The organism is Alphaproteobacteria bacterium (genome assembly GCA_024244705.1).
GTDB lineage: Bacteria > Pseudomonadota > Alphaproteobacteria > JAAEOK01 > JAAEOK01 > JAAEOK01.
In genome coordinates this window covers 1-90,471 of record JAAEOK010000018.1, presented here as the reverse complement: position 1 = coordinate 90,471, position 90,471 = coordinate 1, and the positions used below count along the sequence as shown (strand labels likewise).

Sequence of the window (90,471 nt, the reverse complement as noted above, 5' to 3'; positions counted from 1 at the left end):
CTCGGTGGCGACCCCGCGGTTGCCCTCGGTGTCGACGCTGCCGGGACAGATCGCGTTGACGTTGATGCCGTGCGGCGCCAGCTCGATGGCCAGGCTCTTCATCAGCCCGATGACGCCGAACTTGGCGGCGCAGTAGCCGGCGACCCCGGCATAGCCCTTGAGGCCGGCCTGCGAGGCGATGAAGATGATGCGGCCGCCGCCGCGTTCGATCATGTGGGGCGCGGTCAGCTTGGCGCTGAGCCAGGCACCAGTGAGGTTGACGTCGAGGACGGTGTGCCAGGCGTCCTCCGAAATTTCCCACGCCGGCATGAACGGCGCGCCGATGCCGGCGTTGGCGACCAGCACGTCGATGCGGCCGAGGTCGTCGATCGCCGCCGCCAGCGCCGCCGCGAGCTGGGCGCTCGAGCGCACGTCGGCGACCAAACCCAGGCCCCGCCGTCCGGCGGCTTCGACTTCGGCGACGGTGGCGTCGAGGTCGGCGCGGTCGGCGAGCGCGATGGTGCGGCCGGGAATGGCGGCGCAGATGTCGCAGACCGCGACGTCCGCCCCCTCGGCGGCGGCTTCGAGCGCGAACGCGCGGCCGAGGCCGCGCGCCCCGCCGGTGATGAAAACGACCTTGCCGTCGAGCCTGCCCATGACCGCGCCTTTCGTCGGTGGAGCGGGAGTCCCGCACGCCGCCCCGACGTGCGCCACCCCTCACGAGCCAGTTTAAACCGGCCGAGACCGCGACCAAAGGGCGTCTGGCGCATGCAAGCCCATAACCGAGAGTTATTTTCGGTTCGGGCGGTCCAGCTTTCGGGAAGCAGGTTACTTGCGTACGGCCTGGCTATTGCGCTAGTCCTCCACGAGATAGCAATTACCGGAGCGGTCACGCGACAATGAACGTAAAGATCAACGAACTCATGGCCAAGAAAGTGATCACCGCCCAGCGCCATCACTCGGTGGAGCATGTCCGGAACATGATGGCACGAAACCGCATTCATGCGATTCCCGTCGTCGGTCCCGACGACGAACCGGTAGGAATCGTCACGTCGGCCGATTTGCTCGGCGATCACAAGGAAGCGTCTCCCATAAGCGGCGTGATGACCGACCGCGTTTACACCGTACCCGCTTACAACGATGTCAGCGTGGCGGCGCGTATCATGCGCAAGCACAAGATTCACCACGTTGTCGTCTCCCATGAGAAACGAGTGGTCGGCATCATAAGCTCATTCGACTTGTTGAAGCTTGTCGAAGACCGACGATTCGTCATGAAGAACCCACCGGAAAAATCGAAGAAGAAGCGCCGGGAATAGAGGCTGGAGTGTCGGATCGGGATCGATCAATGCGATTGGGTGTGCCCGACTCGCTCCGCGTCTCCTGGGGGACCAAGAATCGAGATGTCCCTGGGCGGCGATCGCCCTGAGATTCAATGCGCGCGATGGCCCTATAATGAGGTTCCAGGCCAATGGGGCTCGCCGTTGGCTCTGAGGCTTGAGCCTTGACGACCGAAATCTTGGCGGATCTAGAGCGGTTTCAAAGAACTCCAAGTCAATTCTGTTTCACATCCGGCGTGCCGGTCCACCAGAAAGCAAGTGCGGCGCGATGCCGAAGCATCGGGCAAGCTTGCTGACGCCGTGGCCGGCCGCCGGATGGAAACCCTACGGGACGGGCGGTTTCGGCCGCCGGGTGCGTCGCTCGTCACTCGATATGCTTCAGCATGTCGTCGCTCCTCGCTCCTGTCCGGCGGCCAAAAGCGCTCCGTCAGAATGGCTCCGAGTTCTTTGAAACCGCTCTAGCCGGTCGGGTGTCGTAAATCTCAGCGTCCCATCATCGGCCGCACATTTGCACATTGACATCGGCAAGGAGTTTTGATGGGAATCAATCGATCCTCACGGTGGCCGCGATCAAACGACGCTATTTGTTCGTGGCACCAAACCGAGTGACCGGAAGTTCCGATGCTAAAGCGCGGGTTCAAGCGAATGCTGGCCGAAGCCAATGCCGTCATCGAGACGGTATCGGTACAGGATCTGCCTTATCACCTCGAAGACGAAGACGCCGTCCTCGTCGATGTCCGTGATATGGATGAACGGGAGCGTGACGGCGTAATTCCTGAATCGATTCATGTGTCGCGCGGCATGCTCGAGTTCCGCGCGGACCCCGAGAGCCCTATACACAATATAGAATTGAAACCGGACCGGCGCATCATACTCTATTGCGGTACCGGTGGTCGCTCTGCCCTAGCTGCAAAGACGCTGCACGATATGGGGTTCTCGGATGTCACCTCGCTGGCGGGCGGCTATGAAGCCTGGCGCTTGGCCCAAAAGTCTTAGCGAATTTCGGGTGTCTGCGGATTTCTGTCTCACCTTCGCTCCTCAATGGGCTGCGATGGCCGGCGGAAGGCCGCGTCTAGCCATCGACGCCCGAATTCTCAGAAACCACCGGGGTTTCATCTCTCTTCGTTGAAGTGCCCACTCGGCCCATGGCGAACGCATTCGCTCAGATAGCTCTCGTCGTTGCTTGTCCGGTCGAAGCGCCCGAGGCTGAAGGCGCTCACGTCGATGCCTGGATCGCCGTCGGCAATCCAGTTTGCGAGCGCTCTGCCCATGCCGGCGGATCGGGACACACCGGCCGAATTCATCCCCGCCAGCACGAAGTAGTTCTTGAGGCCGGGGACCTCATCGAACAGCGGTTCGATGTCGGGCGTGAACGATTCGGGGCCATTGATCAAAGTCCGCACACCGGCCTGCTCGAGCGCCGGAATGCGATGGATGCACTCCTCCATATAGGGCATGAACTGGTCCCAATTCTCGTTCAACAGCGAGAAGAAAAACGGCTCCGGCAGATCGGACGGGCGAACCGGAATGGCGTTTCGATCGAAACAACCGAGCAGCAGGCCACCGACCTCTTCGCGGCCATAGATCAAACCGTCGGGATCGCGGAAGGTCGGCATGTCGGGATAAACACCGTCGATGCTCTCGGTCAGCACATAGAAGTGTTCGACCGGGTAGAGCGGTATGGCGACGTCGTTGCGAAGCCCCAGATCCCTGGCCCAAAGCCCGGCGCAATTGACGACCGTGTCGCATCGGACATCGCCGCGATCGGTCGCGACCCCGGTGACCCTCCCGTGCGAGGTCAGCGCATGGCTCACGGTAACGCCCTCGCAGACGCGCGCACCGCGTTGCTTGGCTTCCCGCACGAAGGCGGCGACCAGGTCGGTTGGGTTGACCCGGCCGTCGTCGGGGCTCCACAGGGCACCGACGATGTCGCCGGTGTGCAGAATGGGAATCCGGTCCTCTGTGGCACTCGTCGATATCTGCTCGACCGCGACACCGCAGGCCTGCAAGGTTCGGGCAATGACCTCGAACTCCCCGAGCCTTCTCTCGGTTCGCGCAACCATCACGCGGCCGCATTTTCTCCAGCCGATGTCATGGCGTTCGTGCAGCGCGGAGAGCAGGTCGACGCCATAGGTGTAGAGCCGAACCGTGTTGGGGTTCGAGCTCATGCGGACGATGTTTCCCGCCGAATGCCAGGTGGTGCCGCAGCCCAGCTGGCCGCGTTCAAGAATGAGCACGCCCTCGCAACCGAGCTCGGTCAGGTGCCAGGCGACGCTGGCACCGATCACGCCGCCACCGATAATCACGATATTGGATTGGGTTGGAATCTCCGACGTCAACGCCGAACCTCCTGCCAGCACAAGCCCGGAAAATGTAATAGACCGTCGGCCGGAATAGGAACAGCCCCAAGACCGGCACGCCGCCTCGACGGCTTTCTCGAAACGCCGATACGGCAATCGAGGCGAAAAGCCGATCTCGTTTCGCGCAAGTTTCGTGCGAGTCGCAATTCTCGCGACCAGCGGAAATCGGCTTAAGCTCTTGCTTTCAAATGGTGGGCGCGGCTGGGATTGAACCAGCGACCCCTACGATGTCAAAGGCGCACTAAGTCATAGTTTTCAGATAATTGAGCATCCCATTCACACAGGAGGCTGTGAATGGCGACTATCCGACAGCTGAAATCCGGGCGTTTCAACGTCCAGATAAGACGCAAGAACCTGAAACCCCTTACCCGATCATTTAACACCCACAACGAAGCAGAAGCCTGGGCATTCAAAATTGAGCAGAAAATCGATAACGGCCATATTCCAGGACCGCCCCTGCAATGCGATCAGAGCCGCAAAGATACTGCGACACGGCAGACCAGCTACTCCTTTGCCTATCTTGGCAGACGGTACTGCCACACTGCCTTGAAGGGTCGACCCACTTGCTTCAGTACCATAACCAGGATCGAACAGATTGCCGATCATCTGCCAGCTGACATGAGAGAAATCACCAAGCTCAAGGTAAACCAATACCGTTTGATGCGTCTCGAGCAGGTCGCCCCAGTCACATGTCGGGATGAGTTACAGCTGATTCACCGCATCTACCGGTGGGCTCACCGAGAAATGATCTTGGACAGCGGGGAACACCCTTCTCCCTGCTCTGAGATTTCCATGCCCGCAACTAGCAAGCCCCGCAACAGAGTAATTGAACGGGAAGAGCTAGACCTTCTCATATCAGAACTTTCTCCGGTCATGGGTGCGATTGTCGAACTGGCCTACGAGACAGCCATGCGGCGAGGGGAGATCGTCAGATTGACGTCCAAGCATCTGCACCTTGAACAACGCATATTATCGGTTGTGGATGGCAAGACCGGGGACCGATCCGTACCCCTCACCAGGAGGTCCGTAGAGCTCCTTACAGAGGCGTTAGAACGCTGCCATACTCCAGAGTCCAGATTGTTCCCAGTGACTCCCCATGCGGTCTCTACGGCCTTCAGGAGGGCCAGGAAGCGGGTTGGATTGGATGATGATGTGAGGCTGCACCAACTTCGACACACTAGGATTACTCAGTTAGCCAAAAAGGGTTTCAATCAGGCTCAGATCATGATGGTGAGCGGGCATCGGGATGTTAGGAGTGTTCAGCGATACACACACCTGAATGTACGGGATGTCATCGATCTCCTAGATTGAGCCAAGACATCAAGCTTCAGCCCCTCCAAGTTTCATATCCTGGGATAATTTCATGCCGCAAATGATGCCGCCAAATATGCGGAGACAAACAGTCCCCTAACCAAGTAGATTGCGCCGGAGGTGTATCTGAAGCGCAGGTCGATCCGCACTGGTTAACCAATCAGGCTGGGGATATGGACGTCTCATTCGAAGACTGGACAGGCGGACGGTCAATTAGTTCCTACGGCACAAATGCGGGTGCCGAAGAACTTCCGTTTCAAACATGGCGAAAATTCAAAGAAGCGTATACGCCTGAACTCATTGCCCAAGCGCTTAGTGAGAGCAAAAATTCCGTTCGACGTTGCTTCGATCCTTTCGGCGGTTCAGGAACGACTGCCCTTGCGTGTCAGTTTCTAGGCGTCCATCCGACAACATGCGAAGTCAATCCTTACCTCGCCGACCTTATTGAGGCCAAGCTCTCCCAATACAACACCAATGATCTTGCCAGTGACGTTGGACGAATCGCTAGCCTCGTCAAGGATAGAAATTGCGACAAAATAACTAATCTCGACTATTTGCCTGCGACATTCATTGAACCTGGTTTAAAAGGCCGATGGATATTTGACAAGGCGATCGCATGCAGGATTGCAGCATTCATTCATGCAATTGATTCACTAGAGAACCCCCGCCACCAAAGATTATTTAGAGTCCAACTCGGCGGCGTGCTCATCGATGTCAGTAACATTGTAATTAGCGGCAAAGGACGGAGGTATAGGAGAGGTTGGCAAGAACGGCATTTGCAGCCAGAGAAACTTGATGACTCCTTCTTTGACTCCGCAAATAGAGCAATCCGAGAAATTCATGAGTTCGCCAAGCGACCCGAACTGAGCTTTAAACTTATTCGTGGCGATAGTCGCCGGGTCCGTTCTCGGCAGAAAGGCTGGGACTTGGCTGTTTTCTCCCCGCCTTATCCGAATTCATTCGACTATACAGACGTTTATAATGTTGAGCTTTGGACGCTAGGATACATAAAAGACTTTGAGGCAAATAGAGCCCTGCGTAAGGCGACTTTGAGCTCACACGTTCAGGTATCACGCAAATTCGCAGCTGCCCCTATTGGCTCCCCTCTTCTTGATGAAACCTTGGCGGAACTAAACAGCGTTAGACAATCGTTATGGGACCTCCGAATTCCGGACATGGTTGGCGCGTATTTTTCTGATCTCATAGGGATCCTCAAACGCATTCAACCGAAGCTATCGGACAGCGCAAGTGCTTGGCTTGTTGTCGGTGACAGTCAATATGCCGACGTACAAATTGCAACAGCCAAGATCATCGGCCAGCTATCGCCTGGCGCAGGATGGCATGTCAGAAGCATCGAACCTTTCAGGTCAATGCGCCTCTCCCCTCAGCAAGGGGGACGTCCAGAACTTGCGGAATCGCTGATTATACTTGATAAATAAGACTACGCCTGCGCTGCGGCTTTAGTAGCTCTAAATTGCTTTGAAGTGGCATACAAGAACCAACGCCGAAGATGGACTTCGAGTTTGTTCGCAAGGCTTTTTACGTGTTGAAAACATTTTGTTTCTCCCACGTCCTCAGTTCTCATATCGAAACAAAAAAGCGCTCCCCACTTAGCCTCTTTGCCATCTCGATATGTAGCTGCTTGCTCGACTCCCGACTTTATCCAATCTCTAGTCACTTTGTCCGAAACTTCGGTTCCTGTAGAGCGGTACTTCCGGAGCACTTTCAACTCTAAAATACCGTGTTGCGTCACAATGCTCCTGTCAATTGGATCATTTTCTATGATCTCGATATCAAGCCGTCCCGCCGGCATGGGTTGTTCTCGTCGGATAACGCAGGTCGGAAATGCGGAATTTAATGCTATCTCAAGGTACATCTGCACCCGATCTTCTGCATCCTTCTTTGGATGCCATTTATTTCTATCTTGCCAAAGTTTAGCAGGCCGGGGCTGCGCTTCAGATGTGAACATTTTTTGATCGTAGGTGTCTTGGACAACTTCTGTAACCTTTTCAATCGTCACTTCGACGGATGAAAAATTAATCTCGCAGCAATTGTCCGGTTGCCCCAACCCATTTGGGTAATATCGAAGAATGGGTTTTCTCGGTCTTGGGTCAAATACAATGGCGGGAACAGAGCTTAATGCCAGGGTATCGGCAACAAATACGAAGAGTAGATCATCGTCCTTGTTATCGAATTGGACATAGTAGCCACTGCAAGCCACACCACTTACAAACCAAACGCGCCCCGCTAGTACATTTTGCCCATTATCCAACATGGGCACACGTTTTGGATTTAGGGGCCTTGCTTCGACTGGCGGCGATGGCTGAAGTAAAAAGACTCCGGGTACGCCATTTTCAAGTTCATCCGTAGCTTCGGCTAGCCGTCGACGAACAAGTTTAGCGATGCTCGACCTGAAACGCAGGTCTTCAGACATAAGAGCATCTGCACCAACGCCAGCGTTGGCTCTTGCAGTATTTGCAAGATCGTCACCCGTCCATGGGCCAAGAGAGGATTCAACCTCAGCGTTGGTCATCAATCCTCCGCCGGAGATGACGGACATAGAGGTGAAGTTTTTCGCCTGGTGAAGCGATTCCCACCGGCATGACTTGGTCAAAGTACTCAGCGGCATTAGCCGAAAAATTTCGCGAACGTTTGGCTTCAAAGTCAACAACGTTATCGTTGGACGTCAATGGATCAGAATAGGTGGCGTCTTCACTAACGGCCCCGTCCAATTCGTCGTCGCTAAGTGCGGTCAATGCATGACCTAGTTCCAGGATGAATGCGCAAAGTCTGCTCTCCTCTTTGAACAGCCCTAGCGTGGAGAGGATTGGCTCTGCAAATTCATGGTTTAGGTTGTAGGACCCTTCTAATCGCCAACGACCTGCTTCATCTCGCACGTGCCCAACACCAGATATTACGGCCACGCCCATACCAACTAGCCTATCAAGATCGTTTTGAAGTTCTGGGTAAAATGGACCTCCTCGGCGTTTGAGAATTTTGCCGTCAAGTGGCGGGAGGTTCCAAACCGGTGACAATACGTTTGACAGATAGGCAAATGAATGAAGTCGGAGAATCCCGATTGGCGCAAGCCCCGTCCTCTCGGCCGCGCTCAAGAGCATAACAAGCCGAACTCGCCGACGAAGCGAGTTGACCGCCTCAGTCACCATTTTCTCCGCCTTGCTCTTGGTGGATTTTTGCTGGTTTTACGTGAACGCCTCTTTGGGGGCTCGATTTTCTTGTATAGATTTTTTAGGACCTTATCGTAGTCTGATCGTCGCTCTCGGATCGCTGCCGTCGGCTCAGCAATCTGCAATAGATCGACAACTCGTGACATCCGCTCTCCGGCAGGTGCAGAAAGTTTCAGAAGCTCTGGGACCAGTTCTCCCTCGACAAGATTAGATGCTATGGCTAGCCGGTTTCCAATTTCTATATCGGCGAACCTTGAGAGGACTATTGCTGCCCCAGACACAAAAACAGCATCGAGAGAAGACTCTGGCGCATCAATAACAAGACTGCTCTTGCCGCTACCGGATGCAATCTCCATCAAGGCCATCCTGAAAGCGAGATCGATAAATTCACGCTGGCTTTCCGACACCTGTTCAGGCCCACTTCTGCGAACCGGAGTCGGAAAATCGGTGCCGCTCATATCTAGTTCAAAAGCAGGAAACTCTATGGGCTCGCCAGTCTGCCCGACGCGGGCGAACTGAGGAGACCATACAAGTTCTACAGTTTCTAAAAGGAACCCTTCAGCGAATTTTGCAAACGCAGCCCTGATATCGCCAGAATGGGAGACCATTTTGCGGTTCTGTTTCTCAATGAAGGCACTAAATTCATTGCGTCTTTCAGTGATTTCATTGGTCATCGTAGAGACTTTGCTTCGCATAGAAGCAAGCTCCGATCGCTGCTTGTGAATCTCTTGCTCTTCTGGCGGGAGTCGATCGATTAACGCATCGATGCGGACTGATCTTTGGGTCACCTCCGCATCAAGTTCGGCAAGCTCTAACCTTAGCTGTTTTGCTTCCGACTCTGATTCTCTCAGCTCATTCAATGCCTCTTCTAATTCGGGCTCAATTTCCTCCAGGCTTTTCTCAGCTTTTTTCACTCGTCGGTCGGCCAATTTAGTCGTAGGCACTGCGTCTATTGCTTCGGAGAGGTCGGTGCCACAAACAACACAATTGTTCCCAGAAATTTTTTTTTCGAGGAGCGCAGACGCCTTTGGGGCATAACTGCCACACACAAGGCATTCCGCGTCAGCGAAGAGTTGGTCGAAAATGTACTTCGCACTTTCAGATTTTTGTGGGAATCGGCTTTCCACAGCCTTCAGCTTTGCGCGTTCAAACTCGCGGTAGCGACTCTCTCGTTCTTGCTGGGCCCTAAGAAGTCGCAGCTGACTTTTCTTGAGCCGATTGTCGATTTCTAAGAACCCCTGATCTAGGTCTTCCCGCCGCGATAAATCGCTCGATTGAAGATCCTCTAGAGTCCGCAACTCCTGTCGCACATTTTTGCTTTTGCGAACCTTTTCATTGACCCTTGCAAGGTCTTTCTCCTCGCTAAAAACCGTAGCACGGAGGTTTCGCATCTTGCTGTCGAGCTCGAGTATTGCACGTTCATCTTCGGTCCATTTTTTTGCGACCGATGGCGGTAAAAAGAGGCAACGCATCAGCTGCTTTTGGGCCGATGTATCCCAAACAAGTGCACGGCGATCCTCAAAATAGAAAACCATGTTGCGAAGGATCAGGATCCAGTCACCGAATGACCAAACACCCGCCATGTCAGCGATGAGTGTCTGATAAAATTTAGCCTCATCAAGTTCCTGTTCTTCGTCATCGATCACGAATTTGGTGAGCTCGAGATTATTTAGCCGACGCTCGATGACAACCGCCACTCCATCGATAAAAAACTTAAGTCGTGCAAACGCATCCGAGGCCCCATCCGTTACTCGATCGGCGAATACTTTTTGGCGTGACCTACTAATTCCTATTGCCTGAAGGCGAGCGTTACCCAAGGTCGTACCCGTGGCGAGGGCTGGAATGTCATAAGGTCCAGTCAACAGTCGGTAGATGATGGTAACCAGAGTGGTCTTTCCCAAGCCGTTTGCACCAAGTATCAGCGTCAATCCGGGCTGAAATTCGATAGAAAGGCCTTCTTTGGCTTGGCAACCTGGGTACATACCGTAACCAGATACCTTCAGCTGATCGAGGATGGGAAAGTTAATCATAGAATCTTCGCTGTTCTCTGATATAGACCACGCTAGGTTCAATTGGTGATATATGTCAGTAACGATCTACAAATGTGTAAAGAAAGTTTCCTGACCTCTTGCACGTCGGCGGGCCGCCAGCCTTGAGTAGGATCGATCGGGCCACGCACCTATGACAATCTACTCTCTCGGTCATGATACCGTCACCTTCAATACAATCTTCGGGCCTGACACAGGCAAATCTAAGGCGCGAGCCGGTGACGTAGGCATGTCATAGAGAAAAAATTTGAAATTTGCCCCTTTACCCCCGTAACCACTTTACTTATGCTACAACTTAATGTATAGTATAATCATTCGACGTTAGAGTGCGTTGAAACATAGCCGTGGTGGCCTTATAAGGGCGTAAATCCAACGGCCGTTTGGTCCAAGTCAGGACTAATGCGCCCAGAGCAATGTGAGTTGCCTGGGTTTTTTTGTTCCTTTATTTCAACCAAAGGAGGCAGCTATGGCAGCTGACGGCAATCCTCGTGCCGAAGTGTTTATCGATGGCGCGTGCATAGGAAACCCCGGCCCAGGTGGCTGGGGGGTCTTAGCGCTCATCGACGGCGAAGAGCGAGAATGGAGCGGAGGTCACCCTCAGACAACTAATCAACGGATGGAGTTGATGGGAGCAATAAAAGCTCTCGAACTCCTACCTGTCGATTGGCCGCTTCTCATCTTGACCGACAGTCAGTACGTCAAGAATGGCATCACTGATTGGATAAAGAACTGGAGACGAAATAAGTGGCGAAATGCTCAAGGGAAGCCTGTTGCAAACCAGGATCTGTGGAAGCGTTTAGAAGGTCTGGCAAAAGATAGGGTTATCGAATGGCAGTGGATACGTGGCCATGCTGGTAATCCGGGAAACGAGCGCGCAGATAGACTAGCAGAGTCCGCTGCCAGAATCGCGGGAGGTCAAATGCGAAGAGCTGGATAAACGATAGGTCCTGCGCCAACAGTCAGGAGAAAAACATGGACGAATTATTTGCAAAAGTCACAAACAAGCACATGGCTGATCAAGCGTTCGATGAAGCAATGGAAGACCTATATGGTGTAGAGGTTGTGGCCACCAAAGAAGCGATTCGAGAGGTAGAGGCACCACCTAAACGCGGAAGCAGCAAATCGGACTTCCTTTCAAACTCGGTCCAATTTGATGTGCACACTTGGTCGGAATATCCAGAGGTAAACAATTTCGTTGACGCGATATACGATAGTTATTTCCAAGGTCGCAAAATTCGAATCAAAAAGAAGCACCTCAAAGTACTTCTACTGCATTTATATGCGACTTGGTGCGACGACCCGTCTTGCGTGACCGCATGTTCCCGAAACAACAATGATTATGCTGCTGGCACGCGGTACAACGAGCTTCATATCTCAAGACTCACGATCAACGTAATGAACACCTTGATCGAAGCTAGACTGGTCGATGAGGAAATAGGGTTCAAAGACAGAACCACTGGTATCGGAAGGTACACCAGGATTTGGCCAACCGCTACATTGATTGAAATGTTTAAGAAGGCACGTTTTTCGCCTTTTGATATCATCAGTCATCAAGACCGTTTGTCAGTTATTTTGAGAGATCGCGATACGGATGAGTGCGGTTGCAAAGAGATCGAGTACGATCCAACTGAAGAGACAGAGCGCATGTCCGCGATGCTCCGCGAGTATAATAACTTGCTCGCCTCAACTCACATTGACATTCCAGAGTTAGAGAATCCCTGGATTGATATTGAAACGAATGACGAGCCGCATAGGCTTTTCGTGAATCAAAGAGACAAATTTGTACGCCGCATATTCAACCGTGGTTCTTTCGATTGCGGTGGACGATTCTGGGGCGGATGGTGGCAACGCTGCCCGAAAGATTACCGCGCAAAGATTTTCTTGGACGATCAGCCGACAAATGAGGTCGATTTCTCCGGCCTGCACATCGTCATGCTGTATGCCGAAGAGAGAGTGGATTATTGGGAAGCGGTTGGCGATGATCCGTATAAAATTCCGGCTCCAAACTTCATAAGAGACGAAGCACATAGCAGAGAGGTAGCGAAGCTTTTAATCTTGATGCTGTTGAATGCCAAATCAAATACACAGGCTTACAACGCCTTTCGCAGTAGGGCGTCAGTTGGCTCTGCCGAAAAAAGTTTAAAAAATAGTCAGCTTTCTGAAATCCACACTCTGCTTGAACGGAAGCACCCTCTTATCGCAAAGCATTTTGGAAGCGACGCTGGTATTAGGCTGATGAATAGGGATGCCAAGATCACAGAAATCATTCTGCAGACGTTCGTACAACGGTCGACACCCGCACTCTCACTACATGACAGTTACGTTGTTCCGGTTGGATACGAAGATTTCCTCATCGAGACAATGGGCCAGGCCTTCGAAAGTGTGATGGGGGTTCCGATGATGGGACACCGGGATGACGCTTTGAAAATTCAATCGGACTGTGTTGAAGATCTTGAAAGTGCGTTGATGTATTGGATGCCATACGAGGGATTGCCCTGGCAGGAACAGAATGAACAAGCATGGAGAGCGCGGGTTTACCCACGAAAGACGCAGAGATATTTAAAAAGCTGGAATAGTTTTCAGGAGTGGAGAAGAGAGAAAGGACAATAAGAAGCTATATAGAAAGGCAATAATAATAATTAGTAGAGAAGGATATTTCATTACTAAGACGGATTCGTTTTCACACTTATTTGGAATGGTAGATTTAATCTTCTATGCCCCCGATAACTCCAATGACGAATCGGAAACAAGCGCTCTCAATTTGTCCCCTATCCCCCAGATGGGTTGACAGGATTGGCCTGATGGATTCTGGTTTGTTTAAGCAAATCAATTCATTAGGCGGACTTTATGTCGGGATTTCAGGGTGGTGTTACGGGTGAATCGATTTCAGCACCTATGAAGATCGGATTTGACCGGCGTTTGAAGCTTCAGTTCCATGGTGCGAAGTTGAGTTCAGACGGCGGGTTGATTGTATTTCGTGAGCTGGACGATGCTCTGGGCCTGACCGAGATGGCAGCGTGGGAGTTGAGCGATAACCGCACCGGCAAGAACTCTCGCCACAATCTGCTCGCTATGTTCCGCCAATCGGTCTTTGGCCGGCTCGCCGGATATGAAGATGTCAATGATGCCGGGCGGCTGGCCCGTGATCCAGTGATGCGGCTGATCACCGGGCAGCAAGACTTTGATCGCCCTGCAGCTTCAGAAAGCCAGATGGGGCGGTTCGAGACAGGCACGCTCATCAGAAACAAAAATCTGACCGCATTGGCCGAGTTGAGTGGTAAGTGGATTGACCGGGTGCAACGTCTGCGCAAAGACCCCAATCTGATCCTTGATATTGATAGTTCCGAAAGCCCGGTGCACGGCGAGCAGGAATGCTCAGCTTATAACGGCCACTTCGGCTGCAGCTGTTATCATCCGCTCTTCGTCTTCAATCAACACGGTGATCTGGAAGGCTGTTCACTGCGCCCCGGCAATGTTCACAGCGCGGATAACTGGCAAGCCGTGCTTGATCCGGTTGTCAAACGCTATCGCTGGTCGGGCCTGTGGCGCAAATATCTACGAGGTGATGCCGCCTTCGCCATTCCTGAGTTGTTCGACTATCTGGAAGCCAATGATTTTGGCTATGCCATCAGGCTTAGCGCCAACAAGGTTCTGGAGAAAAGGATAGGACACCTTCTCAAGCGCAGACGGGGACGGCCATCGGTCCAAGTGGAACGGTATTATGCCAACTTCACCTATCGGGCAAAGAGCTGGAGCAAGCCGCGCCGGGTAGTCGCCAAGATCGAATGGCATTCCGGCGAGCTGTTTCCTCGTGTGGGTTTTGTGGTCACGACCCTGACTGTTTCCGATGAACGGGTGTTTGAGTTTTACAACCAGCGTGGAACAGCCGAGCAGTGGATCAGGCAAGGCAAATACGCCCTCAAATGGACGCGGCTGTCTTGCCGTAGTTTCAAAGCCAACGAAGTCCGGCTTCAGCTTCACGCGCTGGCCTACAACCTGGCCAACTTCCTGCGCACATTGGTCTTGCCAACAACCATTGCCGACTGGTCACTGACCAGCCTTCGGGATCGCATGATCAAGATCGGTGCAAAGGCTGTCCGGCACGCCCGCTCCGTCATCCTTCAACTGGCCGAAGTTACCGTACCCCGTGATCTATGGGCACAGATGCTGACGACAATTTCTGGCCTCAAGGCAAGGGCACAAGCGCCGTGACAGCCAATATCATCCAGCATCACTTTGGTTACGGGCGTGTCGCACGCGCAAACGCCGAGCTACACCCAAATTCGCAGGCAATCGGCCAAATCCCACCCGAATGGCGTCAAATCCGTGGAAGATAGGTCAGATGCCGCGCCACACCAAAACAGACTTGGGAAAAGCAACGGCCCATGCCAGTCTCACGCTACGAAGAAACCCATCTGGGGGATGTCGGCTCAGATATTTTGACGACGGACATCTCTGGCATCCTGGCTACAAGGTTATTCTGCGCGGAGAATGGAAAGTGCAACCTGGCTCCGTATTAACTAAATCACGGGAGAAAACAGCCAAGGGAGTTGAAGTGCGCGAATTTAAAATGCCGGAAAACTGTTACCGCTATAGCAGCGACGGCAACAAGCCCGTCAGCAAACAACAGTTTGGAAGATGGGAATGCGAGCAGTCGTTGATGTTGTTGTTAAATAAAAGAGTCGTGGAGCGCCGGAAGGACGACGTTTTCGGATTGGGCAAGAGGCGCGCGCCCCCATTTGTGCTGAAGCGGGACAAGACAACGATTGACAATCTCCTTGCGCAATGCCGGGACTGCTGAGGATTTTCTGAAAACTTCGTGGCCAGTTCGCAAATCCGGAGACGTTTTCATGCGGAAACTTGCAGCATTGGGAATGCTGGTTGTCCTGACGAGCGTCGCGCAGGCTGAGAATTTCTCGCTCACCGGCAGCTACGAGGGCCTCTACGCGTGCGACAGCACCACCGCCGGAGTGCCTTCGACCTGGGCACGCCCCTTGTCAGCGAAGATCGTGCAGGAAGGTGACAAGTTCACGATCGATCTGGAATACACGGACCTGCGCGAACGCGGCAATGAATATAGTCTCTACGCCGGCCAGCTCGCGCTCTCACCCTCCGGAAAGCTTTTGAGCGGCTATTTCGGAGCCTGCGGCGGTACGTTCCCGTCCAAGGAAATCGCCCGGATCTTCCCTTCCGCGACCGCCGCTTCTCCGTTTGCCATGTCGATCACCAGCGTCTGGGTCTCGGACAAGGTGCCGAACATTCCCGGTCTGACCGTCCAGACCTGCAAATGGAGTTTGACCCGGAAAAGCACCGAGAAGCCGGTGGTCAGGCCGTGCGAACGTCCGGCCGATTAGCGCCTGCCGGACGCCGGTTGAGGCGATGCGCCGCGTCCGCTTCAGACCTATTATGCGATATCAGCCAAGACCGCTTCGATAACCCGCACAATGTCCTGGCATTGCTGTGCATCAAGAGCATCGGGATTTACGGATTAATACGACCGTATATGAGGTTTCTCCAAAAGAAAAATCTCGTCTTAGACATTCAAAAAGGACAGACCACGCACAGGCCGTAAAGATCTTGAGCATCCGAATCTAAACCACAGAGACTCGCCACAATGATTGTCAGACTACCGCTTTCTAACCGGTCAACCCCGAAACTGGTAAGACCTCTATTTTCCTCTAGTGGTTTGGGGGTTCATCTCACTTTACGCCCTTCGCATTAACTTATTGAAAACATTATAAAATATCCAGAGTTGATTTGCCATTTATTCATTGGCAGTTCTTCCCACGTTTTCCTGAGAGAAAATCCATACCAATAAGATATTTCAGTGAGTTAAATTTTCGGGCTCTATTCGTCCAAATATGCTCAAAATCTCGGTCAGTAGCTACTACCTCCCCTAGTCGCTGAAAGATGCCCCCCTACCCCCCAAAGTACCCTTGGTGCTCTGATGCGGAACGACAGTTTTGCGGTGACTGGAGGGCGCGAAGCTCAGCGGGAGAATGCCAGCAGGGCCGAATGGCACTGACTGATGCGATGCCACCAGGCAGAGCTACTACGTTGACCGTTCACAGAAAGACGGTCAGAATCAGTGTGAACGCACTACTTAACCTACGGGGTGTTCAAAGTCTGAAAACGCGAAACCCCTTGTTTCCCAAGTGCTTTCAAATGGTGGGCGCGGCTGGGATTGAACCAGCGACCCCTACGATGTCAACGTAGTGCTCTCCCGCTGAGCTACGCGCCCGTCGCCGGTGGGACGGCGTGTTATACCGGAACCCCAGCCGAATTCAAGCCCGCGCCGCCGCCCCCGCGCCACGCCCCCGCACCGCCCTTTGCCGTGGGGTGACAGCCGCGCCCGAATGGGCTAAACGACGCAGCCATGTCGCTTGCCGCCGAAACACCTGCCGGCGAGGCCGCCGCCCCGCCGATCGAGATTCTTGCGCCCGCCCGCCAGACGGCGCCGGTGGTGTTCGCCTCGCCGCACAGCGGCGCCGCCTATCCCGACGCCTTCGTCGCCGCCGCCCGCCTGACCCCGCCGCTGCTGCGGCGCTCCGAGGACAGCTTCGTCGACGAGATCTTCGCCGCCGCGCCGGGCGCCGGGGCGCCGCTGTTGCGGGCCTTGTTCCCGCGCGCCTTCGTCGACCCCAACCGCGAGCCCTACGAGCTCGACCCGGCGATGTTCACCGAACCGCTGCCGGCGTGGGTCAATTCGCGCTCGCCGCGGGTCCGCGGCGGACTCGGCACGATCGCCCGGGTGGTCACCAACGGCGCCGAGATCTATCGCGCCAAACTCAGCTTCGCCGAGGCCGAGCGCCGCATCGCGGCCTATTACCGGCCCTACCACGACGCCCTCGGCGGGCTCGTCGCGGCGACCCGCGAACGGTTCGGCCGCTGCCTGTTGATCGACTGCCATTCGATGCCCTCGGTGGGCGGCCCGATGGACGCCGACCCGGGTCGCAGCCGGGTCGATTTCGTGCTCGGCGACCGCTACGGCACCTCGTGCGCCGGCGCCGTCACCGACCGCGTCGAAGGCGTGCTGACCGAGCTCGGCTACCGGGTCGAGCGCAACGTGCCCTATGCCGGCGGCTTCACCACCGCCCATTACGGCAAGCCCAGGACCGGCGTTCATACGCTGCAGATCGAGGTCAACCGCCGCCTCTACATGGACGAAGAACAGATCGTGCGCCTGCCCCGCATGGCCGTGCTGAGGCGCAACGTCGACCGCGTGGTCGCCGCGCTGACCGCCATCGCGGCGGCCGAGCTGACGCCATGAGCGCGGCCCCGGAAGGCGCGCTGCCGATCCTCGTCCGCGACGCCGGCGACGCCGACCAGGAGGCGATCGCCGCCATCTACCGCCACCATGTCGCCGCCGGCCGGGCGTCGTTCGAGGAGGTCGCGCCGACGGCGGCGGAACTGGCCTGGCGGCGGCGCGACATCACCGGCCGCGGCCTGCCCTATCTGGTCGCCGAGTGGGACACTGTGGTCCACGGATTCGCCTACGCGGCGCCCTACCGCACGCGCTCGGCTTACCGCTTTACCGTCGAGGATTCGATCTATGTCGACCCGGCGGCCGCCCGCCGCGGCATCGGCCAGGCGCTGCTGAGCCGGCTCATCGTGCTGTGCACCGCGCTCGGCTACCGGCAGATGGTGGCGGTCATCGGCGATTCCGCCAATGCCGGCTCGATCGCCCTGCATCGCGGGATGGGCTTCGCGATGGTCGGCACCCTGCCGGCGGTCGGCTTCAAGCTCGACCAGTGGGTCGACAGCGTCATCATGCAGCGGGCGCTCGGCGCCGGCGGCGCCGGCACCCCCGCCGAACCGCCGGGTGCGGCGTGACAAAAAACGGGCCGCACCAAAGGCGCGGCCCGAGTCTAAGGGAGGAAACGCTCGACAGGAGCGCAAACAACATGAGAGCTCGCAAATGGAGCTATGTTGCAATGCACAAAATAGACACTTGGAAATAATATTTCAATCATAAATTTATCAAATTAAATCAAAATATTATTTCTCCATGTGAGCAAATTCGAGGCCGTGATATGGCATATTGCACTGCATGAAGAGAGGGGATGAATGCGGATTCGCGCCGGGCGCCGGCGGCGTCATATTGGCGCTAACCATGGGCCCGGCCGTGCGATATGCTACGGCGCGGTTCTGGGGGCCTGAATGCGGGGGATGCGGTGTCTGACCGGGAGTGGGTGAAGACGAGCCGGGACGACGACCGGCTGAAGATCGTCGCGGCCGGCCCGTGGACGATTCGCCATGCCCCCGACATCGAACGGCAGGCCGGCGCGCTGACGCCCAACGGTGCGCGCCAGGCGGTGTTCGACCTGTCGCGGCTCGACGCCATCGACACCGCCGGCGCGTTGGTTCTGTTCAAGGTCGTCGACCGTTTCAAGAATGCCGGTGTCGAGACCGAGGTCGCCGGCGCGCCCGGCGATTTCAGCGACTTGCTCGCCCGGGTCGCGGAAGCGGAGGAACGCCACGCGGTGCCGCAGCCGCCCGTCGGCCGCTTCAGCCACAGCCTGGAAGTGATCGGCCACAGCACCGTTCAGGCCTTCCGCGAGGGACGCGACCTGCTGTCCTTCTTCGGCCTGACCATCGTGGTCTTCGGACGGATCATTGCGCGGCCGCGCCGGCTGCGTCTGATCTCGACGATCAATAACATGGAATCGGCCGGGGTCAGGGCGCTGCCGATCGTCGGGCTGCTGTCGTTCCTGATCGGCGTCGTGCTGGCCTACCAGGGCGCCGACCAGTTGCGCCAATTCGGCGCCGAGATCTTCACCGTCAACCTGCTCGCCGTCTCGGTGCTGCGCGAGATCGGCATCCTGCTGACCGCGATCCTGGTCGCCGGCCGCTCGGGCAGCGCGTTCACGGCGCAGATCGGCACCATGAAAGTGCGCGAGGAAATCGACGCCATGGAGACCATCGGCATGGACCCGATGGAGGTCCTGGTGCTGCCGCGGATCATCGCGCTGGTCATCGTTCTGCCGCTGCTTGGCGTCTATGCCGACATCATGGGCATGACCGGCGGCGCGATCATGTCGATGCTGGTGCTCGACATCTCGCTGACCGCGTTCATCGAGCAGCTGCGCCTCGCGCTCACGCCGTGGACGATCTGGATCGGGCTGATGAAGGCGCCGGTGTTCGCGTTCCTCATCGCCATGGTCGGCTGTTTCCAGGGTCTCCGGGTCGAGGGCAGCGCCGAAAGCGTCGGCCGCAAGACCACCCAGTCGGTGGTCCAGGCGATCTTCCTGGTGATCATCGCCGACGCCGTGTTTTCGATCATCTTCTCGACCCTGCACATTTGAGGATCCGGCGCGATGTCCGATACCCCCGTCATTCGCATTCGCGGCCTCAGGACCCAGTTCGGACCGCAAGTCGTTCATGACGGCCTCGATCTTGACGTGCGTCCGGGCGAGGTGCTTGGCGTGGTCGGCGGGTCGGGCACCGGCAAGTCGGTGCTGTTGAAGGCGATCGTCGGATTGCTGCGGCCGACCGCCGGCACCATCGAGGTATTCGGCCACAATATCCGCGAGGGCGGCGGCGAGGCGCGCCAGCAGGCACAGCAGCGTTGGGGCGTTCTGTTCCAGGACGGCGCGCTGTTCGGTTCGCTGAGCGTCGCCCAGAACATCGAGGTCCCGCTGCGCGAGCACCTCGACCTGCCCCAGGCGCTGATGGACGAGATCGCCGCGCTCAAGATCGATCTCGTCGGCCTGCCGCCGGACGCCGCCGGCAAGATGCCGTCGGAATTGTCGGGCGGCATGCGCAAACGCGCCGGTCTCGCCCGCGCGATGGCGATGGACCCGGAGATCCTGTTTCTCGACGAGCCGACCGCCGGGCTCGATCCGATCGGCGCCGCGAGTTTCGATTCGCTGATCCAGACCCTGAATCACACCTTGAAATTCACCGTCTTCATGGTCACACACGACCTGGACAGTTTGACCACCATCTGCGACCGTATCGCCGTGCTGGTAGATAAGAAGATCGTGGTTGGACGCCTGGAGGAATTGTTGAAGCTCGACCACCCGTGGATCCACGAGTATTTCCACGGCCCGCGCGCGCGCGCGGTCGGCGGCGGCGGATAGCCGGCGATGGAAACCCGCGCCAGCTATGTCATCGTCGGCGGCTTCGTTCTTGCGCTGCTCGCCGGGCTTCTCGTCGTCGTGCTGTGGGTCGGCGGTTCGCGCACGACCGCGGACACGATCGATTACAAGATCGTCTTCACCGGGTCGGTAACCGGGCTTCGTATCGGCAACGCGGTGCTATATCGCGGCGTACCGGTCGGCAGCGTCAGCAAAATCGCGATCGACCCCGATACCCACCAAGTCATCGCCATCGTCGAAGTCAACGCCACCACGCCGATCAAGGTCGATACCGAGGCCTTTCTGGAGCTTCAATTGCTGACCAACGTGGCGGTCGTCCAGTTGGTCGGCGGCAACCCCAACAGCCCGCCGCTGGTCCCCGCCGAGGACCAGGACATGGCGCAGATCCGCGCCGGCGCTTCGGCGATCGAGGAACTGACCCGCAGCGCGCCGGAACTGGTCGCCGACCTGAATACGTTGATCGTGCGCGCCCAGTTGATTTTCAGCGACCAGAACATCAACAGCATCTCGGGCATCCTGTCGGACGTCAATACGCTGACCAGTGCCTTCGCCACCAACAGCGATGAGATCGACGGCATGATCGGCGATATCTCCTACACGCTCAAATCGCTGTCCAAGACGATGGATGAGCTCGGCCTGTTCGTCCAGCAGGTGCGCGCCATCGCCGAGGAGGAGGGCAAGCAATTGACGCCGACCCTGGCCCAGGTCCAGACGACCCTGAAATCGTTTTCCAACCTCGCCAAGAACCTCGACGAGGTGGTCAGCGACAACAAGCGCTCGCTGCAGGACTTCTCGTCGACCGGACTCTACGAACTGTCGCGGTTCATGACCGAAGCGCGGGCCCTGGTCAGCGCCCTGCAGCGTTTGGCAGAGCGCCTCGAGCGGGATCCGGCGCGGTTCCTGTTCGGCGATTCGCAACGCGGCGTCAATGTGCAATGAGGAGAGACCGATGATTCGAATCCTGCGGGCCGCCACCGCCGCGACGCTGGCGCTGTCGATCGCCGGTTGCACCGGTTCGTTGCTGCCCGGCCAGGAGCCGCCGCCCAAGCTCTACGATTTGACGCCTAAGAGCACGTTCGAAGAGGGCCTGCCGACCGCCAGTTGGCAGCTCCTGGTCGAATCCCCGGTCGCCGCGGCCGGCATCAATACCACGCGAATCGCGCTCAAGCGCACGCCGACTACGCTCGACTATTTCGCCAAGGCGGAATGGACCGACCGCGCGCCGGCGCTGGTCCAAACGCTGGTCATCGAATCGTTCGAAAACACCGACAAGATCATCTCGGTCGGCCGCGAGACCGTGGCGCTCCGCTCCGATTATTCGCTGAAGCTGGAATTGCGCGAGTTCCAAGCCAATTACTACGACGCCGACGACAAGCCGATCGACGATCCGACCGCCGCCCCCACCGTCGATGTCCGCATCAACGCCAAGCTGGTCAAGATGCCGGAACGGCTGATCATCGCCAGCACCACATTCGGCTTCAAAATCGCCTCGCCGTCCAACACGCTGGACGACATCGTTCTCGCCTTCAACGACGCCCTCGGCAAGGTGCTGAAACGGGTCGTCGGCTGGACGCTCAAGACCGTCGACGCCTACGAAAAAGAAAACAAGATCCGGCGATCGTCCTAGGTCGCTGCGGCTCGAACCCGGCCGTGCGCTACCCCCAAAGGTCCGGCGTCGGTGGGTGGACGCGATTTTCGGCGAAGGAGAGATGGTCGGGACGGTCCTGGCGCAGCAACAAGGGACCATCGAGATCGACAATGGCCGCGCCCGCGGTCAGCAACGTCGCCGGCGCCATCGCCAGCGAAGTGCCGATCATGCAGCCGATCATGATACCCAGCCCGGCCGCTGCGGCGGCATCGGCGAGCGCCAGCGCTTCGGTAAGACCACCGGTCTTGTCGAGCTTGATGTTGATCATGTCGTAACGGCCGGCGAGCGCCGGAAGGTCGGCTCGCGTGTGGCACGATTCGTCGGCGCAGAGCGGCACCGGCCGGTCCAGCTCTGCCAGGATCGAATCCTCGCCGGCCGGCAGGGGCTGCTCGATCATCTCGACGCCGAGGTCGCCGAGCGCCGGAAACAGCTCGCGGCAGATCGCCGGCGTCCACGCCTCGTTGGCGTCGACCACCAGCCGCGAGTCGGGGGCTGCTTGGCGAACCGCCTCGACCCGCTGGAGATCGCCGGGTCCGGTCAGCTTGAGCTTGAGCAACGGCCGGGCGCGGTTGGCTTCCGCATCGGCCCGCATCTTGTCGGCCGGGCCAACGCTAATCGTGAAGGCCGTGACCGCCGGCTCCGGCGCGGGCAGGTTCGCCACTTCCCATATGCGCCGCCCGGCCCGCTTGGCCTCGAGATCCCACAGCGCGCAATCGATCGCGTTGCGTGCCGCACCCGCCGGCAGCGCGTGTTGCAATTCGGTTCGGGTCAAGCCGTCGGCGAGCGCCGCGGCGAGGCTGCCGATTTCATTGAGCACGCTGTCGACGCTTTCACCGTAGCGCGGATAGGGCACGCACTCGCCCCGTCCGCGCCGGCCGCCTTCGCCGATTTCGGCGACGACGATTTCGGCGGCGGTCCGCGAGCCGCGCGAGATCGTGAAGGTGCCGTCGATGGGCCAGCTTTCGTGGCGGGCCAAAACCGAGATCATATCGGCACCAAGATCTACGACAGCCCGTCGACCAACCGGTCGGCGCCGGTGCGCATGGAATCGATAGCCGGGATGCCGAGGCGGCTTTCGATGCCGTAGAGCAGCTCCGCCGCCTCGCCGTCACCGAGGGCGCGCGTATTGACGCTGACGCCGATGAATCGCGCCTCGGGGTTGACCATGTGCGCGGCACGCAGGTTTTCCTCGATGCACTTCTCAAGCGCCGGCATTGGCCGATCCGGCAGTCCGCGCATATGGGCACGGGTCGGTTCATGGCACAGCACGAGGGCGTCGGGTTGCGAGCCATGGAGCAGGCCCAAGCTGACGCCGGCGAATGAGGGATGGAACAGCGACCCCTGCCCTTCGACGACATCCCAGTGATCGGGCTCGTTGGCCGGGGTCAGCCATTCGGCGGCGCCGGAGATGAAATCGCCGATCACCGCATCGATCGGCACGCCGTTGCCAACGATGAAGATACCGGTCTGGCCAGTGGCGCGGAAATCGGCGGCCAGGCCGCGCGCCTTCATCGACTTCTCGATGGTCAGCGAGGTGTACATCTTGCCGACCGAGCAATCGGTACCGACCGTCAGCAGACGCTTGCCCGGCCGCCGCGAACCGGCGGCGACGGCAAAATCGCGATCGGGCCGGCGGACATCGATCAACCGCCGCCCCTGTTCGGCCGCCAGCTCGTCAAGGCCGGGTACGGCCGTCAGCGGCTGGTGCAGGCCGCTGGCCAGGTCCATGCCGGCGCGCAACGCCTCCTGCAGAGTTTCGTACCAGCTCTCGGGAATGACCCCGCCCCTGTTGGCGACGCCAACGACCAGGGTCTTGGCGCCCGCCTCGGCGGCCGTCGCGACCGACATCGTCGGCAGGTCGAGCGTCGTCTTGCAGGCCGGCAGTCGCAACTCGCCGAGGCACCATTCCGGTCGCCAATCGGCGATCCCGCGCCCGGTCTTGGCCGCCAGGTCGTCGGGCGCGTCGCCCAAGAACAGCAGATACGGGTTACGAATTTCCATGACTGATACTCCGCTTGATGGGGGCTTCGGTCCTGCGATAAACCTCGCCGCATCCGATACCCGAGCTTGTCGTGCCGTCGTCCCTGTGGCTATGATCGCCGCCGCCCAACCTTCCCCAAAACAGACTGTCCCTCGAGATGTTCACAACGCGACCGGAACTCCTCTGTACCTTCGGCGCCGTCGCGTCGACCCACTGGTTGGCCTCCCAGTCCGGCATGGCCGTTCTCGAAAAAGGCGGCAATGCCTTTGACGCGGCGGTGGCGGCGGGCTTCGTTCTACAGGTGGTCGAGCCACATCTCAATGGGCCCGGCGGCGAAGCGCCGATGATCGTCCACAGCGCGGCCGAGGGCAGGACGAGGGTGGTCTGCGGACAAGGCACCGCTCCGGCGGCCGCGACCATCGAGCACTATCGACGCCACGGTCACTCGCTGATGCCCGGTACCGGGCTGCTTGCCGCGGTCGTGCCCGGTGCGTTCGACGCCTGGCTGATGATCCTTCGGGATTACGGCACGATGTCGTTTGGCGAGGTCATGGAGTTCGCCATCGGCTATGCCGAGAACGGGTTTCCGGTGGTGCCCCGCATCACCTGGACGATCGAATCGGTCGAGGCCCTGTTCCGCGACCATTGGCCGAGTTCGGCCGAGGTATGGCTGCGGGACGGCGCGCCACAGCCCGGGCGGCTCTTTCGCACGCCGGCGATTGCCGCCACCTTCAAGCGCCTGGTCGCCGAATCGGCAACGGCCGACGGCGGCCGCGAGGCCGGGATCGAGGCGGCGCGGCATGCCTGGTACGAAGGCTTCGTCGCCGAGGCGATCGACCGCTTTTGCCGCGACCGCGCATATATCGATACGACCGGGACGCCGCAGCACGGCGTCATGACCGGCGATGATCTCGCGCGCTGGCACGCCACCTATGAAGATCCGCTGACCTACGATTATCACGGCCATACCATTTGCAAGACCGGGCCGTGGGGGCAGGGTCCGGTCATGCTGCAGCAGTTGGCGCTGCTCAGAGGCTTCGACATCGCGACCATGAATCCGACCGGGCCCGATTTCATCCATACCGTGGTGGAATGCGCCAAACTCGCCTACGCCGATCGCGAGGCCTATTACGGCGATCCCGACTTCGTCGACGTGCCGATGACGACATTGCTCGACGACGCCCATAACGGCGCGCGCCGGGAATTGGTCGGCGAACGCGCCAATCCGGATCTGCGCCCCGGGACTATTCCCGGCCACGACCCTTGGACCGACGACGGCGCTGCCGAACGCGCCGCGCTCAAGCAGCACTACGATGCGCTCGGCGGCGGCGAGCCGACGATTGCCAAGACCGGCGCCAGCCGAGGCGATACCTGCCACGTCGACGTCATCGATCGCTGGGGCAACATGGTATCGGCGACGCCGAGCGGCGGTTGGCTGCAAAGCTCGCCGACGATCCCCGAGCTTGGCTTCAATCTGACCAATCGTGGGCAAATGTTCTGGCTCGACGAGGGTCATCCGGCCTCGCTGGCGCCGGGCAAACGGCCCCGCACCACCTTGACGCCGTCCTTCGCGCTGCGCGACGGCGCGCCCTATATGGCGTTCGGCACGCCGGGCGGCGATCAGCAGGATCAGTGGGCATTGATCTTCTTGCTGCATCATATCGATCACGGCATGAACCTGCAGGAAGCGATCGACTGCCCGACCTTCCAAACGGTCAATTTTCCGAGCAGTTTTTTCCCCCGCGAACGGTACCCCAATGTGATCCGCCTCGAAGGACGTTTCTCCGACCGCACGGTCGAGGAATTGCGCCGCCGCGGACATATCGTCGAGATCGAGGAGCTATGGTCGCTGGGGCGTTTATCGGCGGCGGCGCGCGACGGCGATCTGATCAAGGCGGCGGCCAACCCGCGCGGTATGCAGGGATATGCCGTCGGGCGTTAGAGGGCAGAATCTTTTTACCGAATTGATTCTTCATGAATACTTCGTCCGCTAGCCTGCCGACGTCGCGCCGCGAATGGCACCGCCGCGTGTGGCGGCTTGCCGGTCCGATCATCCTGTCGAACATGTCCGTGCCCCTGCTCGGGGCGGTCGACACGGCGGTGGTCGGTCACCTGCCCGATCCCGCCTATATCGGCGCCGTCGCCATCGGGGCGATCATCTTCAATTTCATCTATTGGGGGTTCGGATTCCTCCGCATGGGAACCACGGGATTCACCGCCCAGGCGCTAGGCGCCCGCGACTGGCAGGAAATCCGTGCCATCATCGCCCGCGGCATCATCATCAGTCTCGGTCTGGCCGTCGTGATCCTCGCCGGTCAGTCACTGATTCGCGGGGCGGCGTTCTGGCTTATCGAAGCGAGCGGCGACGTCGAGGCGCTGGCGGTAACCTACTACGACGTGCGTGTGTGGGGCGCGCCGGCGGCGTTGGCGAACTATGCGGTTCTCGGCTGGCTGCTCGGTATCCAGCGGCCGCGAACGGCGCTTGTCTTGCAGATCGTTCTGAACGGAATAAATATCGCCCTCGACCTGTGGTTCGTCCTCGGCCTCGGCTGGGGCGTCGAAGGTGTGGCGTTTGCAACCGTCATTTCGGAATACAGCGCCGCCCTCCTCGGACTTTGGATCGTGCACCGTGCGCTGATCGCGGCCGGCGGAAATTGGCGTCGCGATCAAATCCTCGACCGGACGCGGCTGATCGCGTTCGCTCGCGTCAACGGCGATATCTTTATCCGTACCCTGTGCCTGATCTTCGCGTTTTCCTACTTCACCGCCCAGTCGGCGCGTATGGGCGACGTGCTGCTGGCGGCGAACGCGGTTCTGATGCACTTCCAGCATTTCATGGCCTACGGCCTCGACGGTTTCGCCTTCGCCGCCGAGGCGCTGATCGGCGGCGCGGTCGGCGCGCGCAACCGGGAAGCTTTGCGCGCCGGCGTTTCGGTGACGACGCAGTGGGCGTTCGCGATCTCCGGGATCTACGTTCTCGTCTACGCCCTGCTCGGCACCGAAATCATCGGTGTTCTGACCGGGATCGAAGAGGTCCGTTCGGCGGCGGCGCAGTTCCTGCCCTGGGCCATCGTGATGCCGCTGATCTCGGTGTGGAGCTTCCAGCTCGACGGCATCTTCATCGGCGCCACCCGCACCGGCGAAATGCGCAACGCGATGATCGTATCGGTGGCGATCTATCTCGCCGCGGTCCATCTGTTGCTCCCAATCATGGGCAACCACGGGCTGTGGCTGGCACTGATGGTCTACATGGTCGCCCGTGCGGTTACGCTCGGGCTCTACTACCCCAGGGTGGTTCAGGCGGCGGACCCCATAAGCCGATAGCAAAGCGCCGCCCCTTCGGTTACATCTCGGGCCCTCGCGGCCGGACAACTCCGCCACAATTGGCCAACCAAACATGACCTATACCGACGGCAACAAGGTTCATATCGCGAAAGACCAATCCAAGGGACGGATGCTCGATGTCTACGCGCGGATCAGCGAATTCGTGGTCGGCCACAGCTACCTCCATTGGGGCTATTGGGAGAACCCCGACCAACCGGGAGCACTCACGCTGGTCAATCTAGCCGTGGCGCAGCGAGCCTTTCTCGACAAGCTCGTGACGCTGATCCCGCCGGGAGTCAAATCCATCATCGATATCGGCAGCGGCACCGGTGAGCTGGCGGCCCACCTCCAGGCCGCGGGATACGATGTCACTTGCGTCTGCCCGTCGATCGAGCAAAACCGGCTGGCCCGCACAAAGCTCGCCGCCGGCACCGTCATCCACGAAAGCACGTTCGAGGATCTAGCGCCGGACCGCGCCTATGATCTGGCGATTTTTTGTGAAAGCTTCCAGTACGTGGCGCTGCCGCAGGCGATCGAAAAGCTTGCCGGCTGCGCCCGCCATGTCCTGATCGCCGACTATTTCAAGATCTCCGCCGACTCGCGGCAGGGCGGCGGATTCTCTTGGCAGGCCTTCGAATCGGCGCGAGCGCAATACGGATATGACGTGGTGAGCCATGTCGACATCACCCGTAACGTCAAGCCGAATCTCTTATACAAGCGGCGGCTCTACCTCGACCTGTTGTTGCCATTGACGGACGCATTCTCCGAGCGTTTGCGGCAACGTCATCCGCTGATCTCGCGGCTCTTCTTGGGTCGCCTGCGGAATCGCATTGTCGGCGTCGAACGTATGCGCCGCAAAGGTGAAACCGCCGACCCCGAGAAGCTGGTCGATTGGATCCAATATTGCATGATCCTGATGCGGCGGAACGATTGACTGAATATCTCGACCGCGCGTCTGGCGCAGGCATGATCAGCCAGCCCGGCTCTCCGGCCCGCGCAGCTGTCGCATGTGAAATGACACGGCGCCGTAGGTGGCGACACAGTACGGCACGCAATAGGTCAGCACGATCTTGCCCCAATCGAGGGCATCGCCGTTGAGCAGGTGGTCGCCTTGATTGATCAGGTTCAATATGGTGCCGACGATCACGGCGACGATCAGCGACCGCTTGGGAACGCCCTCGCCGCACGCACATTTCAACCACGCACCAAACATGACGCTTTCCTGCTGTGGGCCCCTAGGCTAGCGTGAATTTTCAATTACGTCGCGTTCGGAATGAGCACTCAAGGGGCCATCTTCGCAATTCTGGCAGTCATGATCGTACTGGTCATGGTCAGCCTGATTCAGCCGTGGGCTGAGCGGCGTTCGATCCCGAGCACGCTTGTCCTGGCGTGCCTCGGCATCGCTTTTGGCGCGGTGGTGTTCATGGTCAATCCGCCGATCAATTTCGGGCCCCTGAGCGGCATGATCGCGGGGCTTCAGGACCTCGGAATCAGTCCCGAGCTCTTCCTCTACCTGTTTCTTCCGCCGCTATTGTTTACCGCCGGGCTGACCATCGATGTCCGCCTGCTGATCGATGAAATCGGGGCGGTCCTGGTGATGGCGGTGGTCGCCGTCTTCGTCTGCACCCTCGCCGTCGGGTACGCGCTGTCGATGTACGTCGAGTACAGCCTGGTCACCTGCCTCCTGCTCGGTTCGATCGTGGCGACGACCGACCCCGCGGCCGTTGTTAGCCTGTTCCGCGACCTCGGCGCGCCTCGGCGGTTGACCACCCTGATCTCCGGGGAAAGCGTACTCAACGACGCCGCGGCGATCGCGATATTCACGATCCTGGTGGAAACGCTGACCAGCGGCCAACAGATAGACTTTGCCGCCGGCCTGCTCCAATTGACGACGGATTTCATCGGCGGGCTCGCCCTTGGCTATGTTCTCGCGCGGATCACCTGCTGGGTTATGCCGGCGATGCGGAATACGCGCGTCGCCGAAATCACGCTCAGCGTCGCGCTTGCCTACATTTGCTACATCCTGGGCGAACAATATTTCGACGTCTCGGGGGTCGTCGCGGTGGTCGCCGCGTCATTCACTTTCGCCGTTCACGGCCGCACCAAGGCAACCCCCGGAACTTGGGACCCGCTGGTCCAGACCTGGCAGTTTCTCGATTTTTGGGCCAATTCCCTGATCTTCGTCCTGGCCACGATGTTCGCCACCAGGGTCATTAACCAGGCCGAGTGGCGAGACCTTGTTTTGATCGGCATTGTCGTCGCCGGTGCGCTGGTCGCGCGGGGGGTGGTGCTCTACGGCTTGCTACCGCTGCTCAGCGCGGTCAAGGCCACCCACCGAGTCGGTCCCAAGTACAAGGCCGTTATCCTGTGGGGCGGGTTGCGTGGAGCGCTGACATTGACCCTCGCGTTGTCGGTTAACGAGAACCCCGAGATCCCCGACGATCTCGAGCGGTTCATCCTGACGCTGGCGACGGGCTTCGTCCTGTTCACCTTGCTGGTTCAAGCGACGACCCTCAAACCGCTGCTGAATCTACTCGGGCTCAGCCAATTGACGCCGATGGAGCTGGCCCTGCGCGACCGAGCGGTCGCCTTGAGCCGGAGCCAAGTGCACGAACAGGTCAAGGCGGTGGCACGAGAATACGGCTTCGATCCCGTCCTGGCTGCCGATGTCGTACCCGCCGTCAATGACGAGCAATCGGGAAACGGCGAAAACGGCGATCACAGCCTCATTTCCCAACTCTCCGAGCCGGACCGTCTCCAGGTCGGACTGCTGACGCTGGCGACGCGGGAAAAGGAGCTCTATCTCCGGCATTACGCCGACGGCACGATGTCACGCCAGATGGTGACCCGAATGGTGACCGATGCCGACCGGCTGATCGACCGCGTAAAAATTCAGGGGCTGGAAGGCTATCAGGCGAACACCAGTATCGCGGTCCGGGTTCCGTTTGGCCTCCGCGTCGCACTCCGCGTCCATCGCTACACCGGCTGGAGCCGGCCCCTGGCGATCCGCCTTTCTCATCGTTTCGAGCGCCTGATCGTTTCCCAGCTTGTCGTCCGCGAGCTGGCGCGGTTCAACAAGCAATCGATCGAGCCGCTGCTCGGAAGCGACGTCAGCGCCGAACTGGGCGATGTGATCAATGCCCGCCTCGACGGAATCATGACCGCGCTCGAAGCGGTCGAAGTGCAATATCCAAGTTATACCCAATCACTGCGCCACCACTACTTGGAGCGGGCCGCGCTGCGCTTGGAAGAGGCACAGTACCGGCGGCAATTGCAGGAATCGCTGATCGGGCGCGAGATCTATGCGGACCTGGAACGCGGCATCGATCGCCGGCGGGCCATTCTCGAAGAGAGGGCTCAAGTCGATCTCGGCCTGAGGCTCAAGGAAATGTTGGCCCGAGCGCCCCTGTTCGGTGCCCTCGACGACACCCAGCTGCACCAGGTGGCACGCTGTTTGAAGCCTCACCTCGCGGTACCCGGCGAGCGCGTGATCAAGAAGGGCACCCCTGGCAACGCGATGTACTTTATCGTATCGGGCTCGGTCGAGGTCCGCTTGCCGAAAAACCCGATCGCGCTTAAATCGGGGGAGTTTTTCGGTGAGCTATCGCTTCTCACTCGGCAGCCGCGCGTCGCCGATGTCGTCTCCCAGGGCTATTGCCAGTTGCTCGCCCTCGAAGCCCGCGATTTCCGTCTTTTGCTGCGAACGATCCCCGAGCTCAAGGAAAAGATCGAGGCGGTCGCCGAGAACCGCATCGAAGCCAATCGGCAAGGCAGCGATCAGGCTTCGTCCTAGGGCGCTTCGCGCCCTAGTTTCGCCCGGCATGCTCGGACCCGTTCTTACCGCGCCAGATCCAGCCGCGGCGCCAAAAGTAAAACAGCAGGCCGCAGCCGATCACCGCCATGACCGCAAGGGCAAAGGGGTAGCCGAAATACCAGCCCAGTTCGGGCATATTCCAGGGCGAAACCGCGGGATCGAAATTCATGCCGTAGACGCCGGTGATGAACGACAAAGGAATAAAGATGGTGGCGATGATCGTCAGCACCTTCATCACCTCGTTCATGCGCTGGCTTTGCCGCGACAGATATATGTCGACCAGGCTCGAGGCGATTTAGCGGTAGGTCTCGGTGATATCCATCAGTTGGACGAGATGGTCGTAGCAATCGCGAAGAAAAATGACCGTATGCGGCTCAACCAGTTCATGCTCGTCGCGGATCATGTTGTTGACCAATTCGCGGTGTGGCCAAATCGCCCGGCGCACAAGCAGCAAATCTCGTTTGAGGTCGTGGACGTCCTCGACCAGGGACTCCCGGTTCGACTCGAGAACTTCCTGCTCGAGCTCATCGACCCTCTCGCCGAATACCTCGAGAACGGGGAAATAGGCGTCGATCGTGGCATCGATGAGGGCATAGGCAAGATAATCGGCGCCGCGGATCCGTAAACGACCGTGCGCATCGACGAGGCGCGTGCGTACCGGGTCGAAGCAGTCGCCGGGATGCTCTTGGCAGGTGATGACGAAGTTTCGGCCGAGGAAGATCGAGATTTGCTCGGTGGCGAATTGCCGCCCCGGTTCGGGAAGGCGCAAGATCATAAAGACATTGCTGTCATAGGACTCGATCTTTGGCCGCTGCTGCAATTGCAGCACGTCCTCGAGCGCGAGTCGGTGGAGGCCGAAAAGGTCTCCGAGCCGTGCAACGAAGTCGGCGTCTCCCAAACCCTGGACATCGACCCAGACAATCGGCGCCTGCCCGCGAGCCGTTTGAATTTCATCGACGCTGGTAACGGTCCTGGAGAAATGATTATTGGGGCCGTAGCCGGTGACACGGATCACCGGCATCGAGGCATTCGGATCGGCGACCAGCGTTCCGGGCGCCGTCCCCGGCGCCGGATGCCTGTTTTGCCACCGGCGCACAAGGCTGGATGCACGGCGCCCCGCGCGATTGCGGGTCTTGGCAACAGGCCGCTGAGAGTGCTTCTTTCTCGGCATAGCAGTTCAATCGGTTTGGCCGTTCCATCCGGGTTTCAGTAAACTGCCACGAAATCGATCGCAGAGTCGCCCATGTCCTTTACCAGCCAAGAATTTCGCAACGCATTGGGACGGTACGCGAGCGGGGTCACTATCGTCACGACCGCCGACCCGCAAGGCCGGCCGGTCGGCATGACCGCGAGTTCGTTTGGTTCGGTCTCGCTGGACCCGCCGTTGGTGCTGTTCTGCCTCGGCCGTGACGCCGACCGCTTCGGCGATTTCACCGCCTGCGAACATTTTGCGATCAACATACTGGGGGACGATCACGCGCATTTGTCGGAGCGGTTCGCGCAGGTCGGGACCGACAATTGGCAAGACCTGGACTATGAGACCTGGACTCTCGGCTGCCCGATCCTGACCCAGGCGATCGCCGTCCTGGAATGCAGCAAGGCCCAGGTCCACGAAGCCGGCGATCATCTGATCATCGTCGGTCATGTCGTCGCGTTGGCGGTCGCCGACCGAGAATCAGGGCCGCTGATCCATCATCGCGGCGCCTACCGGCGGCTTGCTCCTTGAACGGCAAGGGACCTTACGCGGCGTTGCGCTGATTGTCGAAGTCGGAAGTTCGTTTCACGGATTCGCACATGGCGTTACGAACTTCTAGGTCAACACGACGAGCAGAACCAACGTCCATAGTGTCCCGTTGCAGGCTCTAGTCTATTTCAAGCTGCTCTCTGTGCCTGAGGAACGGGCTGTAGACAGGCGCGGAAGGCTTGATCCTTCCATCGGCTCCCCATTCACTCATGCGGTTGAATGACATAGGTCGGTCATTCTCGATGGTCTGGAGACGCCACGCATATCTTTCCTGGATCTTTTCTAGGCGTTCTTCGATCTCGCAGGGGTCAGAATATCGCAGCCCAGCTTCAACGCCATAAGCGACATGCGGTTCAAGAACTCCAAAGCCAACATAGGCCAACGTGAAGTTGATGGGCCACAACAACAAATCGATGTCGCCGCTTCGGCCATTGTAAGCATATGTTTCCCTGCTTGTGCCGACGGTCAAAGACAACAAGGCTTTCTTCCCGACGAACCGACCTTTCTCAAATCTGTAATTGCTCCGGTACACTTCGCCATAGATGAGGACGCGATCAAACCAACCTTTAAGGATCGCAGGCGGTAGGTGCCACCACATCGGGTACTGAAAAATAACCAAATCCGCTCGATCGACGCGACCGAGCTCCTCTCGAATTTCGAGCGGAATGGATTGGTTTTCCGATGCATGCCGCTGCTCCGCTTGCACATCAAATCGTTGTCGGTTCTGCCGATCATCGTAGTGTTCCGCTCTTTCACACGGATCGAACCCGATCGAATAGAGATCGCTGACCGAAACGGCCCAACCGCGTTCGTCAAGTGCTCTTTGTGCGATACCGACCAGGTGAGCGTTGAATGATGTCGGCTCAGGGTGGGCAAGTAAGATGTGGGCTTTCATGGCCTAGAATATCCGATTTGGATCATGTGCTGTAAATTCACCTTGGCACAGCATTTGGCATGTCGCCATTGACCGCCTGGCGCTCGTTCACGACGAACGCTGCCGCAACCTGACTGGCCCAAGCACGTTCCGGAGCGGACAGGTGCGGCCTCGCGAACCCCAACCCTTTACAGGCCCACGACCTAGTCGGGCGGTCGCTCGCCATATCCCCGGGCCCGTTGTTCGAGGCTATCCTCCAGCTCGTAGTAATCCGATTTATCGTCGACGAAAATGTGGGCGATCGAATGCACCCCGGTCGGCGGGTCGAGTGTGCCGGCGGCGATCGCGATATAATCCGCACCGTCGCGATCCCAGAACAGGCGGCTGCCGCAAACCCGGCAAAAGCCCCGGCGCGCGATTTCGGAAGAGCGGTACCAGGCGACGTGATCCTCGCCATCGATCGCGACATATTCGCGGGGGACCCCGGTATAGGCAGCGTAGTGGCCGTGGGTGCGCAGACATTGCGAGCAATGACAGATCACCACAGGCCGAATGGGGCCGTTGATTTCGTAACGCACCGCCTCGCATAGGCAATGCCCGGTGCGCCGTTCAACCGAGGTTTCGTTGGTCATGGGTCACCCTCCTTCCCGTTGTTCGTGCCGCGCCGTCATCGCGGTCGACCTCCGGCCGGCGAGACCGCCGCTCGAAAGCGGTTTTTCAGAACCGCGCCGTCGCGCGGCGGCAGCACCCGTTCCAGCATACCCCCGCCGATGTGGATTTGCGCGAAGCGAGCACCGGCATCCAGGGAATGGAGCCGCTCGCGCAATTCGGCAACGGCACCATTATCGCGCACATCGCCCACCCAGGCGAAGCCGCAGGCCTCGGCCACCGCGGTCAGACTCACGCCGTCGGCAGTATGGCTGGGTTGCCTGCCGGTTTCGCCGAAAAGCCGATTGTCGAGAACGGCAATGGTCAAGTTGGCCGGTCGGCGGACCCCTATGGTCGCCAGCGCGCCCAGCCCCATCAGCATCTCGCCGTCGCCGGTCAGCACCAAAACCGCCCGGTCGGGACACGCAACCGCCAATCCGAGCCCGACCGTGGCGGCGCTGCCCATGGCGCCCCAGAGATAGAAATTGGCCGCATCGTCGCCGGCGGCAGCGGCGTCGTAGGTCGCGGCACCGAGTCCGGTCACGACGAGCAGATCGCCGCGGTCGCGCAGCAACCGAGCGACGACATCGCGGCGCTCCAGCGCCGGATGCGGGTCGATGGAAGGCGTCATTGCGTCCATACCTTGCGGCCGATCAGGCGCTGCGACAGCAGCACGGCGACCGCTTGGTCGCCCCCGAAAGCGTGGTCGGCGGCCGCGGCGACGATTTCGGCGACCTCTTCCGGCCGATCGGCGCGTTGAACGATCACGCCCATCGCCTCGAGGACACGCCCGGTCGCCTGACCCATCGGCACCTGCCACGGATTGAATTCCGCCCACTCGCCGCGCATGGTCACCAGGGCGAGGAATGGAAACCGGCCACTTTGGACGAGCCCAAGGGTATTGACGCAGTTGCCGACGCCGCTGCTCTGCATCAGCAGCACGCCCCGATCGCCGCCGAGCCAGGCACCGCAGAGATAGCCGATGCCCTCTTGCTCGGTGGTCAGCACGACATTCTCGACCCGGTCATCGGCGACCGCACGGTCGATCAGCCGCGACAGTCCGGCATCGGGAACGTAGACCACATGGCGAACGCCGCGCCGTGTGAGCTCGTTATAGGTGGGGTCCGACCAGGACTCGGCGGCGGTCTCGGCATTGTCCATCGAATCGGACCTACGAATATCGTGATCGCACGGGGTTCGTCGTCATGGTCCACAAGATGTATGCGAGATCGGCGGGAGCAACAATCCCAAACCGCATACCGCGCTTGGAACCGACCCGCTCTCGCCGTAGAATTCGGCGGTTCGACGACGCGAGTACCGGCCCATGGCAAAGCACGACCATCACAACCGCCCGCTGAGCGACACCGAGTTGCGGGTCCGCGCCCTCGAATCGTTGCTCGTTGAAAAAGGCCTGGTCGACCCGGCGGCCCTCGACGAACTGATCGACACCTACGAAAACAGGGTCGGTCCGCGCAACGGCGCCCGGGTGGTCGCACGGGCGTGGTCCGACCCGGCCTATCGCGACTGGTTGCTCGAAGATGCCACCGCGGCGATCGCCGACCTTGGGTTTAGTGGCCGCCAGGGCGAGGATATGGTCGCTCTGGAGAACACGACCGACGTCCACAACATGGTCGTCTGCACCTTGTGCTCCTGTTACCCGTGGCCGGTGCTCGGCCTGCCGCCGGTGTGGTACAAGTCGGCGCCCTATCGGTCGCGCGTGGTGATCGACCCGCGTGGCGTCCTTGGTGAATTCGGTGTCGAACTGCCGAAGGAAACCGTGATCCGGGTCTGGGACAGTACCGCCGAGCTGCGCTATCTCGTCATTCCGATGCGCCCCCAAGGCAGCGGCCATCTCGGTGAGGCGGAACTGGCCGAGCTGGTAACCCGCGACTCGATGATCGGCACCGGCCTCGCCCGGTCTCCGGCCGAAGCCGAGAGGGTCGTAGAATGACGGCGACGGCATGAACGGCTTCCACGACATCGGCGGCATGCACGGCTTCGGTCCCATCGATGCCCAGCGCAATGCGGCGCCCTACTTCGACGATTGGGAGCGCCGCATGTTCGCCCTCGACATGGCCTGCGGCACTCTCGATCTCGGCAACCTCGACCAATGGCGGCATACGATCGAGCGCATGCCGGCGACGGCCTATTCGCAGGCTAGCTATTATGAACGCTGGCTCCATTGCCTCGAGGCTCTGCTGGTCGAGGCGGGCGTTCTGAACACCGAAGAGATCGCGACCCGAATGGCCGAAATCGTCGCGTCCGAACGTGTCGTCGTCGAAGAGAATTGATATGAATGGCGCCCATGACCTCGGTGGCATGCATGGATTGGGGCCGATCGCGCCGGACCCGAACGAACCCGTTTTCCATGATGCCTGGGAGCGCCGCGCTTTCGCGATAACGCTTGCCTGCGGTGCCCTCGGCGTGTGGAACCTGGATATGACGCGTCATGCCCGCGAGCGCATGGATCCGGCCGCATACCTGGACAGCAGTTACTACGAGCATTGGCTTCATGGCCTCGAATTGCTCTTGATAGAAAACGGGCTGGTCACGCCCGCGGAGATCGAAGCCAAGGAGGCGGAAATACGAAAGGGAATGGAGCCATGAAAGTCCTGACCAGAGATCGGGTCGCGGACGTGTTGGCGAAGGGCGCGTCGGCGCGGGTCGATACGGAGGTTCCGGCCAAGTTCCAGCCCGGCGATACCGTGATCGCGCAGTATCCATCCGATCGGCCACACCCGCATTCCGCGTTATGTCCGGGGACGAAGGGGAATCGTCGACCGCGACCACGGCGTCTTCATTTTCGCCGACGATCATGCCGCCGGGAAAGGCAAGAACCCGCAGCATGTCTACAGCGTGCGGTTCACCGCCCGCGAATTGTGGGGCGACGAGGCTTCGGATCGCGACTGCGTCCATGTCGACCTGTGGGATGACCACCTCGACCCCGCCTGAGCGCGCCGCGGCAGAAGGTGCGGCGGCGGTGGACATGGACGCCGTGCCCGGACTGCCGCGCGATCGTGACGGCCCGATCTTCGCCGCCCCGTGGCAGGCGCAGGCTTTCGCGATGACGGTAAGACTCCACGAACAGGGCTGTTTCAGTTGGCCCGAATGGGCAGCCTTTTTGTCGGCCGAGATCAAGGCGGCCCAGGCGGACGGCGATCCCGACGCCGGCGAGACCTATTACAATCACTGGCTGGCCGCGCTCGAAAAGATCGTTGCTGCGAAGGGCCTGGTCGCGGAAACCGCGCTTGCCGAACGTCGTGACGCTTGGGACAAGGCAGCCCAAGCGACTCCCCATGGTCACCCCATCGAGTTGACCGAGGAGCGCTCGGATTGACCTTACGGTTGTACGATTTCCTCGATTCCGGCAACGGCTACAAGGTCCGCCTGCTGCTGAGCCAACTGGGCATTGCCTTGCAATTGATCGAAATCGACGTCCTCACGGGCGAGACCCGGACGCCGGAATTCCTCGCCCTCAATCCGAACGGTCGCATTCCCATTTTGGTCCTCGACGATGGGACGGTGTTGTCCGAATCGGACGCGATCCTGTTCTATTTCGCGGAAGGTACGCCGCTGCTTCCCGACGACCAACTCGACCGCGCCCGCGTCCTGCAGTGGATGTTCTTCGAGCAATACAATCACGAACCGACGATCGCGGTCGCCCGATTCTGGACCAAGCATGGCGAGATGGATGCGCTCAGAAAACAATTGCTGCCGCAGAAGATGGCCCAGGGCTATGCTGCGCTCGACGTCATGGAACAGCGGCTCGGGACGGTCGACTTTCTGGTCGGCGGCGCCTATTCGATCGCCGACATCGCCCTCTACGCCTATACCCATGTCGCCGCCGAGGGCGGCTTCGACCTCGCCGGCTATCCGGCGATCCGATCGTGGCTCGCCCGCGTCGCCGCCGAGCCCGGCCACATCCCGATCACCAAACGCGAATTCTAGCCGCCGAGGATGTCACCTTAACTGCCGCGGCCGCGCGCGATCTCATAGGCGAACTCGAGCAGCCCTTCGCCCATCCTGCCGAAACCGGCGAAGCGCGGATCATCGGTCTCGCCGCGGCGATAGCGGGCGTGGAGCTGGATGAACACGACGCCCAACTTGAAGCCGGTCAGCACGCGATAGAAGAGGAAATCCGAAAGGTCGCGGCCGGTCTTGCGGGCGTAGGCGGTGGCGACCTCGTCGCGCCCGGGGAAGCCGGGGGCCGCCGTCGGCATCTGTCCGATCGCGTGCATCGCCGGCGGATCGCCGGCCTCGACCCAATAGCTGAGGAGCGTCGCCAGATCGAACAATGGATCGCCGCGGCTGCCCATATCCCAGTCGACGACCGCGACCGGAGCGAGCGTCGCCGGATCCAGGATCGTGTTGTCGAGTTTGAAATCGTTATGCAGCAGAGTCGGTGGCTGCGGCCGGACGCCGTGCGCGCGCAGCCACGCCACGATTTCGGCCACCACCGGTGGCGGCGCGTCGTCGGTGGCCACCTTCGCGCGCTTCGCCCAGCCGTCGACGGCCCGCTCCAAGAATCCGTCCGGGCGGCCCAAATCGCCGAGACCGGCGGCCGCGGGATCGACCGCATGGAGCGCGGCCAGGACGTCGACAAGCGTGGTGGCGATGTGGCCGCCCAAGTCCTCGAAATCGGCATAGCGCGCCGGGATTTCACCGCCGATGACGATGCCCGGCCGGTATTCCATGATCAGGAAGGGCTGCCCCAGGACTCCGCCGTCGTCACAGAAATAGAGACTTCGCGGGACCAGGGGGAGGATCGGCGCCAGGCCCACGAGCATTCGGTTCTCCCGCGCCATATCGTTGGCCCCGGGCGGCAGCGGCCCCAACGGCGGCCGTCGCAGGACCGCCCAGTCATCGTCGAGACGCAACAGATAGTTGAGATTGCCGAACCCGCCGGCAAATTGACGGGGCGGAAGGGCGAGATCGAGGTCGCGGCCCTGGATCGCGAGGTGATGGGCGAGCCGATCCCAGGGCTGGGGCACCGCGTCGTCCGGCGCCCGCAGGCGCGCCGTCTCGGGCCAGGCGGACAAGTCGCTCACTGCGTGGCGCGCCGGAATTCGACCGCCATTCTCAGCTCGACTTGGGCTCGATTGTCTCGATCGGCCCGCCAGCCTCTTCCCAGGCGCCGAACCCGCCGGCGATGTGAGCGATCGGGCGGAGGCCCATGCGCTGTACCGCCTGAGTTGCGAGCGCCGAGCGCAAACCGCCGGCACAGAAAAAAACGTACTTCTTTCCCGAAGCAAAGGCTGGCTTGTGATACGGGCTATCGGGATCGACCCAGAATTCGAGCATGCCGCGCGGCGCATGAAGCGCCCCCGGCACGCCCCCCTCGCGCCACAACTCGCGGATATCGCGAATATCGACAAGCTGCACGCCCGGGTCGTCGCGCAGCGCGATCGCTTCTTCGACGGTCAGAGTTTCGATCTCCGCTTCCGCGGACTCGCACAATTCCTTGATGCCGGTCGTAATCATCGGATTTCCTTCGCTGCCGTGTTTCGATTATAGAGGGCTTGTCGCGGACGTGCCCGCGCCAATCTGGGGTTTCCGCCATTGGCCCGCCAGTTGTACGAGCTTCTCGGTCGCGACGATCGCCGCTTCAGCCCCTATTGCTGGATGAGCCGCATGGCCCTGGCCCACAAGGGGCTGGAGGCCGAGTTCGTGCCGTGCCGGTTTACCGAAAAGGACAAGTTCGCCTTTTCCCGCAGCCGCACGGTCCCGGTTCTGGTCGATGGCGAGGAGGTCGTTTCCGAATCCTGGGATATCGCCGTTTATCTGGATCGCGCATATCCCGATCGGCCCAGCCTGTTCGGCGGCGACCACGGCCAAACCCTGGGCCGGTTCATCTATGACTGGGCCGACACCACGCTGATTTCCCAGACCGTCCAAATCATCCTGCCCGACATCTATGAAGTGGTGACGGCGGAGGACCGGGACTACTTCCGCACCAGCCGGGAGGGCCGGTTCGGCAAATCGTTCGCCGATATGCGCGCCAACCGCACGACAAACATGGCCGTGCTCAATCTCGCGCTTCGACCCTTGCGTGTGACGCTTGCGCAGCGTGAATTCGTCGCCGGTGACGCACCGGCCTTTGCCGACTATGCGATATTCGGGTGCTTTCAATGGGCGCGCTGCACCAGCGCCGACGATTTGCTCGCATCCGACGATCCGATCCACGCCTGGCGCCGGCGCATGCTCGATCTATTCGACGGGTATGCGCGCGGCTTCGCCGCCCGTGCCGTTTCGTAGCCCGGTTGTCAGGCAACTTGCGGCCGGCCGTGGGTTTCCTTGATCAGCCAGGCGAGCCCGAAGGCGACGACCGCGCAGGCCGGCATCGTGACCAAGGCCGCGTCGAAGGCGGCGATCGAATAGACGCGAACCCCGTCGACCAGCGTCCCGTCCCAAAAGGTGTCGAGCAGCCAACCGAGAAACGGCTGCATCAATGCGCCCGAACCGACCGTAACCATGTTGACAAACCCGGTCGCGGCACCGCTGGCCGTCGCCGGAGACAATTCGCGCGCCAGGGCGTAACAAATTACCATGCCGGCGCTGGTGGCGCCGATCAGGAACAGCAAAACCCACGTCAATACCAGCGGCAGGCCAGGAACGTAGAGCAACGCCAGCCAGCACGCCAGGGCCAGTCCGGCGGCGACCGCAAGCGGTAGGCGCCGCCGGGCGAGAAAGTCGGATATCCATCCGGCCGAGGGCGCCCCGACCGCCCAGCCCAGTAGCAAGAGCGAAGCGGAGCCGGCCGCCGCCGGGCGATCCAGTCCATAGACCTGCATCAGGTGGGGCACCCCCCAGAGCCCGCCATAGGCCAACATCGGACCCGACATGACGGCACTATAAAATCCGATGATCCAGATCTGCCGGCGCGCCACCACGTCGCGGAAATCGGCCAGGATATTGCGCCTCGGCGTCGCGGCGTCGATTGGGTCCCGATCCGGCGGGTGGTCGCGGATGAAGATCCATGTCGTCACCGCAATGATGACGGCAAGAACGCCCGCGCCCAACAACGCGTCGCGCCAACCGACCAGCTCGACAACCACCGCCATCGGTGCCTGCCCGATCACGCCGCCCGACAAGCCGACCAACATGCTCATCCCGGAAACGAAGGCGAATCGATTGGGCGGAAACCAATTGACGCCGATCTTGAGCGCACCGACGAAACCGACCGCGCAGCCGATACCAATGAGTAGACGTCCGAGATAGGCCAGCCACAGTCCGTCGGCCATAGCGAATAGCACGCTGCCGCAGGCCGCGATCGCCGCCGCCGCGGTCAGCATCCGCCGCGGCCCCCAATTGTCGAGGGCGACGCCGACCGGTATCTGCAAACCGGCATAGGCATAGAAGTAGATCGCCGACAAATTGCCGAGGATGGCGCCCGACACGGCGAAATCACGCATCAAATCGTCGACCATGACACTGGGCGCGACCCGTTGCATGAAGGCATAGGCGAATGACAGCGCCGCCACCCCCCACACCAGCCAGGCACGGCGACCAGGTCGCGTCACGATCGAGGCGGCTCCGTTCATGAAAGCTCCGGCGGGCGTGGGATACACCCCTCAAGAAAGGCGCGCCACTCTATCGCGTCCCTCAACCCGAGGCCACCGCATCGCATGCAGGGCGCGGATGCGCTGGGCTCATGGCCGAACGGCGGCCCACACTCGTTGTTGGTGCGCGCCAGCAGGTTTGCTACCATCGTTGGGCGCCGAACCGGCGATGCGGAGGTATGATGGCCAGACGATTGATGACGGGTATTTTCGCGGCGGTGTTGTTGTCGCCGTTTTCGAGCCACGCCCTTGAGGACGTGCGAGATCTCGGCGCCATGCTCGAAACGCTCAACGACGTGCTCAATGTGGGTCGGTCGAACTTGAGCATGGAATATGCCAGCACACAGACTGGGAATCGCGGCCGGGTCGAGGCGGTGCGTCCCGCCGGTGACAACGCCGGGCAGCCGTGTTGGATCTTCCAACGCAGCTATGGCAAGCCGGGCACCATGCAGACCGTCGAAGGCCGCGCCTGCCGGACGCCGGATGGGCTGTGGGAAATTGTCGACGAAGGCACGGGGTCGGCCGGCACGCTGACGACGAGTGCCGGCACACCCTCGGCAACCGCCGGCACGGCACCGGCAACGGCGGCCACGCCGCCGCGGCACAACCGCCAGATGGTTTACGAGACCCAGGAATTGCTCACCCTGCTCGGCTACGACCCGGGCCCGATCGACGGTCTCTACGGAAGCCGGACGGGGAGCGCGATATCGACCTATCAGCGCAACAACAGCCTTCTCGTCGACGGTCAGCCGTCGCCGCAATTGTTGGACCATTTACGCACGTCGGCTCAGAACCGCTCGACGTCCGCGGCGCCGGCTCCAGCGCCGACCGTGGTCGAGCAAGAGGTTATCATCCAACCCATACCCGCGGCGCCGGGCGCGCCGGCACCGCCGTCGACGACCCAGCAAGCGACAACGCCGCCGGCCGCGAGCGCGCCCGGCGGCGAGATAGCGGTGGCCACGTTGGCGCGCGACGGATCGAGCTTGGTGGGCCAAGACGTGACCGCCTCGGGAACCTACCTCCACTATAACGGCAATTGGGCGAAACTGCTGTCCGACGAAGGATCGAGTTCCGATTTCGTCTACATCCTGCTCGACGGGTTGAGCGAATCGCAACGGACGAGCCTACGCAACGACTGTTTCTTGTGTCACGTCCGCACCAGCGGCCAAATGCAGATGCGCGAGCTCGAATTCGCCGGCTCGTCCTTGGGCGCGGTGCCGACGATCGTCGTGACGGAGCTGGCGCGACTTGACTGACCACCACCGGCGGCTTGGCTCGACCAACCGCGGCCGCGATTGCAAAGATCTTTTCATAATTTTTTTACAAGCCCCCAACACCGCTAGCATCGGCCCGTGCGGGCACGTCCCGGCCTCGGTAAGAATTTAATCGTTATTAATTTTTTGTTTCCTTTTCCCTTCTAGTGTCGGCCGGCAGATGGGAGAGGAGTCGCCCCGAAGTGATGAATCGGCTTCGCAGCGAACAACGTCGGCGGCAGACGCTTATCGACACATACGGCACGCAGCTGGCGCGCTATTCGCCGCACGACCGTTGGCGCGAGGCCCTGGGCGCCGCACAGGAGGTCGCGACCATGGCCGAGATGCGGAGCGCATCGGTCGAGGCCGCCAATCGGACCAAATCGGAGTTCCTAGCCAATATGAGCCACGAACTGCGCACGCCGTTGAACGCGATCATCGGCTTTTCGGACATGATGACGCGCAGCATGGTCGGCCAAAACGACACCGACAAATTTCTCGAATATGCGCGCGACATAAACGATTCGGGCCAGCATCTGCTGTCACTGATCAACGACATCCTCGACTTGTCCAAGGTCGAAGCGGGCAAACTGGAGCTGGACGAAGGCTCGGTTGACCTGTCTCTCGTCGGTGCTCGGTGTCTCAAGCTGCTGCGCCAGAAGGCGGAAGACAGCCGACTGACCTTCACCCACGGTCTGGCGCCAAACCTTCCCAAGATTCGCGCCGACGAACGCAAACTGACCCAGATCGGCATCAATCTCGTATCCAATGCGGTGAAATTCACGCCCTCGGGCGGCGAGGTCCGGGTCGAGACGGGCGAAACGGACGACGGCATTCATCTTCGCGTCATCGACACCGGAATCGGTATCGCGCAGCAGGACATCGACAAGGTACTGGCGCCGTTTACCCAACTGGACAGCGTGCTGAACAGAAAATATCCGGGCACCGGGCTCGGTTTGCCGCTGGCCAAGGCCCTGATCGAGTTGCATGGCGGCAGCTTTGCCATCGTGAGCACGGTCGGCCAGGGGACCACGGTAACGGCAGCGTTTCCAAAGGAGCGGATCATTGGCTAAAGCGACGGCAGACTTGAGCATGCGGCTGGAAGAAGTCTCCTCGACAAATAGAAGCCTAACGGCGGAGATCGATAGGCATCGTCGGCTGGGAGACATCGGCCGCGACTTGCATCCGGTCAAAACCTTTTCCGACCGGTTGGGGCGGATCGTCGCGGTCTCCGGCTCGCAGGCTATCATGTTGCTGGACGACGATCTCGACAGGGACGAAGGCGACCAACCGACTCCCTTGCAGATCGGCTCCCTGGTCAAGATGGGAACACCCTACACGACCGTCTATGGCATCGTCAGCGGCCTCAGCATCCCGGTTCCGTCGACCGATCCCAACAACGAAACCTATCGGATCGTCGAGCTGGAATTGTTGGGCGAGACATCGGTCGGGTTGGGAAATCGCGATAGCACTTTTCAGCGCGGCGTGTCGTATTTTCCGTCGTTGGCGGACAACGTCTTTGCCACCACGGCTGACGATCTGGCCAATGTCTACACATTTCCCACCAAGTCCGCGGTACCGATCGGCAGCATTCATCAAGACCGGACGATTCCCGCCTATGTCGTGACCGACGACCTCCTCGGCAAACACTTCGCCATTCTCGGCACCACGGGCGCCGGTAAGTCCTGTGCCGTTGCGCTTATCCTGCGCGCGATCCTGTCGGAACACCCCAACGGGCACGTGCTCTTGCTCGACGTCCACAACGAATATTCGAAAGCGCTCGGCGACGCCGCCGAAGTGCTCGATCCCGGGACCCTGCAGATCCCCTATTGGCTCCTCAATTCCGAGGAGATCGAGGAAATCGTCATCAACAGCGACGGCCAGGACGCGGAGGTCGAGGCCGCAATACTCAACGAGGTCATCGTTGCCGCCAAACGCCAGTTTGTCGGTGACGGAAAAAATGCCGGCCGAATTACCGTCGATGCGCCGGTCCCCTACCGGCTCGGCGAGGTGGCGCGGATTCTCGACGAGACCGCTGGACGCCTCGACCGGCCGCGCGATGTCGCCCCCTATATGCGGCTAAAAGCGCGCTTCGCGGCGCTCCAGGCGGATCCGCGCTTCGACTTCATGTTCCCCGGCCTGTCGGTACGCGACAACATGGCGCAGATCATCTCGCAGCTATTCCGCATCCCGGTCGCCGGCAAACCGGTGACGATCGTCGATCTTTCCGGCGTACCGTCGGAAATCATCAATGTCGTGGTCTCGGTGCTGTGCCGGATGACCTTCGACTTCGCGCTGTGGAGCGAACGTTCGATGCCGATGCTGCTGGTCTGCGAGGAGGCCCATCGCTACGCGCCGACCGATTCGGGACGCGGTTTCGAGCCGACCAAGCGCGCGCTGTCGCAAATCGCCAAGGAAGGCCGCAAATACGGCGTCTCGTTATGCCTGGTCAGCCAGCGGCCGTCGGAGCTCGCCGCCGAGATCCTGTCCCAGTGCAATACGGTCTTCGCGCTCCGCATGTCGAACCAGAAGGACCAGGATTTCGTCCGCAGCGCGATGTCGGAATCGGCGATCGGTCTGATGGACTTCCTGCCCTCGTTGCGCAACGCGGAAGCCATTGCCGTCGGCGAAGGCGTTTCGGTGCCGATGCGTGTTTGCTTCGACGAGCTTCCCAACGACGAGCGCCCGATGAGCGGAACCGCCAGTTTCTCCAGCGGATGGTCGCAGGATATCGAGGTCGAAAGATTCGTCGAGCGCGTCATCGAGCGGTGGCGTCACCGCCAACGCTAGAGCACCGCGCGTTCAAAGTGCTCTAGCCGCGGCGCTCACCCGCCGTTCTCTTCGATACTGAACAGCGATGCGTTGCCGCCCGAAGCGGTGGTGTCGATCGACAGCGAGCGCTCGGTGGCGAAGCGGTAGATATCACCGACGTTGGAGAACCCTACCTCGGCAGCGATGTCTGATCGCTCCACAATGAGCGGTATGATCGGTCCTTCGCGCGCCGCCAGGATGCGGTCGAGATCACGGGCGCGATCTTCGGTGCCCGCGAAAGCGATACCCGCGATGCGCGGGTCGGTCGCCATCGCGTCACGCAGAGCGTCGTCAGCGATGGGCAGGAAATGGAGGACATCCGGCGGCATTCCCGAGGCGTGGAAGCGCGCGACGAGCCGTGCCGCGAGATGGGCCGAAGCCTCGCCGGCAATGACCAGCGACCCATTTCCCGCCACCGAAGCCGCGGCGACCATGCCCGCGATCGTGGCAATCGGAGCCGCGCCTTCGACAATGCACAGGAAAAGACCGCGGCCGCGCAACGAAAGCTCATCGCGTTCGCCGGTATAGCCGCGCAGGCGCAGCGGCGCCGCCAGGCTGGCCCGCGCCTCGGCGGCGTAGGCGCGGCACAGCGTAGCGGCATCCTCGATTGCCCGCGCGGCCGCGCGCGGCTCTATGCCGGCGGCGTCGACACAGAGGTCGATGTGGTCCTGCAAGGCATTGACCAATTCGCGGGCGATATCGTCAAGGATCACCGCATGGTGATCGGCCGGCAGTGCCTCCCAGCGCGGAAACGCCGCCAGTGCCAACGTCGTGGCCTCGTCGGCATGCTCCTGGGTGGCCAGCACCAGTGTGCCGTTTATCGCTTCGGGATGAGAGGCCGGGTGGGTTATCACCATTGGGCCCGATTGGCGTCGCCCGCCGACGATCGGGGATGTCTGCCATCCCGCACCGGGCGAACGAAACCCGGGCGACGTTGGCGCTGCGCCATCGTCATCGCCGGTCGCTCGTGCGGCAACGGCAAAGCGGCGCAAATAATTGGGCCCGCCCGCCTTCGGCCCGGTACCCGAAAGACCTTCGCCGCCAAAGGGTTGAACACCAACGATGGCGCCGATGATGTTGCGGTTGACATAGGTGTTGCCGGCGCGGATTCGTCGGTGGAGACGGTCGGCGACCGAATCGATCCGACTGTGAACGCCGAAAGTCAGACCGTAGCCGGTGGCGTTGATGCGATCGACGACCTGATCGATACGATCGGCGGCGAACCGAATGACATGGAGAACCGGACCGAAGACCTCCCGGTGCAGTCGGTCGAGGGAATCGATTTCATAGGCGCGCGGGCCGAAGAACGTGCCGCGGACCGTCGATTCGTCGAGAGCGCAAACGTGGATCGGCGTTCCTTCCGCCGCCATTCGTTCGCCATGGGCTTCGAGCACCGATTTCGCCTCGTCGTCGATGACCGGTCCGACGTCGGTCGATAGAACCGAGGGGTCGCCGATTCGAAGCTCCGACATGGCGCCGGCCAGCATCTCGATCATGCCCGGCGCGATGTCGTCCTGAAGGAACAGCACACGCAACGCGGAGCAGCGCTGGCCCGCGCTGTCGAACGCCGAATGCAACACATCGCCGATTGCCTGCTCGGGCAAGGCCGTCGAATCGACGATCATCGCATTCTGGCCGCCGGTCTCGGCGATCAGCGGGACCGGTCCAATCGGCCCGGCGGCGAGCGTGCGTCGGATGGCCAGCGCGGTGTCGGTTCCGCCGGTAAAGGCGACGCCGGCGACGCGTGGATCGGCAACGAGCCGGGCGCCGACCACTTCTCCACGTCCCGGAAGCAGCTGCAGCACCGCAGGAGGAATCCCCGCCTCGTGCAGCAGGCGAACCGCGCGCGCCGCCATCAGGGAGGTCTGTTCGGCAGGCTTCGCGATCACCGCGTTGCCGACGGCGAGCGCCGCCGCGATTTGTCCGGTAAATATGGCGAGCGGAAAGTTCCACGGGCTGATGCAGACGAAGATGCCGCGGCCGCCGGTCTCGAACAGGTCGCCGCCGTGCGCCGGCAGGGCGGTCGGCGCACCGCAGAGCCGCCGCGCCTGAACCGCATAGTAGCGGCAAAAGTCGACCGCCTCGCGCACTTCGGCGACGGCATCGGCGAGCGTCTTGCCGGCCTCGCGAATGGCGATCGCCATCAGTTCGGGCGTGTTTGCCTCGAACAGGTCGGCCGCCCGTTCGAGGAACGCCGCCCGGTCCTCGACCGGCCGGTCGCGCCAGGCGGGGAACGCCTTCTCGGCAACGTCGAGCGCAGCCGCGACGTCCGCTTCGTCGGCCTCCTGGACACCGCCGACGACCCGGGCACGGTCGGCCGGGTCGGTGATGTCGCCGAGCCGCGTCAGCGCTTCGCTACCGTCGACGATCGGTCCGGCGCTCCACCCCGCGTCGGCGAAGCCGGTCAATTCTTCGGCCAGCCCGCGCAACGACCGCTCGTCGGTGAGGTCCACGCCCATCGAATTAAGACGCCGTGGTGCATAGATCTGACGCGGCAAGGGTATCCTTGGGTGGGGCTTGTGCTGCAGCGCCGCCACCTCCTCGACCGGATCGCCGGTGATCTTCTCGAGCGGAACCGATTCGTCCATGATCCGGTTGACGAACGACGTGTTGGCGCCGTTCTCCAGCAGGCGGCGGACGAGATAGGGCAGCAGCTCCTTGTGGCCACCGCAGGGGGCATAGACACGGACCGGAACGCCATACTTCTCGGGCGCGATGAGTTCGTCGTGAAGGTGCGCGCTCATGCCGTGCAGGCGCTGAAACTCGAAATCACGATAGTCGCCGGCGAGTTCGAGAACGACCGAGGCGGTTTGGGCGTTGTGGGTCGCGAATTGAGGATAGATCGCGTCCGTGCACTCGAAGGCCTTGCGGACGCAGGCGATATAGGACAGGTCGGTCGATGCCTTGCGGGTGAAGACCGGATAACCGTCCTCGCCGGCTTCCTGCGCGCGCTTGATCTCGGTGTCCCAATAGGCGCCCTTGACCAGGCGCACCATGAACCGGCGGTCGCTGCGCCGGCCCAGGTCGGCCAGCCAATCGACGACGTGAAAGGCGCGCTTCTGATAGGTCTGCAAGGCAAGGCCGAATCCATTCCATCCGGCAAGTTCGGGATCGGCGGCGAGCGCCTCGATGATGTCGAGCGACGGCTCGAGACGATCGGCTTCCTCGGCATCGACGGTGAGGCCGATGCGCCCCTGCTTGGCCTTGATCGCCAGTGCCTTGAGGCGCCCGAGGACGTTGCTCATCGTGCGCCGGTGCTGGGCGAATTCATAGCGCGGGTCGAGCGCGGACAATTTGACCGACAGGCCGGCTCCGATAATCGGGTCCTTGGGGTTGGTGGCGGCGATGGCGTCGATCGCCTTCGCATAGGCGTCGAAGAATTTCTCCGCATCGGTGTTGGTGCGCGCGGCCTCGCCGAGCATGTCATAGGAGAAGCGGTAGCCCTGTTTCTCGTAGGAGCGGGCGCGATGCAGCCCTTCCTCGATGGTCTCGCCCATGATGAACTGCCGGCCGAGGATGCGCATCGCCTGACGAATGGCCTGGCGGATAATCGGCTCGCCGGTGCGTCCGAGCAATCCGGTCAGGGTCGTGCGCAGGTCGTGCTCGGAGCTGTCCTTTGCCGCCAGCAGGCTTCCGGTCAGCATGAACCCCCAGGTCGACGCGTTGACAAACAGCGACCCGCTGTGGCCGAGATGCCGCCCCCAATCGGCCGATGTGATCTTGTCCTGGATCAGCTTGTCGACGGTTTCATCGTCGGGCACCCGCAGGAGCGCCTCCGCCAGACACATCAGCACGATACCTTCATGGCTGGACAGTTCGTACTCGTGCATGAAGGCCTCGACGCTGCCCTCGCTCGGCCGTGCCCGTACCGCGCGCACCAGGGCTTCGGCCCGGTCGGCGATGCGCGTCCGGGCATCGCCGGAAAACTGTGCATAGGCGAGGAGCCGCTCGACCATTTCGGTTTCGTCCAGCCGATAGGCGGCGGCAACGGACTGGCGCAGGTCCGAGCGTTCCGGCAGCTCATAGTCAAAGATCATTTCATACTCCCGCTAATTCCTGGCCGCCGCCGTGCCCGGCGGCCGTCCCCTAACCATGTACCACGCAAACCGCCTCGACGGCGCGCTGCCATCCACCCAACAGGTTTGCCCGACGATCGGTGGTCATCGCCGGGTCGAATCCGCGGTCCAATCGCCACATCCGTTCGGCGGCGGTCAGATCGGCAAACCAGCCGACGCCGATCGAGGCCAGGATGACCGCACCGAGAGCGGTGGTTTCGGTGACGACCGGCCGCTCAACACGAACGTTCGCGATGTCGGCAAGGAAGCCGAGCATCCACGAATTGGCCGCCATGCCGCCATCGACCCGCAAGGCGAGCGGCGGCGCGGCGCCGTCGGCGGTCATCGCGGCCAGGACATCATAGGTCTGAAAGGCGGCGGCTTCGAGTGCCGCGCGAACCAGCTGAGCGGCACCGCTGTTCTGGGTCAGGCCGACGATCGCGCCACGGGCCGCCGCATCCCAGTGGGGGGCGCCCAAACCCGCGAATGCGGGCACGAGGTAGACATCGCCCGTATCGGCAAGCGATTCGGCAAGCGCCTCGGTGTCGGCCGCGTCGCCGATCACGCCGACACCGTCGCGCAGCCATTGCACCGCGGCGCCGGCGACGAAGATGCTGCCTTCGACCGCATAATGGCAATGATCGCCGACCCGGAAGGCGACGGTGGTCAGCAACCGGTTTTCGGACAGCACGGGATCGGGCCCGGTGTCGAGCAGGATGAAGGCACCGGTGCCGTAAGTCGCCTTGATCATACCGGGTCGGATGCAGGCCTGGCCGATGGCCGCCGCCTGTTGGTCGCCGGCGATGCCGCAGATCGGCACGGCCCGTCCCAGAATCGATGGCTCGGCAAAACCAAAATCCGACACGTTGGAACGAACCTCGGGCGCCATGGCCAACGGGATATCGAAGAGCTCGAATAAATCCTCGTCCCAGTTCAGCCGACGAATATCGAACAGCAGCGTACGAGAGGCGTTGGTCACGTCGGTCGCGTGGACCTCGCCGCCCGTCAGGTGCCATAGCAGGAAGCTGTCGATGGTGCCGAAGGCGAGTTCGCCCCGGCGCGCCGCGGCGCGCGCGCCGTCGACCGAATCGAGCAGCCATGCCAGCTTGGTGGCGGAAAAGTAGGGGTCGGCGACAAGACCGGTCCTCATCCGTAGCGTATCTTCGTGGCCCTCTTCGCGCAGCGCATCGCAGGCCCTCGCGGTCCGCCTGTCCTGCCACACGATCGCATTGTGGATCGGTCGGCCGCTGGCCCGCTCCCACACCACCACGGTTTCGCGTTGGTTCGCGATGCCGATTGCGGCGATGTCGTCGGCCTCGAGGCCGGCATCGCTGACCGCCGCGCGGCAGGTCGTCACACTATCCTGCCAGATTCGATCCGGGTCGTGCTCGACCCAGCCGGGATGCGGGTAGATTTGCGGCAGCTCGATCTGGGCGCTACCTCGCGGCAGACCGTCGGCGCCGAAGACGATCGCGCGGCTGCTGGTGGTGCCCTGATCGATGGCGAGAAGGAAGTCTGGCATTATCCGAATAGCCGTGCTGACGCCCGTGACAGTATCGCAGTTTGCCGGGAGCGACGAGGAACTTGGAACTAGCGACAGACTCCATCGGGCCGCATGTCGAAGTGGAAGTGAGTATAGTGCATGGCGTCGTAGTCGGGGCCCAGCACCGAGCCGAAAAGACGGCAGGCGCCGCGATGCACCTCCCTCAGAAACCCGCCTTCGGGTCCGTCCGACTCCCAGTTCTGTCGCGAGACCCGGACGCGCGTCCCGTCCCCGAATCGAAACCCGACCATATCCATCGCGTTAGCGCGGGCGTGCTGGCTCCGCGGCCCGGCCGTACGGAAACCGACGTTGCGGCAATCGTAGGTGCCGGAGTGGTCGATCCCGACGACGCGCTGGCCGAAATGGCGCTCGGCGGCCGGCTGGAGGATTTCGCGCTGGAACATATAGAGCCCCGCCGCCAGCCCGCAGGTCGCGGCGAAGTCGTCGCTGTAAGTGATATCGGCGCCGACAACCTCGACGCCGTTCTCGATACCGCACCCCTCCTCGATGGGGATACCCGGATGCGGCGAAAAGGCCAATTCGCTTACCGACAGCGCAGCGAGACAGATTTCCGGCTCTTCGTGGAGCCGGCGCAACTTCATCCGGGTGAACGGACCGACCGCGCCGTCGAGCCGGACGATGGTAAACGGGTTCCATTCGGGCGGCAGGGTCAGCTTGCCGAAATAGAGTGCGACAGCGGCGACCAGGAAGACGCCGTAGATCAGGATGAGAACGTAGAGTCTCGCACCGCGCATCGCCGTTCGCGACCGCTCATGATTTTTCGAGGTAAGACCTTTTTACACGATTTCGTGGCGACAACGTGACGCCGGCCCAACGGACCCTCGGAAAGCGATACAGGGCATTGGTGGGGCCGGGGCTTGTTCCGATCATTATGAAACAGTATCCTATTTATCGATCAGTTATTTGTATCGATTCCAGTTCAGGAAAGCCCGACAGATGACCGCCGACACTACCGCCGACATGGCCACGCCGGCCGCCGTTCCGCCCGGCGACGCTCAATCCGCGCCCGACCCCGAAGCGATCCTGTACGGCGCGACCGAGCCGCCGCCGTTTCCGGACGACAACATTTTTCCCATCGAATGGCACGTCGAGACGCCGAAATTGATGAAGGTGTACGAGAGTGCGCGGCGTCAAACCTGGACGCCGCCGGAATTGCCGTGGGATACGCTGAACCCGGACGATTTCACCCTCGACCAGCGCTATGCCATCGCCTACTGGTTCGGCTTGCTGTCGGTCTTCGACAGTTCGGGCCCCGCGGTCTTCGCCCGAGCCATGATCCGCACCTACGAGAAGCATGAGGAAGACCCGGTGCGGAAATGCTTCTTCCTGATCACCCGCGACGAAGTCAACCACGACGAGGTATGCCAGCGCGTGATCGAAAAACTGACCCCCGGCGGACCGCTCGGTTACGAGCCCCAGACCACGCTCAGCAAGCTCGCCCAGAACAACGTCAAATGGTACTTCCGCAACGGCACGCGGTATTGGGAGGGCTACAAGAAGGGCATCCATAAATACCCCCTGCAAATCCTGTTCACCTCGTTCCTGATGGGCGAGATCGCGTCCTCGACGCTGTTTCAGACCATGCATCAGCAGACGACGATCCCGGTGATCAAGGAAGGCTTTCGCAAGGTCGGCCAGGACGAGGCGCGGCACCTGCGCATTTGCCTGACGCTGCTCCAGAACATCTTGCCCCAGGCGACCGACGAACAGAAGGCGACCATCACCAAGCAGATCCGCGCCGGGTTCGTGTTCCTGTCCGGTATCCTCTATGAGCCGCCAGAGCAGTTTTGGGAACTGCCGGAAACGTGGCGGCCGGCCCATCGCCTGCTCGAGGACGCCGCCCGCTCCGCCGGCCTCGGCATCCTCAGCCTGGCGGCCCGCGAGGAGAATTGGCGGACCGCCCTATTGCGGCTCAAGGGCCTGATCGATCCCTACGGGATTGCGTTTCCGGCGATCCCCGAGATCGGCATCGACGGCGAATCGGTGGCCTTCGATCCCGATGACATCGTGCCGGTGTTTTAGAGCTCCAAAGCCGTAGAGCGGGCCGATTGGGCGTGCTAGCTTTCCAGCCCGCCGTCATTCGATCATCCGGGGAACGGCTCCGCCACAACTTCAAGAGGTGCCCTATGGTCCCGCATATGAGAGCCCGCGCGGCGCATGCCGTTAGACCATTCCTCGCTATGATGCTCTGCCTCGGCCTCGTCGCCTGCGGCAAGGCCAAGGTCGAGTCGGAGCAGATGATGCAGGCTCCGGATACGCTGCCGCGGCCGGACGTCGTGCTGGTCTACGACTTCGCCTTCGCGCCCGATCAAGTCACGCTCGACAAGGGCATTCTGCCGCGGATCGGAGAATTGATCGACAGCTCGTCGCGCAGCGACCAGGAACTGGCGATCGGCAAGGAAGTCGCAAGCGCCCTGGCGACACAGTTGGTCGAGGATATCAACGGCATGGGCCTGTCTGCCAAACGGGCCTCCGGCCTGCCGCCGTTCGGCGGCACGACCTTGGTCGTCCGCGGCCAATTGCTGTCGATCGACGAGGGCAACCGCACAGAGCGCACGATCATCGGCCTCGGCGCCGGGCGCACCGACGTCGAAGCCGCCGTGCAGGTGTTTCAGTTGACCTACGGCGAACCCCAGGAAGTCGAGCAGCTCAAGGTCGAGTCGGAGAGCGGCGACAAACCGGGTGCCGCCGAAATGGGCGGTGTCGGCGCATTAACCGGTCGGCTGGCGACTTCGCTCGCGATCAGCGCCGGCACCAGCGCGGCGGACGAGGCGTGGCACGCCAACGTCGATGCCGACGCCAAGCGGCTGGCCGACAAGGTCGCCGAGCAGCTCAGGCATTTCTTCGCCGAACAGGGATGGGTCGCGGCGGCTTCCTGAGCCGGCGCACGTCAAGCCTGGATTCGCCTGGGCGGTCAGTTCCTAGACGTGAAACGATTCGCCGCAGCCGCAGCGGCCTTTTTCGTTGGGATTGGTGAAGACGAAGCCGGACTGCATCTTGTCTTCCTGGTAGTCGATCTCGCTGCCGATGAGGAATAGGGTCGCGGTCGGCTCGACCACGATGGTCACGCCATCCTGCTCGATGACAATATCGTTGTCGCGGATTTCGTCGGCATAATCGACCTTGTAGCTGAGGCCCGAGCAGCCGACCGACTTGACGCCGATACGCAGCCCGATATGAGGTGTATCGGCCTTGGCCAGAATGGCACCGACGCGCGCCACGGCGGCGTCGGTCAGCGATACGATATTCGAATGTTCGGCCATCTCTTTCCTCGGTACCTAGAGCTTGATCGGCTCACATCGAAGACGTGTGAGCCGTGAATCAAGCTCTACACTATTGAATGAGAGCAAGATTCACGTTTCAGGCTGAGTCGACCTGAAACGATCTTGCTCTAGACCAAACCCAATTCCAGCTTCGCCGCGTCCGTCAGACGATCCTGGGTCCACGGCGGATCCCATACCAGACGAACCACGACTTCGCCAACTCCTTCGGCGGCGGCCAACGCGTCGGCCACCATTTGCGGCATTTCCCCGGCGACCGGGCATCCCGGCGCGGTCAACGTCATCTCGACCGAGACCGATCCGCGCGGACCCGGCTCCATGCTATAGATAAGGCCCAAATCGTAAATGTTAACCGGAATTTCCGGATCGTAGACCGTTTGCAGGGCCTCGATCAGGGCGCTCTCGGAGGCGACCGCCGCACCTTCCTCGAGAGGCGCGCCGGCGCGGCCGACGATGTCCTCGCTGCCGCTGCCGAACCCGGGCATGAAATCGCGCAATGTCTTAACCGGATCGGTCATCGACTTCGTCCTATTCGGTGCTGACTTCGCGCTCGCCATGCAGGGCGGCGTGCATCGTATGCCAGGCCAGAGTCGCACATTTGACCCGCATCGGGAACTCGCGCACCCCGGACAGTACCTGCAGGCTGTCCATTTCGTCCTCGAGCCCATCCGGCGGCGCCGCGGCCGCGTCGTCCGTGCAGAGATGATGGAAGGAGTCGAACAAACGCTCGGCGTCGGCAACCGGCTTGCCCTTGACCAGCTCCGTCATCATCGACGCCGAGGCCACCGATATGGCGCAGCCGCGCCCTTCAAAGGCGAGGTCCTTGACGATGCCGTCCTCGACTTCGAGATAGACCGTCACGTTGTCCCCGCACAACGGGTTGTGTCCGTCCGCCTTGTGATTGAACGGCTCGAGCGGGCCGTAATTGCGCGGCCTCTTGTTGTGGTCGAGAATGACCTCCTGATAGAGTTCCCGAAGTTCCGACATCAGCCGAATATCTCCCGCACTTTGGCCAGGCCAGCGACCAGGGCGTCGATGTCCTCGATCGACGAATAGACGCCGAGCGAGGCGCGCGCCGTCGCCGTCAGCCCGAACCGGTCCATCACCGGCTGCGCGCAATGATGGCCCGAACGGATGGCGATGCCCTCGCTGTCGAGAACGGTGCCGACATCGTGGGCATGAACGCCCTCGACGATAAACGACATGACGCTGAGCTTGCGCTGCGCGGTGCCGATGAGCCGCAGCCCCGGCACCCGGGCCAGGCGGTCCATGCCGTAGGCGAGCAGCTGGGCTTCGTTGGCAGCGATCCGTTCGGGGCCGATCGCCGATACATAATCGAGGGCGGCGCCGAGACCGATGGCGCCGACGATATTGGGCGTGCCCGCTTCGAATTTGTGCGGCAGGTCGGCAAAGGTGCTTTTCTCGAAAGTCACCGTGCGAATCATTTCGCCCCCACCCTGGTAAGGCGGCATCGCGTCGAGCAATTCGGCGCGGCCGTAGAGCACGCCGATGCCGCTCGGTCCGTAGACCTTGTGCCCGGTGAAGACGTAGAAATCGCAGCCGATGTCGCGCACGTCGACCGGGATATGCGGCACCGCCTGCGAGCCGTCGATCAGGGTCACGATGCTCCGCTCCCTGGCCATCTGACAGATCTCGTCGACCGGGACCACGGTACCGAGCGCGTTCGACACATGGGTCACCGCGATCATCTTGGTGCGCTCGGTGACCAGATCGGCGAAGGCCGCCATGATCAGGTTGCCGTCGTCGTCGATCGGCGCCACCCGAAGCACGATGCCGGTCTGCTCGCGCAGCAGCTGCCATGGCACGATATTCGAGTGGTGCTCCATGTGGGTGATGAGTACCTCATCGCCTTCTTTGAGGAATTTCCGGCCGTAGCTCGCGGCGACCAGATTGATGCCCTCGGTGGTGTTGCGGGTGAAGATGATCTCTTTCTCGCTGGCCGCATTGAGGAACCGCTGCGCCTTCTTGCGCGCCGCCTCGAAGGCGTCGGTGGCGAGGCCGCTGAGCCGGTAGGCGCCGCGATGAACGTTGGCGTACGCGGTCTCGTAGGCGGTCGAGATGGCGTCGATCACTTGGCGCGGTTTCTGCGCGCTGGCGGCACTGTCGAGAAAGACCAGGTCCTTGCCGTACATTTTTTCCGCGAGGATCGGAAAATCGGCACGGATCGCGCTCACGTCGAGCGGCGCCGAGTCCCGGTCCCGTGCCTGCACCGTTTCGGTCATGGTTGGTGCTCCCGTCGGACGGCGGCCAGCCAGTCCTCGAACGCATCCCGAAAATAGTCGTGCGCCGTGCCGAAACCGATGTGATCGATGAGGTCGCCGATGAACGCTTCGACCAACAGATCGCGGGCGCGGCCTTCGTCGATGCCGCGCGCGCAGAGATAGAACAACGCCGATTCGTCGATATCTCCGACCGTCGAGCCATGGCTGCAGCGCACGTCGTCGGCCAGGATCTCCAGCTCCGGTTTGCTGTCGGCCTGGGCGTCGGCCGAAAGCAGCAAATTGTTGTTGAGCTGATGGGCATCGGTCTTCTGGGCGTCGGGCCACACGCGAATCTTGCCTTGGAAGGCACCGCGGGACTTGTCGTCGAGGACGCTCTTATAGGTCTCGCTCACGGTCCCGTTGGATTTCAGGTGATCGACCCGGGTCCAGTTATCGTGGTGCTGGCGGCCGCGGCCGAGATAGGCGCCATTGAGCCGACAATGGACATGCTCGCCGTCGAGCGCCACCCGGACCTCGTTACGGGAAAACGCCGAGCCGATCGACAGCACGAAACTGTCGTAGGCGGCCGCCGTATCGAGGTGGGCCAGGGTGGTGGCGATGTGAAACGCAGTCGCCGCTTCGGCCTGCAGGCGATAGTGGCGGATATGGGCGTCCTTGGCGGCAAAGACCTGGGTCACCGCGTTGGTCAGATAACTCGTCTCGCCGACCGCGGCATAGGTTTCCACGATCAGCGCCGAAGCCTCTTCCTCGGCGATGATGATATTCCGCGGCTGGGTCATGCGGTCGTTGCTGTCGGTGGCGGTCAGATTGATGATGTGGATCGGCAACTCGGCCGCCGATTCTCGCGCCAAATGAATGACGATGCCGTCGGTCGCAAAGGCCGTATTCATCGCCACCATGGCGAACGGCCGCTCGTCGCGAACGCCCGACAGCCGGTCTTCGGTCAGATCGGCGGTCTTCGTGAGCCAGGGCTGCAGGCGTTCTGGATTTTCGGCGATCGTTGCGGCAAGGCTCTTGACGGTGACACCGGGCGGCAGCGCCGCCAACTCGGAAAGATCTTCCCGCAGCCGGCCGTTGACGAAAACAACGCGGTAGGACTCGGCCGGCATCGCCGCGCGGTCCAATGTCCGGCGAAGGTCGGCGGCGGTCGTACCGGCAAGCTCGAAACGGGTTTTGGCCAGCGGGCCGAGCGCCGCATATTTCCATTCTTCGACCCGGGGCGAGGGAAAGCCGTCCCGCACGAACTGCCGGATGGCGCCGTCGCGCATTGCTGCGAGCCAATCGAGCTCGGCGCCGGGAAGTTCGGGCGCGGATTGCGCAAAGAGTTGTTGATAATCCACCGCGGTCATACTCGGTCTTTCCCCGGCTTCAGGCGGCGCTGTCGTATTCGGCATAGCCATTTGCCTCGAGCTCAAGCGCCAGCTCGCGTCCGCCGGATTTCACGATCCGTCCCTTGGCCAGAACGTGGACATGGTCGGGAATGATATAGTCGAGCAGGCGTTGGTAGTGGGTGATCACGAGCATCGCCCGGTCGCTGCCGCGCATCGCATTGACGCCATCGGCGACGATCTTGAGGGCGTCGATGTCGAGGCCGGAATCGGTCTCGTCGAGAATCGCGAGCCGCGGCTCCAGCATGGCCATCTGGAGCACCTCATTGCGTTTCTTCTCGCCGCCGGAGAAGCCGACATTGACGCCACGGCTGAGAAATTTCTCATCCATGTCGAGTTCCTTCATCTTGGCCCGGGCAGCCTTGAGAAACTTCACCGCGTCAAGCTCGCTCTCGCCATTGGCGCGACGGACCGCATTGACCGCCGTGCGCAGGAACGTCGACGTCGCCACGCCCGGGATTTCGACCGGGTACTGGAAGGCGAGGAAGACGCCTTTCTGGGCGCGCTCGGCGGGATCAAGGTCGAGCAGGTTCTCACCGTCGTAGGTGACCTCGCCTTGGGTGACGACATAACCCTCGCGTCCGGCGAGCGCATAGGACAGCGTGCTCTTGCCGGACCCGTTGGGACCCATGATGGCGTGCACCTCGCCCGCATTGATGGTGAGGTCGAGGCCCTTGAGGATTTCCTTACCGTCCACGGCGGCATGTAGATCGCGTATTTCAAGCATGGGTGATCATTAATCTCCGCGCTGGGGGTTTGTCGTCGAAGCGGTCAGCCGACCGCGCCCTCGAGGCTGATACCAAGCAGTTTCTGAGCCTCGACGGCGAATTCCATCGGCAGTTTCTGCATCACTTCCTTGCAAAAGCCGTTGACGATCAGGGACACCGCCTCTTCGTCGGACAGGCCGCGCTGGCGGCAGTAAAACAATTGATCGTCGCTGATCTTCGACGTCGTCGCTTCGTGCTCGACCCGCGCGCTGCGATTCTTGACCTCGATATAGGGCACCGTATGGCCACCGCATTTGTCACCGATCAGCAGCGAATCGCATTGGGTGTAGTTGCGCGCCCTGTCTGCTCCGCCCAGGACCCGCACCAAGCCGCGGTAGGTCTGTTGCCCGCGGCCGGCCGAGATCCCCTTGGAGATCACTGTGCTGCGGGTGTTCTTGCCGATGTGGATCATCTTGGTGCCGGTGTCGGCCTGCTGAAAGTTGCTGGTCAGCGCCACCGAATAGAACTCGCCGACCGAATCGTCGCCTTGCAGGATCACGCTCGGGTATTTCCACGTGATCGCGGACCCGGTTTCGACCTGGGTCCATGAAATGCGCGATCGCGCGCCGCGGCAGGCGCCGCGTTTGGTGACGAAATTGAAGATTCCGCCGCGCCCTTCCTTGTCGCCCGGGTACCAGTTCTGAACCGTCGCATAGCGAATCTCGGCGTCCTCGAGGGCGACCAGCTCGACCACCGCCGCATGGAGCTGGTGCTCGCTCCGCATGGGCGCCGTGCAGCCTTCGAGGTAGCTCACATAGCTACCCTCGTCGGCGATGATGAGGGTGCGCTCGAACTGTCCGGTCTCCGCCGCGTTGATGCGAAAATAGGTGGAAAGCTCCATCGGGCAGCGAACTCCCTTCGGGATGTAGACGAAGGAGCCGTCGCTGAAGACGGCGGAATTCAACGTGGCGTAAAAGTTATCGGCATACGGAACGACGCTGCCGAGGTACTTCCGCACCAGCTCCGGATGATTGGCGACCGCTTCCGAGATCGAACAGAAGATGACGCCGACTTCCTTGAGCTTTTTCTTGAATGTCGTCGCCACCGAAACACTGTCGAAAACGGCGTCGACCGCGACGCCCGCCAGCATTTCCTGCTCCTTCAATGGAATACCAAGTTTTTCATAGGTCTCGAGCAACTCGGGATCGACTTCCTCGAGGCTCTTCGGCTTCTCCGTCTGTTTCGGCGCGGCGTAATAGTAGGCGTCCTGAAAATCGATCGGCGCGTAGCGGACATTCGCCCATTTGGGCTCTTCCGAGGCCGACTTCAGCCACAAATCGAACGCCTTCAACCGCCAATCCAGCAACCATTGGGGCTCTTCCTTTTTGGCCGAGATAAAGCGGACGATATCGGTGTTGAGCCCTTTGGGCGCGAATTCGGACTCGATATCGGTGAAGAAGCCGTACTTGTAGTCCCGACCCGAGACTTCGTCGACTGTCTTGAGGGTTTCAACAGAGGCCGCCATTTTGAGTAATTCTCCCGCCGTAAGGCCCGATAACGCAGTCGCTTAGTTGGTCGCCACGGAACGGGCCATCGTGGCGCGTTCACGCGGAACGGCGATCGGCGCCGGGGCCGTCAATTCGGCCAAGGTCACCTCACCCAGGGCCCGCCGAATGGCCTCATTGATCCGATGCCAATGGGTACTCGACGGGCAAAACGCCTCGACGTCGCACATCCCGGGACCCTGTTCCACGCATTGGGTAAGGGCGATCGGTCCATCGACCGCGGCGATGATGTCCTCGACCGTAATATCGCATGAATCCTGCGCCAACCGGTAACCGCCTTGCCGCCCGCGCACCGATTCGAGCAGGTTCGCGCGGGCCAAAGTGGCAAGAATCTTACTCACCGTCGGTGCCGGAAGATGGGTGCTGTCCGAGAGGTCATGCGCAGTGTGAATATCGTCGGCAGTGCGTGCCACTTGCGTCATCAGCAGCACCGCGTAATCCGACAGTCGGCTCAATCTGATCATTTGCCTGGCCTCAATCGAAACAGGCCGCAAACCCGCAAGTTTGCTCGTCGCCTGCAATCAAGACTAATTTAGTCTTGTTAGCTCACCAATCAAGACGATTTCGGTCATATTTGACGCTTTGTCGGCGCGGCGAAACGACGCAGCGGCGCGAAGAAAAAGGGCGCCGCATGGCGGCGCCCCTATTCCAGGTAATGACTATGAGACCTCCGCTCAGAGATTGCCCTTCTCCGACTGGTCGTAGATATAGCCGGCTCCCGCGCCAACCGCGCCTCCGATAGCGGCACCGCAAGCGATGCATCCGCCGGTCAGAGCCGTGCCCGCGGCACCGACGCCTGCGCCGATGGCACCGCCGGACAGCGTCCGCTGTTCGGTTTGGTTGAGACCGGAACAGGCCGAAAGGCCGATCGCGGCCGCCAACATCAATGGTATCGCGTTGCGTTTCATGGAAACCTCCAAATATTCTATTGGCCACCAATTGTGCGGGGACCATGGCACGACATGGCGACGAGCGATGCGAGCGCAATCTCTGACACGTTAATGTCACGGCGATCGGCGATCTTGTCCCACGCCGCCCCCAATTCGATTTCCGTCTTATTTTCAGCCAGTTACGCGAGATCGCCAACGGCATCATGACGCGATGCCATGCCAGCCATGCAACCGCGTACCGGGCGCCGCGCAGCACGATGACATTTGCCTTGGCAGGCCATACATTCCGCGTAAAATAGCGGCCGACTGGTAGGCCCTACCTACGGCCACTTTGAATTCCTATATGAACGAACTAACAGTGCCACGATTTCAAACTCGTAGGAGCTAAGACACGACATGACGGGAACTGGAGCACGTTTGTTGGTGCGGCGGAGCTTGGTCGCCATGGTGTTTGCATTCGCTGCCTCTGCGCTTCCAGCGCAAGCCGAGGAAACCGCGGGTCAATGGGTATCTGAGCTCGGAACCAAGGTCGTCGAGGTCCTGAAAGCAACCAATGACCAACCCAAAGAACGGCAATCGGAATTGGAGGCGATTTTCCTCGATTCATTCGATGTCCCCTTCGTTGCGAAGTTCGTCACCGGCCGCTATTGGAAGAAGGCAACACCGGGCGAGCAACAGGACCTCATGGAGCTGCTGCCCGAATATGTTGCGACCATCTATGCCGGTGTATTTGCAGGCTATGACGGCAACGGCTTCAAGGTCGTCAAAGAGCGAAAGAGCACAAACGGGACCTATGTCCAGGGGCTGATCCAGCGCAACGATGGTCCCGATGTCGCTGCTGCCTTCGATATCACCAAGCCGAATGGGAGATTCCTGATCATCAACACCGAGGTCGAAGGCGTTAGCCTGCTGGTGACCAAACGCTCGGAATTCGCCTCGGTCTTGTCGCGCGAGGGCTTGGCAGGCCTGATTTCGCGCATGAAAGATGTGTTGGCCAAGAGTTCCGCGTAAGCCGTCGGGGCGGTGACGTTTGAACGAGAATTGCACATCCGCATGGGCGGCGGATGATGTTGCCTGGAGACCGCAGGATGCGGTGTTCCGATTTGAAGAAATCTTTGCCGGCGTAGTCGAGCGCTGCGGAATTGAGCGGATCAACGATTAAAATCTATTTTGGATCAAGCAAAACCACGCCTTCTGAAAGCTATTAGCGACTCATCATTGTTGAGTCGCTAACGTTGACTTGCCTTTGGTTTATGGTAAGCACTCTTGTGGGGGGGCGTCTTTCCCATTGTTATATGACGGACCATGCTGACACCGACGCCGACGACAAACTCGAACCTTCCGTTTGAAATTGCGCCTTTCGATACCTTGACCGATGGTCTCGACTATGCTGCGCGAGGCTCGACGGGATGCAATTTCTATTCCTTCCGCGGCGAATTCGTCGAAGGCCTGACCTACCGCGAAGTGCGGGACCGCGCGGTCGCATTGGCACAGGGTTTGGTTCGCTCCGGCCTGCCGAGAGGTGGACGGATGGCGATCATGGCCGAAACGATTCCCGATTTTGCCTGCTTTTTCTTCGCCTGCCAGTATGCCGGACTGATCCCGGTTCCGCTGCCCTTGTCGATGAATTTGGGCGGCAAGGATTCCTATGTGCAGCGGCTCAAGGGCCTGATCGACGGCGCCGGGGCGGTGGCGGCCGTCTCCTCTGCGGAGGCCATCGGCGATCTCAAGGAAGCGGTTTCCGAACTGTCGCTGGAACTGGTCGGAACGCCGGACGACTTCTACCGCCTGCCCGGCGATGGCGCGGATCTTCGGCCGTTCGACAAAGACGACCCCTGCTATATCCAATATTCGTCGGGCAGCACGCGTTTCCCGCATGGGGTCTTCATTTCTCAACGCGCCGCGGTCAGCAACAGTCGCGCTATCGCGCGACACGGCGTCTTCGCTCGCCCAGGCGACAGATGCGTGTCATGGCTGCCGCTTTATCATGATATGGGACTGGTTGGGTTCCTGTTCGTTCCGGTGCTGACGCAAGTCTCGGTCGACTACATCGCGACCGCCGATTTCGCGCGGCGGCCGCTGATTTGGCCCATGGTCATGTCGGCCAACGGCGCTTCGTTGTCGTTCAGTCCCACCTTCGGATACGACCTGTGTCGACGCCGGGCGGAAAATACATCGCTGTCCGGGTTTGACCTCAGCGCGTGGCGCGTCGCCGGCATCGGCGGCGACATGATCCGTGCCGACGTTCTCAGGCTCTTCGCCGACCGGTTCAGTGAATGCGGGTTCCGCGACACCGCCTTCCTGTCGAGCTACGGCTTGGCCGAGGCGACGTTGGCGGTCAGCTTCGCCGGCCTCGACGAACGCATCAAGGTCGATTGCGTCGACAAAATGGCTTATGCGCTCAGCAATCGCGCCGAACCGATCGCCGCAGACGCATCGCCGTCCTCGGCAAATACTCGATCGTTCGCGATTTGCGGGCGACCCATGCCCGGCTACCAGATCGAAGTCCGCGACGACGAGGCGAATGTTCTGCCCGATCGCCGCATCGGCCGCGTGTTCATTAGCGGACCGAGCATCATGTCCGGTTACTACAACGATCCCGGTGAGACCGCGCGCGTACTCCAGCCGGATGGCTGGCTGGATACCGGGGATATGGGCTACATGATCGACGGCTCGTTGGTCATTACCGGGCGCAGCAAGGATTTGATCATCCATAACGGTCGCAATATTTGGCCGCAGGACATCGAGTGGGCGATCGAGCGACTGCCCGGTCTGCGGAGCGGCGACGTTGCCGCCTTCTCAGTACCCGGGCCCGACGGCGCCGAGGCCGTCGTCGTCGTGGTGCAAAGCCGCAAGACCGACGCCGAGGCCAATCGGGAACTAAAGCGCGAAATTACCGCCATCGTGCGCTCGACCGCGGGTGTCGATTGCAAGGTTGTCCTGGTTCCGCCGCGCAGCATCTCAATGACATCGTCCGGCAAGATCAGCCGAGCCGGTGCGCGCGACAACTATCTTTCCGGCCTCTATGCGGAAGTCGCCCGCGACCGCGCCTCCGCGACCTCGCAAAACGCATCGATCGCCGAATAATTGGCATTTTCGCGGCGCGGTTTGCGGCGGCTTCGAATTTCGATGGGGTGGCATCGCCGAAATTCGTGTTTCTCGGAAGCTCGGACAGGGGATTGAGGTGAAATTGCCGTGACTGGGGTTGTGGCGGTGACCGGTGCAACCGGGTTCGTCGGCGGCTATATTGCACAAAGATTGAGCGACTCCGGGTGGACGGTCCGCGCCCTGACCCGTCGCCAAGGCGCCATCGATCATATCGCCGGCGCGATCCCCGTTGTGGGCGCGCTCGACGATCCGCCAAGCCTTCTCACGCTGGTCGAAGGGGCCGACGCCATCGTTCATTGCGCCGGTCTGATCAGGGGGACGGCGGCGGCGGCGTTCGAGGCCGTCAATGTCGCCGGAACCGCCAATTTGGCCGACGCGGCGGCGCTGCAGGGCGGCGTGACGCGGTTCATCCTGATCTCTTCGCTGGCGGCGCGTGAACCGTGGATTTCGCCATACGCGGCAAGCAAGAACAGGGCCGAACTGGCGCTGGCGGACCGGCCCGGAATTGCCGCATGGACCGCACTCAGGCCGCCCACAATTTACGGTCCGGGCGACCAGGCGACCTTGCTCTTGTTTCGCCAAATCCGCCGCGGGCTGGCTTTCTTGCCACGAACCGACGGTGCCCGAATTTCAATGATCCACGTCGAGGACCTGGCCACCGCCGTCGCGGCCATGCTCGGTGCCGAAATGCGAAGCGGCGCGATATTCGACATCCACGATGGATCGGAAGACGGCTATTCATGGGATACGATCATCGACACCGCGGCGCGGGTTCTGGCCAGAAAGGTCTTGCGCGTTCCCGTTCCACGCAAGGGCATGGAACTCGCCGCGGCGGCGAATTCCGCCTACTGCCTCTTGACCAAGCGTGCGCCTTTGATTACCCCGGACAAGGTACGCGAGCTATATCATGGGGACTGGGTGTGCCACGACAATTCACTAATCGACCACATATCGTGGCGCCCGACGATGCCGATTTCGGAGGGCTTCCGACACACGGTGGCTTGGTATCGGGAGGCGGGATGGTTATGATTCCGCTCGACTTGGCGCCGTACGACACCCAAATGGGCGGTGAAACTTAGGAACGACGGTCCACAGGACGGCCACGGCAGGAAACGAAGATGACCGATACCCATCACGGGGCACCCACCTCCAACGAATTGATCCAGGAAATCTGCGGTTACATGGCGCCGCTGAACAAGTCCGGTATCCCATTGAACGCCGATACCGACATCGCCGCCGATCTCGAGGTCGATTCGGTCTCGGTCATGGATCTGGTCATGACGATCGAAGATGCCTATGACATCATGATTCCGATGAATCGCCTGTCCGAGGTCAGGACTGTCGGCGATCTTACCGAGACCGTGCAATCGCTGATCGGCAAAGATTAGAAAATGGACCTTTTCGATAAATTCTCGGTGGTCGAGGGCCGACGCAACCAGTTGGCGGCGGCGGGCACAATACCATTCGGCGTGCGCATGGATCGCGTCCTTTCACCGACCGAGGCGATCATCAATGGCCGCGAGGTGATTCTTGCCGGCACCAATAACTACCTTGGACTGACCTTCCATCCCGAGTGCATCGAGGCCGCGATCGAGGCGCTGCGTGCCGAGGGCACGGGGACGACGGGTTCGCGACTGGCCAACGGCACCTATGCGCTGCACCGCGACCTCGAACAGGATATCGCGACGTTCATGAAGCGCCGCGGATGCATCGTCTTCACCACCGGGTACCAGGCCAATCTCGGCGTCATCCCGGCACTCGCCGGGACCGGCGATTACATACTGATCGATGCCGACAGCCATGCCAGCATTTATGACGGCTGCAAGCTGAGCGACGCGACGGTCATCCGATTCCGCCACAACGACGCCGATGATCTCGATCGCCGATTGCGGCGGCTCGATGGCGACGGCGGCAACAAATTGATAATCGTCGAGGGTATCTACAGCATGCTCGGCGATCGCGCGCCGCTGGCCGACATCGCGCGGGTGAAACGCGAGCACGGCGCCTGTCTATTGGTCGACGAGGCGCATTCGTTGGGCGTGCTCGGCGAAACCGGACGCGGCTTGGCCGAAGAGGCCGGCGTCGAGGACGATGTCGACGTGATCGTAGGAACTTTCAGCAAGAGTCTGGCCGCGATCGGCGGATTCGCGGTGTCCGACCACCCGCGCTTCGACCTCATCCGTTTCACCAGTCGTGCCTATATTTTCAGCGCATCGCCGTCACCGGCCAGCGTTGCCTCGGTGCGGGCGACGTTGCGGGTCATGGTGGCGTCGCCACATCTGCGTACCACGCTGGCCGAAAATTCGAAGGCCCTCCAGGGTGGCCTCAGCGCGTTGGGTTTCGACGTCGCCTCGCCGCCAAGCCCGGTCGTCGCGGTCAAGATCGACGAGCGGGACAAGGCGGTGTTTCTGTGGAACCGCCTGCTTGATTCGGGCGTCTACGTCAACCTGGCGATTCCGCCCGGGACGCCAAATGCGCTATCGCTATTGCGCTGCAGTGTATCGGCCGCCCACAGCAAGGCCCAAATCGACAAGATCTGTGAGATTTTCGAGACTGTCGGCCACGAAGCCGGGATTCTGCCCGCGCCCGGCGGCGCCGCGCCGCGCGCGGCGGCCCCGCGGGCTTGATCGCGGAGTTTCGTCATGGCCGCGAGCGACAATACGGACGATCGTACTGAACCATTGCGCGAGGACGACCGGGCGCGGCGCAACCGCGACTACCGGCTCGACCGGATTACCCTCGGCGAATTGACTCGCGCCTTTTTTACCTATCCGGCGATCCAGGCCTATATCGCGCTGACGATCGGTTTTGCCGTTCTGACCGTTTTTCTTGCCGACCGACTGTGGCCGATCGGACTTTCAATAGCGGCGACCGCGGTCGCCTATCCGCTCGCCTGGTACCTAGTCCACCGCTACATCCTTCACGGGACGTTCCTCTACAAGTCGCCCTATACGGCGGCATTGTGGAAACGAATTCATTTCGATCATCACCGCAATCCCAACGACCTGCGCGTGCTGTTTGGGGCGCTACCGACGACCGTTCCGGCCGTCATTCTGATCGTCGCACCGATCGGCTGGTTTATTGGCGGCCTGCCGGGTGCGACCGCCGCTCTGGCGACCGGCTGTTACCTCATTTGCTTTTACGAATTCTGCCATTGTGTTCAGCATTTGTCGTTCAAGCCGAGATCCCGTTTCTTGCGGCGCATAAAGAAGCGGCACCTCGCCCACCATTTTCATTACGAAAAAGCGAATTACGGGATCACCAATTTCCGCTGGGATGCATTGTTCGGCACCATCTACGACGATCCGCGCGAGGTGCCGCGCAGCCCGACCGTATTCAACCTCGGTTACACAGAGGAAGAAGCGAGGCGCTATCCCTGGGTCGCGCGGCTGACCGCCGCGCAGGGCTCCTCCCCGCCACGCCCGCGAGCCGGCTAGACCGCCCTTTCATGGCCGATGAAGCACAGGCAGTCGTCGTCGAAGCGGTAACCGACAAGTCCTCTCTCGACACCTTCATCCGCACCCCTTGGCCAATCTACGCGCACGATTCAAACTGGGTGCCGCCGCTCGTTCTCGAACGCCGCGACCACCTCGACCAGCGCAAAAACCCATTCTTCGACCACGCCGAGGCCGCGCTGTGGGTGGCCCGGCGCGGCCAGCGCGTCGTCGGCCGAATCAGCGCCCAAATTGATTCTGCCTATCTAAAGCTGCATCAGGATGCGACCGGACATTTCGGCCTGCTCGAGGCCGAGGACGACGCGCAGGTCTTCCAGGCCCTTACCGGGACCGCCGAGGCTTGGCTTCGTGACCGCGGGATGCGCCGGGTCCGCGGTCCCCTCAGCCTGTCGATCAATGACGAATCCGGACTCCTTGTCGACGGCTTCGACACGCCGCCGATGATCATGATGAATCATGCGCCGCCCTACTACGGCGCCCAATTGGAAGCCATCGGCTACGCCAAGGCGAAGGACCTCATCGCCTATATCTATGATTCCTTTGCGCCGATGCCGAAGGTCGCGGCGTCTCTCGTCGAGCGCGTGCGCCAGAGCCCCGAGGTGACGCTTCGTCCGCTGCGCAAGAAAAGCTATGACGCGGAACTCCACGCCATCCTCGACATCTTCAACGATGCCTGGGCCAACAATTGGGGCTTCGTGCCCCTCGGCGAAGCTGAGATGGCCCATATCGCGAAGGAAATGAAACCGTTGATTCGAGAGGATCTGGTCTGCATCGCGGAGATCGACGGCGTGCCGGCCGCGATGGCGGTAAGCCTGCCCAATCTCAACGAAGCCATCGCCGATCTCGACGGCGCGCTGTTGCCGTTCGGCTGGGCCAAGCTGCTGTGGCGGCTGAAGGTGGGGTCGCTCAAGACCGCGCGGGTCGCCCTGATGGGCATTCGTCAGCGCTTGCAGCAAACACCGATGGGCGGGGCGATCGCTTTCGCGGTCATCGATACGATCCGCCAAACCCACATGAAGAGCGGGATCGGCCAAGTCGAGCTGTCCTGGGTGCTGGAGGACAATACGCGCATGCGACATATGATCGAGGCGGTCGGCGGACAGCCCTACAAGACCTACCGGATCTATGAGCGGGACCTCACGGCGGAATAGGACAGATCGGCCGTTCCGTCTTGCGTTTGTCGACTGCCGTCCTATCTCTACAACAATGTCCACCGAAGAACGGGATCGAATCATGGCTACCGCGACATTTGGCGCCGGCTGTTTTTGGGGCGTTGAAGTGACCTTTCGGCAGATCAAGGGCGTCTCCGATGCCGCCGTCGGCTATTCGGGCGGCACTCTCGAAAATCCGAGCTATCAAGACGTCTGCACCGGCCGCACCGGACATGCCGAGGTGGTGCAGGTCGAATACGATCCCGAGCTTGTCTCCTATGATGCCCTGCTCGATGTCTTTTGGGGCGCCCACGACCCAACACAGGTCAACCGCCAGGGGCCCGATGTCGGCACCCAGTATCGCTCGGTCGTCTTTTATCACTCGCCGGAGCAGGCAGAGACGGCCCGCCGGTCGAAGGAAAAGCTGCAGCAGCCCGGCCGCTTCGCGCGGGACATCGCGACCGAGATCGCGCCGTTCGACAGCTTTAACCGCGCCGAGGAATACCATCAGCAATATCTCGAGAAACGCGGGCTTGCGGTCTGCCACGTCCCGGCCTGAGATTACCTGTCACGTTCCTCAACGGTCGTCGGTCAACCGATACCACGCAAAGGCGGCGCGTAGCGCCCAGCGCCGGAACGGGTCGGGTGGCAGGCGTGCCGGAAGCCCGACCAATGGCGCCGGCAGCTCCCGGTAGGCACTCGCCGGGCCGACGGCGAGTCGCGCCAGCATGCGCCCGGTCCACGGCGCCATCGCAACGCCGTTGCCGTGAAAGCCGTAGCCAAAGGTGATGCTGGGGTCGTCGTCGAGGCGGCCGATGGCGGGCGTCAGCCTGGCCGTCGCGCAAACAAAGCCGCGCCAGAAATGGGTGATCGGCACCTCCCGCCAAGCCGGGAAGACCTCGCCCAGGCGGCGCACCAACCAAGCCTTCATCCTCTCGCCATCGGCGGGCCGGCCGGTGGCGTCGCCGCGACCGCCGAACAGAAACGAGTTGTCCGGCAACATCCGGTAGTAGAACAGCAGCGATCGCGTGTTCGCCAGCGGGGTCTCGGTGCGCCACGACTGGGCGGCGAGTTCCTCGACGGTCAGCGGCCGCGTGGTGACGATGTTGGAAATCACGGGGATGAACCGTCGTCGCAAGGCCGGATGAAGGTCGTCGCGGGAAAAGCCGTTGGTGGCAACGATCACCCGACGCGCCCGCAACGTTCCCGCCTCCGTTCGAAGGATATGCGGGTTTCCGGTCTGCCATGACACGACGCGGCTGTGCGGGTGCAGGATTGCCCCGGCGCGGGCGGCCGCGCGAGCCAAACCGGCGACGAACTTCAACGGATGGAGGCCGAATCCGACGCCGATATGGAGGGCGCCGAACTGTTCGGCCGATTGATGCCCGACCTCGGCAAATTCATCGGCGTCGAGCAGACGGGCGGGAATCCTCAGCAAATCGCAATAGGCGTCCCGCATTTCCTGCAGATCTCGGGCCCCGGAAGGGCTGTGGGCGACCTCGAACTCGCCGTCGCCCTGGCGGTCGAGTTCGATTCCTTCGGTCTCGGACAACTCCTCGACCAACCCGACCGCCTCGACCTGGACGGCGTAGAACCGTTTGGTCTCTTCGAGCCCGTAGCGGCGGATCATCGCCGCGGCCGACAACTTCGAACCGCCGATACAACAAAATCCGCCATTGCGACCGGAAGCCCCCCATCCGATCGGCCCCGCCTCGAGCACCCGTACGTCGACGCCATGATCGCGTGCCAGATGCAGCGCCGCCGACAACCCGGTGAAGCCGCCGCCGATAACGGCGACATCGCAGCTATCGTCGGCGGTCAGCGGCGGATAAGTCTCCGGCGACGGGGCGGTAGCCTGCCAGTAGCTTTCGACCGGCGCGGTATCGTCGTACATCGAGGCATGAAAGGGCGTCGACATGGGGCCTTCGCGGTCAGGTGCAAAGATTTAGATATAGTCCAACGGCAGGGCGGTCGTGTCCTTTATGCATTCCATCGCGAAGTTGGAACTGACATCGGCGAAGGCGGCGACCTCGATCAACCGTTTGTAGACGGCGTCGAACCCGGCGATGTCGGGGACCACGACCTTGAGCAGATAGTCGATCTCCCCGCTCATGCGATAGATCTCGACGACCTCTGGAATCGCCGGCACGCGGGTGGCGAAGTTCTCCAGCCATTCCCGGTCGTGCCGATCGGTCTTGAGGCGCACAAAGACGGTCACCCCGACATTCAAGTGGGTTGGGTCGAGAAGCGCGACGCGCGCCCTGATCACACCGTCCCGTTCGAGGCGTTGAACGCGCCGCCAGCACGGGGTCGGCGACAGGTTGACCCGTTCGGCGAGCTCGGCCAGGGACAGCGTGGTGTCCTGCTGGAGCTGGGACAGAATTTTCCGGTCAATGCGGTCCATCGAAAAATATTCTAATTATTCACGATTCTAGGGATATTTTTCCACACTTACGGCGAAATGTTAAGATATTTGGAATCCTTCTTCCGCCGCTTTGGATTACAGTCGCCGCCATGATCAAGGACCTCTTCACAGACCATCCAGCCAGCGTCGGCGAGACCTACGGCGAACATTTCGTCGTCGCCAGCGGCTTCAGCCTGCGCTTGTTTACGGCGGCGATCGTGTGCGCCGTGCATGCGCTGTTGCCCTTCCTGTTCGAAAAGACCGGCAGCGGGATCATCACCGAGCTTCACTCGACGATGGTCACGAATCGCATCCGCGCCGGCGCCAAGGTTCCGGATGCGCCGCGACTGACGCCGACGCCGACGCTCGCCGACCGGTCACGGGCAGCGCTGCTTTAGGACTACCGCACGAGCGTGGCGCGCCGGCATCGGTGGACCCGCCGTCGGCCAAGCAGGATGGCCTCGAAATCGCCGGGAAAGAGCCGCGCAATAGCCGGCTCGAGGACGTTCAACCCTCCCGTATAGGTACCGAAGGCCGGCAGGATCAGCCGGGCCTCATCGCCGATGAAGCACGACTCGGTCAACCGCCGCGAGCGCACCTGCATCGACGCCTTGGGATGGAAATGGCCCGAGACCTCGCCATGGGCATTCCCGGCCTGGTGGCGAAAGATCAGTCCATCGCAAGCCCAACTGTCCATGCACCGCCCACCCCATGATCGCGGCGGCTCGGGATCGTGGTTGCCGCGAATCCAGATCCAGTCGAAGGCGCCGGTAAGCGCCTGCACGGTCGCCGCATCGCCATCGTCGGCACGACGCTCGGCGCCGTCGTCATCGAAACTATCGCCGAGGCAGACAACCCGCCGCGACCGGAAATGCTTCAACACCGCCATCAATCGTTTCAGCGTCGCCCGCGTATCGTAGGGCGGCAGGAAGCGTCCGTTCTCCGCCAGCCGCGATCCTTTCTCGAGGTGAAGGTCGGCCACGATCAGCGTGTCCTGATGAGGCCAATAGAGGGCCCCGGAGAGATCTGCGACGAACTTGGCGCCGTTGAGGGCGAGCGCAGCCGATCTCATGGAATGTGCCTGATTTCTCTTTTTATTTCAATACGTTGCATAATCACCCCAGGCGTTTGGCGGATAATCAAACTATTCGCTTTCGGCCCCCGAATCCAGGTCCCTCCCTGGCGGAGACCGGCGGCCCTTTGAATGAATCGCCGACTGTGCCAAAATGGCGTTCGCCGGTCGATCGGCTCACGAGGCGGACGCAATGGCAAGAAGGGGACTATCGAAGGTCCTGATCCTGGCGATCATTACGATATTCGCCGCGTCCTGCGCGGGCGACCCGACGGTGCGCGCCAAGGGCAGCCAATCCAAGCAGCGCGTTACTCTCGGACTGCCTTTCTGATCATCACAGCAATCGGTCCTGGGTCGGGCCAATGGCGTCTTCGATAAGCGCCCGGGCGCCTTCGTCCAGCAGGTCGTCGAGCGCCGAACCGTAAACTCCCTCGCGGCCGATATCGAGCAGTACCGGCACCGCCAAAGGCGATACCCGATCGAGTTCGCGGTGACGGATGCGTCCCCGCGTACGGGCCAACAACTGGCCGAGACGTGCAATGTCGGTGAGGCCGCCGGCGGCGTCGCCCCGGGTCGCGCGCAACAGCACATGATCGGGCTCGTGCCGGCGCAGGACATCGTAGATGATGTCCGCGTTGAAGGTGACCTGGCGCCGGGTCATTTCCTGATTGGGATGGCGCCGCTCGATGAGGCCGGCAATGACGGCGCAATTCCGGAAGGTGCGCTTCAGCATCGTCGATTCGTCCATCCATTCCTCGAGGTCGTCGCCTAGCATGTCCTCGTCGAACAGCGCCGCGACATCGCCGGGCGGTCTCAGGCTCCACACCGAAATCGCATAGTCGGAGGCGACGAAACCGAGCGGCCCGGCGCCCGACCGCTCCATGCGCCGGGTCAGCAGCATGCCGAGCGTCTGATGGGCATTGCGGCCCTCGAAGCAATAGGCGACGAGGAAATGCTTGCCGCCGCGGGGGAAGGTTTCGACCAGCAGGCCATCCGGCCGCGGCAGCTCCGAGCGCAGCCGTTGCAGGTCGAGCCATTCATGGACCGCGGGCGGCAGATCGCGCCATTGCCGCCGGTCGTGGAGGTTTGCCCGGACGCGGTCGGCAAGATGGGTCGACAGCGGCAGGCGACCGCCCATATAGGCCGGGATCTGCGGTTCGCCGCCGGCCGCCCGGGTGACTTCCGCGGTGGTCTCGCGAATGCCTTCGAAGCGCAGCAACTCACCGGAGAAAAAGAAAGTGTCGCCCGGCACCAGGCCCATGATGAAGTGCTCCTCGACCTGGCCCAGCACGCGGCCGCGCTTGAGTTTGACGCGGAGCGTGGGCGCCTCGACGATGACGCCGACGTTGAGCCGGTACTTGCGGACATGGGCCGGCCCGGCGATGCGATAGGTGCCGTCATCCTGGCGGATCAAACGCCGGTAGCGGTCGTAGGTCCGCAGCGCATAGCCGCCGTGGTCGACGAAATCGAGGACATCGTCGAAGTCCTTGCGGCTGAGGGAGGCATAGGGCGACGCGCGGACGATTTCGGCATAGAGGTCGTCGGGTCGAAACGGTCCGGCGCAGGCACGGCCCCAGACATGCTGGGCGAGCACATCGAGCCCGCCGGGGCGCGGCGGGTCGCCGTCGAGCTCATGGTTGGCGACCGCCGCCGTCGCCGCCTGGCACTCGAGAACTTCGAACCGGTTTCCCGGCACCAGAATGGCACGACTCGGTTCGTCGAGCCGGTGGTTGGCGCGGCCGATGCGCTGCAATAGGCGGCTGGCACCCTTGGGCGCCCCGACCTGCAACACCAGATCGACGTCGCCCCAGTCGATGCCAAGATCGAGCGACGAGGTCGCGACCACCGCGCGCAAATCGCCGCGCGCCATCGCCGCCTCGACCTTACGCCGCTGCGGCGCCGACAAGCTGCCATGATGAAGCGCGATCGGCAGCGTGTCTTCGTTGAGCCGCCACAAGGCCTGAAACATGATCTCGGCCTGGGCGCGGGTGTTGACGAAGACGATGGCCGTGCGCGCGGCCTTGATCCGGGCGTAGATGTCGGGGGCGGCATAGGCCGCCATATGGCCCGACCATGGCAATCGGTCGTCGGCGACCAGGGTCTCGATACGCGGCTCGGCACCGGCCTGCCCTTCGATAACCGCGACCGCCGGATCGTCGGCACGGCCGTGCGGCGACAGGAAGGCGGTGACCGAATCGGGCCAGGCGACGGTCGCCGACAGGCCGATGCGGCGGCAATCGGGCGCCAGCGCCGCAAGACGGGCGAGGCCGAGCGCCAGCAGGTCGCCGCGCTTGGTGCCGATCAGCGCATGCAGTTCATCGAGCACGACCTGACGCAGGTTCCCAAACATCCGCGGCGCCTCCGCATAGGACAGCATCAGGGCGAGGGATTCCGGCGTCGTCATCAGGATGTTGGGTGGGCGCCGCCGCTGCCGCTGCCGCTTGGATTGGGGCGTGTCTCCGGTGCGCGTTTCGAGCGTCACATCGAGTCCCATTTCCTCGACCGGCAGGGTGAGATTGCGGTGGATGTCGACGGCCAACGCCTTGAGCGGCGAGATGTAGAGGGTATGGAGGCCGGCGCGCGGTGCAGCGATCAACTCGCCGAGCGTCGGCAGGAACCCGGCCAGCGTCTTACCGCCGCCGGTCGGCGCGATCAGCAACGCGTTATGGCCCGCTTCGACCGCCGCCAGCATGTCGAGCTGGTGGGCGAAGGGTTGCCAGCCGCGCCCGGCGAACCAGTCGGCGATCGGTTCGGGCAGGGTCGCGGCGGGAGTGGGTACAGCGCGCTCGGCCATGAAGCCGAGTATAAGCCGCGGCTCTGCCGGCGCCAGCGACGGCATTGCACGACGGCCGCCGCAGGCTATCCCAGGACGGATAGCCGGTTCCGAATCCTGGCTCTTGGCGCGGCCGAGGGGCCGTTAACGCATCGCCGGCGAAATCTGCGTCGGCCAATCGGCGAGCTCCCGTCGCGGCAGCGCCAATCAGGAGTCGGCCCAATAGACCGGGGCATGGTATGGATCAGGGTGCAAGACTAGCAACACCGCGTGACGAACACGAAGCCCCGGCCTCCGCGATGCCCATTCTCTATGAAAAGCCGATCACGGTGACGCCGGAGGCGCTGGACGGAAAGTCGTTCGCGCGGCCTGCCGACTACGGTTATGCGCGCGGCGCCCACATCGTGCCGATCAATGCGCCGCAGATCGTCGACGCGGCGGCGGCGTTTCCGGTGTTATTCACTGCGGCTGACCCGGTCATGACGGTCGCGGTGATGGGGCTGCGCGGCGGCGAAAACCTGTTCGTCGAGGCCGACGGTCAATGGGCCACCGGACATCCGGTGCCGGACTATATTCGCCGCTATCCTTTCATCCTGCGACAGGGCTCGGATATGCGCGGGTATATCCTGTGCATCGATTCGGCGTCGGCGATGATCGTCGACGGCGACGGCGAGCCGTTCTTCGAAGATGGCAGGAAAAACAAGCTGCTGGACGAGATCACCGAATCGTGCCTCGCCTATCAACGCCAGTCGGAGATCACCCACGCCTTGGCGGCGGCGATCGCGAACAGCGGCATTTTGGCCGCCCATGACGACGTCTATACCCTGCCCGGCGGACGCAAGATCAAGCTCGATGGCTTCCGCGCGGTCGACAAGGCGAAACTGGACCAACTGCCGGATGAGACGTTTCTCGAATGGCGGCGTAACGGCTATCTCGACTTTGTCTATCTCCACTTGGTATCGCTGCGCACTTGGCCGCGCCTGTTCCGGCGGATGGCGCTGCGCCAGGCCGCTGAAGCCGCGGAGACTTGAGGCGGCGTTCGCCGGCGAAGCAAGCCCGACACGCGTCCGGCTCCGACTCCGGTAACGGCCCGTGACGATTTTCAGCGAAGCGACGCCAATCGCGGATATTCCGAGTCGTAGAGTTGGTATTCGCCGCGAAGTAACTATATCCTGCCACAAACATGGGTCTCCGACTTCTGGGTAGGCAACCGCCTCAGCGGGCGCCAAAGCAACGATTTTCCATCGGCGGTTCCCGGACCCGGGCCGCAACGACTGTGGAGGACAAGTGCATGAGACCTGCCCTGACGGCGATCCTGGTGGCGGTGGCGATGGGCTTAGCGGCCAACGCCGGCGCGGACACCTTGCAAACGATCAAGAAGAGCGGCGAGATCAAGGTCGGCTATCGCGATGATGCGCCGCCATTCTCATTCAAGAATTCGGTCGGCGAAGCCTCGGGCTACTCGGTTGGCCTGTGCAAGGCTGTGGCGGCCGCCGCCAAGGATGAACTGGGTATGAGTGAAATCAATATCAGCTATATCCCGGTTACCACCGAGGGCCGTTTCGAAGCGATCCAGAACGGCAGCATAGATATCCTGTGCGGCGCCACCACGGCGACGCTTTCGCGGCGGGCGCTGGTCGACTTCTCGCTGCCGATCTTCGTGACCGGGGCCGGCGTGTTGACCCGGTCGGATGGGCCCGACAGCTTCGAGGCGCTGGCCGGGCACAAGGTCGGCGTGCGCGCCGGAACGACCACCGAGGAATTGCTCCAGAGCGCTATCGGCGAACTCTCGGTCGACGCCGAAGTCGTCCCCGTCGAGAACCACGTCGACGGCCTCAAGAAACTCGAGACCGGAGAAATCGAAGCCTATTTCGCCGACCGGGCGATATTGATCTTCCTGGTCGCGGGGAGCGACAACCGAAATAATCTTCGTGTACTCAACCAGCTGTTTTCGCACGAGCCCTATGCGCTGGCTCTACGCCGCGGCGAAAGCGATTTTCGGTTGCTCGTCGATGGCGTGTTGAGCCGCATATTTCGCTCGGCGGCGATCGTGACCTTGTTCCAAAATTCCTTTGGCGGCGCCGAACCCGGCGACCTGATGAAGGCGATGTATTTGATCTCGCCGCTTCCCGAATAGAGCCTCCGAGTATGATTTAGCTGCCGTCGACTGGGCGCTTCCGCGCGTGGCGGCGCTGTCTCCCCGCCAAGGGCATGCTCGTATTGATGGTTTTCCACCTCGCGATCACGCCGGCCAATGACTGATCGAAAACGGCACAAATCTGGTTCGCGTCGTGCTTGTTTTCCGTGCCGCAGGCCCTAGCTTATTGGGATTGAAAACCGACCGAAACGACCCATCGAATAAGGGAGGACAGAATGAAAACGAAATGCGCAGCCGTTCTTGCGAGTCTAGTGTTGGTATTTGGCGCCTCGTCGGCGCTGGCCCAGCAACACGAGATGAGCTTTTTCATAACCAGCGTCGGTGTGGGCAATGGCGCCGACCTCGGCGGCCTGGAAGGCGCCGACGCCCATTGCCAACAGCTTGCCGAGGCGGTTGGTGCCGGCGGCCAGACCTGGCGCGCCTACCTCAGCACGGAAGAGCCCGACAAGCGCGGCGTCTTCGCGCGCAGCCGGATCGGCATCGGACCATGGTACAATGCGCGCAACGAGCTCATCGCGAGCGACCTCGACGAATTGCACATCAGCCCCAATATCTTTCAGCGCACGGCCCTCGACGAGAGCGGGAACCCGGTCAAGGGCCGTTATCACGACGTCAACGAACACGACATCCTGACCGGTACCCAGGTCGACGGCACGCCGTTTTGGCCCGACGATGCCGATAACACCTGCAGCAATTGGACGAGTAGCGGCGAGGGCAGCGCCCAGGTCGGCCATCACGACCGGCATGGCGGCGGCAACACGTCGTGGAATTCGGCCCACGCAACGCGCGGCTGCAGCCAGGACGCGCTGAAAGGCACTGGCGGTGCCGGGCTGTTCTACTGTTTCGCAGCCGACTAACTCTGTGAATTTGACGGTCTGCCGGTCCCCGACGGACGGTCATGAATTCGGACGCATTCGGCGCCGTAGCCCCAATCATGGGCTGCGGCGCCGGTGCTCCGGGACTAGAGGCTTAGGCTAAAAGCTCTTCTTCGAAGGGAAATTGCGACAGGATTTCGATGCCATCGGATTTGACCAGCACCTGCTCCTCGAGCTTGACGCCTTCGCGGCCGCCTTCATAGCCGGCATAGCTCTCGACGCAGATCACCGTATCCGGCCGAATGACACCGTCGTATCCCTTCGAGTCCCAGTTCTCGGGAAACGGCACGCGGGGGTATTCGTCGCACAGGCCGACGCCGTGGATGACGCTGGAATAGCCGCGGCAGCCGGCGGGCTTTTTGAATGCCCGCTCGCTGATCTCGCGGAACGTCGTGCCCGCCTTCAGCAGCCCGAGGTTGTGCTGGAGTTCCTCATGGGAAAGCGTGTAGAGGCCGCGCTGCTCGGCGGTCGGCCGGCTCGGCCCGCAATGATAGGTCCGTGAGATATCGGCACAATAGCCGAAGGGCCCGATCATGTCGGTGTCGAAGGCGACAAGATCGCCATCCTCGACCGGCCGCTCGCTGGCCTCACACGGCCACGGGTTGGTCCGCGGCCCCGAGGCCAGCAGGCGAGTATCGTGCCAGTCGCCGTCGTTGGCCAGGTTGGCATAGTTCAGCAGGCCCCAGAGCTGGTTTTCGCGGACACCGGGACGAAGCGCCTCCTTCATCTTCGCCATGGCGTGCTCGGCGACCGCGATCGACCACTTCATGCAGGCGATTTCCTCGGCGGATTTTATCAATCGTGCGTCTTCCATCAGGCCTTGTGCGTCGAGCACGTCGAGGCCTTCCTGGAGCAGCGCCTGGGTCGCCAGCGGGCTGACATATTCGACCGCGATACGGCGGTCGTCGGCGCCGATTTCCGCCATCAACGCCTTCATGTCGCGGCCGAACAGACGCGCCTGCTCGTCGATGTTGGGTCCGCCGATAAAGGCGCTGAGATTGCGCGCCGGTCGCGCTTCGTCGATGACGCTGTCGCCGCCGGTCGCCGGCGGGGCGTAGCCGCCATAGGCGATGACCGGACCCGCCGCCGGGATCGCCAGGTACATGTAGGGTACGTGCGATTGGAAGGTCGGAAATTCGCGCAGGTCGGCGGCATAACGGAGGCTGACCGGATTGAACAGCACACAGAGCGGAATGCCGCGGCGCGCCAGCTCGCCGCGCACCCGGTCGAGCCGATAGCGCACCATCTTTCCGGTCTCGATATCGGGCAGCGGGCGAATATCGGCCAACCGGCTCCAATCGTCATTGAGGGCGAAACTGTCAGCGGTCATGTGCCAGTCCTCGGTTCAGCCAAAGTGCCGCCCGAACGATAGGAGATAAGTGCTGCTTTGCAAAGAAACGGTCGGCCCAGGCGCCGCTTCTACTCCCCGCCCTCTTCCTTCTTAAGCGCCTCGAGTTCCTGCTGGCGCCGGGCCAGCTTTTCGTCGGCCAGCTTGTAGGCGTAATAGTACTTGTTGATGTTGGCGACATAGACGACCGGCTGTGAACCGATTCGCTCGAGGGTGATGCGGGCAACATTGTTGAACCACTTGTTCGGGTCCAACCCGGACTTCGCGGCCGCCTTTCGCATTTTTGCGATATTGCCCGGCCCGGCGTTGTAAGCCGCTAGCGATAGGCGCACGCCCGACTCGGGTTCGATTTCCGCGCCGGAAAAGTAGAAATCGCGCAGGAACGCGAGGTATTTGACTCCCGCGTGCACGTTGTTCTCGGCACTCTTGATATCGGGAATATTGACGTTCTTGTCCCGCGCCGTGCTGGGTTTGATCTGCATCAGGCCCTCCGCGCCCTGCTTGCTGCGGCGGGACTGGTCGAACCCGGATTCCTGATACGACAGGGCCGCGATCAACTGCCAATCGAATCCGTACTCCTCGGCGTACTTCTTGAACAGCTCGTCGTACTTGTCGAGCTTCTTCTGTTCGGCCGGGGTCACCGGGTTCGTCACCCACTTGGTATTCTCGAAGTATTTCTTGAACAGGATATTGCCCATCCGGCTGCCGCGGCGATGCTTGGCGACGAACGCGTTCAGGCTCTTTAGCAACTCCGGACTGTCCTGCCGGATCGCCCAAGCGATCCAGCCCTCCTTGTTGACCGCGATCTCGGGATAGGGCTCGATTTCGGGCAGCACGCTCGACCAGATTTCCGCGATATGGTTGTCGACCACGGTCATGTCGATGATACCGGCATTGACCAGCTGCAGAATATCCTCGGCCTCGAATTCGGACGGCGCGGTCTGGATGCCGATGGCGACCAAACCGCGGCCAACCATATCATCGCTGACCCTTTTGAGGCTGGGAATATAGGAACTACCGGCAACGACATAGATATTCTTGCCCGACAGGCTGTCGAGGTTCCGCAATCCCTTTACCGACTTGTTGGCGACGACGATCTCGTCGACCGCGGGCATATAGGGCTTCGTAAATTGCACCTTTTCGGCGCGTGTCGGGGTCTCCGTCATTCCCGCCGCGATGATATCGCCGCGCCCTTCGCGAAGCGCCGGGATCAGATCGTCGAAGGGCACCGGAACGTAAACCATCTCGATGCGGTTGCCGCGCTTGGTCTTGCCGTTGAGGAATTTCCCGTACTCGTCCATCAGCTCGTATTCGAAGCCGTGATTACGGCCGGCGGCGATGAAGAAATTTGTCATGCTGTGGCTGACCAGGACGCGGATAAACCGCCGATCTTTCATGGCCGCGAAATCACCGGTCCACGGCTCGTTGGCCAGATTCATGATGGCTTCGGTGTCGAAGGTTGCCGGCGGCTCGTCGGCTGCGCGTGTCGGCGACGGGCCAACGAGTGCCGGCAGATAGACCATGAGAGCAACGATCAGCGCGCGGATCATCCAGCCGCCGGCTAAGCGAATTGTGCACCCTTCGATTGCCATCGACCGGTTCCGTCCCCGCGATTCGTCCCCGTCATTGTTACAGGGATGGGTCGAAGCATCAATCCCGGCCAAGGTCGGTCCGGGAGGCAAGCCCGTGTCGCGCCGCCGTCTCAGCCCGGCGCGCGCGCGAGTGTCGCCGTCGCGGTCATTGCCGTTTCTCCGCCGGGCCCGGTCGCGATCAACGTACAGGCGTCGCCGGCCGCCGCCGGGCCGCCGGCGACTTCGAACGGCGCGGTATCGAAAAGCGGGGCGCGGGCACGAAAGGCGAAGCTCTCGAGGGCACGGCCGTCGTTGCTGTCACGGCACAGCTCGGCCAGATAGGTCGCGATCAGCGGGCCGTGTACGACCAGTCCGGGGTAGCCCTCCTCCCGCGTCGCATAGGGCCAGTCGTAGTGGATACGGTGGCCGTTGAAGGTCAGCGCCGAATAGCGGAAAAGCATCACCGGTCCGGGCGTGATCCGTCGCCGCCAGGGCAGTCCCGAAACCTCGGCAGGCGCCCGTTCTCCCGGTCGCAAGGCGACGGCTTCGCGGTAGACGATGTCCTGTTCTTCCTCGATGGCCACGCCCGCCGCGGTCGAGATCAGGTGACGAACGGTGACGAATACCAATTCACCGCTGGAGCCGGTCTTGGGCGTGACGGCGGCAATCTCGGCGCGGCGTTCGATCGCCTCGCCGACGCGCACCGGACGCCGGAACCACAGCCGGCCGCCGGCGAACATGCGTTGCGGCAGCGGGACCGGTGGCATGAACCCGCCCAGCGCCGGATGGCCGTCGGGCCCGACCTCGGAAACGCGCACGATCGGGGCATGGAACATCCAGTGCCACAGCGGCGGCAGCGGATCGCCGTCTTGCGGTGGCGGGTCGTCGCGGTCGAGCGTGGCCGCCATCGCCGCGACCTTCCTCGCCGTTACCACGTCTTGGGTTGTCTCGGCGCGTCCGACCCATTCCGCGAGCCGTTCGAGGTCCGGTTTCATCCCTCACCCCGGTCGCCGAATTCGGCACGAAGGGCGGCACCATGTTCGTTCAAACCCGGCACCGGACCGAACAGGCGATCGCCGTCGCCGTCCCGGATCGGATCGCCGACCGCGTCGACAATGCCCGCCGGTGTCGCCACCGGCGACCGCCGCAGTTGCGGGTGGCGGCAAAAATCTTCCATTGAATTGAGGTTGCCGAACGCGATGCGGCCCCGCCGCAGCCGATCGATCAGTGTCGCGTGATCGATATCGCCGATCACCTCCCTGATGATCGCTTCCAACGCCTCCCGGTTTTCCGTCCGCGCCACATTGCCGCCGAAGCGCGGCTCGGCAGCCATGGCCGGGCGTTCCAGCACGGTCGCGCAGAAGCTTTCCCATTCCCGTTCGTTCTGGATCGAAATGACGACGTCGCGCTCGTCGCGGGTGCGAAAGACGCCGTAAGGTGCGATCGACGGATGGTTCAGTCCGATGCGCTGGGGCGTGATTCCGGCTTGGTCCTGAAACAGGAACGGAACCGACATCCAATCGGCGATGCTGTCGAACAGCGAAACCTTGATGCCTTTGCCCCGCCCGGTCGTGGCGCGCTCGTAAAGCGCCTCCAGAATGCCGACCAGCGCATACATACCGGCCGAGATGTCGACCACCGATACGCCGACCCGGCCGGGGCCCTCGGCGCGGCCGGTAATCGATGCCAGACCCGACTCGGATTGGATCAGCAGGTCATAGGCCTTCATATCGCGATAGGGACCGTCTTCGCCATAGCCGCTGATGTCGCAGGTGACGAGGCGCGGATGGCGGGCGCGGAGGGCATCGGAATCGAAGCCGGCGCGCGACGCCGCGCCGGGCGCCAGGTTCTGTACGAAAACATCGGCGCCGGCGATCATCCGCGTGAGGAGCGCCGCGTCGTTCGGCTCCTTGAGGTCGAGCTCGATCGATTCCTTGCCCCGGTTTAGCCATACGAAATGGCTGCTCAGGCCTCGCACGACGTCGTCGTAGCCGCGGGCGAAATCGCCGCCCGGACGTTCGACCTTGATCACCCGAGCGCCGGCGTCGGCGAGGCGCGACGTGGTGAACGGCGCCGCCACCGCCTGATCGAGGGAAACCACCAAAACACCTTCCAACGCCCCCGCCATCAATATGATCTCGGCAGGCCCAGAACATGCTCGGCGACGTAGGCCAGGATCATGTTGGTCGAGATCGGCGCGATCTGATAGAGGCGGGTTTCACGGAACTTGCGCTCTATGTCGTACTCGACCGCGAAACCATAGCCGCCATGGGTCTGCAGGCACATCTCGGCGGCCTGCCACGACGCTTCGGAAGCGAGCAGCTTGGCGATATTGGCCTGCTCCCCGATCGACCGGCCGGCATCGAACAGGGCCGCCGCCTTGCGCACCATCAGATCGGCCGCTTCGGTCATCGCGTAGGCTCGGGCGATGGGAAACTGGACGCCCTGGTTCTGGCCGATCGGGCGGCCGAAAACATGGCGCTCGGTGGCGTAGCCGGTCGCCTTGGCGATGAACCAACGAGCGTCGCCGATGCACTCGGCAGCGATCAGGACCCGTTCCGCGTTCATGCCGTCGAGCACGTAGCGGAACCCCCTGCCCTCCTCGCCAACTAGGTTTTCGGCCGGGATGCGCAGATCGTCGAAGAACACCTCGGTCGTGCTGTGGTTGATCATGGTCGCGATCGGTTTCACGGTCAGGCCGTCGCCGAGCGCCGAGCGCATATCGACGAGGAAGGTCGAGAGGCCCCCGGTGCGTTCGGTCGCCTCGTCGCGCGGCGTCGTTCGCGCCAGCAGCAGCATGAGATCGGAATGCTCGGCCCGGGAGGTCCAGACTTTCTGCCCGTTGATCACATATTCGTCACCGTCGCGGCGGGCCGTCGTACGCAAGCTCAACGTGTCGGTACCGCTGGTCGGTTCGGAAACGCCGAATGCCTGGAGGCGCAATTCCCCCGAAGCGATCCGTGGCAGCCAATCCTGTTTCTGCGCTTCCGAGCCGTGCCGCAGAATGGTTCCCATGATGTACATTTGCGCGTGACAGGCGGCGCTGTTGCCGCCGCTCTTGTGGATCTCTTCGAGGATCGCCGACGCCGCGCGCAGGCCGAGGCCGCTGCCGCCATAGGCCTCGGGTATGAGAACCGCGAGATAGCCGCTCTCGGTCAGCGCCGCGACGAATTCGGTCGGGTAAGCGCGTTCCGCGTCCAGCCGGCGCCAATACGCGCCCGGAAAATCGGCGCACAGCGTGCCCACCGACGCTCTGATCCGATCGAGGTCCGATTCACCGATATCAGGTTCCGGGGGCAGTGCGTCCGTCATCGGTTCGCCGTGCTTGCTGCGAGGCGATCGATCATAGTGCTTCGCCACGGTCGCGTCATGTCGCCCGGTTCACGATTGTTGGGCATAGGGCTGGGAGGATAATAAATCGTCAGCCATGGTATCCGGCGTGCCGATATGCTCGGGACGGATGCCGACCGCGATGAGCCGGCCGGCAATACGGCGCAGCCAGGGAACCGATCGCAACATACGGAACGGGAGCGGCGTGGTGACCTCGCCCCGCCCGGCGAGCACTTCCTTGATGATGCTGTTCTGCATGGCGAGCTGAATGCGCTGAGTGACCCGGGTCGGAAACATCCGCCGCCGTTGCACTTGGCGCAAGTGGTCGTCTGTCACGACTTGCGCGCTCAGCGGTGCGGCGAGGATATTTGCCGCCGCGACCGCATCCTGTATGGCGAGGTTGATGCCGACCCCACCGATTGGCGACATCGCATGGGCGGCATCGCCGATACACAGAAGCCCGGGCCGCCACCATTGGCGCAATCGGTCGACGCGCACGGTCAACAGCTTGATATCGTCCCAGTCCGTGAGCAGGTCGACCCGGTCCGCCATGAACGGCGCGATCGCCGCCATGCTTTCGCGGAACGCCGGCAATCCCTGACGGCGAAACTCATCATAGCCGCCCTTCGGAATGAGGAAGGCGCATTGCCAATAATCGCCGCGGTCGATCAGCACCAGGATCCGTCCGCTAGCGGCGCGAAAGTTTGGATCGCTGCCGTCGGTGGGGCGGCGCGGGAGACGGGTCCACAACACGTCCATCGGCGCGCCGAGATCCACGACTTCGAACCCGGCACATTGGCGCACGGTAGAGTGGCGGCCATCCGCCGCGACGACGAGATCGGCGCGAACCTCCAGCGCGCCATTCGCGGTTTCGGCGCGGACGCCGACGACGCGGCCGTCCGCCTCGATCAGGTCTACGGCCTCGGTCCGGGTCAGCAACTCGTAGCCGGGATAGCGCCGGCCCTGCGCGGCGAGGAAGTCCAGAAAATCCCATTGCGGCATCAGGGCGATGTATTTGCACCGCGTCGGCAGGTGCGCGAAATCGATAACGGCCGGACTTGCGGCGCCGAAATAGGCGGCGAACTGGTGGGATTCCTGGTGCGGCAGCTTAAGGAACCGATCGAGCAGGCCAAGCTCGTGCATCAGCTCCAGTGTTGATGCATGAATGGTATCGCCGCGGAAATCCCTGAGGAAATCGGTATGCTTTTCGAGCACAACGATTTCGACCCCGGCGCGCGCGAGGAGCAGGCCGAGCACCATCCCCGCGGGCCCGCCGCCGACAATGCAGCACCGCGTCTCGAGCCGTCGTGTCGGCCTGGTGTCACTCATGGCCGGGGCTCCCTTACCGAACCATGCCGGCGCAGGCCTCGGCATCGTGACACGCCTTTTGGCGGGCCATGTGCTCGAGATAGTCGACGGCGCGGGTAACGTCCTTCGCGGCCAGGACATCTTTGAAACTCGGCATTTTGGATCCGGCGCGAAAGCTGGGTACGTCGTGGATGAACGCCTCCAGCACCGGACGCTGCAAATATTCGGTGATGTTGCGGGGAACGTTTAGCTCGGGAGCCAAATCACCACCGGACAGGTTCACCGAATGGCATTGCAGGCAATAAGTCTTGAAGACATAGAAACCTTCACGAACAGCGGCGTTGGGGTCCTTTGGCACCGCCGCGCCAAAGACGTCGCTGAAGGGCTGAACGGCGATCTTCGCCAATTGATAGGGCCACGAGTACGCCCAATTGCTAGGGTCCTGTTTCGGCCAGACAAGGTAATAGGGCGCCGGCGTGATAGTCTGTTTGCCATGCGTGAACGGCACCCATTTTTTGCCCGCCGGCGCGTCGAGGTCGCGGAACGCGACGACCCCGTTCGCCGCCAGGGCTTCGTCGAGTCCCATCGTCGCACGGTAGCCGTCCTCGGCGGTGAAAACGATTTCGGCGCCGCCGCGTCGCAAGTCGTCGAGCTTGGGGATGAGCGCCAGCAGATTACGAAGCGGATAACCGCTGTAGTGCTTCGCCTTATGGTAGACGATGTCGTTTTCGGTCTTGATATCGACCGAAGCCGGCATCCGGCCTTGCGCCGCCAATTGATGGAGATCCAGCGTGGCAGCGTCGTCATTGGCGCGCGTCGATTCCGCCGCCAACGCCATAGCCGACAACACGAAAATACCAATCAAACACCGGGATACGGTCGAATTAATCTGGCGCATCGAAATCCTCTCCTCGGTTCCCGATAAAGTCGAGTCCCGATCGGTGGAACGCGTGTTAGTGAACCCGATGCGCCCAATCGCCGCAAGGGACTCCGAGCGCGATTAACCGATCGGAAACCGCCTATTGCTAATCTCATATTTACCGTAGCCGGGCCGGCTCGCGAAAATTCGGGGTGGACGGTCACGGGTTGCAGACGAAAGCCGAACGAGGAGGTCGGCAATGGCAGTGGTGATCGATCGCGAAGCGGATACCAACCGCAGCTATCAGGAAAAGCTCGCGGCCTCCCTTGTCGCCTGCATGGGCATCGATGGCGCGGTCCAGGCCTGCCTCGAAAACGCCTGGCACGGCGTGCTCGACTATGTGCTTTCGTTCGACGCCGGAGCAACCCGGAAACCCTAGCGGCGGGCTCAGCCGCTGATGGCGACGCCGAGCAGGCGGCCGACGCCGAAAGCCACGCCGGCCGCGCCAAGGCCAAAGACGAGCTGACGCAAGCCGCCGCGCCACAAACCGAGCCCGGTGAGCCGGGTCGGAATCGCGCCAAAGGCGAAAAGCGCGATGCCGCTGAGGACAATGCTGCCGAGGATCGCCTCTACGCCGTCGACAAGAATAAACGGCAGGATCGGGAAAATGGCGCCGGTCGGAAATAATAGGAACGATGCCCGGGCGGCCGACCATGGCGAACCGCCGAGATCGTGCGGATCGATCTGAAGCTCCTCTACCGACAGGGTGTGGATCGCTCGCTCTCGGTTGGCGAGTTCGCGCTCGGCGACGGTTGCCGCTTCCTCCGCGGTCAACCCACGCGCCTGAAAGATCGCCACCAACTCGGCCCGCTTCTGGTCGGGGCGATTATCGAATTCCCGGCTCTGGCGCGCGATCTGCGCCCCATAGAGTTCGCGGGAGTTATGGACCGAAATCCATTCTCCCATGGCCATCGAACAGGCCCCCGCGAGGAGGCCGACCAACCCCGTAACCAACACCGTTTCGCGGGCGAAATCGGCGCCCGCCACGCCCATCACCAAGCTGAGGTTGGAAACCAAGCCGTCATTGGCGCCGAGAATGGCGGCGCGCAGGGTGTTGCCCTTGTCCGCCGTATCCAGCTCGGTGGGGTCGATCGGTACGGCCTCGGATGAACCCTTGGACATCGGCGGTTTACTCCCGGTTTGCGGCTCGGATGGGGATCGCATACCGCCAATATCGGCCCGGCACTGAGATCCAGTTACCTTGGCCGCCGCGGCATGGGACCGCTTGTCGGCGATTTTAGTTTGCGAATCAGGGCCGGAAAACGACAATTCCTTTGTACCAGCGCGTCACATAATCCAAGATTGGGCGAGTCTGGGAAAAGGGAACCCGTTGGACTTGGCGCCAATGAAACGAAATTCTTCGATCATCGACCACACCAAACGGGGGCTCGGTGCCGACTCGAAGCGAGTCGACGTCGAAATCGAACTCAAGCTGAGTGCGGCGCCGGAAGTCCTGAGCGCGCTGTGGGAGAGCCAATGTTTCTCCGGACCGACGACCGAATGCCGCCCGCGCGGCAGGTTCGACAACATCTATTACGACACCACCAAGAACCGCCTGCACCGACGCAACATTTCGTTTCGCGTTCGGCGCGCGGAAGGCCGGTTCGAACAGGCCGTCAAGTTTAGCGAACACCAAAGCGGCGCGATCCAGGACCGTCTCGAGTGGCAATGGATATTGCCCGGCCCCCAGCCCAGCCTCGAGCTCATCACCGACCCGGCACTGCGCGAAAAGCTCGGGCCGTTTCGACCCGGCGATCTGCGGCCGGTGTTTCGCACCACCTATCGCCGTGACACCAGGCGGCTAACGTTCAACGCCCAAGGCAGCAAACCGGTATCGGTCGAAGCGGCCCTCGACATCGGCGAGATCCAAGCCGGAAAACGGTCCCTACCGATCGCCGAGATCGAGCTTGAGCTGATCGATGGCCCGCCATCGGCCATCCTCGACTTCGCCCTTTCACTATTCGATCAGGTGCCGGTACGCGTCGAGCCGCTGAGCAAGTCGACCCGTGGCTATGCGCTCGCCGTCGGCAAGGCCCCGGTGCGGACGGGCGGCTGGGTCACCGACCTGAATCCCGATCGGCCCCTCGATGATGCGATCGAAGTCATCTTGTCGAAATGTTTCAATCATTGGTTGATCAACGAGACCGCGGCGGTCGATGGCACCAATACCGAGGGCGTCCATCAGGTGCGGGTGGCGACACGCCGCATGCGGTCGATGCTGAATGTGTTCAGGAAGGTGGTGTCGCCCGATCACGCGCTTTGGCTGTCGAGCGAGTTGAAGTGGCTGGCCCGTGGTCTCGGACCTGCCCGCGACTGGGATGTGTTTCTCAACGACATGCTGGCGCCGGTGCTCGAAGACTACGAGAACGACGACCGGCTGCTCCGCCTCAAGGAGATCGCCGAGAGGGAGCGTAGACGAGCCTATGACGCGTGGCGGCGGACAGTGCGGTCGCGCGACTATGCGGGTCTGGTCTTGACCCTCGCGGCCTGGCTCAATCGCCGGGGATGGAACGATGGAGCGCGCGGAAAGACGGCGCGTCTGCTCGCCGCGCCGGTACGAGATTACGCCTGCGACCATCTGGCCCGCCGCCGTAAACGGCTACTGAAGCGCGGCCGGCATTTCGAGACCTTGACCGACCGCGACCTTCACCGGTTGCGCATCGGGCTTAAAGACTTGCGCTCCACGATAGAGTTCTTTGGCGCCGTAATGCCGCGGCGAAAATTTCGACGTTGCCGCAAGTCACTGATATCCTTGCAGGATCAGCTCGGCCATCTGAACGATATTAGGACCCTGCGGTCATTGACCGAAAAGCTTCAGCTGGCCTGCGACGACGCGAGAGAGCTGCCGGACTTGGTCACGGCATCCGAGCGCGTTATCGGTTGGCACAGCAGGCGGACGCCTGATTTTCGCGCCGAGGCGGCGGAACGGTGGCGCGGGTTCGGCACCGAGCCGCTGTTCTAGCGCGCTATCTGTTGGTTTTGGTCGTAGTCGTGGGTTCCGCGGTGTCGGGTTTGTGGGCGCCTGTTGGGGGTATGTTGCGGGGCCCTCAATCGGCTCGAATTGCGATCAGGCCTGATGCCAACTTTCAGCCGATTGCCGATCAACAAACCACTCGAATTGTTGTGCTTTAGTAGATGGGTCGTGGAGTCCGCTGTGTGGAGCGAACGCGTCACCGCCGACAGACTCCTAGGGCCAATCGACATTCAGGATTCATTTTTGCGGTGATGTGTGATTCATAGGCCTCCAGATTCGATGATCTGGAGGCCGACGGATGAACAAGCGATATGAACTGACACCCGATCAGTGGCGGCGTATCGAGGATCTTG

Annotated in this window: 85 protein-coding genes, 1 tRNA gene and 2 pseudogenes; 46 read left to right on the top strand and 42 right to left on the bottom strand. The window is 61.6% G+C overall.

The annotated features are described in order from the left end of the window. The coding region (locus GY791_01925) for an SDR family NAD(P)-dependent oxidoreductase (GenBank protein ID MCP4327180.1) at positions 1–636 on the bottom strand (636 nt) is incomplete at its 3' end. 242 nt (positions 637–878) lie between these two features. Here GY791_01925 and GY791_01920 point away from each other — a divergent pair. Together GY791_01920 and GY791_01915 are read left to right on the top strand one after the other, a co-directional pair. Continuing rightward, positions 879–1,295 (top strand): CBS domain-containing protein, encoded by a 417-nt coding sequence (locus GY791_01920; protein ID MCP4327179.1) that lies wholly within the window; start codon positions 879–881, stop codon positions 1,293–1,295. Positions 1,296–1,937: 642 nt separating this feature from the next. After that, positions 1,938–2,312 carry a rhodanese-like domain-containing protein gene (locus GY791_01915; GenBank protein MCP4327178.1) on the top strand — a complete coding sequence of 125 codons (375 nt, stop codon included), beginning with the start codon at positions 1,938–1,940 and terminating at the stop codon, positions 2,310–2,312. 116 nt (positions 2,313–2,428) lie between these two features. Here GY791_01915 and GY791_01910 read toward each other — a convergent pair whose 3' ends face one another. After that, positions 2,429–3,655 carry an FAD-binding oxidoreductase gene (locus GY791_01910; GenBank protein MCP4327177.1) on the bottom strand — a complete coding sequence of 409 codons (1,227 nt, stop codon included), beginning with the start codon at positions 3,653–3,655 and terminating at the stop codon, positions 2,429–2,431. A 315-nt stretch (positions 3,656–3,970) separates the two neighbouring features. On the opposite strand from GY791_01910, the gene GY791_01905 reads away from it, so the two are divergent. Both GY791_01905 and GY791_01900 read left to right on the top strand, forming a co-directional pair. Continuing rightward, a complete protein-coding gene (locus tag GY791_01905) occupies positions 3,971–4,987 on the top strand; it encodes a site-specific integrase (GenBank protein ID MCP4327176.1) in 1,017 nt (338 codons plus the stop codon). A 173-nt stretch (positions 4,988–5,160) separates the two neighbouring features. After that, entirely contained in the window at positions 5,161–6,426 is a 1,266-nt protein-coding gene (locus GY791_01900; protein MCP4327175.1) for a site-specific DNA-methyltransferase, read from the top strand. 2 nt (positions 6,427–6,428) lie between these two features. On the opposite strand, the gene GY791_01895 is transcribed toward GY791_01900, so the two are convergent. From GY791_01895 to GY791_01885, 3 genes are read right to left on the bottom strand one after another with little or no spacing between them, the layout of a single operon-like run. Further along, the gene (locus tag GY791_01895) at positions 6,429–7,520 is read right to left on the bottom strand and encodes a hypothetical protein (GenBank protein ID MCP4327174.1); all 1,092 of its coding nucleotides are present in this window, start codon (positions 7,518–7,520) and stop codon (positions 6,429–6,431) included. Beyond that, a complete protein-coding gene (locus tag GY791_01890) occupies positions 7,507–8,154 on the bottom strand; it encodes a hypothetical protein (GenBank protein ID MCP4327173.1) in 648 nt (215 codons plus the stop codon). Before GY791_01890 ends, GY791_01895 begins: the two co-directional genes overlap by 14 nt. Further along, positions 8,148–10,205 carry an AAA family ATPase gene (locus GY791_01885; protein MCP4327172.1) on the bottom strand — a complete coding sequence of 686 codons (2,058 nt, stop codon included), beginning with the start codon at positions 10,203–10,205 and terminating at the stop codon, positions 8,148–8,150. Before GY791_01885 ends, GY791_01890 begins: the two co-directional genes overlap by 7 nt. Positions 10,206–10,689: 484 nt before the next feature. Between GY791_01885 and rnhA the strand changes: the two genes are divergently transcribed. From rnhA to GY791_01860, 5 genes are all read left to right on the top strand, one after another. Then, entirely contained in the window at positions 10,690–11,160 is a 471-nt protein-coding gene (gene rnhA / locus GY791_01880) for a ribonuclease HI (protein ID MCP4327171.1), read from the top strand. Positions 11,161–11,195: 35 nt separating this feature from the next. Beyond that, positions 11,196–12,833 (top strand): hypothetical protein, encoded by a 1,638-nt coding sequence (locus tag GY791_01875; protein ID MCP4327170.1) that lies wholly within the window; start codon positions 11,196–11,198, stop codon positions 12,831–12,833. 237 nt (positions 12,834–13,070) lie between these two features. Then, positions 13,071–14,435, top strand: a complete 1,365-nt coding sequence (locus tag GY791_01870; GenBank protein MCP4327169.1) for an IS1380 family transposase — start codon at positions 13,071–13,073, stop codon at positions 14,433–14,435. Positions 14,436–14,565: 130 nt separating this feature from the next. After that, on the top strand, positions 14,566–15,024 hold the full coding sequence (locus tag GY791_01865) for a hypothetical protein (GenBank protein MCP4327168.1): 459 nt from the start codon (positions 14,566–14,568) through the stop codon (positions 15,022–15,024). A gap of 49 nt (positions 15,025–15,073) precedes the next feature. Next, positions 15,074–15,577 (top strand): hypothetical protein, encoded by a 504-nt coding sequence (locus GY791_01860; GenBank protein MCP4327167.1) that lies wholly within the window; start codon positions 15,074–15,076, stop codon positions 15,575–15,577. A gap of 812 nt (positions 15,578–16,389) precedes the next feature. Here the strand turns inward: GY791_01860 and GY791_01855 are convergent. Beyond that, positions 16,390–16,464: transfer RNA gene (locus GY791_01855), tRNA-Val, on the bottom strand. 135 nt (positions 16,465–16,599) lie between these two features. Between GY791_01855 and GY791_01850 the strand changes: the two genes are divergently transcribed. The 6 genes from GY791_01850 to GY791_01825 all read left to right on the top strand — a co-directional run bounded on the left by GY791_01850 (position 16,600) and on the right by GY791_01825 (position 21,950). Further along, entirely contained in the window at positions 16,600–17,493 is an 894-nt protein-coding gene (locus tag GY791_01850) for an N-formylglutamate amidohydrolase (protein MCP4327166.1), read from the top strand. Further along, positions 17,490–18,056: an N-acetyltransferase gene (locus tag GY791_01845; protein MCP4327165.1), complete on the top strand. Its 567-nt coding sequence runs from the start codon at positions 17,490–17,492 to the stop codon at positions 18,054–18,056. Before GY791_01850 ends, GY791_01845 begins: the two co-directional genes overlap by 4 nt. 299 nt (positions 18,057–18,355) lie before the next feature. Continuing rightward, positions 18,356–19,528, top strand: a complete 1,173-nt coding sequence (locus tag GY791_01840; protein ID MCP4327164.1) for an MlaE family lipid ABC transporter permease subunit — start codon at positions 18,356–18,358, stop codon at positions 19,526–19,528. Between the two features lie 12 nt (positions 19,529–19,540). Further along, complete coding sequence (locus GY791_01835; protein ID MCP4327163.1) at positions 19,541–20,305, top strand: ABC transporter ATP-binding protein; 765 nt, start codon at positions 19,541–19,543, stop codon at positions 20,303–20,305. 6 nt (positions 20,306–20,311) lie between these two features. After that, complete coding sequence (locus tag GY791_01830) at positions 20,312–21,262, top strand: MCE family protein (GenBank protein ID MCP4327162.1); 951 nt, start codon at positions 20,312–20,314, stop codon at positions 21,260–21,262. Continuing rightward, positions 21,252–21,950: a hypothetical protein gene (locus tag GY791_01825; GenBank protein MCP4327161.1), complete on the top strand. Its 699-nt coding sequence runs from the start codon at positions 21,252–21,254 to the stop codon at positions 21,948–21,950. Before GY791_01830 ends, GY791_01825 begins: the two co-directional genes overlap by 11 nt. Before the next feature lie 28 nt (positions 21,951–21,978). On the opposite strand, the gene ycjG is transcribed toward GY791_01825, so the two are convergent. Further along, positions 21,979–22,959 carry an L-Ala-D/L-Glu epimerase gene (ycjG, locus tag GY791_01820; GenBank protein ID MCP4327160.1) on the bottom strand — a complete coding sequence of 327 codons (981 nt, stop codon included), beginning with the start codon at positions 22,957–22,959 and terminating at the stop codon, positions 21,979–21,981. Between the two features lie 14 nt (positions 22,960–22,973). Continuing rightward, positions 22,974–23,972 (bottom strand): DUF1611 domain-containing protein, encoded by a 999-nt coding sequence (locus GY791_01815; protein MCP4327159.1) that lies wholly within the window; start codon positions 23,970–23,972, stop codon positions 22,974–22,976. Positions 23,973–24,109: 137 nt separating this feature from the next. Between GY791_01815 and GY791_01810 the strand changes: the two genes are divergently transcribed. The 3 genes from GY791_01810 (at position 24,110) to GY791_01800 (ending at position 28,210) form a co-directional block, all read left to right on the top strand. Then, positions 24,110–25,894 (top strand): gamma-glutamyltransferase family protein, encoded by a 1,785-nt coding sequence (locus GY791_01810; protein ID MCP4327158.1) that lies wholly within the window; start codon positions 24,110–24,112, stop codon positions 25,892–25,894. A gap of 32 nt (positions 25,895–25,926) precedes the next feature. Further along, positions 25,927–27,276 (top strand): MATE family efflux transporter, encoded by a 1,350-nt coding sequence (locus GY791_01805; GenBank protein MCP4327157.1) that lies wholly within the window; start codon positions 25,927–25,929, stop codon positions 27,274–27,276. Between the two features lie 73 nt (positions 27,277–27,349). Then, entirely contained in the window at positions 27,350–28,210 is an 861-nt protein-coding gene (locus GY791_01800) for a class I SAM-dependent methyltransferase (protein ID MCP4327156.1), read from the top strand. A 36-nt stretch (positions 28,211–28,246) separates the two neighbouring features. Here GY791_01800 and GY791_01795 read toward each other — a convergent pair whose 3' ends face one another. Then, positions 28,247–28,489, bottom strand: a complete 243-nt coding sequence (locus GY791_01795) for a hypothetical protein (protein MCP4327155.1) — start codon at positions 28,487–28,489, stop codon at positions 28,247–28,249. A gap of 60 nt (positions 28,490–28,549) precedes the next feature. Here GY791_01795 and GY791_01790 point away from each other — a divergent pair, with 60 nt between their 5' ends. After that, complete coding sequence (locus tag GY791_01790; protein ID MCP4327154.1) at positions 28,550–31,069, top strand: cyclic nucleotide-binding domain-containing protein; 2,520 nt, start codon at positions 28,550–28,552, stop codon at positions 31,067–31,069. Positions 31,070–31,082: 13 nt separating this feature from the next. On the opposite strand, the gene GY791_01785 is transcribed toward GY791_01790, so the two are convergent. Then, the gene (locus GY791_01785; GenBank protein MCP4327153.1) at positions 31,083–31,337 is read right to left on the bottom strand and encodes a hypothetical protein; all 255 of its coding nucleotides are present in this window, start codon (positions 31,335–31,337) and stop codon (positions 31,083–31,085) included. A 48-nt stretch (positions 31,338–31,385) separates the two neighbouring features. Continuing rightward, positions 31,386–32,111 carry a magnesium and cobalt transport protein CorA gene (locus GY791_01780; protein ID MCP4327152.1) on the bottom strand — a complete coding sequence of 242 codons (726 nt, stop codon included), beginning with the start codon at positions 32,109–32,111 and terminating at the stop codon, positions 31,386–31,388. Between the two features lie 222 nt (positions 32,112–32,333). Here GY791_01780 and GY791_01775 point away from each other — a divergent pair, with 222 nt between their 5' ends. After that, the gene (locus tag GY791_01775) at positions 32,334–32,816 is read left to right on the top strand and encodes a flavin reductase family protein (GenBank protein ID MCP4327151.1); all 483 of its coding nucleotides are present in this window, start codon (positions 32,334–32,336) and stop codon (positions 32,814–32,816) included. 136 nt (positions 32,817–32,952) lie between these two features. Here the strand turns inward: GY791_01775 and GY791_01770 are convergent, their stop codons facing one another. The 4 genes from GY791_01770 to GY791_01755 all read right to left on the bottom strand — a co-directional run bounded on the left by GY791_01770 (position 32,953) and on the right by GY791_01755 (position 35,517). Continuing rightward, positions 32,953–33,729 carry an NAD(P)H-dependent oxidoreductase gene (locus GY791_01770; GenBank protein MCP4327150.1) on the bottom strand — a complete coding sequence of 259 codons (777 nt, stop codon included), beginning with the start codon at positions 33,727–33,729 and terminating at the stop codon, positions 32,953–32,955. 182 nt (positions 33,730–33,911) lie between these two features. Continuing rightward, the gene (locus GY791_01765; GenBank protein ID MCP4327149.1) at positions 33,912–34,340 is read right to left on the bottom strand and encodes a GFA family protein; all 429 of its coding nucleotides are present in this window, start codon (positions 34,338–34,340) and stop codon (positions 33,912–33,914) included. A gap of 35 nt (positions 34,341–34,375) precedes the next feature. After that, positions 34,376–34,987 (bottom strand): aldehyde dehydrogenase, encoded by a 612-nt coding sequence (locus GY791_01760; GenBank protein ID MCP4327148.1) that lies wholly within the window; start codon positions 34,985–34,987, stop codon positions 34,376–34,378. Further along, positions 34,984–35,517, bottom strand: a complete 534-nt coding sequence (locus tag GY791_01755) for a phosphonopyruvate decarboxylase (GenBank protein ID MCP4327147.1) — start codon at positions 35,515–35,517, stop codon at positions 34,984–34,986. The genes GY791_01760 and GY791_01755 overlap by 4 nt, the downstream gene beginning before the upstream one ends. Positions 35,518–35,680: 163 nt before the next feature. Here GY791_01755 and nthA point away from each other — a divergent pair, with 163 nt between their 5' ends. The 5 genes and pseudogenes from nthA to GY791_01730 all read left to right on the top strand — a co-directional run bounded on the left by nthA (position 35,681) and on the right by GY791_01730 (position 38,304). Then, complete coding sequence (nthA, locus tag GY791_01750) at positions 35,681–36,307, top strand: nitrile hydratase subunit alpha (protein MCP4327146.1); 627 nt, start codon at positions 35,681–35,683, stop codon at positions 36,305–36,307. A gap of 10 nt (positions 36,308–36,317) precedes the next feature. Then, positions 36,318–36,647 carry a nitrile hydratase subunit beta gene (locus GY791_01745; GenBank protein ID MCP4327145.1) on the top strand — a complete coding sequence of 110 codons (330 nt, stop codon included), beginning with the start codon at positions 36,318–36,320 and terminating at the stop codon, positions 36,645–36,647. A 1-nt stretch (position 36,648) separates the two neighbouring features. Then, positions 36,649–37,308 (top strand): annotated as a pseudogene (nthB, locus tag GY791_01740) (nitrile hydratase subunit beta). Next, positions 37,286–37,693, top strand: a complete 408-nt coding sequence (locus tag GY791_01735; protein MCP4327144.1) for a nitrile hydratase accessory protein — start codon at positions 37,286–37,288, stop codon at positions 37,691–37,693. Before nthB ends, GY791_01735 begins: the two are co-directional and overlap by 23 nt. Positions 37,694–37,701: 8 nt before the next feature. After that, positions 37,702–38,304, top strand: coding sequence for a glutathione S-transferase family protein (locus tag GY791_01730; protein ID MCP4327143.1), 603 nt, complete (start codon positions 37,702–37,704; stop codon positions 38,302–38,304). Positions 38,305–38,321: 17 nt separating this feature from the next. On the opposite strand, the gene GY791_01725 is transcribed toward GY791_01730, so the two are convergent. Beyond that, the gene (locus GY791_01725; GenBank protein ID MCP4327142.1) at positions 38,322–39,404 is read right to left on the bottom strand and encodes a phosphotransferase family protein; all 1,083 of its coding nucleotides are present in this window, start codon (positions 39,402–39,404) and stop codon (positions 38,322–38,324) included. A gap of 31 nt (positions 39,405–39,435) precedes the next feature. Next, positions 39,436–39,837 carry a rhodanese-like domain-containing protein gene (locus tag GY791_01720; GenBank protein ID MCP4327141.1) on the bottom strand — a complete coding sequence of 134 codons (402 nt, stop codon included), beginning with the start codon at positions 39,835–39,837 and terminating at the stop codon, positions 39,436–39,438. A gap of 78 nt (positions 39,838–39,915) precedes the next feature. Between GY791_01720 and GY791_01715 the strand changes: the two genes are divergently transcribed. Further along, complete coding sequence (locus tag GY791_01715) at positions 39,916–40,611, top strand: glutathione S-transferase family protein (GenBank protein MCP4327140.1); 696 nt, start codon at positions 39,916–39,918, stop codon at positions 40,609–40,611. 8 nt (positions 40,612–40,619) lie between these two features. Here GY791_01715 and GY791_01710 read toward each other — a convergent pair whose 3' ends face one another. Next, positions 40,620–41,897: an MFS transporter gene (locus GY791_01710; GenBank protein MCP4327139.1), complete on the bottom strand. Its 1,278-nt coding sequence runs from the start codon at positions 41,895–41,897 to the stop codon at positions 40,620–40,622. Positions 41,898–42,097: 200 nt separating this feature from the next. Between GY791_01710 and GY791_01705 the strand changes: the two genes are divergently transcribed. From GY791_01705 to GY791_01695, 3 genes are all read left to right on the top strand, one after another. Then, the gene (locus GY791_01705; protein ID MCP4327138.1) at positions 42,098–43,171 is read left to right on the top strand and encodes a hypothetical protein; all 1,074 of its coding nucleotides are present in this window, start codon (positions 42,098–42,100) and stop codon (positions 43,169–43,171) included. 200 nt (positions 43,172–43,371) lie between these two features. Further along, on the top strand, positions 43,372–44,241 hold the full coding sequence (locus tag GY791_01700; protein ID MCP4327137.1) for a HAMP domain-containing histidine kinase: 870 nt from the start codon (positions 43,372–43,374) through the stop codon (positions 44,239–44,241). Next, positions 44,234–45,958 carry an ATP-binding protein gene (locus GY791_01695; GenBank protein MCP4327136.1) on the top strand — a complete coding sequence of 575 codons (1,725 nt, stop codon included), beginning with the start codon at positions 44,234–44,236 and terminating at the stop codon, positions 45,956–45,958. Before GY791_01700 ends, GY791_01695 begins: the two co-directional genes overlap by 8 nt. 35 nt (positions 45,959–45,993) lie before the next feature. Here GY791_01695 and putA read toward each other — a convergent pair whose 3' ends face one another. The 3 genes from putA to GY791_01680 all read right to left on the bottom strand — a co-directional run bounded on the left by putA (position 45,994) and on the right by GY791_01680 (position 52,332). After that, positions 45,994–50,016, bottom strand: coding sequence for a bifunctional proline dehydrogenase/L-glutamate gamma-semialdehyde dehydrogenase PutA (putA, locus tag GY791_01690; protein MCP4327135.1), 4,023 nt, complete (start codon positions 50,014–50,016; stop codon positions 45,994–45,996). Positions 50,017–50,065: 49 nt separating this feature from the next. Then, positions 50,066–51,556 carry a glycerol kinase GlpK gene (gene glpK / locus GY791_01685; GenBank protein MCP4327134.1) on the bottom strand — a complete coding sequence of 497 codons (1,491 nt, stop codon included), beginning with the start codon at positions 51,554–51,556 and terminating at the stop codon, positions 50,066–50,068. Between the two features lie 68 nt (positions 51,557–51,624). Then, complete coding sequence (locus GY791_01680; GenBank protein MCP4327133.1) at positions 51,625–52,332, bottom strand: extensin family protein; 708 nt, start codon at positions 52,330–52,332, stop codon at positions 51,625–51,627. A gap of 286 nt (positions 52,333–52,618) precedes the next feature. Here GY791_01680 and GY791_01675 point away from each other — a divergent pair, with 286 nt between their 5' ends. Together GY791_01675 and GY791_01670 are read left to right on the top strand one after the other, a co-directional pair. After that, positions 52,619–53,620, top strand: coding sequence for a hypothetical protein (locus tag GY791_01675; GenBank protein MCP4327132.1), 1,002 nt, complete (start codon positions 52,619–52,621; stop codon positions 53,618–53,620). 158 nt (positions 53,621–53,778) lie between these two features. Further along, positions 53,779–54,477, top strand: coding sequence for a DUF4410 domain-containing protein (locus GY791_01670; protein ID MCP4327131.1), 699 nt, complete (start codon positions 53,779–53,781; stop codon positions 54,475–54,477). 42 nt (positions 54,478–54,519) lie between these two features. Here the strand turns inward: GY791_01670 and GY791_01665 are convergent, their stop codons facing one another. From GY791_01665 to GY791_01625, 9 genes are all read right to left on the bottom strand, one after another. Next, complete coding sequence (locus GY791_01665; GenBank protein MCP4327130.1) at positions 54,520–54,861, bottom strand: iron-sulfur cluster assembly accessory protein; 342 nt, start codon at positions 54,859–54,861, stop codon at positions 54,520–54,522. 128 nt (positions 54,862–54,989) lie between these two features. Further along, the gene (locus GY791_01660; protein MCP4327129.1) at positions 54,990–55,397 is read right to left on the bottom strand and encodes a DUF59 domain-containing protein; all 408 of its coding nucleotides are present in this window, start codon (positions 55,395–55,397) and stop codon (positions 54,990–54,992) included. Between the two features lie 10 nt (positions 55,398–55,407). After that, on the bottom strand, positions 55,408–55,866 hold the full coding sequence (locus GY791_01655) for an SUF system NifU family Fe-S cluster assembly protein (GenBank protein ID MCP4327128.1): 459 nt from the start codon (positions 55,864–55,866) through the stop codon (positions 55,408–55,410). Next, positions 55,866–57,122: a cysteine desulfurase gene (locus GY791_01650; protein ID MCP4327127.1), complete on the bottom strand. Its 1,257-nt coding sequence runs from the start codon at positions 57,120–57,122 to the stop codon at positions 55,866–55,868. Before GY791_01650 ends, GY791_01655 begins: the two co-directional genes overlap by 1 nt. Then, positions 57,119–58,471: a Fe-S cluster assembly protein SufD gene (sufD, locus tag GY791_01645; GenBank protein MCP4327126.1), complete on the bottom strand. Its 1,353-nt coding sequence runs from the start codon at positions 58,469–58,471 to the stop codon at positions 57,119–57,121. The genes GY791_01650 and sufD overlap by 4 nt, the downstream gene beginning before the upstream one ends. Before the next feature lie 19 nt (positions 58,472–58,490). Continuing rightward, positions 58,491–59,237 (bottom strand): Fe-S cluster assembly ATPase SufC, encoded by a 747-nt coding sequence (gene sufC, locus GY791_01640; GenBank protein MCP4327125.1) that lies wholly within the window; start codon positions 59,235–59,237, stop codon positions 58,491–58,493. Positions 59,238–59,281: 44 nt separating this feature from the next. Then, positions 59,282–60,742, bottom strand: a complete 1,461-nt coding sequence (gene sufB, locus GY791_01635) for a Fe-S cluster assembly protein SufB (GenBank protein ID MCP4327124.1) — start codon at positions 60,740–60,742, stop codon at positions 59,282–59,284. A 42-nt stretch (positions 60,743–60,784) separates the two neighbouring features. Further along, the gene (locus GY791_01630) at positions 60,785–61,246 is read right to left on the bottom strand and encodes an SUF system Fe-S cluster assembly regulator (GenBank protein ID MCP4327123.1); all 462 of its coding nucleotides are present in this window, start codon (positions 61,244–61,246) and stop codon (positions 60,785–60,787) included. Between the two features lie 210 nt (positions 61,247–61,456). Further along, complete coding sequence (locus GY791_01625; GenBank protein MCP4327122.1) at positions 61,457–61,690, bottom strand: hypothetical protein; 234 nt, start codon at positions 61,688–61,690, stop codon at positions 61,457–61,459. Positions 61,691–62,068: 378 nt separating this feature from the next. Between GY791_01625 and GY791_01620 the strand changes: the two genes are divergently transcribed. The 8 genes from GY791_01620 (at position 62,069) to msrA (ending at position 69,945) form a co-directional block, all read left to right on the top strand. Beyond that, positions 62,069–62,683 carry an ABC transporter substrate-binding protein gene (locus tag GY791_01620; GenBank protein ID MCP4327121.1) on the top strand — a complete coding sequence of 205 codons (615 nt, stop codon included), beginning with the start codon at positions 62,069–62,071 and terminating at the stop codon, positions 62,681–62,683. Positions 62,684–62,977: 294 nt separating this feature from the next. Further along, on the top strand, positions 62,978–64,759 hold the full coding sequence (locus tag GY791_01615) for a fatty acyl-AMP ligase (protein MCP4327120.1): 1,782 nt from the start codon (positions 62,978–62,980) through the stop codon (positions 64,757–64,759). A 108-nt stretch (positions 64,760–64,867) separates the two neighbouring features. Further along, positions 64,868–65,809, top strand: coding sequence for an NAD-dependent epimerase/dehydratase family protein (locus GY791_01610; GenBank protein MCP4327119.1), 942 nt, complete (start codon positions 64,868–64,870; stop codon positions 65,807–65,809). Positions 65,810–65,898: 89 nt separating this feature from the next. Further along, positions 65,899–66,168 (top strand): acyl carrier protein, encoded by a 270-nt coding sequence (locus GY791_01605; GenBank protein ID MCP4327118.1) that lies wholly within the window; start codon positions 65,899–65,901, stop codon positions 66,166–66,168. 3 nt (positions 66,169–66,171) lie between these two features. Next, a complete protein-coding gene (locus tag GY791_01600; GenBank protein MCP4327117.1) occupies positions 66,172–67,407 on the top strand; it encodes an aminotransferase class I/II-fold pyridoxal phosphate-dependent enzyme in 1,236 nt (411 codons plus the stop codon). A 15-nt stretch (positions 67,408–67,422) separates the two neighbouring features. Further along, complete coding sequence (locus GY791_01595; protein ID MCP4327116.1) at positions 67,423–68,217, top strand: sterol desaturase family protein; 795 nt, start codon at positions 67,423–67,425, stop codon at positions 68,215–68,217. A gap of 11 nt (positions 68,218–68,228) precedes the next feature. Beyond that, complete coding sequence (locus GY791_01590; protein MCP4327115.1) at positions 68,229–69,386, top strand: hypothetical protein; 1,158 nt, start codon at positions 68,229–68,231, stop codon at positions 69,384–69,386. Positions 69,387–69,468: 82 nt separating this feature from the next. Beyond that, complete coding sequence (msrA, locus tag GY791_01585; GenBank protein MCP4327114.1) at positions 69,469–69,945, top strand: peptide-methionine (S)-S-oxide reductase MsrA; 477 nt, start codon at positions 69,469–69,471, stop codon at positions 69,943–69,945. An 18-nt stretch (positions 69,946–69,963) separates the two neighbouring features. Here the strand turns inward: msrA and GY791_01580 are convergent, their stop codons facing one another. Then, positions 69,964–71,304 (bottom strand): FAD-binding oxidoreductase, encoded by a 1,341-nt coding sequence (locus tag GY791_01580; protein ID MCP4327113.1) that lies wholly within the window; start codon positions 71,302–71,304, stop codon positions 69,964–69,966. Positions 71,305–71,331: 27 nt separating this feature from the next. Continuing rightward, a complete protein-coding gene (locus GY791_01575) occupies positions 71,332–71,790 on the bottom strand; it encodes an Lrp/AsnC family transcriptional regulator (GenBank protein MCP4327112.1) in 459 nt (152 codons plus the stop codon). A 110-nt stretch (positions 71,791–71,900) separates the two neighbouring features. On the opposite strand from GY791_01575, the pseudogene GY791_01570 reads away from it, so the two are divergent. Continuing rightward, positions 71,901–72,110 (top strand): annotated as a pseudogene (locus tag GY791_01570) (hypothetical protein). A gap of 80 nt (positions 72,111–72,190) precedes the next feature. Here GY791_01570 and pdeM read toward each other — a convergent pair. Continuing rightward, entirely contained in the window at positions 72,191–72,862 is a 672-nt protein-coding gene (gene pdeM, locus GY791_01565; GenBank protein ID MCP4327111.1) for a ligase-associated DNA damage response endonuclease PdeM, read from the bottom strand. Between the two features lie 193 nt (positions 72,863–73,055). Between pdeM and GY791_01560 the strand changes: the two genes are divergently transcribed. Further along, positions 73,056–73,193, top strand: coding sequence for a hypothetical protein (locus GY791_01560; GenBank protein MCP4327110.1), 138 nt, complete (start codon positions 73,056–73,058; stop codon positions 73,191–73,193). A gap of 3 nt (positions 73,194–73,196) precedes the next feature. On the opposite strand, the gene GY791_01555 is transcribed toward GY791_01560, so the two are convergent. Beyond that, positions 73,197–75,701: a ligase-associated DNA damage response DEXH box helicase gene (locus tag GY791_01555; protein MCP4327109.1), complete on the bottom strand. Its 2,505-nt coding sequence runs from the start codon at positions 75,699–75,701 to the stop codon at positions 73,197–73,199. Between the two features lie 233 nt (positions 75,702–75,934). Here GY791_01555 and GY791_01550 point away from each other — a divergent pair, with 233 nt between their 5' ends. From GY791_01550 to GY791_01540, 3 genes are all read left to right on the top strand, one after another. After that, complete coding sequence (locus GY791_01550) at positions 75,935–76,666, top strand: SapC family protein (GenBank protein ID MCP4327108.1); 732 nt, start codon at positions 75,935–75,937, stop codon at positions 76,664–76,666. Between the two features lie 260 nt (positions 76,667–76,926). Next, the gene (locus GY791_01545) at positions 76,927–77,772 is read left to right on the top strand and encodes an amino acid ABC transporter substrate-binding protein (protein ID MCP4327107.1); all 846 of its coding nucleotides are present in this window, start codon (positions 76,927–76,929) and stop codon (positions 77,770–77,772) included. A gap of 236 nt (positions 77,773–78,008) precedes the next feature. Continuing rightward, positions 78,009–78,650, top strand: a complete 642-nt coding sequence (locus tag GY791_01540; protein ID MCP4327106.1) for a hypothetical protein — start codon at positions 78,009–78,011, stop codon at positions 78,648–78,650. 112 nt (positions 78,651–78,762) lie between these two features. Here GY791_01540 and GY791_01535 read toward each other — a convergent pair whose 3' ends face one another. The 7 genes from GY791_01535 to GY791_01505 all read right to left on the bottom strand — a co-directional run bounded on the left by GY791_01535 (position 78,763) and on the right by GY791_01505 (position 87,123). Further along, complete coding sequence (locus GY791_01535) at positions 78,763–79,998, bottom strand: aminopeptidase P family protein (GenBank protein ID MCP4327105.1); 1,236 nt, start codon at positions 79,996–79,998, stop codon at positions 78,763–78,765. Between the two features lie 89 nt (positions 79,999–80,087). After that, positions 80,088–81,608, bottom strand: a complete 1,521-nt coding sequence (locus GY791_01530) for a lytic transglycosylase F (protein ID MCP4327104.1) — start codon at positions 81,606–81,608, stop codon at positions 80,088–80,090. 110 nt (positions 81,609–81,718) lie between these two features. Next, positions 81,719–82,582: an acyl-CoA dehydrogenase gene (locus GY791_01525; protein ID MCP4327103.1), complete on the bottom strand. Its 864-nt coding sequence runs from the start codon at positions 82,580–82,582 to the stop codon at positions 81,719–81,721. Then, entirely contained in the window at positions 82,579–83,715 is a 1,137-nt protein-coding gene (locus GY791_01520) for a CoA transferase (GenBank protein ID MCP4327102.1), read from the bottom strand. The genes GY791_01525 and GY791_01520 overlap by 4 nt, the downstream gene beginning before the upstream one ends. Continuing rightward, entirely contained in the window at positions 83,715–84,899 is a 1,185-nt protein-coding gene (locus GY791_01515) for an acyl-CoA/acyl-ACP dehydrogenase (GenBank protein MCP4327101.1), read from the bottom strand. Before GY791_01515 ends, GY791_01520 begins: the two co-directional genes overlap by 1 nt. A 69-nt stretch (positions 84,900–84,968) precedes the next feature. Continuing rightward, positions 84,969–86,246, bottom strand: coding sequence for an FAD-dependent oxidoreductase (locus GY791_01510; protein MCP4327100.1), 1,278 nt, complete (start codon positions 86,244–86,246; stop codon positions 84,969–84,971). Between the two features lie 13 nt (positions 86,247–86,259). Further along, positions 86,260–87,123, bottom strand: a complete 864-nt coding sequence (locus GY791_01505) for a cytochrome c (protein MCP4327099.1) — start codon at positions 87,121–87,123, stop codon at positions 86,260–86,262. Between the two features lie 220 nt (positions 87,124–87,343). On the opposite strand from GY791_01505, the gene GY791_01500 reads away from it, so the two are divergent. Beyond that, positions 87,344–87,523 carry a hypothetical protein gene (locus tag GY791_01500; GenBank protein ID MCP4327098.1) on the top strand — a complete coding sequence of 60 codons (180 nt, stop codon included), beginning with the start codon at positions 87,344–87,346 and terminating at the stop codon, positions 87,521–87,523. Between the two features lie 8 nt (positions 87,524–87,531). Here the strand turns inward: GY791_01500 and GY791_01495 are convergent, their stop codons facing one another. Then, on the bottom strand, positions 87,532–88,266 hold the full coding sequence (locus GY791_01495) for a hypothetical protein (protein ID MCP4327097.1): 735 nt from the start codon (positions 88,264–88,266) through the stop codon (positions 87,532–87,534). Positions 88,267–88,489: 223 nt separating this feature from the next. On the opposite strand from GY791_01495, the gene GY791_01490 reads away from it, so the two are divergent. Then, positions 88,490–90,106, top strand: a complete 1,617-nt coding sequence (locus GY791_01490; GenBank protein ID MCP4327096.1) for a CYTH and CHAD domain-containing protein — start codon at positions 88,490–88,492, stop codon at positions 90,104–90,106. The last annotated feature ends 365 nt before the right edge of the window (positions 90,107–90,471 follow it).

Coding starts and splice junctions, on each gene's coding strand:
- GY791_01920 (MCP4327179.1), top strand. CDS start 879: ATGAACGTAAAGATCAACGAACTCATGGCCAAGAAAGTGATCACCGCC.
- GY791_01915 (MCP4327178.1), top strand. CDS start 1,938: ATGCTAAAGCGCGGGTTCAAGCGAATGCTGGCCGAAGCCAATGCCGTC.
- GY791_01905 (MCP4327176.1), top strand. CDS start 3,971: ATGGCGACTATCCGACAGCTGAAATCCGGGCGTTTCAACGTCCAGATA.
- GY791_01900 (MCP4327175.1), top strand. CDS start 5,161: ATGGACGTCTCATTCGAAGACTGGACAGGCGGACGGTCAATTAGTTCC.
- GY791_01895 (MCP4327174.1), bottom strand. CDS start 7,520: ATGACCAACGCTGAGGTTGAATCCTCTCTTGGCCCATGGACGGGTGAC.
- GY791_01890 (MCP4327173.1), bottom strand. CDS start 8,154: ATGGTGACTGAGGCGGTCAACTCGCTTCGTCGGCGAGTTCGGCTTGTT.
- GY791_01885 (MCP4327172.1), bottom strand. CDS start 10,205: ATGATTAACTTTCCCATCCTCGATCAGCTGAAGGTATCTGGTTACGGT.
- rnhA (MCP4327171.1), top strand. CDS start 10,690: ATGGCAGCTGACGGCAATCCTCGTGCCGAAGTGTTTATCGATGGCGCG.
- GY791_01875 (MCP4327170.1), top strand. CDS start 11,196: ATGGACGAATTATTTGCAAAAGTCACAAACAAGCACATGGCTGATCAA.
- GY791_01870 (MCP4327169.1), top strand. CDS start 13,071: ATGTCGGGATTTCAGGGTGGTGTTACGGGTGAATCGATTTCAGCACCT.
- GY791_01865 (MCP4327168.1), top strand. CDS start 14,566: ATGCCGCGCCACACCAAAACAGACTTGGGAAAAGCAACGGCCCATGCC.
- GY791_01860 (MCP4327167.1), top strand. CDS start 15,074: ATGCGGAAACTTGCAGCATTGGGAATGCTGGTTGTCCTGACGAGCGTC.
- GY791_01850 (MCP4327166.1), top strand. CDS start 16,600: ATGTCGCTTGCCGCCGAAACACCTGCCGGCGAGGCCGCCGCCCCGCCG.
- GY791_01845 (MCP4327165.1), top strand. CDS start 17,490: ATGAGCGCGGCCCCGGAAGGCGCGCTGCCGATCCTCGTCCGCGACGCC.
- GY791_01840 (MCP4327164.1), top strand. CDS start 18,356: ATGCTACGGCGCGGTTCTGGGGGCCTGAATGCGGGGGATGCGGTGTCT.
- GY791_01835 (MCP4327163.1), top strand. CDS start 19,541: ATGTCCGATACCCCCGTCATTCGCATTCGCGGCCTCAGGACCCAGTTC.
- GY791_01830 (MCP4327162.1), top strand. CDS start 20,312: ATGGAAACCCGCGCCAGCTATGTCATCGTCGGCGGCTTCGTTCTTGCG.
- GY791_01825 (MCP4327161.1), top strand. CDS start 21,252: ATGTGCAATGAGGAGAGACCGATGATTCGAATCCTGCGGGCCGCCACC.
- ycjG (MCP4327160.1), bottom strand. CDS start 22,959: ATGATCTCGGTTTTGGCCCGCCACGAAAGCTGGCCCATCGACGGCACC.
- GY791_01815 (MCP4327159.1), bottom strand. CDS start 23,972: ATGGAAATTCGTAACCCGTATCTGCTGTTCTTGGGCGACGCGCCCGAC.
- GY791_01810 (MCP4327158.1), top strand. CDS start 24,110: ATGTTCACAACGCGACCGGAACTCCTCTGTACCTTCGGCGCCGTCGCG.
- GY791_01805 (MCP4327157.1), top strand. CDS start 25,927: ATGAATACTTCGTCCGCTAGCCTGCCGACGTCGCGCCGCGAATGGCAC.
- GY791_01800 (MCP4327156.1), top strand. CDS start 27,350: ATGACCTATACCGACGGCAACAAGGTTCATATCGCGAAAGACCAATCC.
- GY791_01795 (MCP4327155.1), bottom strand. CDS start 28,489: ATGTTTGGTGCGTGGTTGAAATGTGCGTGCGGCGAGGGCGTTCCCAAG.
- GY791_01790 (MCP4327154.1), top strand. CDS start 28,550: ATGAGCACTCAAGGGGCCATCTTCGCAATTCTGGCAGTCATGATCGTA.
- GY791_01785 (MCP4327153.1), bottom strand. CDS start 31,337: ATGAACGAGGTGATGAAGGTGCTGACGATCATCGCCACCATCTTTATT.
- GY791_01780 (MCP4327152.1), bottom strand. CDS start 32,111: ATGCCGGTGATCCGTGTCACCGGCTACGGCCCCAATAATCATTTCTCC.
- GY791_01775 (MCP4327151.1), top strand. CDS start 32,334: ATGTCCTTTACCAGCCAAGAATTTCGCAACGCATTGGGACGGTACGCG.
- GY791_01770 (MCP4327150.1), bottom strand. CDS start 33,729: ATGAAAGCCCACATCTTACTTGCCCACCCTGAGCCGACATCATTCAAC.
- GY791_01765 (MCP4327149.1), bottom strand. CDS start 34,340: ATGACCAACGAAACCTCGGTTGAACGGCGCACCGGGCATTGCCTATGC.
- GY791_01760 (MCP4327148.1), bottom strand. CDS start 34,987: ATGACGCCTTCCATCGACCCGCATCCGGCGCTGGAGCGCCGCGATGTC.
- GY791_01755 (MCP4327147.1), bottom strand. CDS start 35,517: ATGGACAATGCCGAGACCGCCGCCGAGTCCTGGTCGGACCCCACCTAT.
- nthA (MCP4327146.1), top strand. CDS start 35,681: ATGGCAAAGCACGACCATCACAACCGCCCGCTGAGCGACACCGAGTTG.
- GY791_01745 (MCP4327145.1), top strand. CDS start 36,318: ATGAACGGCTTCCACGACATCGGCGGCATGCACGGCTTCGGTCCCATC.
- GY791_01735 (MCP4327144.1), top strand. CDS start 37,286: ATGACCACCTCGACCCCGCCTGAGCGCGCCGCGGCAGAAGGTGCGGCG.
- GY791_01720 (MCP4327141.1), bottom strand. CDS start 39,837: ATGATTACGACCGGCATCAAGGAATTGTGCGAGTCCGCGGAAGCGGAG.
- GY791_01710 (MCP4327139.1), bottom strand. CDS start 41,897: ATGAACGGAGCCGCCTCGATCGTGACGCGACCTGGTCGCCGTGCCTGG.
- GY791_01705 (MCP4327138.1), top strand. CDS start 42,098: ATGGCCAGACGATTGATGACGGGTATTTTCGCGGCGGTGTTGTTGTCG.
- putA (MCP4327135.1), bottom strand. CDS start 50,016: ATGATCTTTGACTATGAGCTGCCGGAACGCTCGGACCTGCGCCAGTCC.
- glpK (MCP4327134.1), bottom strand. CDS start 51,556: ATGCCAGACTTCCTTCTCGCCATCGATCAGGGCACCACCAGCAGCCGC.
- GY791_01680 (MCP4327133.1), bottom strand. CDS start 52,332: ATGCGCGGTGCGAGACTCTACGTTCTCATCCTGATCTACGGCGTCTTC.
- GY791_01670 (MCP4327131.1), top strand. CDS start 53,779: ATGATGCTCTGCCTCGGCCTCGTCGCCTGCGGCAAGGCCAAGGTCGAG.
- GY791_01665 (MCP4327130.1), bottom strand. CDS start 54,861: ATGGCCGAACATTCGAATATCGTATCGCTGACCGACGCCGCCGTGGCG.
- GY791_01660 (MCP4327129.1), bottom strand. CDS start 55,397: ATGACCGATCCGGTTAAGACATTGCGCGATTTCATGCCCGGGTTCGGC.
- GY791_01655 (MCP4327128.1), bottom strand. CDS start 55,866: ATGTCGGAACTTCGGGAACTCTATCAGGAGGTCATTCTCGACCACAAC.
- GY791_01650 (MCP4327127.1), bottom strand. CDS start 57,122: ATGACCGAAACGGTGCAGGCACGGGACCGGGACTCGGCGCCGCTCGAC.
- sufD (MCP4327126.1), bottom strand. CDS start 58,471: ATGACCGCGGTGGATTATCAACAACTCTTTGCGCAATCCGCGCCCGAA.
- sufC (MCP4327125.1), bottom strand. CDS start 59,237: ATGCTTGAAATACGCGATCTACATGCCGCCGTGGACGGTAAGGAAATC.
- sufB (MCP4327124.1), bottom strand. CDS start 60,742: ATGGCGGCCTCTGTTGAAACCCTCAAGACAGTCGACGAAGTCTCGGGT.
- GY791_01630 (MCP4327123.1), bottom strand. CDS start 61,246: ATGATCAGATTGAGCCGACTGTCGGATTACGCGGTGCTGCTGATGACG.
- GY791_01625 (MCP4327122.1), bottom strand. CDS start 61,690: ATGAAACGCAACGCGATACCATTGATGTTGGCGGCCGCGATCGGCCTT.
- GY791_01620 (MCP4327121.1), top strand. CDS start 62,069: ATGACGGGAACTGGAGCACGTTTGTTGGTGCGGCGGAGCTTGGTCGCC.
- GY791_01615 (MCP4327120.1), top strand. CDS start 62,978: ATGCTGACACCGACGCCGACGACAAACTCGAACCTTCCGTTTGAAATT.
- GY791_01605 (MCP4327118.1), top strand. CDS start 65,899: ATGACCGATACCCATCACGGGGCACCCACCTCCAACGAATTGATCCAG.
- GY791_01600 (MCP4327117.1), top strand. CDS start 66,172: ATGGACCTTTTCGATAAATTCTCGGTGGTCGAGGGCCGACGCAACCAG.
- GY791_01595 (MCP4327116.1), top strand. CDS start 67,423: ATGGCCGCGAGCGACAATACGGACGATCGTACTGAACCATTGCGCGAG.
- GY791_01590 (MCP4327115.1), top strand. CDS start 68,229: ATGGCCGATGAAGCACAGGCAGTCGTCGTCGAAGCGGTAACCGACAAG.
- msrA (MCP4327114.1), top strand. CDS start 69,469: ATGGCTACCGCGACATTTGGCGCCGGCTGTTTTTGGGGCGTTGAAGTG.
- GY791_01580 (MCP4327113.1), bottom strand. CDS start 71,304: ATGTCGACGCCCTTTCATGCCTCGATGTACGACGATACCGCGCCGGTC.
- GY791_01575 (MCP4327112.1), bottom strand. CDS start 71,790: ATGGACCGCATTGACCGGAAAATTCTGTCCCAGCTCCAGCAGGACACC.
- pdeM (MCP4327111.1), bottom strand. CDS start 72,862: ATGAGATCGGCTGCGCTCGCCCTCAACGGCGCCAAGTTCGTCGCAGAT.
- GY791_01560 (MCP4327110.1), top strand. CDS start 73,056: ATGGCAAGAAGGGGACTATCGAAGGTCCTGATCCTGGCGATCATTACG.
- GY791_01555 (MCP4327109.1), bottom strand. CDS start 75,701: ATGCCGTCGCTGGCGCCGGCAGAGCCGCGGCTTATACTCGGCTTCATG.
- GY791_01550 (MCP4327108.1), top strand. CDS start 75,935: ATGCCCATTCTCTATGAAAAGCCGATCACGGTGACGCCGGAGGCGCTG.
- GY791_01545 (MCP4327107.1), top strand. CDS start 76,927: ATGAGACCTGCCCTGACGGCGATCCTGGTGGCGGTGGCGATGGGCTTA.
- GY791_01540 (MCP4327106.1), top strand. CDS start 78,009: ATGAAAACGAAATGCGCAGCCGTTCTTGCGAGTCTAGTGTTGGTATTT.
- GY791_01535 (MCP4327105.1), bottom strand. CDS start 79,998: ATGACCGCTGACAGTTTCGCCCTCAATGACGATTGGAGCCGGTTGGCC.
- GY791_01530 (MCP4327104.1), bottom strand. CDS start 81,608: ATGGCAATCGAAGGGTGCACAATTCGCTTAGCCGGCGGCTGGATGATC.
- GY791_01525 (MCP4327103.1), bottom strand. CDS start 82,582: ATGAAACCGGACCTCGAACGGCTCGCGGAATGGGTCGGACGCGCCGAG.
- GY791_01520 (MCP4327102.1), bottom strand. CDS start 83,715: ATGGCGGGGGCGTTGGAAGGTGTTTTGGTGGTTTCCCTCGATCAGGCG.
- GY791_01515 (MCP4327101.1), bottom strand. CDS start 84,899: ATGACGGACGCACTGCCCCCGGAACCTGATATCGGTGAATCGGACCTC.
- GY791_01510 (MCP4327100.1), bottom strand. CDS start 86,246: ATGAGTGACACCAGGCCGACACGACGGCTCGAGACGCGGTGCTGCATT.
- GY791_01505 (MCP4327099.1), bottom strand. CDS start 87,123: ATGCGCCAGATTAATTCGACCGTATCCCGGTGTTTGATTGGTATTTTC.
- GY791_01500 (MCP4327098.1), top strand. CDS start 87,344: ATGGCAGTGGTGATCGATCGCGAAGCGGATACCAACCGCAGCTATCAG.
- GY791_01495 (MCP4327097.1), bottom strand. CDS start 88,266: ATGTCCAAGGGTTCATCCGAGGCCGTACCGATCGACCCCACCGAGCTG.
- GY791_01490 (MCP4327096.1), top strand. CDS start 88,490: ATGAAACGAAATTCTTCGATCATCGACCACACCAAACGGGGGCTCGGT.